Annotated in this window: 82 protein-coding genes, 1 pseudogene and 1 riboswitch; of the genes and pseudogenes, 48 read left to right on the forward strand and 35 right to left on the reverse strand. The window is 72.9% G+C overall.

The genetic code is table 11. The annotated features are described in order from the left end of the window. Positions 1–215: 215 nt before the first annotated feature. Entirely contained in the window at positions 216–1,046 is an 831-nt protein-coding gene (locus ACFWVC_RS08570; protein ID WP_384280469.1) for a maleylpyruvate isomerase family mycothiol-dependent enzyme, read from the forward strand. A gap of 15 nt (positions 1,047–1,061) precedes the next feature. On the opposite strand, the gene ACFWVC_RS08575 is transcribed toward ACFWVC_RS08570, so the two are convergent. The 3 genes from ACFWVC_RS08575 to ACFWVC_RS08585 form a co-directional block, all read right to left on the reverse strand. Next, the gene (locus ACFWVC_RS08575) at positions 1,062–2,366 is read right to left on the reverse strand and encodes a nitrate/nitrite transporter (RefSeq protein WP_384280471.1); all 1,305 of its coding nucleotides are present in this window, start codon (positions 2,364–2,366) and stop codon (positions 1,062–1,064) included. Continuing rightward, entirely contained in the window at positions 2,366–3,040 is a 675-nt protein-coding gene (locus ACFWVC_RS08580) for a GntR family transcriptional regulator (RefSeq protein ID WP_384280473.1), read from the reverse strand. The genes ACFWVC_RS08575 and ACFWVC_RS08580 overlap by 1 nt, the downstream gene beginning before the upstream one ends. Positions 3,041–3,118: 78 nt before the next feature. Further along, positions 3,119–3,838 (reverse strand): response regulator, encoded by a 720-nt coding sequence (locus tag ACFWVC_RS08585; protein ID WP_384280475.1) that lies wholly within the window; start codon positions 3,836–3,838, stop codon positions 3,119–3,121. A gap of 309 nt (positions 3,839–4,147) precedes the next feature. Between ACFWVC_RS08585 and pdhA the strand changes: the two genes are divergently transcribed. The 7 genes from pdhA (at position 4,148) to ACFWVC_RS08620 (ending at position 14,162) form a co-directional block, all read left to right on the forward strand. Further along, entirely contained in the window at positions 4,148–5,290 is a 1,143-nt protein-coding gene (gene pdhA, locus ACFWVC_RS08590) for a pyruvate dehydrogenase (acetyl-transferring) E1 component subunit alpha (protein ID WP_384280477.1), read from the forward strand. 1 nt (position 5,291) lies between these two features. Then, positions 5,292–6,266 (forward strand): alpha-ketoacid dehydrogenase subunit beta, encoded by a 975-nt coding sequence (locus ACFWVC_RS08595; RefSeq protein WP_384280479.1) that lies wholly within the window; start codon positions 5,292–5,294, stop codon positions 6,264–6,266. A 52-nt stretch (positions 6,267–6,318) separates the two neighbouring features. Continuing rightward, entirely contained in the window at positions 6,319–7,752 is a 1,434-nt protein-coding gene (locus ACFWVC_RS08600) for a dihydrolipoamide acetyltransferase family protein (RefSeq protein WP_384280890.1), read from the forward strand. Positions 7,753–7,855: 103 nt separating this feature from the next. Beyond that, on the forward strand, positions 7,856–8,050 hold the full coding sequence (locus ACFWVC_RS08605; RefSeq protein WP_384280481.1) for a hypothetical protein: 195 nt from the start codon (positions 7,856–7,858) through the stop codon (positions 8,048–8,050). A 40-nt stretch (positions 8,051–8,090) separates the two neighbouring features. Further along, on the forward strand, positions 8,091–8,528 hold the full coding sequence (locus tag ACFWVC_RS08610) for a DUF4240 domain-containing protein (protein WP_384280483.1): 438 nt from the start codon (positions 8,091–8,093) through the stop codon (positions 8,526–8,528). A gap of 150 nt (positions 8,529–8,678) precedes the next feature. Next, a complete protein-coding gene (locus ACFWVC_RS08615; RefSeq protein ID WP_384280485.1) occupies positions 8,679–12,152 on the forward strand; it encodes a hypothetical protein in 3,474 nt (1,157 codons plus the stop codon). Positions 12,153–12,359: 207 nt separating this feature from the next. Further along, a complete protein-coding gene (locus ACFWVC_RS08620) occupies positions 12,360–14,162 on the forward strand; it encodes an NHL domain-containing thioredoxin family protein (protein ID WP_384280488.1) in 1,803 nt (600 codons plus the stop codon). A gap of 16 nt (positions 14,163–14,178) precedes the next feature. On the opposite strand, the gene ACFWVC_RS08625 is transcribed toward ACFWVC_RS08620, so the two are convergent. The 4 genes from ACFWVC_RS08625 to ACFWVC_RS08640 form a co-directional block, all read right to left on the reverse strand. Continuing rightward, complete coding sequence (locus ACFWVC_RS08625) at positions 14,179–14,400, reverse strand: hypothetical protein (RefSeq protein WP_384280491.1); 222 nt, start codon at positions 14,398–14,400, stop codon at positions 14,179–14,181. Positions 14,401–14,487: 87 nt separating this feature from the next. Continuing rightward, positions 14,488–15,777, reverse strand: a complete 1,290-nt coding sequence (locus ACFWVC_RS08630) for a M18 family aminopeptidase (RefSeq protein ID WP_384280494.1) — start codon at positions 15,775–15,777, stop codon at positions 14,488–14,490. 96 nt (positions 15,778–15,873) lie between these two features. Beyond that, positions 15,874–17,703, reverse strand: a complete 1,830-nt coding sequence (locus tag ACFWVC_RS08635) for an acyl-CoA dehydrogenase (RefSeq protein WP_384280496.1) — start codon at positions 17,701–17,703, stop codon at positions 15,874–15,876. Positions 17,704–17,812: 109 nt separating this feature from the next. Then, entirely contained in the window at positions 17,813–18,889 is a 1,077-nt protein-coding gene (locus ACFWVC_RS08640; RefSeq protein ID WP_384280501.1) for an AI-2E family transporter, read from the reverse strand. A 135-nt stretch (positions 18,890–19,024) separates the two neighbouring features. Between ACFWVC_RS08640 and metG the strand changes: the two genes are divergently transcribed. From metG to ACFWVC_RS08655, 3 genes are all read left to right on the forward strand, one after another. Next, on the forward strand, positions 19,025–20,752 hold the full coding sequence (metG, locus tag ACFWVC_RS08645) for a methionine--tRNA ligase (protein ID WP_384280502.1): 1,728 nt from the start codon (positions 19,025–19,027) through the stop codon (positions 20,750–20,752). Next, positions 20,752–21,306, forward strand: coding sequence for a hypothetical protein (locus ACFWVC_RS08650; RefSeq protein WP_384280504.1), 555 nt, complete (start codon positions 20,752–20,754; stop codon positions 21,304–21,306). Before metG ends, ACFWVC_RS08650 begins: the two co-directional genes overlap by 1 nt. 144 nt (positions 21,307–21,450) lie before the next feature. Then, on the forward strand, positions 21,451–24,513 hold the full coding sequence (locus tag ACFWVC_RS08655; RefSeq protein ID WP_384280507.1) for an FG-GAP-like repeat-containing protein: 3,063 nt from the start codon (positions 21,451–21,453) through the stop codon (positions 24,511–24,513). Positions 24,514–24,593: 80 nt separating this feature from the next. Here ACFWVC_RS08655 and aspS read toward each other — a convergent pair whose 3' ends face one another. Then, positions 24,594–26,363, reverse strand: a complete 1,770-nt coding sequence (gene aspS, locus ACFWVC_RS08660) for an aspartate--tRNA ligase (protein WP_384280509.1) — start codon at positions 26,361–26,363, stop codon at positions 24,594–24,596. Between the two features lie 117 nt (positions 26,364–26,480). On the opposite strand from aspS, the gene ACFWVC_RS08665 reads away from it, so the two are divergent. The 4 genes from ACFWVC_RS08665 (at position 26,481) to ACFWVC_RS08680 (ending at position 30,624) form a co-directional block, all read left to right on the forward strand. Then, positions 26,481–28,583, forward strand: coding sequence for a SpoIIE family protein phosphatase (locus ACFWVC_RS08665; RefSeq protein WP_384280514.1), 2,103 nt, complete (start codon positions 26,481–26,483; stop codon positions 28,581–28,583). 21 nt (positions 28,584–28,604) lie between these two features. Next, positions 28,605–29,078, forward strand: a complete 474-nt coding sequence (locus tag ACFWVC_RS08670) for an SseB family protein (protein ID WP_384280518.1) — start codon at positions 28,605–28,607, stop codon at positions 29,076–29,078. A gap of 117 nt (positions 29,079–29,195) precedes the next feature. Beyond that, positions 29,196–30,149, forward strand: coding sequence for a pirin family protein (locus ACFWVC_RS08675; RefSeq protein WP_384280523.1), 954 nt, complete (start codon positions 29,196–29,198; stop codon positions 30,147–30,149). 235 nt (positions 30,150–30,384) lie between these two features. Further along, the gene (locus ACFWVC_RS08680) at positions 30,385–30,624 is read left to right on the forward strand and encodes a DUF397 domain-containing protein (RefSeq protein ID WP_384280525.1); all 240 of its coding nucleotides are present in this window, start codon (positions 30,385–30,387) and stop codon (positions 30,622–30,624) included. 9 nt (positions 30,625–30,633) lie between these two features. On the opposite strand, the gene ACFWVC_RS08685 is transcribed toward ACFWVC_RS08680, so the two are convergent. Then, positions 30,634–31,131, reverse strand: coding sequence for an ATP-binding protein (locus ACFWVC_RS08685; protein WP_384280527.1), 498 nt, complete (start codon positions 31,129–31,131; stop codon positions 30,634–30,636). 193 nt (positions 31,132–31,324) lie between these two features. Here ACFWVC_RS08685 and ACFWVC_RS08690 point away from each other — a divergent pair, with 193 nt between their 5' ends. Next, entirely contained in the window at positions 31,325–32,194 is an 870-nt protein-coding gene (locus ACFWVC_RS08690; protein WP_384280533.1) for a helix-turn-helix domain-containing protein, read from the forward strand. Positions 32,195–32,375: 181 nt separating this feature from the next. After that, on the forward strand, positions 32,376–32,750 hold the full coding sequence (locus ACFWVC_RS08695; protein WP_384280536.1) for an STAS domain-containing protein: 375 nt from the start codon (positions 32,376–32,378) through the stop codon (positions 32,748–32,750). On the opposite strand, the gene ACFWVC_RS08700 is transcribed toward ACFWVC_RS08695, so the two are convergent. Further along, positions 32,747–33,181, reverse strand: coding sequence for a CBS domain-containing protein (locus ACFWVC_RS08700; protein WP_384280538.1), 435 nt, complete (start codon positions 33,179–33,181; stop codon positions 32,747–32,749). The genes ACFWVC_RS08695 and ACFWVC_RS08700 overlap by 4 nt on opposite strands. 121 nt (positions 33,182–33,302) lie before the next feature. On the opposite strand from ACFWVC_RS08700, the gene ACFWVC_RS08705 reads away from it, so the two are divergent. Continuing rightward, complete coding sequence (locus ACFWVC_RS08705; RefSeq protein ID WP_384280541.1) at positions 33,303–33,572, forward strand: DUF1876 domain-containing protein; 270 nt, start codon at positions 33,303–33,305, stop codon at positions 33,570–33,572. 17 nt (positions 33,573–33,589) lie between these two features. Here ACFWVC_RS08705 and ACFWVC_RS08710 read toward each other — a convergent pair whose 3' ends face one another. Further along, positions 33,590–34,789 carry a magnesium and cobalt transport protein CorA gene (locus ACFWVC_RS08710; RefSeq protein WP_384280545.1) on the reverse strand — a complete coding sequence of 400 codons (1,200 nt, stop codon included), beginning with the start codon at positions 34,787–34,789 and terminating at the stop codon, positions 33,590–33,592. A gap of 184 nt (positions 34,790–34,973) precedes the next feature. Between ACFWVC_RS08710 and ACFWVC_RS08715 the strand changes: the two genes are divergently transcribed. The 3 genes from ACFWVC_RS08715 to ACFWVC_RS08725 all read left to right on the forward strand — a co-directional run bounded on the left by ACFWVC_RS08715 (position 34,974) and on the right by ACFWVC_RS08725 (position 40,004). Next, positions 34,974–35,243, forward strand: coding sequence for a chaplin (locus tag ACFWVC_RS08715; RefSeq protein ID WP_384280550.1), 270 nt, complete (start codon positions 34,974–34,976; stop codon positions 35,241–35,243). 438 nt (positions 35,244–35,681) lie between these two features. Next, complete coding sequence (locus ACFWVC_RS08720; RefSeq protein ID WP_384280554.1) at positions 35,682–38,204, forward strand: SpoIIE family protein phosphatase; 2,523 nt, start codon at positions 35,682–35,684, stop codon at positions 38,202–38,204. A gap of 150 nt (positions 38,205–38,354) precedes the next feature. Then, positions 38,355–40,004 carry a glycosyl hydrolase family 18 protein gene (locus ACFWVC_RS08725; RefSeq protein WP_384280556.1) on the forward strand — a complete coding sequence of 550 codons (1,650 nt, stop codon included), beginning with the start codon at positions 38,355–38,357 and terminating at the stop codon, positions 40,002–40,004. Between the two features lie 57 nt (positions 40,005–40,061). On the opposite strand, the gene ACFWVC_RS08730 is transcribed toward ACFWVC_RS08725, so the two are convergent. Continuing rightward, a complete protein-coding gene (locus ACFWVC_RS08730; RefSeq protein ID WP_384280560.1) occupies positions 40,062–41,537 on the reverse strand; it encodes a cellulose binding domain-containing protein in 1,476 nt (491 codons plus the stop codon). 155 nt (positions 41,538–41,692) lie between these two features. Continuing rightward, a complete protein-coding gene (locus ACFWVC_RS08735; protein WP_384280564.1) occupies positions 41,693–42,934 on the reverse strand; it encodes an MFS transporter in 1,242 nt (413 codons plus the stop codon). A 166-nt stretch (positions 42,935–43,100) separates the two neighbouring features. Between ACFWVC_RS08735 and ACFWVC_RS08740 the strand changes: the two genes are divergently transcribed. Beyond that, on the forward strand, positions 43,101–43,859 hold the full coding sequence (locus ACFWVC_RS08740) for a hypothetical protein (protein ID WP_384280567.1): 759 nt from the start codon (positions 43,101–43,103) through the stop codon (positions 43,857–43,859). Positions 43,860–43,868: 9 nt separating this feature from the next. Here the strand turns inward: ACFWVC_RS08740 and ACFWVC_RS08745 are convergent, their stop codons facing one another. Further along, entirely contained in the window at positions 43,869–44,399 is a 531-nt protein-coding gene (locus tag ACFWVC_RS08745) for a YceI family protein (RefSeq protein ID WP_384280568.1), read from the reverse strand. 84 nt (positions 44,400–44,483) lie between these two features. Here ACFWVC_RS08745 and ACFWVC_RS08750 point away from each other — a divergent pair, with 84 nt between their 5' ends. Then, a complete protein-coding gene (locus ACFWVC_RS08750) occupies positions 44,484–44,993 on the forward strand; it encodes a MarR family winged helix-turn-helix transcriptional regulator (RefSeq protein WP_384280571.1) in 510 nt (169 codons plus the stop codon). A gap of 10 nt (positions 44,994–45,003) precedes the next feature. Here the strand turns inward: ACFWVC_RS08750 and ACFWVC_RS08755 are convergent, their stop codons facing one another. From ACFWVC_RS08755 to ACFWVC_RS08790, 8 genes and pseudogenes are all read right to left on the reverse strand, one after another. After that, positions 45,004–45,765 (reverse strand): energy-coupling factor ABC transporter ATP-binding protein, encoded by a 762-nt coding sequence (locus ACFWVC_RS08755; RefSeq protein WP_384280573.1) that lies wholly within the window; start codon positions 45,763–45,765, stop codon positions 45,004–45,006. Beyond that, the gene (gene cbiQ, locus ACFWVC_RS08760; RefSeq protein WP_384280575.1) at positions 45,753–46,514 is read right to left on the reverse strand and encodes a cobalt ECF transporter T component CbiQ; all 762 of its coding nucleotides are present in this window, start codon (positions 46,512–46,514) and stop codon (positions 45,753–45,755) included. Before cbiQ ends, ACFWVC_RS08755 begins: the two co-directional genes overlap by 13 nt. A 3-nt stretch (positions 46,515–46,517) precedes the next feature. Then, positions 46,518–47,542, reverse strand: a pseudogene (locus ACFWVC_RS08765) (energy-coupling factor ABC transporter permease). A 148-nt stretch (positions 47,543–47,690) separates the two neighbouring features. Then, the gene (locus tag ACFWVC_RS08770) at positions 47,691–48,254 is read right to left on the reverse strand and encodes a histidine phosphatase family protein (protein ID WP_384280577.1); all 564 of its coding nucleotides are present in this window, start codon (positions 48,252–48,254) and stop codon (positions 47,691–47,693) included. Between the two features lie 130 nt (positions 48,255–48,384). Further along, positions 48,385–49,632: a Tm-1-like ATP-binding domain-containing protein gene (locus ACFWVC_RS08775; RefSeq protein WP_384280578.1), complete on the reverse strand. Its 1,248-nt coding sequence runs from the start codon at positions 49,630–49,632 to the stop codon at positions 48,385–48,387. Between the two features lie 40 nt (positions 49,633–49,672). Then, complete coding sequence (locus ACFWVC_RS08780) at positions 49,673–51,823, reverse strand: SpoIIE family protein phosphatase (RefSeq protein WP_384280580.1); 2,151 nt, start codon at positions 51,821–51,823, stop codon at positions 49,673–49,675. 631 nt (positions 51,824–52,454) lie between these two features. Beyond that, the gene (locus tag ACFWVC_RS08785) at positions 52,455–53,225 is read right to left on the reverse strand and encodes a DUF4118 domain-containing protein (RefSeq protein ID WP_384280582.1); all 771 of its coding nucleotides are present in this window, start codon (positions 53,223–53,225) and stop codon (positions 52,455–52,457) included. A gap of 53 nt (positions 53,226–53,278) precedes the next feature. After that, complete coding sequence (locus ACFWVC_RS08790; protein WP_384280584.1) at positions 53,279–53,806, reverse strand: universal stress protein; 528 nt, start codon at positions 53,804–53,806, stop codon at positions 53,279–53,281. Positions 53,807–54,052: 246 nt separating this feature from the next. Here ACFWVC_RS08790 and ACFWVC_RS08795 point away from each other — a divergent pair, with 246 nt between their 5' ends. Together ACFWVC_RS08795 and lysA are read left to right on the forward strand one after the other, a co-directional pair. Then, positions 54,053–54,424, forward strand: a complete 372-nt coding sequence (locus ACFWVC_RS08795) for an SAV_915 family protein (RefSeq protein ID WP_384280586.1) — start codon at positions 54,053–54,055, stop codon at positions 54,422–54,424. Between the two features lie 13 nt (positions 54,425–54,437). Then, entirely contained in the window at positions 54,438–55,796 is a 1,359-nt protein-coding gene (gene lysA, locus ACFWVC_RS08800; protein WP_384280588.1) for a diaminopimelate decarboxylase, read from the forward strand. 57 nt (positions 55,797–55,853) lie between these two features. Here lysA and ACFWVC_RS08805 read toward each other — a convergent pair whose 3' ends face one another. The 3 genes from ACFWVC_RS08805 to modA are packed head-to-tail and all read right to left on the reverse strand — an operon-like array spanning position 55,854 to position 58,596. Further along, complete coding sequence (locus ACFWVC_RS08805) at positions 55,854–56,912, reverse strand: ABC transporter ATP-binding protein (RefSeq protein ID WP_384280589.1); 1,059 nt, start codon at positions 56,910–56,912, stop codon at positions 55,854–55,856. Beyond that, on the reverse strand, positions 56,909–57,712 hold the full coding sequence (gene modB / locus ACFWVC_RS08810; protein ID WP_384280892.1) for a molybdate ABC transporter permease subunit: 804 nt from the start codon (positions 57,710–57,712) through the stop codon (positions 56,909–56,911). Before modB ends, ACFWVC_RS08805 begins: the two co-directional genes overlap by 4 nt. A 32-nt stretch (positions 57,713–57,744) precedes the next feature. Beyond that, a complete protein-coding gene (gene modA / locus ACFWVC_RS08815) occupies positions 57,745–58,596 on the reverse strand; it encodes a molybdate ABC transporter substrate-binding protein (RefSeq protein ID WP_384280591.1) in 852 nt (283 codons plus the stop codon). A 174-nt stretch (positions 58,597–58,770) separates the two neighbouring features. On the opposite strand from modA, the gene ACFWVC_RS08820 reads away from it, so the two are divergent. From ACFWVC_RS08820 to ACFWVC_RS08835, 4 genes are all read left to right on the forward strand, one after another. Next, positions 58,771–59,250 (forward strand): molybdopterin-dependent oxidoreductase, encoded by a 480-nt coding sequence (locus ACFWVC_RS08820; RefSeq protein WP_384280593.1) that lies wholly within the window; start codon positions 58,771–58,773, stop codon positions 59,248–59,250. An 83-nt stretch (positions 59,251–59,333) separates the two neighbouring features. Then, positions 59,334–59,786, forward strand: coding sequence for a MazG nucleotide pyrophosphohydrolase domain-containing protein (locus ACFWVC_RS08825; RefSeq protein ID WP_384280597.1), 453 nt, complete (start codon positions 59,334–59,336; stop codon positions 59,784–59,786). A gap of 93 nt (positions 59,787–59,879) precedes the next feature. After that, positions 59,880–60,689, forward strand: a complete 810-nt coding sequence (locus ACFWVC_RS08830; RefSeq protein WP_384280600.1) for a VOC family protein — start codon at positions 59,880–59,882, stop codon at positions 60,687–60,689. A gap of 26 nt (positions 60,690–60,715) precedes the next feature. Beyond that, on the forward strand, positions 60,716–61,114 hold the full coding sequence (locus ACFWVC_RS08835; protein ID WP_384280604.1) for a DUF1992 domain-containing protein: 399 nt from the start codon (positions 60,716–60,718) through the stop codon (positions 61,112–61,114). Positions 61,115–61,193: 79 nt separating this feature from the next. On the opposite strand, the gene ACFWVC_RS08840 is transcribed toward ACFWVC_RS08835, so the two are convergent. From ACFWVC_RS08840 to ACFWVC_RS08850, 3 genes are read right to left on the reverse strand one after another with little or no spacing between them, the layout of a single operon-like run. Beyond that, complete coding sequence (locus ACFWVC_RS08840) at positions 61,194–62,147, reverse strand: RNA polymerase subunit sigma-70 (protein WP_384280608.1); 954 nt, start codon at positions 62,145–62,147, stop codon at positions 61,194–61,196. Continuing rightward, the gene (locus ACFWVC_RS08845) at positions 62,144–62,599 is read right to left on the reverse strand and encodes a glyoxalase superfamily protein (protein ID WP_384280611.1); all 456 of its coding nucleotides are present in this window, start codon (positions 62,597–62,599) and stop codon (positions 62,144–62,146) included. The genes ACFWVC_RS08840 and ACFWVC_RS08845 overlap by 4 nt, the downstream gene beginning before the upstream one ends. Positions 62,600–62,634: 35 nt before the next feature. After that, the gene (locus tag ACFWVC_RS08850; RefSeq protein WP_384280613.1) at positions 62,635–63,423 is read right to left on the reverse strand and encodes an SDR family NAD(P)-dependent oxidoreductase; all 789 of its coding nucleotides are present in this window, start codon (positions 63,421–63,423) and stop codon (positions 62,635–62,637) included. 147 nt (positions 63,424–63,570) lie between these two features. Here ACFWVC_RS08850 and ACFWVC_RS08855 point away from each other — a divergent pair, with 147 nt between their 5' ends. Beyond that, positions 63,571–64,440 carry a YhjD/YihY/BrkB family envelope integrity protein gene (locus tag ACFWVC_RS08855; RefSeq protein WP_384280616.1) on the forward strand — a complete coding sequence of 290 codons (870 nt, stop codon included), beginning with the start codon at positions 63,571–63,573 and terminating at the stop codon, positions 64,438–64,440. 7 nt (positions 64,441–64,447) lie between these two features. On the opposite strand, the gene ACFWVC_RS08860 is transcribed toward ACFWVC_RS08855, so the two are convergent. Beyond that, positions 64,448–64,951: a hypothetical protein gene (locus tag ACFWVC_RS08860; protein WP_384280620.1), complete on the reverse strand. Its 504-nt coding sequence runs from the start codon at positions 64,949–64,951 to the stop codon at positions 64,448–64,450. Positions 64,952–65,049: 98 nt separating this feature from the next. Here ACFWVC_RS08860 and ACFWVC_RS08865 point away from each other — a divergent pair, with 98 nt between their 5' ends. From ACFWVC_RS08865 to ACFWVC_RS08890, 6 genes are all read left to right on the forward strand, one after another. Then, entirely contained in the window at positions 65,050–66,369 is a 1,320-nt protein-coding gene (locus tag ACFWVC_RS08865) for a hypothetical protein (RefSeq protein ID WP_384280622.1), read from the forward strand. Continuing rightward, positions 66,366–68,180: an APC family permease gene (locus tag ACFWVC_RS08870; RefSeq protein WP_384280625.1), complete on the forward strand. Its 1,815-nt coding sequence runs from the start codon at positions 66,366–66,368 to the stop codon at positions 68,178–68,180. The genes ACFWVC_RS08865 and ACFWVC_RS08870 overlap by 4 nt, the downstream gene beginning before the upstream one ends. Before the next feature lie 443 nt (positions 68,181–68,623). Beyond that, positions 68,624–69,346, forward strand: coding sequence for a response regulator transcription factor (locus ACFWVC_RS08875; protein ID WP_384280628.1), 723 nt, complete (start codon positions 68,624–68,626; stop codon positions 69,344–69,346). Then, positions 69,343–70,848 carry a sensor histidine kinase gene (locus ACFWVC_RS08880; RefSeq protein ID WP_384280634.1) on the forward strand — a complete coding sequence of 502 codons (1,506 nt, stop codon included), beginning with the start codon at positions 69,343–69,345 and terminating at the stop codon, positions 70,846–70,848. Before ACFWVC_RS08875 ends, ACFWVC_RS08880 begins: the two co-directional genes overlap by 4 nt. A gap of 52 nt (positions 70,849–70,900) precedes the next feature. Then, positions 70,901–71,284, forward strand: a complete 384-nt coding sequence (locus ACFWVC_RS08885; protein ID WP_384280639.1) for a hypothetical protein — start codon at positions 70,901–70,903, stop codon at positions 71,282–71,284. Then, positions 71,281–71,493, forward strand: a complete 213-nt coding sequence (locus tag ACFWVC_RS08890) for a hypothetical protein (RefSeq protein ID WP_384280645.1) — start codon at positions 71,281–71,283, stop codon at positions 71,491–71,493. Before ACFWVC_RS08885 ends, ACFWVC_RS08890 begins: the two co-directional genes overlap by 4 nt. On the opposite strand, the gene ACFWVC_RS08895 is transcribed toward ACFWVC_RS08890, so the two are convergent. Together ACFWVC_RS08895 and ACFWVC_RS08900 are read right to left on the reverse strand one after the other, a co-directional pair. Continuing rightward, positions 71,494–72,438, reverse strand: coding sequence for a ribose-phosphate diphosphokinase (locus ACFWVC_RS08895; RefSeq protein WP_384280648.1), 945 nt, complete (start codon positions 72,436–72,438; stop codon positions 71,494–71,496). It abuts the gene before it with no gap. 70 nt (positions 72,439–72,508) lie between these two features. Further along, complete coding sequence (locus ACFWVC_RS08900) at positions 72,509–74,026, reverse strand: hypothetical protein (protein ID WP_384280650.1); 1,518 nt, start codon at positions 74,024–74,026, stop codon at positions 72,509–72,511. 208 nt (positions 74,027–74,234) lie between these two features. Here ACFWVC_RS08900 and cbiE point away from each other — a divergent pair, with 208 nt between their 5' ends. From cbiE to ACFWVC_RS08930, 6 genes are all read left to right on the forward strand, one after another. Next, positions 74,235–75,473 carry a precorrin-6y C5,15-methyltransferase (decarboxylating) subunit CbiE gene (cbiE, locus tag ACFWVC_RS08905; RefSeq protein ID WP_384280653.1) on the forward strand — a complete coding sequence of 413 codons (1,239 nt, stop codon included), beginning with the start codon at positions 74,235–74,237 and terminating at the stop codon, positions 75,471–75,473. Further along, on the forward strand, positions 75,470–76,240 hold the full coding sequence (gene cobM / locus ACFWVC_RS08910) for a precorrin-4 C(11)-methyltransferase (protein ID WP_384280656.1): 771 nt from the start codon (positions 75,470–75,472) through the stop codon (positions 76,238–76,240). The genes cbiE and cobM overlap by 4 nt, the downstream gene beginning before the upstream one ends. Before the next feature lie 198 nt (positions 76,241–76,438). After that, positions 76,439–79,789 carry a S8 family peptidase gene (locus ACFWVC_RS08915; RefSeq protein ID WP_384280660.1) on the forward strand — a complete coding sequence of 1,117 codons (3,351 nt, stop codon included), beginning with the start codon at positions 76,439–76,441 and terminating at the stop codon, positions 79,787–79,789. 298 nt (positions 79,790–80,087) lie between these two features. Beyond that, on the forward strand, positions 80,088–80,774 hold the full coding sequence (locus tag ACFWVC_RS08920; RefSeq protein ID WP_384280662.1) for an RNA polymerase sigma factor: 687 nt from the start codon (positions 80,088–80,090) through the stop codon (positions 80,772–80,774). Further along, positions 80,771–81,880 carry a CU044_5270 family protein gene (locus ACFWVC_RS08925; RefSeq protein ID WP_384280664.1) on the forward strand — a complete coding sequence of 370 codons (1,110 nt, stop codon included), beginning with the start codon at positions 80,771–80,773 and terminating at the stop codon, positions 81,878–81,880. Before ACFWVC_RS08920 ends, ACFWVC_RS08925 begins: the two co-directional genes overlap by 4 nt. Before the next feature lie 128 nt (positions 81,881–82,008). Then, positions 82,009–82,764 carry a cobalt-precorrin-6A reductase gene (locus ACFWVC_RS08930; RefSeq protein ID WP_384280668.1) on the forward strand — a complete coding sequence of 252 codons (756 nt, stop codon included), beginning with the start codon at positions 82,009–82,011 and terminating at the stop codon, positions 82,762–82,764. A gap of 7 nt (positions 82,765–82,771) precedes the next feature. Here ACFWVC_RS08930 and ACFWVC_RS08935 read toward each other — a convergent pair whose 3' ends face one another. The 3 genes from ACFWVC_RS08935 to cobG are packed head-to-tail and all read right to left on the reverse strand — an operon-like array spanning position 82,772 to position 86,225. Beyond that, positions 82,772–84,262, reverse strand: a complete 1,491-nt coding sequence (locus tag ACFWVC_RS08935) for a precorrin-2 C(20)-methyltransferase (RefSeq protein WP_384280673.1) — start codon at positions 84,260–84,262, stop codon at positions 82,772–82,774. Further along, positions 84,259–84,891, reverse strand: coding sequence for a precorrin-8X methylmutase (locus ACFWVC_RS08940; protein ID WP_384280677.1), 633 nt, complete (start codon positions 84,889–84,891; stop codon positions 84,259–84,261). The genes ACFWVC_RS08935 and ACFWVC_RS08940 overlap by 4 nt, the downstream gene beginning before the upstream one ends. Further along, complete coding sequence (gene cobG, locus ACFWVC_RS08945; RefSeq protein WP_384280681.1) at positions 84,888–86,225, reverse strand: precorrin-3B synthase; 1,338 nt, start codon at positions 86,223–86,225, stop codon at positions 84,888–84,890. The genes ACFWVC_RS08940 and cobG overlap by 4 nt, the downstream gene beginning before the upstream one ends. 116 nt (positions 86,226–86,341) lie before the next feature. Continuing rightward, a riboswitch (cobalamin riboswitch) is annotated at positions 86,342–86,425 on the forward strand. Positions 86,426–86,477: 52 nt separating this feature from the next. On the opposite strand from cobG, the gene cobN reads away from it, so the two are divergent. From cobN to ppk2, 6 genes are all read left to right on the forward strand, one after another. After that, on the forward strand, positions 86,478–90,080 hold the full coding sequence (gene cobN, locus ACFWVC_RS08950) for a cobaltochelatase subunit CobN (RefSeq protein WP_384280684.1): 3,603 nt from the start codon (positions 86,478–86,480) through the stop codon (positions 90,078–90,080). Positions 90,081–90,155: 75 nt separating this feature from the next. After that, entirely contained in the window at positions 90,156–90,602 is a 447-nt protein-coding gene (locus tag ACFWVC_RS08955) for a hypothetical protein (protein WP_384280686.1), read from the forward strand. Positions 90,603–90,713: 111 nt separating this feature from the next. Continuing rightward, positions 90,714–92,282 (forward strand): substrate-binding domain-containing protein, encoded by a 1,569-nt coding sequence (locus ACFWVC_RS08960; RefSeq protein ID WP_384280690.1) that lies wholly within the window; start codon positions 90,714–90,716, stop codon positions 92,280–92,282. 69 nt (positions 92,283–92,351) lie between these two features. Further along, positions 92,352–93,503, forward strand: a complete 1,152-nt coding sequence (locus tag ACFWVC_RS08965; RefSeq protein ID WP_384280696.1) for an anion permease — start codon at positions 92,352–92,354, stop codon at positions 93,501–93,503. Positions 93,504–93,537: 34 nt separating this feature from the next. Beyond that, positions 93,538–93,762: a hypothetical protein gene (locus tag ACFWVC_RS08970; protein WP_384280701.1), complete on the forward strand. Its 225-nt coding sequence runs from the start codon at positions 93,538–93,540 to the stop codon at positions 93,760–93,762. 13 nt (positions 93,763–93,775) lie between these two features. Next, positions 93,776–94,672: a polyphosphate kinase 2 gene (ppk2, locus tag ACFWVC_RS08975; RefSeq protein WP_384280707.1), complete on the forward strand. Its 897-nt coding sequence runs from the start codon at positions 93,776–93,778 to the stop codon at positions 94,670–94,672. 79 nt (positions 94,673–94,751) lie between these two features. Here the strand turns inward: ppk2 and ACFWVC_RS08980 are convergent. Beyond that, positions 94,752–96,503 (reverse strand): Ig-like domain repeat protein (locus ACFWVC_RS08980; protein WP_384280710.1); only part of this gene is annotated, 1,752 nt, incomplete at its 5' end.

A 96,503-nucleotide genomic window follows, 5' to 3' on the forward strand; every position in this document is an offset into this window, starting at 1 on the left:
CCGGACGAGCGCGGCGGCGCGTTCGCGCCGGGCGTGCACCGGTTCCGCCGGGTCGACGTCGATCTGGATCAGGGAAACGCGCACCGTACCACCGCCCATGAGTCGGGACATCCTGCCGGGCCTACGATCGTCACACGAAAGCACTCCCGTGGTGTCACTGCGCAGCGTAATTTAAGGCGCACACCACGACCGCGCACCGACCGTCGAGGGGTCCCGTGACCGGCACCGTCCACAGCCAGCTCCAGCCGTACATCGACGCCTGGACCCACTCCATAGAATCCATGGCCGAGTTGGTCCGCCCCGTTCCGGCGGGCGCATGGAACCGGCCGACCGAGTGCCCCTACTGGTCCGTCCGTGACGTTGTGTCACACGTGATCGGTTTTGAATGCGAACTGCTCGGCGATCCTCGCCCGATCCACACACTTCCGAGCGATCTGCGTCACATGACGTCAGAGTACGCCCGCTACGTGGAGGTGCCCGTCGACAAGCGGCGCCACCACACCCCGCCCGAGGTGTTCGGGGAGCTCGACTACACGATCATCCGCCGTGCCCGCCAGCTGCGGAACGAGACCCGCGGGCCGCAGGACACCGTCCGCGGTCCGATGGGCAAGGAGATGACCCTCGAAGCGCTGCTGAGGTGGCGGATCTTCGACGTCTGGGTGCACGAGCAGGACCTGCGCCGCGCGCTGGGCGAGCCGGGCAACCTGGACTCGCCCGCCGCGGCCTACGCCCGCGACTGGATCCTGGCCGAGCTGCCGCGGGTCGTCGCCGAGCGGGCGGCCGCCCCGGCCGGTTCCGCGGTCGTCTTCGACGTCCACGGGGAGCAGGAGTTCATGCGCACCGTCCGGGTCGACGCCGACGGCAAGGGCTCGATCGACGGCAGCGTCTCCCTGGGGCCCGCGGTGACGATGACCATGGACTGGGAGACCTTCGTCCGGCTGACCTGCGGCCGCACCCGGGCCAAGGCGGTCGAGGACCGGATGAAGATCGAGGGCGACCAGGCGCTGGCCGAGGCGATCCTCGCCAATATCGCGGTCACGCAGTGAGGCGGGAGAGGGCGTTCATGTCCCGGCCGGGACGTGGACGCTCTCGACGCGGCTGACGGCGATCCGCTGCCGCTCCAGCCGGGCCGCCTTGCCGCGCAGCCGCAGGATCCGGGCGACGCCGAGCGCCTGGAGGACGAAAATGCTGCTCCAGGCGATCCGGTAGTCGCCGCCGCTCGCGTCCAGCAGGACGCCGATGGCCAGCAGCGTGGCCATCGAGGCGGTGAAGCCGCCGATGTTGACGATGCCGGACGCCGTGCCGAGACGCTCCGGGGGGTTGGCCGGGCGGGCGAAGTCGAAGCCGATCATCGACGCCGGTCCGCACGTCCCCAGGACGACGCAGAGCAGCACCAGCAGCCACAGCGGGGCGTGCTCGGCCGGCCACGCCAGGACCACCGCCCACATCACGGCGGTGGCGCCGACGACGCCCAGGGTGAGCGGCATCCGGGCGCCGTGGTGGCGGCCGATGATCTGCCCGAAGAGCATCCCGAAGACCATGTTGGCCACGACGACCACCGTCAGCAGGGTGCCGGCCGCCTCGCGGGACAGCCCCTGCGCCTCGACGAGATAGGGCAGCCCCCACAGCAGCAGGAACACCATGCCCGGGAACTGCGTGGTGAAGTGCGTCCACATCCCGAGCCGGGTGCCGGGCTCCCGCCAGGCCGCGGCGATCTGCCGCTTCACGTAGCCGCGCCCGTGGTGCTCGGCGGGGGCGGGTTCGAAGCCGTCGGGGTGGTCCTTCATGAAGAGCAGGACGAGGACGAGGACGAGCGCGCCGACCAGCGCCGTGCCGACGAAGGTCGGCGTCCAGCCCGCGGAGTGCAGCAGCCGCGCCAGCAGCACGGTGCTGAGCAGGTTGCCCGCGACGCCGAACAGCGCCGCGGCCTGCGCGATCATCGGCCCCCTGCGGGCCGGGAACCAGCGCGAGCCCAGCCGCAGCACGCTGACGAACGTCATCGCGTCGCCGCAGCCCAGCACCGCGCGGGCGGCGAGCGCCATGCCGTACGAGTGCGACAGGGCGAAGCCGAGCTGGCCCGCGGTGAAGAGCACGACGCCGATGGTCAGCACCCGCTTGGTGCCGAGCCGGTCGACCATCAGGCCGACGGGTATCTGCATGCCGGCGTAGACCAGCACCTGAAGGATCGAGAACGTGGACAGCGCGGACGCGCCTATGTGGAAGCGCTCGGCGGCGTCGATGCCGGCGACGCCGAGACTGGTGCGGTGCACGACCGCGACCATGTAGACCAGGGTGCCGATGCTCCACACCCCGACCGCCTTGACGCCGCCGGGTGGTTCACCGGTGGTGGTGCCGACCGTCCCCATTACTCCCCCCGGGCCAGGTGGTTCACCCAGCTGACATGGCGTTCGACCAGAGCGGCGGCCGCGCCGGCGTCCCCGGCGCGCAAGGCGTCGAGGATCTCGGTGTGTTCGGTGATGTTCTTGGCGATGCGGCCGGGATCGGCGTGCATGGTCGCCACCCCCATCCGCAGCTGACGGTCCCTCAACTGGTCGTACAGGTGGGACAAGATGCGGTTGCCGGCCGCGCGCACGATCTCGGCGTGAAAGCTCCGGTCCGCCATGGCGAAGGCGGCCAGGTCGCCGGTGGCCGCGTGACCGCGCTGCTCCTCCAGCAGCTCCTCCAGGCGGGACAGCAGCCGCGCCGGGACGGGCTCCAGCTTCAGCACCGCGTGCCGTTCCACCAGCAGCCGGGTCTCCACGACGTCGGCGATCTCCTGCGCGGAGACCGGCAGCACCAGCGCGCCCTTCTTCGGGTACAGCTTCAGCAGCCCCTCGGCCTCCAGGCGCAGCAGCGCCTCCCGTACCGGCGTGCGCGAGACGCCGACGGCCTCGGCGAGCTCTCCCTCGCTCAGGAGGGTGCCGCCTTCGTAGCTGCGGTCCAGGACGGCCTGCTTGACGTGGGTGTAGACCCGCTCGGCGGCGGGTGGCTGCTTGGCGGCCGGCTCGGCGGCGGCGGTCGCGACAGGGCTGCGGTTCATGATGCGCACATCATAGATACAACGTGTATGCGGCGACAGCTCACGTCCGCGATACGGACGGACACGGGCGGTGACCCGTCAGGATCCGGCCGTTCCCGGGGAGCCGGGGGCATCCGGGCGCTCGGCTCGCTCGGGGCGCTCCGGACGCTCGGGGTGCAGCCGGGCGACGTAGGCCGCGGCCTGGGTGCGGCGCTGCATGCCGAGCTTGGCCAGCAGTGAGGAGACGTAGTTCTTGACCGTCTTCTCGGCCAGGTGCAGCCGCTCGCCTATCTGCCGGTTGGTGAGCCCCTCGCCGATCAGGTCGAGGATGCGTTTCTCCTGGTCGGTGAGGTCGGACAGGCGGTCCTCCGCGCGCTCGGCGCCGCCCCCGCGCAGCCGCTCCATCACGCGGGCGGTCGCGGCCGGGTCCAGCAGCGACCGCCCGGCGGCGACGTCCCGCACGGCGCCCACCAGGTCGCTGGCCCGGATGTCCTTGAGCACGTAGCCGGCCGCGCCCGCCATGATCGCGTCGAAGAGCGCCTCGTCGTCCGCGTACGAGGTGAGCATCAGGCACTTGGTCTCCGGTTGCCGGGAGCGGACCTCCCGGCACACCTCGACGCCGCTGCCGTCCGGCAGCCGCACGTCCAGCAGCGCCACGTCGGGCCGCACGGCGGGCAGCCGCGCCAGTGCCTCGGCGGCCGTGCCGGCCTCGCCGACGACCTCGATGTCGGGTTCCGCGGAGAGCAATTCGTGCACGCCCCGCCGGACGACTTCGTGATCGTCGAGCAGGAATACCGCGATTGTCGACTTTTCGGACACAACTTCAGCGTTGCACACCCGACCACAGCCGACCTCTTACGCAGATTCGATCCTCGGGATAACGTGCCGTTGTCCCGGTGGCCTGCGAGAACGTTCATTTACTAGGAAATCCAACCAAAACCGCAGGTAAAACCCTCTTCGCGCGAAAGCGGGAGGTGTGGGTAACGTTCACTTCGCAGGGCTGCCTGCCGGGTCCATCAACACTCCCGGCTCGGCCGTGCCGCACACACCCCGTGCGCCGCGACGAGACGGTAGGAGCCGCACTGGCCGCCGGCGGATCCCGGGGGCCGGACAGACGGAGGAGCAAGCGTGAGCGTGAAAAGCACTGCCGCGAAGCCACGTACGCCCCGTACGGGCACCCGCGGTGGCGCGAAGCGCCGTGAGGCCGAGCCGGAGCTGGTACAGCTCCTGACTCCCGAGGGCGATCGCGTCGAGCACCCTGAGTACTCCATCGACCTGAGCCCCGAAGAGCTGCGCGGTCTGTACCGGGACATGGTCCTGACCCGTCGCTTCGACGCGGAGGCCACGGCCCTGCAGCGGCAGGGCGAGCTCGGTCTGTGGGCCTCGCTGCTCGGCCAGGAGGCCGCGCAGATCGGCTCGGGCCGGGCGACCCGGCAGGACGACTACGTCTTCCCCACCTACCGCGAGCACGGCGTCGCCTGGTGCCGCGGGGTGGATCCGGTCAATCTGCTGGGCATGTTCCGCGGGGTCAACCACGGCGGGTGGGACCCCAACGAGAACAACTTCCACCTGTACACGATCGTCATCGGCTCGCAGACGCTCCACGCCACCGGTTATGCCATGGGCATCACCAAGGACGGCGCGGACTCCGCCGTCATCGCCTACTTCGGCGACGGTGCCTCCAGCCAGGGCGACGTCGCGGAGGCCTTCACCTTCTCCGCCGTCTACAACGCCCCCGTGGTCTTCTTCTGCCAGAACAACCAGTGGGCGATCTCCGAGCCCACCGAGAAGCAGACCCGCGTCCCGCTCTACCAGCGCGCCGCCGGCTACGGCTTCCCGGGCGTGCGGGTGGACGGCAACGACGTCCTCGCGGTGCTCGCGGTCACCCGCGCCGCCCTGGAGCACGCCCGCTCCGGCCAGGGCCCGATGCTGGTCGAGGCCTTCACGTACCGCATGGGCGCCCACACCACCTCCGACGACCCGACGCGCTACCGCCTCGACGAGGAGCGCGAGCAGTGGGAGAGCAAGGACCCGATCCTGCGGCTGCGGGCCTACCTGGAGAAGCAGGGCTTCGCGGACGAGGCCTTCCTCGCCGGGATCGAGGAGGAGAGCCTGGCGCTGGGCAAGCGGGTCCGCGAGGCCGTGCGCGCCATGCCCGACCCCGACCCCATGTCGATCTTCGAGAACGTCTACGCCGACGGACACGCGCTGGTCGACGAGGAGCGCGCCCAGTTCGCCGAGTACCTCGCCGCCTTCGAGGAGGGCCACTGACATGGCAACGATGACCATCGCCAAGGCCCTCAACGAGGCGCTGCGCAAGGCCCTGGACACCGACCCCAAGGTCGTCCTCATGGGCGAGGACATCGGCAAGCTCGGCGGTGTCTTCCGGATCACCGACGGCCTGCAGAAGGACTTCGGCGAGGAGCGGGTCATCGACACCCCGCTCGCCGAGTCCGGCATCGTCGGCACCGCGATCGGCCTGGCCCTGCGCGGCTACCGCCCGGTCGTGGAGATCCAGTTCGACGGTTTCGTCTACCCCGCGTACGACCAGATCGTCACCCAGCTCGCCAAGATGCACGCGCGCGCCCTGGGCAAGATCAAGCTGCCGGTCGTCATCCGCATCCCCTTCGGCGGCGGCATCGGCGCCGTGGAGCACCACAGCGAGTCGCCCGAGGCGTACTTCGCGCACACCGCCGGACTCAAGGTCGTCACCCCGTCGACCCCGCAGGACGCCTACTGGATGCTGCAGCAGGCGATCGAATCCGACGACCCGGTGATCTTCCAGGAGCCCAAGCGCCGTTACTGGGACAAGGGCGAGGTCGACACCGAGGCCATCCCCGCGCCGCTCCACAAGGCCCGCACCGTCCTGGAGGGCACCGACCTCACGCTGGTCGCCTACGGCCCGATGGTGAAGGTCTGCCTGGAGGCTGCCGCCGCGGCCGCCGAGGAGGGCCGTAGCCTTGAGGTGGTGGACCTCCGGTCCCTGTCGCCGATGGACTTCGACGCGATCCAGGCCTCGGTCGTCAAGACCCGCCGCCTGGTCGTCGTGCACGAGGCCCCGGTGCAGCTGGGCACCGGCGCGGAGATCGCGGCCAGGATCACCGAGCGGTGCTTCTACCACCTCGAGGCGCCCGTGCTGCGGGTCGGCGGTTTCCACACGCCGTACCCCCCGGCCCGGGTCGAGGAGGAGTACCTGCCGGGCCTGGACCGCGTACTCGACGCGGTCGACCGCGCACTGGCGTTCTGAGGAGAGGGTTGTGACGACAGTGGCTGCACCGCAGCGCTTCCGCGAGTTCAAGATGCCGGACGTCGGCGAGGGACTCACGGAGGCCGAGATCCTCAAGTGGTACGTCAAGCCCGGTGACACGGTCACCGACGGCCAGGTGGTCTGCGAGGTCGAGACCGCCAAGGCCGCCGTGGAACTGCCGATCCCCTTCGACGGGATCGTGCACGAACTGCGCTTCCCCGAGGGCGAGACGGTCGACGTCGGCACGGTGATCATCGCCGTGGACACCGGCCAGGGCGAGGCGGAGGAGGCCCAGGCCGCCGCGGCCGCCCCCGCGCAGGCCGCCGCCCCCGCGCAGGCCTCCGCCGGCGCCGAGCCCGAGCAGAAGCGCCAGCCGGTGCTGGTCGGTTACGGCGTCGCCGCGTCCTCGACCAAGCGCCGCCCGCGCAAGCAGGCCGCCGTACCGGCGCAGGGTGCCGCCGCCGGCGCCCTTCAGGCCGAGCTCAACGGACACGCCCCGGTCGTGCCTGTCGCGCCGGCCGCGCCCGCGGCTGCGACGGTGTTCGCGCCGGCCGAGGCGCGTCCGCTGGCCAAGCCGCCCGTGCGCAAGCTGGCCAAGGACCTCGGCGTGGACCTCGCGGGGATCACCCCGACCGGTCCCGAGGGCACCATCACCCGCGAGGACGTCCAGAACGCGGCCGCTCCGGCGGTCCCGGCCGCCCCCGCGACCGTTTCGGCCGCCGCGGCCCCGGCGGCCTTCGAGACGGCCTCCACGGCGACCGCGGCGACCACGGTGAGCACCGCCCCCCTGGAGACCCGCGTCCCGATCAAGGGCGTCCGCAAGGCCACGGCCGCCGCGATGGTGGCCAGCGCCTTCACCGCGCCGCACGTGACCGAGTTCGTCACCTTCGACATCACCCGCACCATGCGGCTGGTCCAGGAGCTCAAGACCGACCCGGCCTTCACCGGCCTCAAGGTCGGCCCGCTCCTGCTCGTCGCCAAGGCCCTGCTCGTGGCGATCCGGCGCAACCCGGAGATCAACGCGGCCTGGGACGAGGCGAACCAGGAGATCGTCCACAAGGGATACGTCAACCTCGGCATCGCCGCGGCCACCCCGCGCGGCCTGATCGTCCCCAACATCAAGGACGCCCAGGCCAGGACGCTGCCCGAACTGGCCGCCGCTCTCGGTGAACTGGTCGCCACGGCGCGTGAGGGCAAGACCTCGCCGGCCGCGATGCAGGGCGGCACGGTCACCATCACCAACGTCGGCGTCTTCGGCATCGACACCGGCACGCCCATCCTCAACCCCGGGGAGTCCGCGATCCTCGCCTTCGGCGCGGTCAAGGACATGCCCTGGGTGCACAAGGGCAAGGTCAAGCCCCGCCAAGTCACCACGCTCGCGCTCTCCTTCGACCACCGCCTGGTCGACGGCGAGCTCGGCTCCAAGGTCCTCGCCGATGTCGCGGCGATCCTGGAGTACCCCAAGCGCCTGATGACCTGGGCCTGATCCCCCCGTCACACCATCGAGAAGGGCCCGGACGTGTGTGCGTCCGGGCCCTTCTCGGGCGTGTCGCCCCCCATGCGGGCCATATCTGTGACGTCATACGGCCATGGCGGTATCCATCTCGCTGATCCTGCTGCTGGCAGTCCTCACGCTGGTGCTCCTGCGCGCCAAGTCGCTGAAGGTCTCCCACGCCCTGCTCTGCATGCTCCTCGGCTTCTGCCTCGCGAGCTCCAGCCTGGCCCCCACCATCCACTCCGGCCTCATCGCCACCACCGACGTCGTGGGCGACCTACGACCCTGACCCCCCGCGCTGTCAGACCCCTCCGGCAGACTCCGGCGGTATGGACACCGGACGGTTCCGGCAGCTCATCCACGACGCCCGCAGCCAGGTCCCCGACCCCGCGGACCCCGACGCGGTCGCCGCACGCGCCTCCGGGCTGCTCGCCGAGCAGTCCCCGGAGCGCATCCTCGCCGCGCAGCAGGCCCCGTGGGACCTCATGGCGGCTTCCTACCGCGCGCCCCTGTGGGCCGCCGCTCATCTGATCAACGGCGGCTGCTCCGGCGACGGTTTCGACTACTTCCGCGGCCGGCTGATACTCCAGGGCCGCGAGACCTTCGACCGCGCCGTCGCCTGGGACGCGTACCTGTCGGTGACCGGCGAGGAGCTTCCCGCCGACGCGTTCACCATCCGCTACCCGGACCTCGACCCGGCGTCGCGCTTCGACTTCGGCGACACGGCCGCGACGGCCCGCCGCCTGCCCGCCCTGGCCGCGCTCTGACCCGGAAGTCCGCGACAGGCGGGGGCCGGTGGGCCGGCTGTGAAACGTCTGTGCGAGCATCCCCTCCGGCTCACCAACGCCCACGTCTTCCGCCGTCATGGCGGCCCGACGCATCCATGCGTCACATCAGACCGCTCCGGGGGGAACGGAATGGCTCATCACCCGCGTACAACGGGGAGACCCGCACCGTACGCCGCACTGCTGCTCGTCCTGTCGGCCCTGTTGCTGGCACTGCTGCCGGCGGGCGCGGCACCCGCGTACGCCGACACCGCCGCCGACCCCGGTGACTGTGCCGTGCTCCCGCTGGCGCCGTTCGGTGACCCGGGGTCCGCGGTGGCCACGGCGACCCTCCCCGAGGACGGCACCGTCTGTTACACCTTCACCGCCGAGCGGCCGGGGCTGCACCGGGTCCTGGTGCATGACCTCCATGGTCAGACCGGCGCCGATGTGTACGACGGCGCCGACGCGCTGGACTGCTACGACGCGCAATGGAGCAGTCCGGGCTGGTGCGACCTGCCCCACGCGGGCGCTTATACCGTGAAGGTCGTCAACTACGGGTGGACCACGGACACGTTCAACCTCGCGGTGGTCGCACTCGCCACGACCACCGACTGCGGTCCGGAGACCGCCACGTCGTGGGACACCCCGGCCGTGGACGTCTCCGTGCCCGGTCCGCTGGGCCTGGCGTGCGTGCCCTTCACCGGCACTGCGGGCGAGCGCGTCCTGCTGTATGTGGACGGCACCACCTTGTGGGCCGGAGCCACGTCCTGGATCACGGACGAGACCGGGGCGCGCATCTGCCCGCACTTCAACGAGGACGACAGCATCGGCTGTGTGCTGCCCGGTGATGGCCCGTACCGGGTACTCAGCCAGGTCACCGGGACCGGCGAAGGGCCGCCGGCCAAGCACACCGTTGCCGTTCGTCGGCTGTCGGACCCGGCCGGCTGCGAGTCCGTCCCGCTCAACACCTTCGACTCCGGGCCCACGGTGACCACCCCGGGCACCGAATGCAAGGTCTTCACCGCGCCGAAGGCCGGACGCTACGACGTGTATCAGGTCTCCTCCGACGGGCGCTCCGAGGCCGACGTCTACGACCGGGCCGGCAAGAGCGTCTGCGGTTCCTGCGAGCTGCCCGCTGGTGACTACACCGTGATCACCGACCAGTCGACCCTCATCCTCGACCGCTCCTCCTCCGCCGGCTGCCAGGCCGCCGGATTGGGCACCTACCATGGCGAACTCGACGAGGTCGGCGAGGTCGACTGCCTGATACTGCCCCTTCCCGCGGGCGCCCGGATGGCCGCGCTTCGGCCCCTGAGCACGACCGGCCCGCGCACGGACCCCGTCGTGGTCGACGCCGACGGCGTCGGGCGCTGTTCCTGGGAGAGCCTCAACGAGGGCACCTGTGAGCTCACTGGCACCGCGCCGTTCCGCGCCCTGATTTCCGAGGACGGCGGTTCCGACACCGGTCCCTACGACTTGGCGCTCTACCGGACGGACGTCACGAGCGGCTGTCAGGTGCTCCCTGCCGGCGACTTCACCACTGCGACCGCCTCGGCCCGCTTCAGCACCGGCGACGGGGTCTTCTCCCACTGCCTGACCATTCCGGCCGACGACCACAGCGCGGTGGAGAACCTGCAACTGCGGGCGGCACCCGGAACCGGCTCCACCGCCCAGGTCTCGGTTCTGGATGCCGACGGGAAGCACGTGTGCTCCGCGGGGCCCTCCCTGTTCACCTGGACCACCTGCGGCCTCACCCCGGGTGTCGCGCACACCGTCCTGGTCACCGGCCGGGACACCGCCGCCACGTACACCCTCACCCGCCGCGACGTCACGGCGACCGCGAAGGGCTGCACCGCCAACCCCGCGACCGCGGTGGGCGGTCCGTCCACGGGCGGGGCACTCGGTGTGCCGGGGGAGTTGGAGTGCCGGCAGGTCACCACGGCGAGCGCCGGGGACACCCTGCACCTCAACGTCCGCGATCCGCTCGGCACCGCGAACACCTACGTCTTCGACGCCGACGGTAAGTCGGTCTGCCCGCACGCCAACTCCTCGTGCGCGGCAACCGGTTCGACGGGGTACCAGGTGCTGGTCACGGTCCCGTCCTCTTTGAAGGCCGCCTCCTCCTACCGCTTCGACGCCCTGCGCATCGCCACGCCGGAGGGCCCGGCGCCCGAATGCGTCAAGGTCCCGAACATCAGCTACGGGTACGGTCCCGTCACCGGCACCCTGGACGAGCAGCACACCGCCCTCTGTGCGGCGCTGCCGACCGCCTACAGCGACTACTTCGATGTCCCCGTCACCGACACCGCCGGCGCCACGTACACCGCGGTGCCCGCGTTGTACGACAAGACCGGCTACAACGGCTGCAGTCTCTACATCCCCAGTGGGTACAGGTGCTCGGTGTTCGGGCCGTCCACGGAGGACGCGGCCCCGAGCGTCTTCGTCCTCGGCCTCCCGGAGAAGGCGTCGCAGACCTCCTACCGTGCCGAACTGGTCTGTACGTTCGGGCCGTGCGGCACCGAGAAGATCGGCGTCACGGGGGTGACCCCGACCACGGGTCCGAGCGGTGGCAAGACCACCGTCACGGTGACGGGCAGCGCCCTGCACCAGGACGACAAGGTCAGGATCTACCGGTCCGGAAGCTCGCCGATCACCGCCACCACGGTCTCGGTCTCGGCCGACCGCAAGACCCTGACCGCCGTGCTGGACCTCAGCGGGGTCACCCCCAGCACCTGGAGCCTCAGCGTCCTCACCCACAACTCCTGGGAGTTCCCGCGAGGCACCTTCACCGTCACCGAGCAGCCCGCGCTGAAGGCCACCACCGCCCCGGCGATCAAGGGCACGGTCCGGGTCGGCGAGAAGCTCACCGCTTCCCCCGGGTCGTGGTCGGCCACGCCTGAGGCGTACGCCTACCAGTGGAAGGCCGACGGTACGGCGATCTCCGGTGCCACCGGGTCGACGTACACGGTGCCGTCCTCGCTGCTCGGCACCAAGCTGTCCCTCACGGTGACGGCCCGCCGCGCCGGTTACCGCGACGGCACCGCCACGACCTCCGCCGTCACCGTCGCCAAGGGGCTCGCCCCGAAGGCCACCACCCCGCCGGCGATCAAGGGCACCGTGCGGGTGGGCGTCAAGCTCACCGCGGCCCCCGGCACGTGGTCGCCCGCCCCGTCCTCCTACGCCTACCAGTGGAAGACGGACGGCAAGGCGATCTCGGGGGCGACGAAATCCACGTACACGGTTCCGGCCTCGCTGGCGGGCAAGAAGCTGTCCCTGACGGTGACCGCGCGCCGCGCGGGATGCAGTGACGGCTCCGCCACCACGTCCGCGGTCACGGTCGCCAAGGGCCTCGCGCCCAAGGCCACCAAGCTCCCGACGATCTCGGGCACCGCGAAGGTGGGCCGCACGCTCACGGCGGGGCGCGGCACCTGGACGCCGACTCCGGCCTCGTACCGCTACCAGTGGTATGCGAACGGCAAGGCGATCTCGGGCGCGACCAAGTCCACGCTGGTCCTGAAGTCCGCCCAGCGCGGCAAGAAGATCACCGTCAAGGTGAGTGCCGTTCTCTCCGGTCACTCGAACGGTACGGCCACGAGCAAGGCGACCTCCACCGTCGCCGGCTGAGCCGTCCCGCCGCCCGTCCACGCCCGCTCCCACCCGCCCCCGGCCGCGCGAACCCGCGGCCGGGGGCGGGTGCGTTCATCCGGCGGAGTGCCCGTCCCCCACCTGGCGCTCGACCCGGTTCCGGCCGCGCGGGGACCTCGAGCCCGAGGAGGCGGACGACGTCCGCCAGACACCGGGAGAACGCTTCCCGGATGGCATCCTTGCAGCATGAACGACGCCGCTCCCGCCTCCCGCCGTGTCCGTGTCCGTGCCCCCGAGCTGATCGGCAAGGGCGGCTGGCTGAACACCGGCGGGAAGCAGCTGAACCTGTCCGACCTGCGGGGATCGATCGCGATTCTCGACTTCTGGACGTTCTGCTGCATCAACTGCCTGCACGTCCTGGACGAGCTGCGGGAGCTGGAGGAGAAGCACCGCGACACCGTGGTGATCGTCGGCGTGCACTCGCCGAAGTTCGTGCACGAGGCGGAGCACCAGGCGGTCGTGGACGCCGTGGAGCGGTACGGGGTGCACCACCCGGTGCTGGACGATCCCGAGCTGGCGACGTGGAAGCAGTACGCCGTACGCGCATGGCCCACGCTCACCGTGATCGACCCCGAGGGCTACATCGTCGCCCAGCATTCCGGGGAGGGCCACGCGCACGCGCTGGAGGCCCTGGTCACGGAGCTGGAGGAGGAGCACGCGGCGAAGGGCACGCTGCGGCGCGGGGACGGGCCGTACGTGCCGCCGGAGCCGGTGGCGACGCATCTGCGGTTCCCGGGGAAGGCTCTGCGGCTGCCGTCGGGGAACCTGCTGGTCTCGGACTCGACGCGGCACCAGCTGGTGGAGGTCGCGCCGGACACCGAGACCGTGCTGCGGCGGATCGGCGAGCCGGGCGACTTCAACGAGCCGCAGGGCCTGGCGCTGCTCCCGGACGGCAAGGTGGTCGTCGCGGACACCGTGAACCACCGGCTGCGCAGCTTCGACCCGGACAGCGGCGCCCTGGAGACGGTGGCCGGGACGGGCAAGCAGTGGTGGCAGGGGTCGGCGACGTCGGGCCCCGCGCTGGAGGTGGACCTGTCCTCGCCGTGGGACGTGGCCTGGTGGGACGGCAAGGTGTGGATCGCGATGGCCGGCGTCCACCAGCTGTGGACGTACGACCCGCGGGACGGGACCGTGCGCGTCGCGGCCGGGACGACCAACGAGGGCCTGGTGGACGGCCCGGCGGACGAGGCGTGGTTCGCGCAGCCGTCCGGACTCGCGGCGGCGGGGGACCGGCTGTGGGTCGCGGACTCCGAGACCAGCGCGCTGCGCTGGGTGGAACGAAACGCCGGTGACGGCTACGCGGTGCGCACCGCGGTCGGCACGGGCCTGTTCGACTTCGGCCACCGCGACGGCCCGGCGGAGCAGGCGCTGCTCCAGCACCCGCTGGGTGTGACGGCGCTGCCCGACGGCTCGGTCGCGGTCAGTGACACGTACAACCACGCCCTGCGCCGTTTCGACCCGGCCTCGGGCGAGGTGACCACGCTCGCCACCGATCTGCGCGAGCCCTCCGGGGCCGTGCTGGACGGCGACGAGGTGGTGGTCGTGGAGTCGGCGCGGCACCGTCTGACGCGGCTGCGGCTGCCGGAGGAGGCCGTGCGGGTGGAGGCCGCGGCGCACCGCACGCAGCGTCCCGCCACGGAGGTGGCGCCGGGGGCGCTGCGGCTGGACGTGGTCTTCACCGCGCCCACCGGCCAGAAGCTGGACCTGCGTTACGGTCCCTCGACCCGGCTGCTGGTGAGCTCGACCCCGCCCGAACTGCTGCTGGAGGGCGAGGGGAAGGGAACGGACCTCTTCCGGGACCTCGTGCTGAACGCCGAGGTGGCGGAAGGGGTGCTGCACGTGTCGGCCATGGCCGCCTCGTGCGACGACGACCCGGACAACGAGTTCCCCGCCTGCCATGTGCACCAGCAGGACTGGGGTGTCCCCGTGCGCCTGACCGGCGACGGGGACACCCGCCTGGCCCTGGTGCTGGCGGGCATGGACGCCTGAGGCGCCGTCATGCCGGTCAGATGCGCGGGTAGTGGCGGTCCCGTTCCTCGACGACCGGCATCGGCTCGACGATCCGGCGCCGCTTGAAGATGCTGACGTACGCGGCCACGCCGATGACGCCGACCGCCATCATGATGAGGCCGACCAGGTCCAGGTTGACCCCGGCCATGTGCCAGTCGGTCGCGAAGGTGAGGATGGCCCCCACCGCGATGAGACCGATGCAACCGCCGATGCCCATGATGTCCGCCTCCGAACTGCGTTGGCCCTAGGGGCTGGTAGACCTTCGCCTACCCGGAGGCGGACATCTCATGACGGGTTTTCGCGGTCAGCCTTCCAGGAACGCCTTGAGCGCGCCGGCCAGCAGGTGCGGGTCGTCGGCTCCGCACAACTCCCGCGCGGAGTGCATCGACAGGATCGGCACGCCGACGTCCACGGTCGTGATGCCGTGCCGGGCGGCGGTGATGGGGCCGATGGTCGTACCGCAGGGCATCGCGTTGTTGGAGACGAAGGACTGCCACGGCACGCCGGCGCGCTCGCAGGCGGCGGCGAAGATGCCGCGGCCGGCGCCGTCGGTGGCGTAGCGCTGGCTGACGTTGACCTTGAGGATGGGGCCGCCGTTGGGCATCGGGCGGTGCGTCGGGTCGTGCTTCTCCGCGTAGTTGGGGTGGACGGCGTGGCCGGTGTCGGCGGAGACGCACACCGTGCCGGCGAAGGCGCGGGCCCGGTCCTCGTAGCCGCCGCCGCGGGCGAAGACGGACCGCTCCAGGACGTTGCCGAGCAGCGGGCCGCCGGCGCCGGTGTCGGACTCGCTGCCCGTCTCCTCGTGGTCGAAGGCGGCCAGTACCGGGATGTACGGCAGCGCCTCGCCGGCGACGGAGGCCAGGGCGGCGGTGCCGGCGTGCACGGAGAGCAGGTTGTCCAGCCGCGCGGCGGCCAGGAACTCACGGTCGCGGCCGAGGTAGGCGGGCGGCTGGACGTCGTGCGTCATCAGGTCCCAGCCGACGATGTCGGCGGCGGCGACGCCGGTCTCCTCCGCGAGGAAGGCCATCAGCGCGCCCTCGTCGACCTCGCCGAGGCCCCAGACCGGCTGCATGTGCCGCTGCTTGTCGAGCTTGAGGCCGCTCTCGTTGACGCCGCGGTCCAGGTGCACGGCCAGTTGCGGCACCCGCAGCAGCGGACGGTCGATGTGGACCAGGGGCGTGCTGCCGTCGCGGAGCGCCAGGCGGCCGGACAGGCCCAGGTCACGGTCGAGCCAGGTGTTGAGCAGGGCGCCGCCGTAGATCTCCACGGCGATCTGGCGCCACCCGAAGGAGCCGGAGTCGGGACGCGGCTTGACGCGCAGGTTGGTGGAGTCGGTGTGTGCGCCGACGATCCGGAAGGGGGTCGCGGGGCCGGCACCCTCGGGCACGTACCAGGCGATGATCGCGCCGCCCCTCAGCACGTACTTGCCGCCGGCCTCGGCGTTCCAGGGCTCGGTCTCGGAGACCTGTCGGAATCCCGCCTTCTCCAGGCGCTCGGCGGCACTGGCGACCGCGTGGTACGGCGACGGGCCGGCCGCGATGAAGGCGGCCAGGTCATCGGTGTGGCTGCGGTCGAAGTGGGGCTGAGGGTTCATGGTTCAAGGATAGGGACGCACGGCGGCCCGCTCCGCGTCGCAGGAGCGGGCCGCCATAGCCGCTATCGGTCCCGGCCGGAACCGGTCAAACCGTGATCAGAAGGCCTCTTCGGGCAGCTCCATCACGTCGAGGGTGACGCCGTCGGCGATGGAGCGCGCCACGGAGACGTGCGGCAGGACGTCGGCGGCGAAGTGCCGGGCCGCCGCGATCTTGCCGGTGTAGAAGGGGGTGTCCTTGGCGGAGGCGCCGGCGGCCAGCTTCTCGGCGGCCACGGCCGCGCCCTTGAGCAGCAGGTAGCCGACGACGACGTCGCCGGAGGCGAGCAGCAGGCGGGTGGTGTTGAGACCGACCTTGTAGATGGACTTGACGTCCTGCTCGGTGGCGGCGAGGTCGGTCAGCATCTTGCCGACCATCGCCTCCAGGTCCACGGCGGCCTTGGCGAGCTGCTCGCGGGCGGCGGCCAGTTCCTCGCCGCCGGTGCCCGCGGCGAGGAACTTCTTGATCTCCTCGGAGAGGGTGGTCAGCGCCGCGCCCTGGTTGCGGACGATCTTCCGGAAGAAGTAGTCCTGGCCCTGGATCGCGGTGGTGCCCTCGTAGAGGGTGTCGATCTTGGCGTCCCGGATGTACTGCTCGATCGGGTACTCCTGCAGGAAGCCGGAGCCGCCGAAGATCTGCAGGGACTGCGCCAGCTGCTCGTAGCCCTTCTCGGAGCCGTAGCCCTTGACGATGGGCAGCAGCAGGTCGTTGAGCGCCTCCAGCTCCTTGGCGTCCTCGCCGGTGACCTCGGCCGCGGCGATCCCGTCCTGGATGGAGGCGGTGAAGAGGACCAAGGCCCGCATGCCCTCGGCGTAGGCCTTCTGCGTCAGCAGCGAGCGGCGCACGTCGGGGTGGTGGGTGATGGTGACCTTGGGGGCGCTCTTGTCCATGAACTGCGCGAGGTCCGGGCCCTGCACGCGCTCCTTGGCGTACTCCAGCGCGTTCAGGTAGCCGGTGGACAGCGTGGAGATCGCCTTCGTGCCGACCATCATGCGGGCGAACTCGATGATGCGGAACATCTGGCGGATGCCGTCGTGCTTGTCGCCGATCAGCCAGCCCTTGGCGGGGTGCTTGTCGCCGAACGTCATCTCGCAGGTGTTGGAGGCCTTCAGGCCCATCTTGTGCTCGACGTTGGTGGCGTAGACGCCGTTGCGCTCGCCCAGCTCGCCGGTCTCGAAGTCGAAGAGGTACTTCGGGACGAGGAAGAGGGACAGGCCCTTGGTGCCGGGGCCGTGGCCCTCGGGGCGGGCGAGGACGTAGTGGAGGATGTTCTCCTCCATGTCGTGCTCGCCGGAGGTGATGAAGCGCTTGACGCCCTCGATGTGCCAGGTGCCGTCCTCCTGCTCGACGGCCTTGGCGCGGCCTGCGCCCACGTCCGAGCCGGCGTCGGGCTCGGTGAGGACCATGGTGGAGCCCCAGGTCTTCTCGACGGCGATCTCGGCGATCTTCTTCTGGACCTCGTTGCCCTCCTCGAAGAGGATGCGGGCGAAGGCCGGGCCGGAGGAGTACATCCAGATGGCCGGGTTCGCGCCGAGGACCAGTTCCGCGTACGACCAGATCAGGGACGGCGGGGCGGTGGTGCCGCCGATCTCCTCGGGCAGGCCCAGGCGCCAGTACTCCGCGGCCATGAAGGCCTTGTAGCTCTTCTTGAAGGTGTCCGGGACCGGTGCCGAGTTGGTCTTGGGGTCGAAGACCGGCGGGGTGCGGTCGCCGTCGGCGAAGGAGTCGGCGAGCTCGTTCTCCGCGAGGCGCGTGATCTCACCGAGGATGTCCCTGGCGGTCTCGACGTCCATCTCGGCGAACGGGCCGGTGCCGTAGATCTTGTCGCGCCCGAGGACCTCGAAGAGGTTGAACTCGATGTCGCGAAGGTTTGACTTGTAGTGGCCCATGGCGACGGCTCCGTCGGGGTCGGTCGGACGGCGGGAATGCTCGCAGTCCTCGCAGCTTTATCACTTACCAGTCGGTAATGATGCTACCCGTCGGTAATAAAAACAACCCCTATCCGGCCGGATGTGACGCAGGACCTTCGACTTCTGGAGGAACACCCCCTGCCTCGCGCCGCAGTTCGTCCACGGCCGCAAAGGCGGCGGCCGTGATCGGCACCGCCAGCAGCATCCCGAGGATGCCCGCCAGGCTCGCTCCCGCGGTGATCGCGAGCAGCACCACCGCCGGGTGCATGTGGACGGTGCGGCTCTGGATCGCCGGCTGCAGCACGTGCCCCTCCAGCACCTGCACCGCCAGCACCACGCCCAGCGCCCACAGCGCGACCAGCCACCCCCGGTCCGCCAGCGCCACGAGGACCGCGACCGCGCCGGAGATGAACGCGCCGAGATAGGGAATGTACGCCCCCACGAACACGAGCGCGCCGAGTCCCACCGCGCCCGGCACCCGCAGGATCAGCAGGCCGACGGTGATGCACACGGCGTCGATCAGCGCGATGAGGGTCGTCCCCCGCATGAAGCCCTGCACCGCGGTGAAGGCGCGGTGGGCGATCCGCTCCAGCAGGGGCCCGATGCCGTTCGGCGCCAGCTCGCGCAGCAGCACCGGGAAGCGGCCGCCGTCGCGCAGGAAGAAGAAGGTCAGCAGCAGTGCCAGCACGGCGGTCGCGAGGATCTGGCCCACGATGCTGATGCCGGACACCACCCCGGAGGCGGCCCGGGCGCCGTACTTGGTCGCGAAGGACTTCAGGCTGTCGAAGGTGTTGTCCAGCGAGGGCCCCGACACGCCGAGCTCCGGCATCACCTTGTGGGCCACGTCCTTGAGCGACGCCACGATCTGGTCCCCGGAGTGCATGAGGCTCTGCACCACGATGTACATCGCGCCCGCGCCGAAGATCAGAAGGGCTACGCACGTCAGCGCCGCGGCCAGGGACCGCTGCACCCGCACCGTCCGCAGCCACCGGTACAGCGGCCCCAGCAGGGCGCTGCCCAGCAGCGCGAGCAGGACGGGCGTCACGACCGCCGCGAAGGTGACGACGAGCCAGACCACCAGCGCGCCCACACCGGCGAGGAGCAGCACGACGGCGCACCACGCGCCCGTCCGTCGCGCGGCGGCCGGCAGAAGAGGCGCGTCCACCCGCCCACCGGATCACGGCCCCGTGGCGTCCGCATGCCGGGCCCGGCGAACGGGTGGCTCCGCGCGGTCGGATACGATATTGACGGTCCGTAGAGGAAATCCTCACCCACAGTGACGACTTGGGAGCAGCCGGCAATGGCTCGACACCTCATCACCAGCGCCCTTCCGTACATCAACGGGATCAAGCACCTGGGCAACATGGTGGGGTCCATGCTCCCGGCCGACGTCTACTCCCGGTACCTGCGCCAGCGCGGCCAGGACGTCCTCTACATCTGCGCGACCGACGAGCACGGCACCCCGGCCGAGCTCGCCGCGCAGGAGGCCGGTCTGCCGGTCGACGTGTTCTGCGCCCAGCAGCACGACGCGCAGAAGGCGGTCTACGACGGCTTCGCGCTCTCGTTCGACTACTTCGGCCGCAGCTCCTCGCAGCAGAACCGGGAGATCACCCAGGCCATCGCGCGGGAGCTGAAGGAGAACGGCTTCATCGAGGAGCGCGCCATCCGCCAGGTCTACTCCCTGGACGACGAGCGCTTCCTGCCCGACCGCTACATCGTCGGCACCTGCCCGCACTGCGGCTACGACAAGGCGCGCGGCGACCAGTGCGAGAACTGCACCCGCGTACTGGACCCGACCGACCTGATCGAGCCGCGCTCCGCGATCAGCGGCAGCAGCCGGCTGGAGGTCCGCGAGACCAAGCACCTCTTCCTGCTCCAGTCCAAGCTCTCGCACGAGGTCGAGTCCTGGGTCGACGAGCACGGCAAGGACTGGCCGACCCTCGCCTCCTCCATCGCCCGCAAGTGGCTGACCGAGGGCCTGCAGGACCGTGCGATCACCCGCGACCTCGACTGGGGCGTGCCCGTCCCGGCCGACACCTGGCCGGAACTCGCGGCCGAGGGCAAGGTCTTCTACGTCTGGTTCGACGCGCCGATCGAGTACATCGGCGCCACCAAGGAGTGGTCGGACGCCGCTGCCGGGGGCGAGACCCGCGACTGGCGCTCCTGGTGGTACGACGTCGACACCGACGTCCGCTACACCGAGTTCATGGCCAAGGACAACGTCCCCTTCCACACCGTGATGTTCCCGGCGACGCTGCTGGGCACCCGGGACAAGTGGAAGAAGGTCGACTACGTCAAGGCCTTCAACTGGCTGACCTACTACGGCGGCAAGTTCTCCACCTCGCAGCGCCGCGGCATCTTCACCGACGCCGCCCTGGAGATCCTGCCCGCCGACTACTGGCGCTACTTCCTGATCGCCAACGCGCCCGAGTCCGACGACACCTCCTTCACCTGGGAGCACTTCGCGGCCTCGGTCAACAAGGACCTCGCCGACACCCTCGGCAACTTCGTCAACCGCGTGCTGTCCTTCTCCCGCAAGCGCTTCGGCGACGAGGTGCCCGCGGGCTCCGCGGCGGGCGAGGCCGAACAGCGCCTCGGCGCGCAGATCGCCGAGCTCCTCGCCGAGTACGAGCGGCACATGGAGGACCTCCAGTTCCGCAAGGCCGCCCAGGCCCTGCGGGCCCTGTGGAGCGCCGGCAACTCCTACCTGGAGGAGAAGGCGCCATGGCTGGAGATCAAGACAGATCCGGACGGCGCCGCGCTCACCCTGCGCACCGCGATGAACCTCATCCACCTGTACGCGGTGGTCTCCGAGCCCTTCATCCCGGCCTCCGCCGCCGCCATGCGCGGTGCCTTCGCCCTGGCGGACGACACCGCGGTCTGGGTCACCGCCGACGAGGCCCGCGCCCTGTCCGCGGTCCCGGCGGGCACCGCCTTCACCGTCCCGCCGGTGCTCTTCGCCAAGATCACCGATGAGGACCTGGAGTCCTACCGCGAGCGCTTCGGCGGTCAGCCGGAAGCCGCCTGATGAGCACGCCGGCGCCCGCCCAGGGCAAGTCCCCGTTCCTGCTCCTGCTGGCGGTCGGCCTGACCCTGGCGCTGGTGGTCGCGGCGGTCATCGTCGCCGTCTCGCTGACCGGCGGCCACGACTCCCGCACCGGCGCCGCCCCGGACGCGGGCGGCGCCTGCCGAGGCAGCAACATCTCCCTCGGCACGGCCGCCCAGCGCTTCCGGCTGGAACTGCCGGACGACGCGAAGGACGTGCACTACCTGGCCCAGTCCGGCGGCCTGTCCGGCAACTACGACCTGGAGATGCGCTTCCGCACCACGGCGGCCGGCCTCCAGCACTTCCTGACCGGCTCCGGCTTCCCGAAGCTCAGCGACGACGAGCACGTCCTGCGGGCCGGCCAGCCCGACGCCGACCCCTGCCGCCACGACTCCGAGGGCCTGCCCAACGCCCGCTACGCCGGCGACCAGACCACCGGTGACGGCGCCACCCACCGCACCTACGTCCGCGGCGTCGCCGTCGACGACTCCGACGCCGCCCGCCCGGTCGTCGCCCTCGTCGCCATGGACACCTGACCCCGCCGGGGGCCGCCGGCCTGCGGCGTATTCCGTACACATCCCGGTGCTAGCATCCGCGCCGCACATGTGTACGGAGGGCGTTGCCCGCCCTCCTCGGGGAGGGAACCTCAGGTGGGCCGTCATGCCCTCAGACCCGGCCGCTTGGCCGCCGCAGTATCCGCCACCGCGCTGGGCCTGCTGGCCGGGCTGGTGCCGCTCCTCACCGACACGGGTGCGCACAGCGCGCAGGCCGCGGAGGCGACCTCGGAGGTCGTCCTGGACCATCCCAGCGAAGACCGGCCCCGGGACGAGCGGTTGCTCGCCGCCGGCACGACCGGCTTCCTGCACCGCGAGTTCGACCGGCCGGGCCTGGTCTGGACCGACTACGCCGGCGGGAAGGACACCACCGTCCGGGACACGAACGGCGTGTACGCGCCGGCGAAGCCCTGCGCTCCCGTCGGCTGGGTCTGCTACGGAGGCTGGTACGGACAGGGTGCCGACACGGTGGCCCTCCCCGCGGAGGGGACGACCGGTCGGTCCGTGCAGTTGTGGGACCCGGCCACGCACACGTTGAAGACGGTCACTTCCGCGGACGGCCCGTACGTCGCGACCTACGGGGACACCGTGGTCACCCGCAGGACGCTGATCGACTTCGTGGACGGTGTGCAGCGTGAGCGCCAGGTCTCGGGCGAGACGCTGTGGATCCCTCCGGACGCGCCCCGGGCCGGTGACCGCGACGGCGTTCTCGTCGAGGCCGGAAGCACCCTCTATTACCTCGACTTCGCTTCGGCGACCCTGAAGGTGGCCTTCTCGGACGTCGCCGGTGGGGACGGTCAGTTGATCCTCACCAAGGACCGGCTGGGTTGGTTCACCCCTGGCCTGGGCCTGCACCTCAAACCGCGCGCCGACCTGTCCGCTGAGCAGACCCACTACGCCATCGGCACGGGCTTCACGAGCGAGACACGGGTGGCGCTCGTCGGCGACTGGCTCATGCTGCAGCCCCCGGACAACCTCGGGATCAGCACCGCGGTCACCGCCGTCTCGCTCACTGACGGGTCCACCCGGGACCTGCTGCCCAAGTCCTACGGCAACCCGTTGCCGACACCGGACGGCGACGCCCTCGTCACGGGCGGAACCGGCGGCGGCGACTGGTGGGTGTGGCGGCTCGGCCAGGCAGCGGACGGTTCGCCGCGGCTGACCAAGGTCACCCGGGTCGCCCAGTACGAGGACCCCAAGCTCGGGCTCGGCCTGAGCCGGGGCCGTCTGCGGGTCGCGGAGTCCGGCGACGCGGGAGCGACCGTCTCCACGGGGACCTGGGACATCGCGGCGCAGGGCGGCGCGCCGGTCGCCTCACCGCGCGCCGCGGGCCAGAACGTCGTGGGCACCTGCCCGTACAGCGCGAGCACGGTCAAGTGCGTCCTCATGTGGGGCGACAGCCTGGTCGGGGATGCCGTCCTCACCTCGTCCGGTGTGCTCAAGACCCTCGACGACGACCCCAACAGCAGCAGCCCCGAGGTGGACTTCCACGCCGGGGGCGGCGGCCGGGTCGTGGACGTCTCCGACCGCTGGGCGGTCTACAACTCGGCCGGCAGTTCCCCGGCCCAGTACGTCGGCGAGTTCGGCCAGGGCACGCTGCTCAAGCGCAGCATCCGGGCCGCGGCGCTGAACGGCTCCACGCTGTGGAGCCCGGGCACCACCGCCGGGCAGCTCACCTCGTACAGCCTGACCGCGTCCAAGACTCTGAGCACCGTGTCGGTCGGCGCCTCCTGCGTGCCGGTGGAACTCCAGGCCGTGGGCAACTGGGTGTACTGGAGCTGCGGGGACGCCGGTCCTGCCGGGGTCTACGACATCAAGGCGAAGAAGTCGGTCACCGTGGAGCCCGGTGACGTGCTGCTCGGCGACGGATACACCGTCCGGCACGACCACGCGGCGGGCACCCTGGTGCTCACCGATGCCGCGTCCGGTGCCAAGCGGGTCCTCTCCGGCGACGTGGCCGAGAGCGGCCTGCCGGCCGACCGCCGGTACCGCTTCGCGGTGGACGAGTACACCGGTCTGGTGGCGTGGGTCGATCCCATGGAGCGCGTGCACGTGGCCACCGCCGGGGTCGGTCCCTCGGCTCTCGGACTGTTCGCGGCGTCCGCCGACCCCGATGTGAACGGCAAGGGCACCTCCCTGTCCGCCACTTGGGATGCCGACTGGCTCCTGTCCCGCCCCGTCTCCTCCTGGACGCTGACCTTCAGCACGCCGCAGGGCAAGGTGCTGCGCACGCTCTCGGGGAAGGAAGTCGTCGCCGAACTGGTCGTCACCTGGAACGGCAAGACGGCCACCGGCGCCTACATCCCCAACGGCACCTTCAAGTGGAGCCTCAAGGCGGTCCCGGCCGGCGCGGTCTCCGCGGTGACGGTGGCGTCGGGCTCGGCGAAGATGTACGGCGGCACCGCCGCCCTGCACGACTACACCGGGGCGGGCAGCCGGCTCGACGGCGTGGGGGACCTGCTCACGCTGAACTCCTCCGGGGTGCTGACCTACGCGATGGGCAAGACGTCCACCGGTGCCTTCACCGCCCGGGACAAGGGCTCCGGCTGGCCCACCACCATCAAGGCCGTCCCCGTCGGGGACATGAGCGGTGACCGCTGCAACGATCTGATCGTGCGGCTGAGCAGCGGATCGCTGCGGCTGTACAAGCCCGCCTGCGGCAAGGCCGTCACGCCGTCGACCGCGTACACCTCGCTGGGGACCGGGTGGAACCAGTACGACCTGCTCACCTCGCCCGGTGACATCTCCGGGGACGGGCGGCCCGACCTGCTGGCCCGCAAGGCGTCCGACGGGGACATCTACCTCTACAAGGGCACCAGCACCGGGAAGTTGTCGTCGCGCGTGAAGCTCTACGACAACTGGAAGGGCTACAAGAAGATCGTCGGCGTCGGCGATCTGAACGGCGACGGCTGGGGCGACATCATCCAGCAGGACACGTCGAACGAGCTGTGGCGCCGCAACGGCACCGGCAAGGGCACCTTCGGTGCGCGGGTGAAGCTCGCCGACAACTGGGGGTCGTCGTACAACGTGCTCGTGGGCGTCGGGGACGTCACCGGGGACGGCAAGGCGGACCTGGTGGCACGCGACACCTCGGGCACGCTGTGGCGCTACAACGGTGACGGCGCCGGGAAGTTCGGCGGCCGGGCGAAGATCGGCACGGGGTACCAGGGCTACAAGGGCCTGTTCTGACCCGAGCACCCGACCCGAACGCCGAGGGGCCCGGAACCAGTTGGTTCCGGGCCCCTCGGCGTCACAGCGTGCCGAGGCCGTCAGGCCTTCTTCTCGGGCGGCAGCCGCAGCGCGAGGTGCAGCTCGCGCAGCCGCGCCTCGTCGACCTCGCTCGGCGCGCCCATGAGCAGGTCCTGGGCGTTCTGGTTGAGCGGGAAGGCGATGGTCTCGCGGATGTTCGGCTCGTCCGCGAGCAGCATGACCATGCGGTCGACGCCCGGGGCGATGCCGCCGTGCGGCGGGGCGCCGAAGTGGAAGGCGCGGAGCATGCCGCCGAACTCGTGCTCGACGGTCTCGCGGGTGTAGCCGGCGATCTCGAACGCCTTGTACATGACGTCCGGTTCGTGGTTCCGGATCGCGCCCGAGGAGAGCTCGACACCGTTGCAGACGATGTCGTACTGCCACGCCAGGATGTCCAGCGGGTCCTTGGTCTCAAGCGCCTCCAGGCCGCCCTGCGGCATGGAGAACGGGTTGTGGGAGAACTCGATCTGGCCGGTGTCCTCGTTCTTCTCGAACATCGGGAAGTCGACGATCCAGCAGAAGCGGAACACGTCCTCCTCGAACTGCCCGGCCCGCTTGGCGGCCTCGACGCGGACCGCGCTCATGATCTTGGAGACCTCGTCGAACTCGCCGGCGCCGAAGAAGATCGCGTGGCCCGGCTTGGCGTCGACGGCGGCGAGCAGCGCCTTGACGTCGTCCTCGGTGAGGAACTTGGCGATCGGGCCGGTGAGGGCGAGGTCCTCGCCGACCCGCACCCAGGCCAGGCCCTTGGCGCCCTGCTCGACGGCGTAGTCGCCGAGGTTGTCGAAGAACTTGCGCGGCTGGTCGGCGGTGTCCGGCACCGGGAGGGCGCGGACGTGCTTGCCGGCGAAGGCCTTGAAGCCGGAGTCGGCGAACAGGTCGGAGACGTCGACCAGTTCGAGCTTGGCGCGCAGGTCGGGCTTGTCGTTGCCGTACTTCACCATCGACTCGCGGAACGGGATCCGCGGGAACGGCGAGGTGACGTGGCGGCCGCCGCCGAACTCCTCGAAGAGGTCGGTCATGACCTTCTCGATGACCCCGAAGACGTCCTCCTGCTCGACGAAGCTCATCTCCACGTCGAGCTGGTAGAACTCGCCGGGCGAGCGGTCGGCGCGGCTGTCCTCGTCGCGGAAGCAGGGCGCGATCTGGAAGTAGCGGTCGAAGCCCGCGATCATCAGCAGCTGCTTGAACTGCTGCGGGGCCTGCGGGAGTGCGTAGAACTTGCCGGCGTGCACACGGGAGGGCACCAGGAAGTCGCGCGCGCCCTCGGGGGAGGTGGCGGACAGGATCGGGGTGGCCAGCTCGTTGAAGCCGAGCGCGGTCATCTCACGGCGCAGGAAGCTGATGACCTGCGTGCGCAGCATGATGTTGCGGTGCATGCGGGCGCGGCGCAGGTCGAGGAAGCGGTTGGTGAGCCGCATCTCCTCGTTGGCGTTGTCCTCCGGGAAGACCGGGAAGGGCAGCTGGTCGGCGGCGCCCAGCACCTCCAGCTCGGTGACGTCGACCTCGATCTCGCCGGTGGGCAGGTCGGGGTTGACGTTCTCCGCGGTGCGGGCGAGCACACGGCCGTCGACGCGGAGCACGGACTCCTTCGACTGGTGGCTCAGGGCCTCGTACGCGGGCGAGCCCGGGCGGGCGACGAGCTGCACCACGCCGTAGTGGTCGCGGAGATCGACGAAGAGGATGCCGCCCAGATCCCGGCGATTGTGCAGCCATCCGCTGAGGCGCACTTCCGCGTCTACGTCGGTGGCGCGCAGCTCACCGCAGGTGTGGGACCGGTACCGATGCATCGTTCATCCAAGTCGTCTGATTGCGGGGATGAGGCGCACCCAGTCTACGGGCCCGCGCACCTGCGACCCCATTCGTATCAAAGGTGCGAACAAACCTAAACTATGACAATGGCGTCAATGGGCATCGAGGACGTGCTGCGCGCGCTCGGCACCGGCGTATGGCGCTGGGACGGCGCCACCGACCGGGTGGAGCTCGACGCGGTCGGCGCCGGCCTGATCGGACTGGCACCACGGCCGCAGAAGGTGCACTCGGGGGTGGTCCGCGCCTGTTTCGACGCATCCGACTACGTGGACATGTCGGCGGCGGTGGCACTGGCGGTCGCCGAGGGCACCCCGTCGGAGTCGGTCCTGAGGGTGGTCGGCCAGGGCGGAGAGATCGTCCGGACGGTCGCCATGCGGACCTACGGCGTCCGCAGCGCCGACGGATGGCCGAAGGAGATGGTCGGCACGCTGCACGAGGTGCCCGCGGCGGCCGCGGTCCCGGACGGGCTGCCCGGCCGTGGCGCCGGCGCCGCGCAGGTCGCCCCCGTGGAGCGGCGGCGGGCGCGCGAGGCCTTTCTGCTGGACGCGGGCCGCGCGCTGGCCGAGGCCGACAGCACGCAGGAGGTGCTGCGGGTGGCCGCCCATCTGTCGATGCCCGGCTTCTCCCCGGACGGCCTGGCCGTCTTCGGCGTGCACGGCGAGCACCTGTCGGTCATCGGGCACCACGGGCAGCGGCCTGGCGCCGAGACGCCCTTCCTGGAGATGCCGCTGGCCACCGACTATCCGGCGGCGGTGGCCGTCCGCACCGGCCAGGCGGTCTACCTGCCGAGCCCGGAGGCCTACGAGGAGCGCTTCGCGGCGACCTGGCCGCTGGTGCGGGGCTTCGGCCGGTGCTCCTGGGCCTATCTGCCGCTGGTCGTCGCCGGTCGGACGATCGGCGCGTGGATGGCCGCCTTCCGCGAGCCCGTCGCCTTCACCCCCGACGAGCGCTCGGTGCTGACCACCGTCGCGCGGATGCTGGCCCAGGCGCTGTCACGGGCGCGGGTGCACGAGTCCGAACGCGAGCTCTCCGACGGCCTGCGGCACACGATGCTGCCCACGCGCCGCCCGCACATCGACGGCATGACCGTGACATCCCGCTATGTGCCCACCGGCGGCGGACCGCAGGTCGGCGGCGACTGGTACGACGTGATCGACCTGCCCTCCGGGCGCACCGCGCTGGTCATCGGCGATGTCCAGGGCCACGACCTGCGGGCCGCCGGGCTGATGGGCCAGCTGCGGATCGCGCTGCGGGCGTACGCGGCCGAGGGGCACCGCCCGGACGCGGTGGTGTCCCGCACCTCGCGCTTCCTCGCCGGGCTGACCGCCTGCGCGCGGACCGAGGACGACCGCTTCGCGACCTGCCTCTACGTGGAGGTCGACCCGCAGCGCGGCGTCCTGGAGGTGGTGCGGGCGGGGCACCTGGACCCGGCGCTCCGGCTGCGGGACGGCACCGTGCTCACCCGCAGGACGGCCGGTGGCCTGCCGCTGGGCATCGCCCCGGACTCCGACTACCCGACCACCCGGCTCACCCTGGAGCCCGGCGAGACCCTGCTGATCTGCACCGACGGACTGATCGAGACCGGCGGCCACGACCTGGACACCGGCTGGAAGCGGCTGCGCACTGTGCTGGAGTCCGGCCCCGCCGACGATCTGGAGGCGCTGGCCGACGCGGTGGTCGGGGCGGTCCACGGACCCGCCTCCCATCACACGACCGGACCGCTCGCCGACCGCCGCCAGGACGACATCGCGTTGCTGCTGCTGTGCCGCACCAGCGAACCGCCGGTCTGCGAGGTGCCGCTGCGCCGCAGCGTGCTCACCGTCTCCCAGACCGACCCCCGGGAGATCGGGGCGGCCCGCGAGGAGGTGCGCGCCCTCCTCCACGACTGGACCTGCGCCGAGCAGGTCGACGCGGCCGTGCTGCTCGTCTCGGAGCTGGCCGCCAACGTCCTGCTGCACACCGACGAGGACGCGGCCCTCTCCGCCCAGCTGCGGGGGATGCCGGGCGGCCGGCGGCTGCGCGTGGACGTACGGGACCGTGCCGACGAGATGCCGCACCTGCGCTCCCCCGGGGAGATGGCCTCCTCGGGGCGCGGGCTGCTGCTCGTCCAGGAATTGTCGGACGCCTGGGGCGTCGATCCGCTGGGCGACGGCAAATCGATCTGGTTCGAGCTCTACGAGGCTCCCACGCCGGTCTAGCGGCCCGATACTCTTGCCCCCGTGTACGGCTACGACCAGAACGCGACAGCGGGTGCCGCGCCCCCGATGGGCGGGGCGCCCATGGGTGGTGCGCCGATGGGCGGCGCCCCGATGGGCGGGGGGTACCCCGAACCGTCGCCGCCCTCGCTCGTGGACGCGGTGCGGGCGTTCACCACCGGCTCGATGTCGGCGGAGGACTTCCAGGCGGTCTTCGCCACCTCCAAGGTGTACTGCCCGCGCGGCGACAACCCGGGATTCCTGGCGCTGCACGACACGCAGCAGCCGGTGATCCCGATGTTCTCCTCGCTCAAGCAGCTGCGCCGGTACGCGGGCAAGGAGTCCAAGTACTTCGTCATCACCGGCGCCGAGGTGCTGGACCTGCTGCCGACCGGCTACGGCTTCGTGCTGGACATGGAGGGCGAGCACCGGATGGTGTTCGACGCCAAGGCCGTGGAGCAGATGGTGGAGTTCACCATGCGCCGCATGTACGGCTGACGAGCGGCGGGCAAGAGCCGCCGCGGGGCGGGAACCGGACAAATACCCAGGGAATGGTTGCGGGAAGTTCAGGGTTCAACTATGTTGAACGTTGAACTAACCGAGGAGGACCGGATCATGCCCGCAGTGACCGTCGAGAACCCGTTGACCCTGCCGCGTGTCACCGCTCCGGCGGGCGCGAACGCGCGCCGTGCGCTGCAGGTGACGACCGCCCCGGCCGGCTTCGAAGGCGAGGGATTCCCGGTCCGCCGGGCCTTCGCCGGCATCGACTACAAGAACCTCGACCCGTTCATCATGATGGACCAGATGGGCGAGGTGGAGTACGCGCCGGGCGAGCCCAAGGGCACCCCCTGGCACCCGCACCGCGGCTTCGAGACCGTCACCTACATCATGGACGGCACCTTCATCCACCAGGACTCGCACGGCGGCGGCGGCACCATCAGCGACGGTGACACGCAGTGGATGACCGCGGGCAGCGGCCTGCTGCACATCGAGACCCCGCCCGAGTCGCTGGTCATGAGCGGCGGCCTCTTCCACGGTCTGCAGCTGTGGGTGAACCTGCCGGCCCAGGACAAGATGATCGCGCCGAAGTACCAGGACATCCGCGGCGGCAACGTCAAGCTGCTGACCTCCGAGGACGGCGGTGCCCTCATCCGGATCATCGCGGGCGAGATCGACGGCCACCAGGGCCCGGGCGCCACGCACACCCCGATCACCATGCTGCACGTCTCGCTGAACCCCGGTGCCCAGGTGACCCTGCCCTGGCGCGCGGACTTCAACGCGCTGGCGTACGGCCTGGCCGGCCGCGGCACCGCGGGCCCCGAGCGCCGGCCGTTCCGGATGGGGCAGTCCGTGGTCTTCGGGCGCGGCGACTCGCTCACCATCAGTGCCGACGAGACCCAGGAATCGCGCAGCCCCAACTTCGAGGTCGTGCTTCTCGGCGGGCTCCCGATCCGCGAGCCGATGATGCAGTACGGCCCGTTCGTGATGAACACCCACGCCGAACTCGCCCAGGCCTTCGAGGACTTCCAGGCCGGCCGGCTCGGCAGGATCCCCGCCGGCCAGGAGTGATCCGGCGCCGCCTCGCGGCAACCTGAATAACGCGGCCCCGGCCGGGAATCCGATTCCCGTCCGGGGCCGTCGCATACGGTGGGGACAGTTCCGCGCGGCGGGTCGTTGCGGTCTTCGTCGGCTTGTGCATTTCACCCTGAGTGACTGCACGTGCACTTGCACGTGCAGATGCACGTGACTTCGATCTCTGGCTATCATCTCCCCTGTCCTGCACGGTACTTACCTGGAGAGAAGCATGCGCCACACGTACAACGGCATGGCCGCGTCCGATCTCTCCGGAGTGGTGTGGCAGAAGAGCCGGCACAGCAATGCCAACGGGCAGTGCGTGGAACTGGCGGCACTGCCGGACGGTGATGTCGCCGTCCGCAATTCGCGTTTTCCGGACGGACCGGCGCTGATATACACGAAGGACGAGATCGAATCCCTCATCCTGGGGATGAAGAACGGGGAGTTCGATCACTTTGTGGCGAACTGACCGCCGCCGTCACTTAAGGTGACGGCGCGTCTCTGGATCCTCTGGCTCCGGCAGCGTGAACAGCGCCCAGACGACCTTCCCCGCCCCGCTCAGCGGGTGCCAGCCCCAGGTCTCGCTGAAGGACTCCACCAGATGCAGGCCCCGGCCGGATTCCGCCACGAAGTCCGGTGCCATGGTGACGGGCCCGTGGCTGCTGGGGTCGCGGACCGCGCAGACTACGCGCGTTGACCACCGGACCAGGCTGAGCCGGACGCACCCGTCGGTGGCGTCCTCGGGGAGCGCGTAGCGCAGGGCGTTGGTGACCAGTTCCGAGGCGACGAGTTCCACGCCGTCCTGGAGTGCGTCCAGATCCCATGCGCGCAGAATCGTCCGGGTGAACCGGCGCGCGTCACCGACGGCCTCATAGTGCGGCGGAAGCGGGCAGGACGTGGCGCTCGACGACGAAAGACGCTCGGGGACCAGCCCATCCCATAACGGCTGCAGCCCGGTCGAGCTATCGGTCCACATGCGCACCACCCGGTATCGGCACGTACGTCATCGTCCCGTACGGCCGATGGACGATGCAAGGGGCGGATGCACGTGCATTTGCATGACGCGATACGGGTGGGACGGAAGTGGCGATCGAGAGTGACCGATCGCGTACTCAACGCAGCGCGAAGGTGGCAGACTGCTGGATGCCACGGGGAGAAGGTAGGCGGAAATGACCACAGTTCAGTCGGGAAGCGGATCGATGGTGCGCCGCATCCTTCTGGGCTCGCAGCTGCGCAGGCTGCGCGAATCCAAGGGCATCACCCGTGAGGCCGCCGGCTACTCGATCCGTGCGTCCGAGTCGAAGATCAGCCGGATGGAGCTCGGGCGGGTGAGCTTCAAGGAACGCGACGTGGCCGATCTGCTCACCCTCTACGGGATCTCCGACGACGCCGAGCGCACGGCGCTCCTCGGCCTGGTCCGCGAGGCCAACGTCGCCGGCTGGTGGCACGGCTTCGGCGACGTCCTGCCCTCGTGGTTCCAGACCTACGTGGGCCTGGAGGAGTCGGCCTCGGCCATCCGCAGCTTCGAGAGCCAGTTCGTGCACGGACTGCTCCAGGCCGACGAGTACAGCCGCGCCGTCATCGAGCTGGGGCACCCGGGCGCCCCCGGCGAGGAGGTCGAGCGCCGGCTGGATCTGCGCCACAAGCGGCAGAAGCTGCTCACCAGCGAGAACGCCCCGGAGATCGTCGCGGTGATGGACGAGGCCGTGGTCCGGCGCAGCTTCGGCGGTGCCGAGGTGATGCACGCCCAGTTGCGGCATCTCGTGGAGGTGTCCCACCAGCCGAATGTCACGGTGCAGCTGTTGCCGCTGGAGTTCACCGGCTATTCGGCGGGCGCGAGCGGCACCTTTACACAGCTGAGTTTCCCGGAATCCGATGTCTCCGATGTCGTCTATGTCGAGCAATTGACCGGTGCCATGTACATCGACAAGCGGGACGAAGTGGACCAGTACCACGACGTCATGGAGAAACTCCGTACCGACAGCCTCTCTCCCGCGGCCACCCGGGACCGGCTGAACAGCATTCTCCAGGCGATGTGACCACTGCCCTCGGGTGTCCCGCGGGGGCGATCCTCCCCGCGGTCCACGGGTGCCCCTGAACGGCCGCATTCCGTTTCCGTCCCGGGCCTGAATTTCGCGAGTTTTCCTGCCGTTCACCCGATCGAGTGAAGTGATCCTTGACATGCCGATCAGGTCATCGGCCTGGTGATCTCATGCTGCGGTGGACCGGTACCTGCGCACCTATCAGAGCAACGGGTGCCTCGTGGTGGAGCTCAACGGGGAGATCGACGTCGAGGCGGCGGTGGCGATCACCCCGCTCCTCGACGACCTCACGCAGGCCCCCGCCCCGTCCGTGGTGATCGACCTGAGCCCGGTGCGCTTCATCGACTGCTCGGGGCTCTCGGTGCTGTGCCGGGCCCGCCGGCGCGTTCTCGCCCACGGCGGGACGCTTCAGCTCGTCTGCGCCCGCCCCATGACGCTGCGCATCCTGCGCGCCACCGGGCTGATGACCGCCTTCCGGCCGGTCGCCGACCTCGACGCGGCGCTGGCGCGGCTTTCCGGCGGTCCCGGCCCCGGTCCCGGCCCCGTTGCCTAGGTGTTCCGGTCGGTGCAGCAGATCGCCGTGACGAACTCGGCGACGCGGTCCTTCTCCAGGTGGCGGGCGATGTCCGCCTCGCTGATCATGCCGATCAGCCGGTGCGCGGGGTGGTCGATCACCGGCAGTCTGCGGACCTTGGCCTCCTCCATGACCTCCAGGATCCGGTCGACCTCCTCGTCGCCCTCGATGATCTCCGGCCGCCCCTGCGCGAGTTCACCGCAGGACACCTCGGACGGGTCGCGCCCCTGCGCGACGCACTTCAGCACGATGTCCCGGTCGGTGACGATGCCGACCAGCACGTCGTCGTCCCCGCAGATCGGCAGGGCCCCGACGTTCTGCTCGCTCATGATCCGGGCCGCGTCGGCCAGGTTCTCGCGCTCACCGATGCACATGGCGCCGGGATGCATGATGTCCAGAGCCGTGGTCATGACGGCGCCTCCTCCGTGGCGTAAGTCGCCTCTTCCCTGCGTCCATCGTCACCCTGGTGGAGTAGTTCCGCGAGAGGGCGCACCCTGGAAGGGAGACCGGGGACCGCTGGAGGTGCACGTCATGCAGACCCTCGTCGGATGGCACATCGAGATGGACTTCCGTGAGGAAGGTTCCAGGACCAAGGCCGCGGCGCTGCTCCGCCTGCCGGACGGCACGGAGGTCAGATCGCACGGCCACGCCAACCGGCATCCCGCCGACCCCTCCCAGGACCGGGTCGGCGAGGAACTCGCCGCCGCGCGGGCGCTGAACGACCTCGCCCGTCAGCTGCTCGGCAAGGCCGCGCACGAGATCGAGGAGGTCACGCACCTCTCGGCGCACCCCCGGATCTGACCGCCCGGCCACCGCCGTCAGAGCCAGCCGCGCCGCTTGAAGACCAGGTAGAGGCTGACGCAGACCACGCCCATCAGCACGATCGCGAAGGGGTAGCCGAGCAGCCAGTGCAGCTCGGGCATGTGGTCGAAGTTCATGCCGTAGATCGTGCCGACGAGGGTGGGCGCGAAGAGGATGGCGGCCCACGCGGAGATCTTCTTGATCTCCTCGTTCTGCTCGAAGCCCGCCTCCGCCAGCGCCCGCATCTCGGCGTTCTGCTGCTGGGCGACGAGTGTGGCGTTGAGCGTCAGCAGGTCACCGAGCGCCTGACGGAACCCGTCGACGCGCTCGATGGTGTGGGTGACGTGGTCGGCGACGTCGCGCAGGTAGCGCTGGAGTTCCTCGCCGGTGCCGTACTTCTCGAAGCCCGCCTGCAGGCCCTCCAGCATGGAGGAGAGCGGCCGGGTGGCGCGCTGGAACTCCAGCACCTCCTGGGAGAGCTCGTAGATCCGGCGGGAGACCTGCGGGTCCCCGCCGAAGACCTGGATCTCGCTCTCCTCCATGTCCGTCTCGACGCCCGCCACGACCGGCGCGTAGCCGTCGACGACCGTGTCGAGTATCGCGTAGAGCACCGCCTCCGGGCCGAGCTTGAGCAGCTCGGGGTTGCTCTCCATGCGGCGGCGCACCGCGGACAGGTCGGGGGCGGTGCCGTGCCGTACGGTCAGCACGAAGCCGGGGCCGACGAAGATGTGCAGCTCCGCGAAGTCGACCTCCTCGGGCAGGTCCAGATAGCGCGCCGCGCGCAGCACGACGAAGAGGGTGTCCCCGTACCGCTCCAGTTTGGGGCGCTGGTGGGCCTGGATGGCGTCCTCCAGTGCCAGCGGGTGCAGGTCGAACTCCTTGGCCAGTGAGACCAGCTCGGCCTCGGTCGGCCGGAACAGCCCGATCCACGCCATCGCGCCCGGTTCGGCGCGCAGTTGCGCGTACGCCTCGGCGAGGGAGGACGGGGTCGCGATGCGGCGGCCGCCGCGGTAGAGGGCCGCGTCCATGACGCTGCTGACCGTCACACCACCGGCGCCGGACGACTCCGGCTCCAGGGGGACGTGCTCCTCCCCGGAGGGCGCCGGGGCCGGCGGGGCGGGGCGCGCGTGCTTGGCCTTGGCCGTCCTCGCGGTTCTGGCCTTCTCCTTGGCCGAGTTCCTCAGCGCGCGCAGGGTACGCAGGCGACGTCCGGGCACCGGCCACACCCCCTCTCACGGGACACCTGTGCAGCGTAGGCCCTGCCTCCGCGGTTCCGCGTCGTGCCGATGCGGGCGGCCGCAATTCGGAGGGGGCCGATCGGGTGACGCCGGGGCCGCCGACGTATCGGCTCCCGCGCACGGGTCGTTGGACAGATCCCATCCGTGATCACTGATTGGAACCATGCTCGTGAACCGTATCGCCAAGGCCGCCGCTCTCACCGCCGCTGCGAGTGCCGCCGTTGTCGGCAGCGCCGGTGGCGCCCTCGCCCTCGACGGCCACGGGCACGGCGGCTCCCACGCCCAGGGCAAGGCCATCGGCTCCCCCGGCGTCATCAGCGGCAATGTCATCCAGGTTCCGGTGAACATCCCGGTCAACGTCTGCGGCAACTCCGTCAACCTGATCCTCTCCCTGGTCAACCCGACCCTGGGCAACGTCTGCATCAACCGCTGAACCGACAGGCCGGCGCCGGATCCCCGGCGCCGGCCCGGCCGCGGGGCGGCGGGGGCACATCACGTGCCGCCAGCGCTTCGTCCGTGGCCCGCGCGGCGGCCTTCGGGCCGCCGTTTCGCATGTCGCGCCCCTCCCGGCGGACCCCCGGCCGGCCCCTCGGCCGCCGCGCGAACGGCGCTCCGCACGCGGCGGGCGGCGACAGGGGCCCGCGAGTAACCTGAGTCGCAGGGGCCTCGGCAGCCGATCTCCGGAGGACGCGACGGACCTCCTGCGCGTGCCGGATCCGACCCCGGCCCCTTCGCCACCGGTCCGGTCTTTCCGGTCCCTCCGCTCCCGTCCCGTGACTCCCCGATCCCGCGATCCCGAGGGCGGCCCTCGCCGAGTGGGAAGAACGGTAGACGGAGCGTAACGTTGCGGGCGGATACGGAGTGGCTGGCCATGGGGACACCCGAGGGACACGCGGACGCAGGCGTGGCGGATGCCGTCACGCTGGTGCTCGACGCGCGGGGTCTGGTGCTCAGCTGGCCGCCGGCCGCGCGGCGGCTGCTCGGGCTCGCCGCCGACGAGGTCGTCGGCCACCCCGTGGAGGAGCTGCTGGCCCCGCAGGACGTGAAGCGGCTCCCCGAGATCCGGGCCCGCTGCCGTTCCGAGGGCGGCTGGACCGGGGTGCTGCGGCTGCTTCGCTCCGACGGCTCCGTGCCGACGCTGGGCGTGCGGGTGGCGGCCCTGCCCGCGGAGGCGGCGGGCTCCGGGGCCCGCTGGCTGGTGCTGGCCGCCGAGTCCTCGCGCACGGCGCGCTCGGCGGCCTCCGGGCTGACCACGACGATGCTGGAGCGGATCGTCGGCCAGACCCCCATCGGGCTGGCCGTGGTCGACACCGAACTGCGCTGCGTGTGGTCGAACGCGGCGCTGGAGCGGTTCGGCGGCGGTCCCGCCCAGGAACGGATCGGGCGCCGGCTCGCGGAGATCCAGCCCGGTCTGAACGCCACGGTCCTGGAGGCGCAGATGCGCCAGGTCCTGGAGACCGGGGTGCCGGTGATCGACTACGAGCACGTCGGCCGGTTTCGGACCGCCCCGCGCCGGGAGCAGGCGCACTCGATGTCCTTCGTCCGCCTGGAGGACGAGCGCGGTGTCCCGGTCGGGGTCTGCTACTCCGTGATCGACATCAGCGAACGCTGGCGGGGCCGCCAGCGGCTGTCCCTGCTGGACCGCGCGAGCGAGCAGATCGGCCGCACGCTGGACGTCATGCACACCGCGCAGGACCTGGCCGACGTGGTGGTACCGGATCTGGCCGACTACGTGACCGTCGAACTGCTGGAATCGGTCATCAAGGGCGCCGAGCCGCAGCCGGGCCGGATCGACGACGCGCTCACGGTGACGCTGCGCCGCGCGGGGGCGCGGGCCGCCCGGCAGGGCGAGCCGGAACCGGCCTTCGGGCTCGGGGCGATCGCCACCTACATGCCTGGCACACCGCCGATCCGGGCGCTGACCGACGGCCGCTCGTGGTTCACCCCCCGGCTGGACCCGCTGGGCCTGGAGTGGTCCGCGGGCGTGCCCGGTGCGCGGTCGCAGCGCTTCGGCGAACTCGGCCTGCACACCGCCATGGTGGTGCCGATCCGCGCCCGGGGGGTCACCCTCGGCGTGACCCTGTTCTTCCGGATCCGCAGGGCGGAGCCCTTCGACGCCGAGGACCTGCGGCTGGCCGAGGAGGTGGTGGCGCGCGCCGCCGTGTGCGTCGACAACGCCCGCCGCTACACGCGCGAGCGGGATGCCGCGCTGGTGCTGCAGCGCAGTCTGCTGCCGCACGTCTTCCCCCCGCAGGACGCCGTGGACGTGGCCACCTACTACCGCCCGGCCGACGAGCTGTCGGGGGTCGGCGGGGACTGGTTCGACGTCGTCCCGCTGTCCGGGGCGCGGGTCGCCCTCGTGGTGGGCGAGGTGGTGGGGCACGGCATCGACGCGGCCGCGACCATGGGCCAGCTGCGCACGGCGGTGCGGACGCTGGCCGATCTCGACCTGCCGCCCGAGGAGTTGATGGCGCACCTGGACGACCTGGTCGTGCAGGTGGCCCGGGAGCAGCGGGACGCGCTGCCGGCGGGGGTGGACGGCGGTGTGCTCGGGTCGAGCTGCCTGTACGTGACGTACGACCCGGTGAGCCGGAGTTGCGCCATGGCCAGCGCCGGGCATCTGCCGCCCGCCGTGCTGTCGCCGGGACGGGACGCGGTGCGCTTTCCCGACGTGCCGATCGGGCCCTCGCTGGGGCTGGGCGGACTCCCCTTCGAGGCGGTCGAGTTGACGCTCGACGAGGGCAGCGTGCTGGCCCTCTACACCGACGGCCTGCTCGCGTCCCCGGGCAACCCGGACGCCATGACACTTCAGGACACCGGGCGGGAGCGGCTGCGCGCGGCGCTGGAGGGCGGCGACCTCCCGCTGGACGGCCTGTGCCGCAGCGTGGTCGACGAACTCGCCCCGGCGCGGCCGACGGACGACGTGGCGCTGCTGCTCGCCAGGACGCGCAGCCTCGACACCGGCCGTGTCGCCTCCTGGGACCTGGCCAGCGATCCAGCGGTGGTCGGCCGGGCCCGTGAGATGTCCACCCGGCAGCTCGACTCGTGGGGGCTGCCCGGCCTCGCGTTCACCACCGAGCTCGTGGTGAGCGAGCTGGTCACCAACGCCATCCGGCACGCTTCCGGTCCCATCCGGCTGCGCCTGATCCTGGAACGGGCGCTGATCTGCGAGGTCTCGGACGCCAGCAGCACCTCGCCGCATCTGCGGCATCCCCGCACCCTGGACGAGGGCGGCCGGGGGCTCTTCCTGATCTCGCAGTTCGCGCAGCGCTGGGGTACCCGCTACACGGGCGAGGGGAAGATCATCTGGGCGGAGCAGTTCCTGGACGGCCAGGCCCCGGGCCCCGGTGCCGGCAGGGAGCCGGGCGAGCTCCCGGTGCGCGAAACGGTCTGACGAATTCCGCTTCCTATGGTCCAGACCTATTGACCGGCTGGTCCAGACCTTTCTACGCTCTGCGAGTGAACTGTGGTGGGCATGTCATCGCGTCAACGGCCCGCCAGGCGGCAAGGTTTCCCCGTCGGCCCCCCACTCGAGGAGCACCCCTTGAGCACTGGAGACACCCCACGCACCTCACGGACCAGACGCCTCAGGGCCTCGGCGGTCGCGGGCTTCACCGCGCTGCTGCTGCCCGTCGCGGCACTCGTCGGTCTGGCCACCCCGGCGCACGCCGCGGGCACCACCGCCACGTACACCAAGACCCAGGACTGGGGAACGGGGTTCGAGGGCAAGTGGACGATCACCAACAGCGGCACCACCAGCATCAGTAGCTGGACCGTCGAGTGGGACTACCCCGCCGGCACTTCGGTGACCTCGGCGTGGGACGCCGACGTCACCAGCTCCGGCACCCACTGGACCGCCAAGAACAAGAGCTGGAACGGGACCCTGGCCCCGGGCGCCAGCGTCAGCTTCGGTTTCAACGGCGCCGGCGCCGGCAGCCCCAGCGGCTGCAAGCTCAACGGCGGCTCCTGCACCGGTGGCGGCGGCGACCCGACCCCGACGCCCACGCCCACTCCGACCCCCACACCCACGCCGACGCCCACCCCGACGCCCACGCCGACCCCCACCGGTCCGGTGGGCAACAAGATCCGTCTCGGCTACTTCGCCGAGTGGGGCGTCTACGGCCGCAACTACCACGTCAAGAACCTGGTGACCTCGGGCTCGGCGAGCAAGCTGACCCACATCAACTACGCCTTCGGCAACGTCACCAACGGCCAGTGCGCCATCGGCGACTCCTACGCCGACTACGACAAGGCCTACACCGCGGACCAGAGCGTCGACGGCGTCGCCGACACCTGGGACACCGGCGCGCTGCGCGGCAGCTTCAACCAGCTGCGCAAGCTGAAGAAGCAGTACCCGAACATCAAGATCCTCTGGTCGTTCGGCGGCTGGACCTGGTCCGGCGGCTTCGGCCAGGCGGCCGCCAACCCGACCGCCTTCGCCAACTCCTGCTACAACCTGGTCGAGGACCCGCGCTGGGCCGATGTCTTCGACGGCATCGACATCGACTGGGAGTACCCCAACGCCTGCGGTCTGTCCTGTGACACCAGCGGGGCCTCGTCCTTCAAGACCCTGATGTCCGCGCTGCGGACCCGGTTCGGCTCGGGCAACCTGGTCACCGCGGCCATCAGCGCAGACGGCACCAACGGCGGCAAGCTCGACGCCGCGGACTACGCGGGCGCCGCACAGTACGTCAACTACTACAACGTGATGACGTACGACTACTTCGGCTCCTTCGACGCGGACGGCCCGACCGCTCCGCACTCCCCGCTCACCTCCTACAGCGGCATCCCGATCGCCGGGTTCTACTCCGACGCGGCGATCCAGAAGCTGAAGAGCAAGGGCATCCCGTCGAACAAGCTCAACCTGGGCATCGGCTTCTACGGGCGCGGCTGGACCGGCGTCACGCAGGACGCCCCGGGCGGCTCGGCGACCGGCGCCGCGCCGGGCACGTACGAGGCGGGCAACGAGGACTACAAGGTCCTCAAGAACACCTGCCCGGCCACCGGGACCGTCGCGGGCACCGCGTACGCCCACTGCGGCAGCAACTGGTGGAGCTACGACACCCCGGCGACCATCGCGGGCAAGATGACCTACGTGAAGAACCAGGGCCTCGGCGGCGCGTTCTTCTGGGAGTTCAGCGGCGACACCAGCAACGGTGAGCTGGTCACCGCGATCAACAACGGCCTGAGCTAGTCCGGCCGGAGGAAGGCCGGGGAGGCGGTCCTGCCGCCTCCCCGGCCTTGTCCGTGCTCAGGCCGCGCAGCGGGAGCCGTCGAGGGAGAAGGACGCGGGCGCGGCATTGCCGGAGTACCGGGCGCCGATGAAGCCGAAGGCGGCCGAACCGCCCGCGCCCAGCGAGCCGTTGTAGCCCTTGGCGCGGACCGTGACCGAGGGGCCGGACTGGGTGAAGTCCGCGTCCCACATCTGCGTCACGCGCTGGCCGTCGGGGAACGTCCACTCCAGCCGCCAGTCCGATCGCGGCGTGCGGGTCGTCACCGTCACCGCGGCCTGGAAGCCGCTGTCCCACTGGTCGACCAGCGTGTACGTGACGGAGCAGGTCGCCGCGGGGGCGGAGGACTCGCTGTGTGAGGGCCGTGCGGGCGGGGCGCCGTGCGAAGGGCGGCGGTCCGGCGCGGCGGGGATCGTGTGCTCCGCGGCGGACGGCTCGGCGTCACCGGGGAAGGACGCGTCGTCGGAGGGGTCCTGCGTTCCGGTGGGCGCGGGGGCACTGGGCGCCGCGGGCCCGGGCAGGGGCGACAGGCCGGCGTCGGTGCCGCCCTGCGCGGTGGGCGCGGCGGACGCGGCCCGCGGCGCGGAGTCGTCGGCGGTGACGAGTACGGTCAGCCCGACCACGGCGGCCAGCAGCCCGGCGGCGGCCACGACGCCCACTCTGCCGCCGGGTACGCGCCGTGCGACCCGCCCGGCCGGGCGCCGGATCCGGCGCGGCGGCCTGCGGTCGGCACGGGGGAACGGCGGCTGCGCCTCGCCGGTGCGGGCCGCCTGCCGGCGGGCCTCCAGATACGACGGGCCCGCCCAGCCCAGCACGCCCTCGGCGAGCGCCTGCGCCAGCCCGTCGCCGTGCGGGGTCAGGCAGACCGCCGCCTTCGTGCACTCAGGGCACCGGTTGAGGTGCCGGCGCAGGTCCTCCGGCACCGCCTCCTGCGGCATGCGCGTGGTCACGTCCAGCAGCCCGGCATAGGCGGCGCACTCGTGCGTCGGGGGCTCCGCCAGGTGCGCGCTCAGGCAGTGCTCGCGGAAGATCTCGTGCGCGCGGTCGGTCTCCCGGGGGTCGCCGGCCGGACGGCACTCCACCTCCGCGTACCAGAGCGTCTCCGCGACGCGCTCCGGCATCGCCCTCAGCCCGCGCAGCGCCAGAGGCTCCGTGCGCTGGGCCCCGGTGCGGGCCCTGCGGGCGGCGCGCTCGGCGTTCAGCCAGATCCGCAGCTCGGGCTGCAGGCTGTCGCCGTCGCCTCCGGCCGCCCAGTGCGCGGTGGTGTCCCGGACGGCCGTCAGCAGGAAGGGCAGGCACGGCAGCCCCGCGCCACCGGTGCCGGGTGCGTGCGCCGTGTACGGCTCCTTGGCCACCGCCAGCCCGCGGTCGAAGGCATCGGCGGCCAGCCGGCCGCCGGCCTCGGGAGTGAGGGCGCACAGCTGCGCGAAGCAGAGCACTTCCCCCCAGTACTCGGACAGCAGGACGGCCTCGGGGACCGGGGCTGCGGGCGTCATGGAGCGGGGGACCACCCTTCGGCGTCGGGGAGGCTGCGCCTTTGTGGTGCGGGGAGCCTTTCACGGCTCCTGCACAAGTGGCAAGACGCGATGTCCTTTGCCCGGACGGGGCGTTGGCGGCCTTTCGATGCGCGATGCGGCGCCTGCCGTGGCCGTCACGCCGCCCGGCCGGCGGGTGCGCCGGTGGTCCGTGGCAGCGTCGCGCGGATGACCGGGAGGGACAGGACCGCGGCCACCGCGGCGAGTTGCCAGACGGCGCCGAAGCCGAGGACGCCGGAGGTGCCCAGGAGCACCGACAGCGGCCCGGCGGCGGCGAGCCCGACGGGGCCCAGGGCGAAGGCGCCGAACGCGCCGTACGCGCTGACCCGGGCGACGGCCCCGGGCGGCACCTGGGACTGGGTCACGGTCGCGTAGAGGGTGCCGGCGACGGACGAGCAGACGCCCGCGGCCAGCGCGCCGGCGCACACCCACGGCAGCGACTCCCCGGAGGCGAGGGCGGCCGACGGCAAGGCCCAGCCCACAGTGGCGGCCGTGGCGACGAACAGCGGCCGGCGTGGCCGGCGGCCGAGCATGGCTGTGCCGCCGGCGACCGCGCCCGCCCCGTACAGCGCCATGACCAGGCCCCACGAGGTCGCCCCGCCGAGCCGGCGCTGCGCGACGAGGGGGCCGAGGACCAGGAACGGCGCCCACACGAAGAAGTTGAACAGGCAGACGTGCAGGGAAGTGACCCACAGCCAGGTCCGTGAGCGGAACTCCGTCCAGCCTTCCCGCAGGTCGGCGAGGAAGGATGCCGCGGGGCCGGTGGGGCCGGCCGTGCGGGGCAGCAGGAGCAGCGCCGCGACGCTGACGCCGTAGGTGGCGGCGTCCACCGCGAACACCGCCGCCGCGCCGGCGGTCGCGGCCAGCAGGCCGGCGAGGGCAGGCCCGGCGACCGAAGCGGCCGAACGGGCCACTCCCAGCAGCGCGTTGCCGTCCGACAGCGCCTCGCCCCGCACGATGCGCGGCACGAGCGCGTCCAGCGCGGGGGTGAACAGCGCCTCGGCGGCGCCCCAGACGACGACCAGCGCCATCAGCGTCCCGAGGTGCGGTTCGCCGCCCAGCAGGGCCAGGGCCAGGCCGCTCTGTGTGAGGCAGCGTGTGACGTCCGCGGCGAGCATCACCCGCCGGCTGCCCCAGCGGTCGCTGAGGACGCCGCCGGCGAGGAGCACCAGGACGAGCGGCAGGATCCGGGCGGTGAGGACGAGGCCGAGTTCGGTGCCGCCGCCACCGGTCTCCAGGACGGCGAACGCCAGCGCCACCGACGCCATCGACGAGCCGAACAGGGAGGTGGCGTAGCCGGTGAAGAAGCGGCGGAAGTCGCGTTCCCGCAGCACGGCGGGGCGGAAGTCGAAGGGCATGCGCGCAGCGTGCAAGGGCCGCACGCCGACACGCCAGGCCCTCGGGCGAAGTTATTGAGTCGTGCCGACTCAACTTATGCTGGGTGCAGTTGCAGACGACAGGCCATTTACTGCGGTCTGTGGGCCGCGGGCCGCGGTGAAGGTGCGCATCGACAGGGGGGTGGGGATGAGCCGTCCGGTGGAGTACGCCGTCGCCGTCGACCGCTATCTCTCCGCCACGGGCCTGGGCACCGGCTCCCGCCGGGTCTACCGGATCGCCCTGGCCACCTGGGCATGGGGCCTGGTCGACCGCGCCGCGCCCCTCGGGCGGGGGCGGCGCAATGCCGCGCCGCCCGCCGTCCCCCTGGTGCTCCTCGACTCCCCGCAGGCGGCGCAGCGGTTGCGTGAGGCCTTCGCCGAGCGCTCCGCCGCGGTCGGCGCCCGCACGGCCAACCGCGAACTGTCCGTCCTCGTGGGCGCCGTGACCTGGTGGCGGGCGCAGGGCTGGCTGACCGGCGACCCCGTCGACGGCCTGCGCGCGCTGCCCCTGCCGGAGCCGCGCGCCGCGGGAGGCGGGCCCGACGCGGACCGCGTGCGGGCGGTGCTCCGCCTGTCCGCCCCTCTGCGTGAACAGGCCCTGTGGCATCTGCTCCACGACACCGGGGCGCCCATCGAGCGGGTCCTCGCCCTGGACGTCGACGACCTGGACCTGCCCGGCCACCGCACCCGCGAGCGCCTCGGCGGCACGCCGCTGCGCTGGGGTGAGGCGACGGGCCGGCTGCTCGCGCTGCTGACGCTCGGACGCGTCGGCGGGCCGGTGTTCCGCACCGGGCGCGGCCGGCTGTCCTACCGCCGCGCGGCCGAGGTCTTCACCGCCGCCACGCGCCCGCTCGACCCGGGCGGGCGCGGGTGGACGCTGCGGGAACTGCGCGGCCCGGGGCGGTGATCCGCGGCGTCAGCCGCCGTGGGTGAAGCGGGCCGTCACCGAGATCGTCGCGAGGCCCTTGATCGTGCCGAGCCGGTTCCAGGTGAGGCCGAAGTCGGCCCGGTCGATGGCGGCTTCGGCGGTGAGGACGACCGCGTCGGGGGAGGCGGTGTCGGCCCGGCCCGTCAGGGCGAGCGGGCGCGTGGTGCCGCGGACGGTCAGCTCGCCGTCGACCGCGAGGGCGCCGTCCGCGTCGGCGGTGACCCGGCTGGCGGTGTAGACGATCGCCGGGTGGGCCGCGACGTCGAAGAACTCGGCGGACTTCAGGTGGGTGTCGCGCTGGGAGTTGCCCGTGTCGAGGGAGGCGGCCTCGATGGTGAGCGTGCCCTGCGCGGTGCCGTCGGGGGCGAGTTCGCCGGTGCCGCTGATGCCGGCGAAGGCGCCCTTGACGGTGGCGGTGCCCCACATCGCCTTGTGCCTGAGCCGGACCGAGGAGCCCGCGGGGTCGAGGGCCCACGTGCCCGTGCGCAGGCCGGCGGGGGTGGTGGACGGGTCGGTCATGGGGGAACCGTGCTCCTTTGATAGCTAGCCAGATATTAAGTAGCTGGCTAGACAATAACCGGCGTTGGTACCCTGGGCAATGTGATGACGGAGATCCACACGGGGACGGACGGCAAGGCGGCCTGCCCCGGCACCGCGGAACTGGAACTGCTCGCACGGTGGGACGGGTTGCAGTCGGGCTTCCGCCGCATCACCGATCAGCTGCTGGCGGATGTGGAGGCGCGGTCGGGGCTGACCCCGTCCTCGTTCCAGGCGCTGTGGTTCCTCATGACCATGCCGGAGCGCTCCGCGCCGATGAACCAGCTCGCGGGAACGCTCGGCTTCACGACGGCGGGCACCACCAAGGTCGCCGACCGACTCACTGAGGCCGGACTCATCGAACGCCGTCCGTGCCGGAACGACCGGCGCGTCACGCTGGCGGCGCTCACCGAACGCGGGCTGGAGGTGGCGGCGACGGCCGCCCGCGCCCTCGCCGACGCGTTGCGGGAACGCGTCGTCGCCCCGCTCGGCGGCACGGAGCGCTTCGCCGCGCTCGCGGACGCGGTCACCGCCGTCGACCCGGAGCCGCCCGGGCGTCCCCCCTGCGGGTCCTGAGCGTAAGCCGTCAGGTGCCTACCGCGACCGAGCGCGGGTCGAAGCCGAAGGGCAGTTCCAGGCGGTGGCGGCGCATCAGGGCGTCGTCGGACAGCAGGTCCTGCGTGCGGCCGTCGGCCGCGATGACTCCGCCGCTGAGGATCACCGCGCGCGAGCAGAGTTCCAGGGCGTAGGGCAGGTCGTGCGTGACCATCAGCACCGTGACGTCCAGCGACCGCAGGATGTCGGCGAGTTCGCGGCGCGAGGCCGGGTCCAGGTTGGAAGAGGGCTCGTCGAGTACGAGGATCTCCGGCTCCATGGCGAGCACGGTGGCCACCGCGACCCGGCGCCGCTGGCCGAAGGACAGGTGGTGCGGCGGCCGGTCGGCGAACTCCGCCATGCCGACCCGCTCCAGCGCCGTGCGGACGCAGGCCTCCAGCTCGGGGCCGCGCATCCCGGCCGCGGCGGGCCCGAAGGCGACGTCCTCGCGGACGGTCGGCATGAACAGCTGGTCGTCCGGGTCCTGGAAGACGATGCCGACCCTGCGGCGGATCTCCGCGAGGTGCTTGCGCTCGCCGACCGGCAGGCCCGCCACGGTGACCGTGCCCGCGCCCGCCTCCAGGATGCCGTTGAGGTGCAGTACGAGGGTGGTCTTGCCGGCGCCGTTGGGCCCGAGCAGGGCGACCCGCTCGCCGCGGCCGATGGTCAGGTCCACGCCGAACAGCGCCTGGTGGCCATCGGGGTAGGCGTAGGCGAGGCCCTTGACCTCGAGCGAAGGTGTCACACGAACCATCCCATCAGACAGACCAGGAGCGCGGCGGCCGGGAGCGCGGCCGCGTACGACCACTGCGCCCGGGACGCCGTGACGTCGTCGATCACCGGCATGCTGCCGGCGTAGCCGCGGCTGACCATGGCCAGATGGACGCGCTCGCCCCGCTCGTAGGAGCGGATGAACAGGGCGCCCGCGGACTTGGCGAGCACGCCCCAGTGGCGCGGGCCGCGGGCCTCGAAGCCGCGCGAGGCGCGGGCGACGCGCATGCGGCGCATCTCGCCGGTGATGACGTCGCCGTAGCGGATCATGAAGGAGGCGATCTGCACCAGCAGCGCGGGCAGCCGCAACCGCTGGAGGCCCAGCAGGAGTTCGCGCAGCTCGGTGGTGGAGGCCAGCAGCACCGAGGCGGCGACGCCCAGGGTGCCCTTGGCGAGGATGTTCCAGGCGCCCCACAGGCCGTTCACGCTCACGGACAGCCCGAGCACCTGCGTGTGCGGGCCTTCGGCGACGAACGGCATCAGGACGGCGAAGGCGACGAACGGCACCTCGATCAGCAGCCGCCGCAGCAGGAAGCCCGCCGGGACCCGGGCCACCGCCGCCACCGTGGCCAGCAGCACCGCGTACAGGCCGAAGGCCCACACCGCGGTGCGCGGTGTGGACACCACGACGAGGACGAAGCAGAAGACCGCGGCGATCTTGCACTGCGGGGGCAGCGCGTGCACCGGCGAGTGCCCGTGCCGGTAGAGCCGGTGTGCGTGCCCCGCGCCCATCCGTCAGGCCTCGTCCGTGCGCGGCCGGCGGCGCACGACCCAGAAGACGCCGCTGCCGAGCGCGAGGGTGGCGCCGACGCCGAGGATCCCGGCGAGGCCGCCGGACAGCCGGGGGTTGCCGACGTCCTTGGTCTGGTAGTCCGCCAGCGGCGAGTCCTTGGCCACACTGTTGTCGGTGTTCTTGGCCTTCTTGTCGATGCCGTGGTCGGCGGCGACCTTCTCCAGGCCGTCGGGGCTGGCCGACGCGTAGTAGCTGACGAATCCGGCGAGCACCAGCGCGGCGATCAGGCCGGCGATCCACAGCGGCCGTATGCCGCCGCGCTTGGGGGTGGTGGTCACGGCCGCCATCAGACGGTCGCCTCCTTCAGCTCCAGCGGACGGCGCAGGTCACGGGCGCCGTGGACGAGATCGGGACGGACCGCGATCACGGCGCCCACCGTCGCGGCGGTGATGAACGCCTCGCCGATGCCGATGAGCACGTGGACGCCGACCATGGCGGTGAAGACCTTGCCCAGGGGGACGTCGGTCGTGCCGCCGAGCGCGTAGATCGCGGTGAAGGCGACCGAGGCCGCGGGGACGGAGAGCAGGGCGGCCACGAAGGCCGAGCCCGTCACCGAGCCGCGCGTGCGGGGCAGCACCTTCACCAGGCCGCGGAAGACCGCGTAGGCGACGACGACCGTCACGATGGCCATGTCGGTGATGTTCACGCCGAGCGCGGTGAGACCGCCGTCGGCGAAGAGCACCCCTTGGATGAGCAGCACCACCGACACGCACAGCACGCCGGTGTAGGGGCCCACCAGGATCGCGGCGAGCGCGCCTCCGAGGAGGTGGCCGCTGGTGCCCGCCGCCACCGGGAAGTTGAGCATCTGCACGGCGAAGATGAAGGCGGAGACGAGCCCGGCCAGCGGGGCGGTGCGCTCGTCGAGTTCACGCCGGGCGCCGCGCAGGCTCACGGCCACGGCCGCCGCTGCGACGGCCCCGGCCGCCACCGACACCGGGGCGTCGATGAATCCGTCGGGTACATGCATGAGGTGCTCCGCTTCGGAGTCGGCCTGCGTGAACGCCTCATCATACGGTCTTATTGCGACATCTTTGCAAGAGCCTGGACGGCGCTAGAGCTTTCGTCTCGCGTGTACCGGGCGTTGGCGACCAGGTCCCCTTCACGGCGCCGTTCGTTCAGGCCAGTGGCCGGCCCGCCGAGAGATTCCAGCGCCCGGACCGTCCGCTGAGATCCGTCGCGGTGAGCGGCGGGACGTCGATCCGCCAGAACGCCGGCTCCGGCACCCCCAACGCCCGTACCGCGCACGCCCGGACGATCTCCGGTTCGACCACGGCGACCACCCGGCCGGGCGCGGCCGCCAGAGCGTCCAGCCAGTCGCCGACCCGCGCGCACAGGTCGCGCAGCGACTCGGCGTCGTGCGGGGCGGCGTCGGGGTCGGAGAGCCAGGCCGCGACCGCGTCGGGTTCCTCGGCGCTCACCTCGGCCAGCGTGCGGCCGCGCCAGCGACCCAGCGCCCAGCCGTCGGGGGCCTGTTGGCCGAAGGCCAGGCCCAGCGCCTCGGCGGTCGCCCGGCAGCGCGCCGAGGGCGACACCAGGACCCGTCCGGCGGTGGGCAGGTTGCCGGCCACCGCGCGGGCGGCCGCCAGCGCCTTATCGTCCGGCGGCACGTCATCGTCGAACCGCGCCTCGCGCAGCGCGGCCGTCACGACCGGCGAGATCAGGGTCACCCGGGTGGTCATGCGCTCTCCTCCGTTGTCCGCGGGGCCGCCGCCGGGCCCCCGACAACCCTTCCACGGCAGGTCGCGCGGCCAACGGGGGCGCACCAGCCGCCTCCTCCCGCCGGCCGAGCGGGTGCCCGGGCTCTGACGCTCAACGGGTCGTGCGCGCGGGGTCGTTCGCGGCGATCAGGGTGTGCAGCCGGTCGGCGGCGGTGCGGCCGAAGGCCGGGTCGTTGAGGTGTGTGTCGTACGCGGCCAGTTCGACCCGGCTGCCGCGCAGGCCCTCGCGCAGCGCCGTGAACAGCACCTCGTCGACGGACGGGTCGTGGTAGGGGCCGCCCGGGGCGCCGAGGGTGGAGAGCCCGCGCAGCGGGAGGAGCAGGGCCGCGGGGCCGGTCGCGGCGCGCAGCTTCTCGGCGACCTGGCGGCCGAGCGCGGCGCACTCGGCGGCGGTGGTGCGGATGACGGTGACGGAGGGATTGTGCACATGGACGTGGCGGGACCGGAAGCGTTCGGGCAGTGCGGCGAGCGGCCCGAACTTGACCATGTCCAGCGCTCCCGGGCTCACGACCTGCGGCAGCCCGGCGCGGCCCGCCGCCCGCAGCCGGTCCGGGCCCGCGCCGAAGGTGCCGCCGACGAGGTCGTCGGCGAGCTCGCTGAGCGTGAGGTCCAGCACGCCGGCGAACATCCCCTGTGCGGCGAGGGTTTCCAGGGAGCGCCCGCCGGACCCGACGGAGTGGAAGACCAGTACCTCGTAGCCGAGTTCGGTCAGCCGTTGCCGGGCGGCGTCCACACCCGGGGTGGTCACGCCCGCCATGCTGGCCGCGATCAGCGGCCGGTCCTCCGCGGGCGGCGGCGGTGCGTCGGTGGCGAAGCCGGTGGCCATGGCCGCGATGGCGTCGGCCGCGTTCGCCAGGATCGGCGCCGAGACGCGGTTGACGCCCGCGATGTCGACCACGCTGTACATCATCGCGATGTCGGCCGCCCCCACGTACGGCGAGACGTCGCCGGCCGCCATCGAGGACACCATCAGCTTCGGCACGCCCAGCGGCAGCGCGCGCATCGCGCGGGTCGCGATCGACGTACCGCCGCTGCCCCCGATGGCCAGTACGCCGTGCAGCCGCCCCTGTTCGTGCAGCCGGCGCACCACCTCGGCGGCGCCCTCGGCCATCGTGGTCACCGCGGTGCCCCGGTCCCCCTGGGCGCGCAGCCGCGCGATGTCGGCGCCCGCCGCCCTGGCGACCTCGGCGCGCGGTATGTCGGCGGGTACGCGGGGCTCGCCCGCGACCCCGGTGTCGATGAGGACGACCTCCACGGCGCGCCGCAGCAGGCGCTCGCGCAGCCATCCGTACTCCACACCCTTGGTGTCCAGCGTTCCCAGCAGCGCAACCACCGGCATGGATCACAGTGTTGGGGGGATCGGCGGATGTGACAAGGCCTCATGCCGCGGGCACGCGCCGCAGCAGCAGGAGCGCGGTGTCGTCGACCCGGTGCGCCGAGGCGCCGTCGTAGTCCACGAGGGCCTCGGCGAGTTCGTCCAGCGGACCGGGGCCGGCGGTGGCGAGGGCGTGCGCGAGGCCGGCGATGGCGACGTCCAGGTCGGTGCCGGGGCTCTCGACCAGCCCGTCGGTGTAGAGCGCGAGCACCGCCTCCGGTGGCAACGCCACTTCGGTGGTGGGGTATTCGGCCAGCGGGTCGATGCCCAGCAGCAGCCCCGGCGGGGTGGCGAGGACCTCGGTCCGTCCCCCGGGGTGGCGCAGCAGGGGCGGGAGATGGCCGGCGGTGGCCAGTCGCGCCACGCCCTCGTCGAGGGCGAGATGGACGTACAGGCAACTGGTGAAGAGCCCGGTGTCGAGCTCGTCGAGCAGCCGGTTGGTGCGGGCGAGCACCTGGTCGGGCGAGGCGCCCGCGGTCGCGTGCGCGTGCACCGCGGTACGGACCTGGCCCATCAGGGCGGCGGCGTTGACGTTGTGGCCCTGCACGTCGCCGATGACGGCGGCCGCGCAGGAGTCGCCGAGCCGGATGAGGTCGTAGAAGTCGCCGCCGATGTCCATGCCGCTGGTGGCGGGCAGATAGCGGGCGGCCACCTCCAGGCCGGGCAGCGAGGGCAGCGTGTGGGGGAGCAGGCCGGCCTGGAGGCCGTGGGCGAGCCGGTGCTTGGCGTCGTAGACGCGGGCGCGGTCCAGGGCTTGCGCGATCAGGGCGGTCAGCGAGGCCATCGCGCTGCGCTCGCCGCGGGGGAACGGGTGCGGCTTGGCGTAGCCCAGGATGCAGCAGCCGACCGGGCGGCCCGAGGCGATCAGCGGCAGCAGGGCCCACGCCGACTTCCGCAGGGAGCCGGCCAGCCCCGGATACGCCCGCAGCAGTTCGTCGGGGGAACTGTAGAAACGGGGTACCCCGGTGAGCAGGGCCCGGCTCGCCGGGGTCCGGCGCGAGCCGAGGGACGTGCCGTCGAGGGCGGCCATGGCCTCCTCGCCGTAGCCGCGGTGGCCGATCACCCGCAGCCTGCCGCCCTCGGCGACGAAGAGCGCGAAGGCGTCCGCGCCGAAGGCCGGCGGGAACAGGTCGGCCACCAGCTCGACCACGTCGCGCACTCCGACCGCCTCGGCGAGCGCACCGGCCAGCTGCATCAGGTGGTAGATCGCCGTGACCCGGTCCGGCGCCTTGCCGGCCGTGTCGATCCGGCAGTTCCCGGGGACCTGTGGCCCCGGGTCCGGACGGTGGTCGGTGGGGGAGATCCGCACACTCACCCCGGTCGCGTCCGGGTAGAGCTGGAAGAGCAGCCAGTGGTCGGGGGGCCGCCGGGCGATGAACGAGGTCGGCTGCCCGCTGAGCACGGCGCCGCGGTAGCGGTCCTCGTGCACCGGGTCGCGCAGCCAGGGCAGCGCCTGCCACGGCAGCGCGCCGAGCAGGACCCGGGCGGGCTCGCCGACGAGCTGCTCGGTGCGGCCGCTGACGTAGGCGATCCGCCCGCTCGGGTCCAGGGCGCACGCGCCCTCCGGCAGCCGCCCCACGAAGTCGGCCGCCGCCTGCGCCTCGTCCGGCCCGGCGGTTCTGGTGCGGGTCGGTTCCAGCACCCGCGGCAGCAGGCCGGGACGGACCGGGTCGCCGACGGACTCCGCACGACGCAGTTGTTCGCACATGCGTTCGCACGCGTGGACGATGACGGCGCGCTCGGCCCCGATCGGCCGCTCGGGATGGGAACCCGGCCAGATCAGCATCAGTGCGCCGCGCACGGTGTGCGCGGCGTCCAGCACGGGGGCGACGGCCAGAGCCAGGTCGTACGGCAGCACCAGCGCGGTCTGCGGATAGCGTTCGGCCAGCTCCTCCCGCGAGCCCAGCCACACCAGGCGCCCGGTCCGCACGGCGTCCGCCACCGGCGCCGACCGGCTCAGCGTCACCCGCGCCCACGGCGTCGCCAGCTCCCACGGCGCCCCGGTCAGCACCTCCAGGCCGAGCACCCGCCCCTCGGGCAGCATCAGGAAGACGGCGCCGATATGCGCGTTCGTGGCGCGCACGACCTCGGCGAGCGTCTCGTCCAGTTGCTCCCGTACGGGGGCGGTCACCACCATCACGGGCCCACCGTTCATGCCGATCGGCTCTCTAAGGGGACGATACGCCTCATTCCACCCCTCTACCCCCGAGCGGCCACGGGGCCGGGCGCGCGGGGGCGCGGGGACAGGGAGCGGCGACCTGGTCGACGCGGGCGCGGGCGCTTGTGCGATGGCGTCTGCTTGCGGTGGACGGTCGTGCCGGTGACCACGAGCGCCACGGCGCGGGAGCGGCGGTGGGCGGCGGCGCGCCATCAGTCGGGCGGCGAGTGGGGATCCAAGGATCGCGGGCCCGGGTCTCATGCGTGGGCGCGGGCGGTGAGGCGGCTGTGGGCCACGAGGTCGATGGCGGTGCCGCCGTCGTGCTGGGCCGGGGCCCGGGTGGCGATCCGACCCGGCCGGGGTCGGGTCGGGGTGTTGCGTCATCAGCCGGGCGGCGAGGGGGAATTCGGGGCCGCCGGCTTGGGTGGTGGGGCTTTTCCTGGGCGGGCGCGGGTCGGGGGGCGGCCGGGGGCTACGACCGGTGCGTCGTATGGGCGCGGACGCCATCCGGCGGCCGGCCCGCCGGGGTCGGGTCGGGGTGTTGCGCCATCACCTGGGCGGCGAGGGGGAATTCGCGGGCCGTCGGCTTGGGTGGCGGGGTTTTTCGCGGGCGGGCGCGGGCCGGCGGTTATGACGGGTGCGTCGTAGTCGTGGGGGCGACGAGGTCGATGGCGGTGCCGACCTGGTCGGCGAGGGTGACGGCGACCAGGCGGGACTGGGCGGAGGGGACGGCTCCGGGGGTGGGGCGGAGCATGAAGCGGCCGTGGAACCGGCCGTTGTGGAAGACCCGGAGTTCGACCTCCGTGTCGGGGAGGCCCTGGCGGTCGGCGTCCCAGGGGCGGCGGCCCCAGACGACCGTGCCGTCGGTGTCGAGCCGCGGGGGGTGGCCGACGAGGGTGCCGTACTCGAAGCGGCAGCCGCGCAGCTGGAGCAGGCTCACGAGCTGGTCGCCGACGTGCTCGACGACCCGGTGCGGCGAGGGGGCGCACTGGGCGAGCCGGGAGGTCTCGTGGATGCGGGCCAGGTGGTCGGCGTCGGTGATGGCGACGACTTCCAACCGCCGTGTCCGAGCGGCCAGCTGGGACACGGCCAGCCCGACCGCGAGCAGCAGCACGGCGGTGGCGATGTCGCCCGGCCCGGCGATCGCGAACCGCTCGTAGGGCCGGGTGAAGAAGAAGTCGAACCACGCCGCGGCCGACAGCGCGGCGACGGCCCCGGCGACGCGGCTGCCGAGGACGGCCACGGCCACCACCGCGACCACCAGGGTCAGTGCCACGAGCGGAGCGGCGACGGCCGCGCGGAAGGGCAGCAGCACCGCGGCGACGGCGAGCGGCAGCAGGACCGCGGCGGGCAGGGCGAGCCTGCGGAGGAACGGGGACAGGGACGGGTTGTGCAGCACGGCCCTCACCTGATTCGGCTGGTTCGGAAGTGCGGAACCCCCCCGGGGGTGCGTCAGACGGGCCCGGCGGCCCGCAGCGGCAGCCGCCGGCCGTTGTGGCGGCGCACGGTCTCGAAGACCTGCTGGAGCGGCGGGCGCGGCACGGTCAGGACCGGGCAGGCCGCGTCCCGTACGCACTGGTGGGCCACCGAGGACGACAGCAGCCGGCGCAGCCGGCCGGGGCTCCCGGCGCCGACGACGAGCAGGTCGTTCTCGCGGTTCGCGACGTGGACCAGGGAGCGGGCGGCCGGGCCGCGGGCGATCAGCGCCTGGACCGGGAGGCCGGCCGGCGCACCGCCGAAGGCGTCGTCCATCGCGGTCAGCAGCCGTTGCCGGGCCTGGTCCTGGTCCGCGCGCAGCAGCAGCGGCGGGCTCGGGTGGCGACGGTAGGCGAACTCGCCGCCCGTCGGTTCCCAGGCATGCACCACGACCAGCACCGCGTCACCGCGGCGGGCCTCGGCGGCCGCCCGGTGCAGTGCCGCGAGACTGCCCAGCGAACCGCTCACCCCCACGACCACGCGGCGGAACCCGGTGTCTTCCATACCTCCATGGAAACGCCGCCCCTCCCGCGCGCGGGGGCTCTTGTCGCCGGCCTGTCGCCGCCATGGAGACACTTGACGCTTCCTTGACCGTGGCGCCAGCGCACCGTCAACGCTTGGCCCGTGGACGTCAACGTCGCGTCAGGGAAGGGCCCGGACCCGGATGCGCCGGGCATAGCGTCAATGTCTGGCCACGGACCACATCCGGCTCGCGGCCGCCGAAACGAACGAACCTCACAGGAGATCGCCATGAGCGAGACATGGTGCGGGGACGACGCGGAGCCTTCCGAACCCGTCCCGGCCGGACACCCCAGCAGGGTGACGTTGTACGTCCCCGTCCGGTCGGGTCCCGTCGGGCGCGTCGCGAGAATGTTCCGCACGCCCCTTGGCGGCCGTACGGCCGTCGCCTTCACCAGTGAGGAGCGCCTGGCCGCCACGCTCGGCCCCGGCCAGGAATGGATCAGGCTCGGCGAGCCCGCGCTGCGGGCGCTCGCCGAGCCGCTGGGGGTGACCACCCTCACCGTGGACCCGCAGTTCGCCGCGCCCGCCGTGGGCGCCACCGCGGACTGGGACCCGCGGGCCGTGCACACCGCCGACCACCTGCCGCTGCGCATCGGCTGAGGAGCGTCCTGCCATGACCATCTCTGAGACCACTGTGTCCACTTCGTTCTCTGCGCTCGCCGCCGAGGGCGTCGACACCTGGCTGTCCGTCTGGCCGGCCTCCACCCGCACCGCGCCGCACGGCGAGCTGTCGGTGGGCGGCGTCGCCCTCACCGAGCTCGCCGAGCGTTTCGGCACCCCGGCGTACATCCTCGACGAGGGCGAGGTGCGGGCCCGCTGCCGCACCTACCGGGCCGCGTTCCCCGACGCCGACGTGCTGTACGCCGCCAAGGCGTTCCTGTGCCGGGCGATGGCCCACTGGGTCGAGGAAGAGGGTCTCGGCCTGGACGTCTGCTCGGCCGGAGAGCTCGAACTCGCCGTCATCACCGGCTTCCCGCCGGAGCGCATCGTGCTGCACGGCAACGCCAAGAGCCCCGAGGACCTGGCCACCGCGCTGCGCCTGGGCGTCGGCCGCATCGTCATCGACAGCACCGGGGAGATCGCCCGGCTGGCCGCCCAGGTACCGGCCGGCTCCCGGCAGAAGGTGCTGCTGCGGGTCGTGCCCGGCATCGCCGCCGGCGGTCACGCCGCGGTGCGCACCGGCACCGACGACCAGAAGTTCGGGCTGTCGCTCGCCGACGGCTCCGCGCAGCACGCGGTGGCCCGGGTCCTGGACCAGCCGCGACTCGAACTGGTCGGCCTGCACTGCCACCTCGGCTCGCAGATCTCCAGCGTCAAGCCGTACCTGTCCGCCGTGCGGCGGCTGGTGGGGCTGCTGGCCGGCATCCGCCGCCAGCACGGCGTCGCGCTGCCCGAACTGGACCTGGGCGGCGGCCACGCGGTGGCGTACCGCCCCGGTGAGGAGGCGCTCGACATCACCTCGCTGGCCGCCCGGGTCCGCGCCGAGCTCACCGCGAGCTGCGCGGCGGCCGGGCTGCCGGTCCCGCGGCTGACGGTCGAGCCGGGCCGGGCCATCGCCGGCCCCGCGGGTGTGGCGCTGTACCGGGTCCTGTCGGTCAAGCGCACCGGCGGCCAGGTCTTCGTGGCCGTGGACGGCGGCATGAGCGACAACCCGCGGCCCGCCCTGTACGGGGTGCGCTACGCGCCCCGGCTGATCGGCCGGCACTCCACGGAGGAACCCGCGCTGGTCACCGTCGTGGGCCGGCACTGCGAGGCGGGCGACGTCCTGGCCTCCGCCGTGCCGCTGCCCGGCGACATCCGGCCCGGCGACCTGCTGGGCGTGCCGGTCGCGGGCGCCTACCACCTGTCGATGGCCTCGACGTACAACATGGTCGGCCGCCCGCCGGTGGTCGCCGTGGACCAGGGACGGGCGCGGCTGCTGGTGCGGCGCGAGTCCTTGGAGGACTTCCGCAGGCGCGACATCGGCCTGTAGACGACTCCGGCCGGCCCCGGCGGTGCCCGGCCGGTGTGCCCGAAGGGGCCGTCCAGGTCACGCCGGATAGGCGTGCACCTGGGCGGCCTTGACGGTTGCCCAGGCTTCCGCCCCCGGGTGGAGGTCCAGTTCGGCCGTGGCGGCGGTCGACAGGTCGGCGGCGAGCGGGAGTTCGCCGTCGACGTCCACGCGGATGCGGTCGCCGCGGGATTCCAGGCCGACGACCCGGCCGTGCCACAGGTTGCGGGCGCTCGCGCCGGCGGGCCGCTCCCGGTACAGGGTGACCGCGTCGGGCGGGAACGCCGCGAAGGCCGGGCCCGTCAGCTCGTCGGCGGTGGTGATCGCCGGTCCGCCGCCGAGCGTCACTACGCGGCCGTCGGCCTCGCCCCGGTAGAGGTTGAGGCCCACCAGGTGCGCGATGTAGTCGGTGCGGGGGCGGCGGGCGACCTCGGCCGGGGTGCCCTCCTGAACGGCGCGGCCGTGCTCGATGACCACCAGCCGGTCGGCCAGCACCATCGCGTCCAGCGGGTCGTGCGTCACCAGTACCGCAACGGCCTCGAACTCCGCGAGTTGGCGCCGCAGTTGGGAGCGCACTTCCAGCCGGGTGCGGGCGTCCAGCGCCGCCAGCGGCTCGTCCAGCAGGAGCAGTCGCGGCCGGGTCGCCAGCGCGCGGGCCAGTGCGACGCGCTGTGCCTGCCCGCCGGACAGCCGCCGCGGTCTGGCCGCGGCGTGCTCGGCCAGTCCCATCCGTTCCAGCCACGCCGCGGCCTCGGCGCGGGCCCGTGCCTTCGGCAGGCCCTGGCAGCGCGGGCCGAAGGCCACGTTGTCCAGGGCGGACAGGTGCGGGAAGAGCAGGTAGTCCTGGAACACCACGCCGACCGGGCGGGTCTCGGGCGGCATCCCGTCCAGTTCCGTCCCGTCCAGCCTCAGCCCTCCGCCGGTCAGCGGCGTCAGCCCGGCCAGGGCGCGCAGCGCGGTGGTCTTGCCGGCGCCGTTGGGCCCGAGCAGTGCCAGGACCTCGCCGGGGGCGGCGGTCAACCGCACGTCGAGCCGGAACGTGCCCAGATCGACGACGAGTTCGGCCCGCAGGCCCTCCGCCGGCTGACGGCCGCTCATGCGGCGGTCATCCAGCGGTCGCGCAGTCCCGCGAGGACCGCGACGGAGACGACGAGCAGCACCAGGCTGAGCGCGATGGCCGCCGCGGGGTCGCTCTGCAGGGCCAGGTAGACGGCGAGCGGCATCGTCTGGGTGCGGCCGGGGAAGTTGCCCGCGAAGGTGATGGTGGCGCCGAACTCGCCGAGCGCGCGTGCCCACGCCAGGACCGCGCCCGCGGCGATGCCCGGGGCGATCAGCGGCAGCGTGACCCGGCGGAACGCGGTGAAGCGGGAGGCGCCGAGTGTCGTGGCGGCCTCCTCGTAGCGGGGGTCGGCGGCGCGCAGCGTGCCCTCCACACTGATCACCAGGAACGGCATGGCCACGAACGCCTCGGCCACGATCACCCCGGTCGTGGTGAACGGCAGTGTGAGCCCGAACCACTGGTCCAGGTACCGCCCCGCGATGCCGTTGCGGCCCAGCGCCAGCAGCAGCGCGACACCGCCGACGACCGGCGGCAGCACCAGCGGCAGCGTCACCAGCGCCCGCACCAGGCGGCGCCCGGGGAACTCGGTGCGCGCCAGCAGCCAGGCCAGGGGCACGCCCAGTACGAGGGTCACCGCGGTCGCGGAGGTGGCGCAGATCAGCGACAGCCGCAGCGCCTGCCACACGCCGGGGCTGGTCAGCTGGTGCGGGAGGTCGCTCCAGGGCGTGCGCACCAGCAGTCCGGCGAGCGGCAGCACCAGGAAGGCGAGGCCGATCAGCGCGGGCAGCAGCAGGGGCAGCGGCGCCGGGGAACGGTGACGGCGAGGCCGGGCCTTCACGGGCCCGGCCGCGCCCTCGGCGACATCGTCCGTCACGGGTTGAGGAAGCCCGCGGCGCTCAGCACCTTGCCGCCCTCGGGCGACTCCACCAGGGCGATGAAGGCCTTGGCGGCGTCGGCGTTGGGGGCGTCCTTGAGCAGCACGATGGGGTAGTCGTTGACGACCTTGGCGGACTCGGGGAACTCCACGCCCTCCACCTTGCCACCGGCGGCCTGCACATCGGTCTTGTAGACGAGCGAGGCGTCGACCTCCTTGAGCTCGACCTTGGTCAGCGCGCTCTTGACGTCCTGCTCGTAGGAGACCGGCGTGAGCTTCAGGCTCGCGGCGTCCAGCGCCTTCTGGGCGGCCGCCCCGCAGGGCACCTCCTTGGCGCACAGAGCGACCTTGAGGCCGGACGCGGTGAGGTCCTCGAGGGCGTCGACCTTCTTGGGGTTGCCCGGGACGACCGCGATCTCCAGCTGGTTGCGCACGAAGGTCTGCGGTTCCCCGGAGGCGTCCTTCGCGTCGGTGACGATCTGCATCGTCTTGGGGGAGGCGGCCGCGAAGACGTCGGCCGGGGCGCCGGAGGTGATGCTCGCGGCGAGCGCGTCGCTGCCGCCGAAGTTGAAGGCCACCTTCGTGCCGGGGTGCGCGGCCTCGAACCGCTTGCCCAGCTCGGTGAAGGTCTCCTTGAGGGAGGCCGCGGCGAAGACCGTGACCGTGCCCTTGAGGTCGTCGGCGGGCGAGGCCGAGGCGTCGGACGAAGACGCCGACGAGGGCGAGGCGGACGACGAGGCGTCCGACGAGTCGTCGCCGGAGGAACAGGCGCTCAGGGCCAGCAGCACCGCGGTGCCCCCGACGGCCAGCTGCAAGGTCCGGGTCCTGCGATGCACGGAACGGTTCATCACGTGGTCTTCCCCCTCCATAAGTGTTCGCGCCTGCGCTGATGATAGTGCCGCAGGTGCGGCTTCGAAGATGCTGGGTGCATTGCATTAGCCAGACGATTCGGCAACTGATCCATGTACCTGCGTTTCCGTGAGGGGCTGCGATGGGTACCGTCTTGCGGGAGGTGCATGCCCGTGACCGCGCCCGTTCCCGTGCCGCCGCCGCAGCTCGCCGGATTCGTGCTGAGCGGCGACCTCGCGCGCCCCGCCCCGCTCACCGTGCGTGATCTGCGCGCATGGCCCCAGCACGAGGCGCGGGTCAGCTTCGAGTGCGCCACCAGCGGGACACGGCACCACCGCTTTGAAGGGCCGCTGCTGCACGAGGTGCTGTGCGCCGCGGGCCCCGCCTTCGACCCGGCCCGGCGCAAGGACCGGCTGCGCTTCCTCATCGTGGTCACCGGAGCGGACGGTCATCACGCCCTGCTGTCCTGGGGCGAGATCGACCCCGACTTCGGGCGGGCCGCCGTGCTGCTGGCCACCCGCATCGACGGCACACCGCTGGACGGGAGCGGCCCGCAACTGGTGCTTCCCCAGGACCGGTGCGGGGCACGGCACATCAGCGGCATCACCGCGATCCGGGTGGACGGACGGTACGCGGGCGCGCCGGCGGCCTGACCGGCGTGACCGGAATGAATGGCATGATCCGCCGGACGCGGTGGGCTGCCCGGACGCGGCGGGCACGGATTACGATCGGCCGGATGCACGCCTCCTCCTCTGCCGTCCCCGGTTCTCCGGCCACTCCGGCTTCTCCTGCTTCCCCCGCCGGTCTCGTCCGCGAGTTCCACACCGCCTTCGGCCTCGACGTCCGCTCGGCCCCCGCCGAGATCTCCCCCGCGCACGCCGCGCACCGTCAGGACCTGCTGGCGGAGGAGGTGGCCGAGGTCGCGGAGGCCTCCGCGGAGGGCTCGCTGGCCCATCTCGCACACGAGCTGGCCGACGTGGTCTACGTCGCGTACGGCACGGCACTGGTCCACGGCATCGACCTCGACGCCGTCATCGCCGAGGTGCACCGCGCCAACATGTCCAAGCTGGGCCCCGACGGCCGGCCGGCGCTGCGCGCCGACGGCAAGGTCCTCAAGGGCGAGCACTACCGTGCCCCGGACGTCGCCGCGGTACTGCGCGACCAGGGCTGGTCGCCCGGCCAGGCGTAGGGCGCGGGCCGCGGCGGCGTGGCGTCCCGCGCCGCTTTTGGGCCCTGGTGTCACGCTGGAAGGATCAGGGACGGAACCCGTGAAGGGAGCGCCATGATCACCACAGACTTCGTCCCCGGGTCCCCGTGCTGGGTGGACCTCGGGGCGCCGGACGTCGATGCCGCGGCCGCCTTCTACGGAGCCGTCTTCGGCTGGGACTTCGAGCGGTTCGTCCTTGAGGGCGGCGACTTCGGAGACTTCGGCCTCTTCCGGCTGCACGGGCGGACGGTGGGCGCTGTCGGGGAGCTCACCGAGGAGGGCGCCCGGCCCGCGTGGATGATCTACTTCCGCGCCCTTGACGTCGAGGTGACCACCTGGGCCGCGATGCGGGCGGGCGGCGCGGTGCGGCGGGAGCCGGGCGACGTGCGGGACGCGGGGCGGATGGCGCAGCTCACGGACCCGCTCGGCGCCGAGTTCGCCGTATGGCAGCCGCGCGAGGTGCGGGGCTTTGGTGCCGCCGACCTGCCGGGCGCGCTGTGCTGGACCGAGCTGTACACGACGGACGCGGCGGCCGCGAAGGAGTTCTACGGCTCCCTCTTCGGCTGGAAGACCGACGACATGCCGCTCCCCGGCGGGAACGGGGGCACGTACACCGTGATCACGCCCGCGGGGGAGAGCCAGGAGCGGATGCAGGGCGGGCTGATGGAGATGGCTCCGGAGTTCCTCGCGCTGAACGGCGGGCGCCCCTACTGGCACCCGGTCTTCGCCGTCGAGGACTGCGATGCCGCCGCCGCCCGTGTCACCGGCAACGGCGGCTCGCTCCAGATGGGCCCGGAGGACGCCGAGGGCGTCGGCCGGCTGGCGGTCTGCCTCGACCCGGCGGGTGCGGACTTCGTGCTGCTGACCCCGGCGCCTCCCGCCTGAGTGGGGTCTGGGGGAGAATCGGGGGCATGACGGAGCGCAAGCCACCCGGTGTCCCGTTCGAATCGTGGGTCGACCATCAGATCCGCGACGCCACGGAACGCGGCGCCTTCGACGATCTGCCCGGGGCGGGCAAGCCGCTGCCCTCGCTGGACGAGCCCTATGACGACCTGTGGTGGATCCGGCGGAAGATGGCCCAGGAGGGCCTGGCCGCCCTGCCGCCCGCCCTCGTGCTGCGCAAGGAGGCGGAGGACGCCCTGGCCAAGGCGCGGCGCGCCCCGTCGGAACGCCTGGTCCGGGCCATCCTGGAGGGCGTCAACGACAAGATCCGCGCGGCGCTGCGCATGCCGCCGCCCGGTCCGCCGCTGGGCCTGAGGCCGTTCGACGTCGAGCAGGTCGTGGCCGAGTGGCGGGAGCAGCCGCACTGACCCCCCGGGCCGCGCCGGGGCACCCCCGCCGCCCCGGGCCGGACGTCCGCGACGCCGCTCACCCTCCCCACCGTCCCGCTTACGCCGTCGGCAGCTCCGGCGGGAGTCCGAACGCCGGGAACAGCGCCGGGCCGAAGGTCGTGATCTCGGCGATCAGCCCGTTCTCCACGCGCAGGACGTCGAACTTGAAGGCCCGGAAACGGGAGTCGCCCGGCCGCCGCAGATAACTGGCGGCGGTCGGCATGCGGTTGGCGCTCGTCGGCAGCAACCGCCAGTCGCCGTCCCGGTTCTCGCCCAGCGCGCGTTCCAGCAGGGGCGCGATGGCGTCCAGCCCCTCGAAGACCATGGGCATCGGCGGCATCGTGATCCGCAGGTCCCGCGCGGAGATCGCCACGGCGGCCGCGGCGTCGCAGCGTTCATGCGCGTCGATGAAGCGTTCCAGCAGGGCCTTCTCCTCGGCGCCGGGCTCCCCCGCGGACCACTCGGCACGCCGCGCGGGCAGGTGCCGCCGCATCGTCGCCCGCGCCCGCTGGAGTGCGCTGTTGGCGGCGGCGACCGTCGTTCCCAGCGGAGCGGCCGTCTCCTCCGCGGGGCGCCCGAGGACGTCCCGCGCGAGGAACGCGGCCCGCTGCCGGGGCGGCAGCACCTGGAGCGCGGCCAGGAACGCCAGCTCGATCGTCTCCCGTTCCACGACGACCGCGTCCGGGTCGTCCGCGCCGCCGGCCGCGAGCTCGTCCAGCAGACCGTCGGGGTACGGCTGCAGCCAGGGCACGTCCGCGAAGGAACGCGCGACCGCCGGCCGGCGGGCCCCGCGCCGCAGCGTGTCGAGGCAGACGTTGGTCGCGATGCGGTAGAGCCAGGCACGGAACAGCAGATCGCCGCCGAATCCGTCCCGTCCGCGCCACGCGCGCAGGTACGTCTCCTGCACCGCGTCCTCCGCCTCGTCGAACGAGCCGAGCATCCGGTAGCAGTGGACGTGCAGTTCACGCCGGTGACGCTCGCTGAGCTCCGCGAAGCCACCCTCGTCCGTCATCCCGCGGACCGGCCCTTCTCCCCCTGCTCGCCCTTCTCGCCCTGTTCGCGCCGCACTTCCTGCAGCACCCAGGTGTTGCCGTCCGGGTCCGCGAAGTCGGCGAAGGAGTTGTACGGGGTGTGGCCCGGGTCGACGCCGTCCACCCAGCCGCCCGGCGTCATGTGCCGGACGCCGCTCACGGCGACACCGCGCGCGGTCAACTCCTTGTGCGCGGCCTCGATGTCCTCGACGACCAGGTGCAGTCCGCGCACCGAGCCGGGGGCCGCGTCCGTGATGCCCTTGCCCACCGTGATCGAGCACGCGGAGCCGGGCGGGTCGAGCTGGACGACCCGGAAGTCGTCGCCCGCCCGGTGGTCGACGTGCACGGCGAAGCCGAGCTTCTCGCTGTAGAAGGCCTTGGCGCGGTCGACGTCCGCGACCGGCAGCAGCACGAGTTCGAGCCTGAGGTCCATGGAACTGTCTCCATCCGTGGGTGGTAGGGATCGTGTCACCTGAGCACGAGACCGGCGGTCACATTGGTCATCGTGCCCGTCATGCCCGCCGCCCGGTCCGAGGCGAGGAAGGCCGCGACCTCCGCGACGTCCGCGAGCCGCGGCGTGCGGCGCAGCGCCGACGCCCCGGCGATCGCCGCCAGCGCGGTCTGCGGGTCGGGGACGTTCTCCCCGGCGACGGCGGCGAGCCCCTCGCGGGTCAGCGTCTCGGCGACCCCGGCCGCCCAGATGCCGCAGACCCGCACGCCGAACGGCCCGGTCTCGGCGGCCAGGTAGCGCATGAACGCCTCGGTCGCCGCGTCGGCCGGTCCGGTGCTGCCCATGCCGGGCATCGCCCCCGCGCCGGACGCGCTGTTGAGGTGCAGGATCACCCCGGAGCCCTGGGCGATCATCCGCCGGGCGGCGGCGCGGGCGGTGACGAAGGAGGACCGCAGCCCGGTGTCGACGGCGCGCAGCAGGTCGTCCGCGGTCATCCCGACCAGGGAGACGCCCTGCACATCGCCGCGTGTGACGAGGTTGAACGAGACGTGGACTCCCCCGTGGCGCCCGGCCGTCTCCTCGACGTGCGCCTCGACGGCCTTCTCGTCCAGCGCGTCCAGCACGGCGGTCTCGGCGCGGCCGCCCGCCGCGGCGATCTCCTCCGCCACCGCGTCGAGCGGCTCCCGCGTCCGCCCCGCCAGGCACACCAGCGCCCCTTCGCGGGCGAGGACGCGCGCCACGCCGCCGCCGATACCGCCTCCGCCGCCGTAGACGATCGCCGTGCGGCCGTCCAGTGTCCCGGTCATCCCGGCTCCTTCGGACGCGCGGCCGCCCGTGCGGCGACCGCTCACGGAGATGAAACGACGGCCGCCGCGGAAACTCATCAGTGCTCCGATGACGCTTCGGCGGGCACAGCGGTTGCGGGGCGCGGCGGGCTGTAAAACAGTCGGAGGGTGACAGGCCGGCCGCGGGGCAGGATTCGGGACGGGCTCCGCGCCGCGCGCACGGATCTGCCGCGCCGGGCCCGGGAGCTGCGCACCGGTGCCGAGCGGAGGTTCCCGGTCATCACCCGGCTGGCCGCCCGGCTGCTGACCGTCCATGTGCTCGACGCGGGGACCCGGCTGGCCGCGCAGGTCTTCCTCACCGCCGTGCCGCTGGTCTTCGTCGTCGCGTCCCTCGCGCCCCCGGACCTGCGCCGGGAGATCTTCGATTCGCTGGAGGACCTGATGGGTCTGGACGGCGCGTCCCAGGTGCAGCTGAGTCAGCTGGCCGACGCGGAGGCCGGCAATCTCCGCGAGACGGTCGGTGCGGTGGGCGGCCTCATGGCGCTGCTGTCCGCGACCGCGTGCAGCCGGTCGATGCAGCGGGTGTGCGAACGGGCCTGGCGGATGCCGAAGTCCGCCGCCCGGATCGCGGTCTGGCGGTGGTTCGCGTGGGTGGCGACGATGCTGGTGGTCGTCTTCCTCCTGGGTCCCCTGCGGGACGCCTTCGGCGCCGGCGAGTGGCTGGGCTTCCCCCTGTCGCTGGCCTGCGGCATCGCCGTGTGGTGGTGGACGCAGCACCTCCTGCTCGGCGGCCGCGTCGGCTGGCGGCCGCTGTTCCCCGGTGCCGTCCTCACCGGCGTGGTCCTCGAGGTCGCGTACTTCACCGCCCCGCTCTACGTTCCCGTCGCCCTCAACCGCAGCCTCGAGGCGTACGGCTCCCTCGGCTCGGTCTTCACCCTCCTCTCCGGCCTCATCGCCGTCTGTGTCGCGGTCGCGCTCTGCATCACCCTCGGCGCCGTCCTCGCCATCGACCAGCCGCCGGCCGCCGCCGTGGAGTGACGCGGGGTCAGTGGCGCACGGCGGCTTCGACGGTGGCCTTGACGGTGCCGGTGAGGTCGCGGTGGCTGCGGGCGGTGGCCCGGGCGGTGCCGTGGGCGGGGACGTCGGGGACGGTGACGACGACCGCGTCGAGGAGGTTTCCGCCGGAGTCCCGGAAGGAGACCTGGACGGTGTAGGTGGCGGGCTTCGCGCCGTTGTTGGCGGCGGTGACGGGGACGGTGGCCTTGCCCTGCTCCTCGGTGACCGCGCCGAGACGGACATCGGCCTTGGCATTGACGCCGCCCTTGATCCGGGCGAGTTCCGACGCCGCCGCGGCGGTCGCCGACGCCAGGGCCTCACCGCCGCGGGCGGCCAGTGAGGACGCGGCGGAGGCGGCCCGGGACCCGTCGACGGAGGGGGTGCCGACGCCGTCCGAGCAGCCGCTCACGGCGTACGCCATGACGGTCAGTCCGGTCAGTACCGCCACTGCGTACGCGGCGTGTGCCGCGCGCCACCGGTTCACCGTTGTCATCGCCGACCTCCGTACCGTTTCTGACGCCTCATATGGCACATCATGCACAATACGGATTAAATGACCGTGTCGCGTGGTCAGGGAGAGGCGGCGGTGACATGGCGGGCACGGGTCCCGAGGGCGGTGATCTCGCCGAGCTGCGCGCCCGGCTGGCCGCGCTGGAGGCACGTGAGGGGATGACCGCGGACGCGGCGCCGCCCACCGGGCACCCCCGCTCCGGCCCCCGCCCCCGGCATCCGGTCAGGGCCTTCTTCTCCGCGCTGCTGATCGTCCTCGCCTGCGTTCTCGTACCGCTCAGCGCGCTGGCCGTCTGGGTGAACTCCCAGATCGGCGACACCGACCGCTACGTCGCCACCGTGGCGCCGCTCGCCTCCGACCGCGACGTCCAGGACGCGGCCGCCGACCGCATCACCGGTGCCGTCATGCAGCACGTCGGCGTGGCGTCGCTGCTCGACGAGGTCGCCCCCGCCGACCGCCCCCGGCTGGACACCCTCCTGAGCCGGCTGGCCGGTCCGCTGACCAGCGGCCTGCGGAGCCTGGTGCACTCCACGGCGGAACGGGTCGTGCGCAGCGAGGCCTTCCGGAAGGTGTGGGTGGAAGCCAACCGCCGCATCCACGCCACCGTCGACAAGGCGCTCACCGGCCAGGGCGGCGGCGCGGTGCGGCTCACCAACGACACCGTCGCCATCGATCTGGCCCCGGTCATCGACCAGGTCAAGCAGCGGCTGGTCGGCGCGGGCCTCACCGTCGCCGGGAAGATCCCGCAGATCCACACCGACTTCACCGTCGTGCGCTCCGAAAAGGTCGGGAAGATCCGGACCGCCTTCCGGCTGCTCCAACTCGTCGGTTTCTGGCTGCCGATCCTCACGGTCGTCCTGGCCGCGGTGGGCGTGCTGCTCGCCGCGCGCCGCCGCCGGTCCCTGGTCGCCGCGGCACTCGGTTTCGCCGGGGCCGCCCTGGTGCTCGGCCTGGCCCTGACCGTGTTCCGGTCGCTGTATCTGGACGCGCTGCCCGCGAGCGTGTCCCAGCCCGCGGCCGCGACCGTCTACGACACCCTGATCCGCTTCCTGCGCGGGACGGTCCGCGCGGTGATCGTGCTGGGTGTCGTGGTGGCGCTCGGGGCGTGGCTCAGCGGCCCGGGGCGGTACGCCGTCCGCGTGCGCGGGGTGTGGGAGTCCGTGCTCGGCGCCGCGGGTGACGCCGCGGAGGGGCTGGGGATGCGGACCGGACCCGTCGGCCCGTGGCTGGTCCGGCACAAGGTCGCGGTGGCCTGGGTCGTGGTCGTGGCGGCGGGCCTCGTCCTGGCCTTCTGGTCGTACCCGACGGGCTGGGTGGTCGTCGGGCTCGCGCTCGCCGTCCTCCTGGTGCTGGCCGCCGTCGAGTTCCTGGCCCGCCCGGCCCGTCCGGCCCGGCCATGACCTTCGGACTGGCACGCCGTCAGGTACGGCCCAGGGTTCCGCTGCAGCACGGCGAGGGCGACAAGTCGCGGCTGACCAGCCTGCAGGGGCTGGCGGCGCTGTCGCTGGACGCGCTCAGCTCGGTGGCGTACGGACCCGAGTCCATCGTCGTCGTCCTCGTCGCGGCCGGGACGTCGGCGCTGTGGGCGACGCTGCCGGTCATGCTGGTGATCGCGGCGCTGCTGGTCGTGCTGGTGATCTCCTACGGGCAGGTCATCGCCGTCCACCCGGACGGCGGCGGGTCCTACGCGGTGGCCAAGAAGGACCTCGGCGTGCGGGTGAGCCTGCTGGCGGCGGCCAGCCTGGTCGTGGACTACGTGCTGACCGTCGCCGTCAGCCTGGCGGCGGGCGCGGCCAGCCTCGCGTCCGCCTTCCCGTCCCTGACGCCGTATCTGCTGGAGATCTGCCTCGGCGGCCTCGGCCTGATCACGCTGGTGAACCTGCGGGGCGTCGCGGACAGCGCGCGGGTGCTGATGCTGCCCGCGGTGCTGTTCGTCCTCAGCATCGGCGCGGTCGTGGTCGTGGGCATGCTGCGGGCCCATCCGGTGGCGGTCGTCGGCGCCGCGCAGCCCGTGCACGCCACCGAGGCGCTGAGCGTGCTGCTGCTCCTGAAGGCCTTCTCCTCCGGCTGCTCCGCGCTCACCGGTGTGGAGGCCATCGCCAACGCCGTACCGTCCTTCCGGCCGCCCAAGGTCCGCCGTGCCCAGCGGACCGAGCTGATGCTCGGCGCGCTGCTGGCGCTGATGCTGATCGGGCTCGGCTTCCTGATCCGGCGCGACGAGGTGGCGCCGCGCGGCGGGGTGACGATCCTCGCGCAGCTCACCGCCGGCTCCTTCGGGGACGGCTGGCCCTACTACGCGACGAACCTGATCGTGACGGTCGTGCTGGGCCTCGCCGCGAACACCAGCTTCGGCGGGCTGCCGGTGCTGATGAGCCTGCTGGCCCGCGACGACCGGCTGCCGCACGTCTTCGGGCTGCGCGCCGAACGGCCGGTCTACCGGTACGGGGTGGCGGCCCTCGGGCTGGTGGCGGCGGTCCTGCTGATCGTCGTGGACGCCGACACCCAGCGGCTCATCCCGCTGTACGCGATCGGGGTGTTCATCGGCTTCACCGTCAGCCAGACCGGGCTGGTGCGGCACTGGGCCGGGGCACGGCCACGCGGATGGCTGCGCAGGGCGATGCTGAACGGCGTGGGCGCGGTGCTGACCGCGCTCGCCGGAGTGATCCTCCTGACCAGCAAGTTCCTGGAGGGTGCCTGGGTGGTCGTCATCGCGGTGCCGCTGCTGATGCTGCTGTTCGCCCGCATCGAGCACTACTACATGCGGGTCCGCGAGGAGCTGCTGCCCGGGGTCGTCCCCGATCCCCCGCGGCGCACCAACAGCCTGGTGATCGTGCCGCTGGGCGAGGTGAGCCGGCTCGCTCAGCACGCCCTGACCGCGGCCATGGCGCTCGGCGACGAGGTCGTGGCCGTCGCCGTCTACAGCGACCCGGAGAAGAGCCGCCGCCTGATGGAGAACTGGGAGCGCTGGCACCCCGGGGTGCGCCTGGACGTCATCGAGAGCCCGCACCGCTCACTGGTGCAGCCGATCCTCGCCTACGTCAAGCGCGCCGCCCTCGGCGGACGGCAGATCGCCGTGCTCATCCCGGAGGTCGAGCCCCGGCACCGCCGCTACCGCATCCTGCAGAACCAGCGCGGCATCCTGCTCGCCACCATCCTGCGGGCCCGCACCGACGTGGTGGTCTGCCTGATTCCGTACCGCCTCGACATCTGACGGCGGTACGGCCCCCCGGCGGGGCAGGCCGTGAGGGACGTGGCGCGTCGCCCCGCTTCGCGGCAGGCCGGTCAACGCCCCGTAGGCCGGCGCTGTGGTGCCGCCGGTGGCCGTGCGGGGTGGCCTCGTCGACCCGGTACGGGTCCATGGCCCGGGCCGTCGCGATGCGGTGGAAGGCGTGGGTGGTGTCGTCGCGCCGTCCGTCACCGCGGTGACGATGACCGCGGACAGGTCCGGGTGGGGCGAGGGAGATGTGGGTGGCGCGGAGGCGGTGGCCCGTCCGTGCGGGGGACATGCCGTCGCGCTCGTGCAGCCCACGAGGGGCGGCCGCAAGGCCTGCCACCGTCGCGGCGCGCATGATCGCCCACGGACCCTCGTGCCGCACCGCGTCCCGCGTACCGGGCGGGGACCGGGATCAGAGCGTTGCCCTTAACATCACCGCCGTGAGAACCGATGCGCACACCGGCGGCCGCGTGCTGGTCGCCGACGACGACGCCGCCATACGCAGGTCCCTGGAACGGGGACTGCGGCTGGGCGGCTTCTCGGTGGCCCTGGCCGACGGCGGGCACGCCGCGCTGGGCGCCGTGCGCGAGGGCGCGCCGGACGTGGTCGTCCTCGACATCTCCATGCCGGACCTCAGCGGGATCGAGGTCTGCCGGACCCTGCGCGCGCAGGGCAACGACGTTCCGGTGCTGATGCTCTCCGCCCTCGACGAACTCGCCGACCGCGTCGCCGGTCTCCAGGCGGGCGGCGACGACTACCTGGTCAAGCCCTTCGCCCTGGAGGAACTGGTGCTGCGGCTGCACGCCCTGCTGCGCCGCCGGCCCCCCGCGCCCTCCGACCTGGTACGGGCGGGCGGCCTGCTCGTCGACCCGGCGACCCGGCAGGCCCGCCTGGACGGGGAACCGCTGGCGCTCACCCGCCGGGAGTTCGAACTGCTGGAGGTCCTGGCCCGCAACGCGGGGCTGGTGATGACGCGTGACCAACTGCTGGACCGGGTGTGGGGCTACGACTTCGACGTGCGCACCGACGCCGTCGACACCTTCGTCAGCTACCTGCGGCGCAAGCTGGAGGCCGGCGGCCGCCCGCGCATCCTCCACACGGTGCGGGGCGTGGGTTTCGTCCTGCGTGACGACCGCGAGGGCCGCGAAGGCGACAGGTCATGAGGCTGTCGACGCGGGTCGCGCTCGCCGTGGTGGCCGTGGTGCCGCTGCTCGTACTCGCCTCCGGCGCGCTGCTGATCCGGCTGGTCGCGGCGGATCTGCACGCCCAGCAGGACGCGCACCTGCGGGAGCGGGCCGCGGCGGTCGCGCCGGACGCCCGGGCCCTGCTGCGGGTCACCGCGGCCGACCGCCCGGCGGCGGAACAGGCGCGCAGCCGGAAGCTGTTCGCCTCGGCGCTCGACGTGGGCATCCGGCTCGTCGGCCCGGACGGCACCGTCGAGGGCGGCCCGCTGCCCGCCGCGTCGGTGGCGCTGCCCGCCGCCGCGCCCCGCCCCGTCACGGCCGGCGCCGGGGGCACCCGCTGGCGCGTGCTGTCGCAGCCGGTCGCCGGCCCGCGCAAGGGGGTCCGCGGCACGCTGTGGGTCTTCTCGCCGGACGCGGCGACCGAGGCGCAGTTGCGGCGGGTGCGGCTGCGCGTGCTGACCGTGGCCCTGCTCGCCGCACCCCTGTCCGGGCTGCTGGCCTGGGCCGCGGCCGGCCGCGCCGTACGACCGCTGCGCCGCCTCCAGCAGCGCGCGGGCGGTCTCGACCCGCGGGTCAGCGCGGTCCGTCTGGAGCACACCCCGACCCGGCTCGCCGAGGTCGACGACCTGGCGCGCACCCTGCAGACCGTGCTGTCCCGTTACGACGAGCAGGCCGCGCGCACCGGCGAAGCCCTCGCCACCGCCCGCTCGTTCGCGGCCACCGCCTCCCACGAGCTGCGCAACCCGCTGATGAGCATCGGCACCAATCTCGACATCCTGGCCCGGTACCCCGACCTGCCCGGCGACGACCGCGCCGAGGTGCTGGAGGACCTGCGCGCCGAACACGCCCGTGTGCTCGGCCTGCTGGTGATGCTGCGCGCCCTGGCCCAGGGCGACCTGGTCGAGGAGGACACCTTCGTCCCGGTCGACGCGGGCGAACTCGTGGACGCCGCGGCCGCGGACCTGCGCCGCCGCCACCCCGGCGCCCGGGTGACCGTCAGCACCGCCCCGGGGCTGCTCGTGCGCGGCTGGGAGCAGGGGCTGCGCTCCATGACCGACAACCTGCTGACCAACGCGCTCGTCCACGGCAGCCCCGCGAGCGGCCCGCCCGCCGTCGAGGTCGTCCTGCGGCGCAGCGGCGACGAGCGGGCCCCGGCCGTCGTCCTGACCGTCGACGACCACGGTCCCGGCGTCCCGCCCGAGGCCCGCGCGGCGGTCTTCGAACGCTTCCACCACCGCCCCGGCAGCCCCGGCTCCGGGCTCGGACTCACCCTGGTCGCCCAGCAGATCGCCCTGCACCGCGGCACGGTCGCGGTCGGGGACCGCCCCGGCGGCGGGCCGGGCGCGCGCTTCGAGATACGGCTGCCGCTCAGCGGCGTGCGCGGCGGCGAGCCGACGCCGACGCTGCCGCTGCTGCGCCGCGACTGGCTGTCGGCGCAGCGGCGTCAGGAGCCACAGGGTTTCCACAAAGACGCTCCCTAACTTCCGGTGCGAGGGGCGTGCTCCGCGCCCCCGCGACCCGAAGGAGGACGCCATGCGACGCCGTACCACCGCCGTGGCCCTGGCCACCGTCGTCACCGTGCTGGGGCTCGCGGCCCCGGCGGGCGCCGCCACCGCCGCACCGGCCCCGAAGGGCGACGGCGCCAAGGCCCTGTGCAAGCGCGCCGACCGGATCGACGCGCGCATCGACCGGGCGCTGAAGCGACTGGACGGCCCGGTGACGCGGCGCGGTTCGATCAAGCGCCTGCAGCAGCGGGTGGCGGCCGCCAAGGCGGCCGGCCACACGGAGATCGAGACCTACCTCAACGACCGGCTGACCTTCCGCACGTCCCTGGTGCCGACGCTTCAGCAGCGGAAGACGGACCTCGGCAAGGTCCAGGACTGGTGCGCCGCCCACAACGACGGCGCCGCCTCGTGATCCGCCGCCGCGCTGCCGTCCTGGCCGTCGCCGCCGCGGCCTGTGCCGCCCTGCTGACCGCCTGCGGGCCTTCCGACAGCGCGGCGCCCGCCCCGTCCGGCGGTCCCGCCTCCGTCGCCCCGGTCCCCTCCGACCTCACGCGGATCGTGGACGACGCCGAGAGCGCGGCGTCCCAGGCGGACTCCGACGCGGCACGCGGGGACGGCTGATCAGGCCGGGTCGAACAGGGCGCTCACCGATTCGCCGTTGTGGATCCGGCGCACGGCCTCGGCCAGCGCGGGCGCCACGGACAGCACCGTCAGCTTGTCCGTGCGTTCCGCATCCGGGACGGGCACGGTGTCGGTGCACACGATCTCCAGCACCTCGGGCTCATCCGACAGGCGCTTGAGGGCGCCCGCGGCGAACAGTCCGTGCGTGCAGGCGACGCGGACCGACCGGGCGCCCAGTTCCCGCAGCCGCTCCAGGAGTTCCAGGACCGTGCTGCCCTTGGCGATCTCGTCGTCCAGCACGATCACGTCCCGCCCGGCGATCTCGCCGATCACGGAAGTGATGCTGACCCGGTCGTCGGCGAAGCGCTGCTTGGCCCCCGCCGCGACCGGCACGCCCAGCATCCGGGCGAAGGCGGCCGCCTCCTTGGCGTTGCCCAGGTCAGGGGAGACGACCGTGGCGCGGGACAGGTCGTGGCCGCGGAAGTGCGCCGCCAGCTCGCGCAGCGCGTGCAGGTGATCGACGGGGACACTGAAGAAGCCGTGCACCTGCGGGGAGTGCAGCGTCATGGTGAGCACGCGGCTCGCGCCCGCCGCCACCAGCAGGTCGGCGACCAGACGCCCCCCGATGGAGATCCGGGGGGCGTCCTTCTTGTCGGAGCGCGCATAGGCGTAGTGCGGCATCACGACGGTGATCCGGCCCGCCGACGCCCCCCGCGCGGCGTCGCACATCAGCAACAGCTCCACCAGGTGCTCCTGGACGGGCGCCACCAGCGGCTGGATCAGGAAGACGTCGCGCTCGCGGCAGTTCGCCTGCAACTGCACTTCCAGGCAGTCGTTGGCGAAGCGGCTGACCCGCGCCGGGCTGAGTTTCACCCCCAGGTGGGCGCAGAGCTCGGCCGCGAGGTGGGGATGGGCACTGCCGCTGAAAACCGCGATGTCGCGCACCCTGCGCATCCTACGGGCGCTCCCCGCCGGGCCCGCGCCGGGCGGCGTCCCGGTCCGGGGCGAACGTCGGTCATGCGCGGCGCCGGATCAGCCGCAGCCATCGACGCGCCGGAGGGCTCGGCTCCTCGACCGGAGCGGAGTCGTTCCGGCGCACGGGGGCGGGGGGCGGAGGGCGGTCGATGCCGACGTGGAAGGCCAGGGTCCGGCGCGTGGTGTCGTCGAAGGCGCCTGTCGCGACCCCTTTTTGGATCCGCCGGCGCTGCGTGTCCGACAGGTTCGCCCAGGTGGTGGCCGATTTGGTGGTGAGCCAGTTGCGGATGCCCACGAGCCCCAGGGACGCCAGCCGGGGATCGTCGTCCGCTGCGGCGCGGAGGTCGGCTTCCACGCGGTCCCAGCTGCCACGGCCCCGGTCCACCCGCCACGCGGCGCGGCGGCTCCAGGGCTGGTCGGATGCCCACGCGGCGTCCGTGGTGGCCTGGGAGGTGCCCAGAGGCACGAGGGCCGACGCGGTGGCGAGGCTCACACGAGGACCGGGGTCGAGCAGCATCGGCTCGAGGAGGGCAAGGGCCTCGCCCCGGGCCGCGTATGTGCCGACTCCGATCACCGCGGCCGCGCGGACGCGGACGCTCCGGTGGTGCAGGAACGCGGTGAAGGCCGCGAGGTCCCCGTCGCCGCCCACCTCGGCAAGACCGTGGAGGCATGCGGCCAGGACATGTGCCGGTGCGGTGGGCATGCCGATCCGGCTGCGGTACCACTGCGCCGCGTCGATGCCCCTGCGGCGTGCGCGCCACCGCGCCTGCTCGCGTACGGCCGGCGACCGGTCGGCCATCAGCTGTACGAGGTCGTCGTCATCGAGGGCCTCGTCGGGGACGCGAGTGAGCGCCACGAGGCGCGCCACGACGCTCTTCGCGGTCAGGAGCGGCCTCAGCCCCGCGGGCTCCGTGACCTCCACGAGCCATTCGGCGCAGGTGGCACGGACCCACTGGTCCGGGTCCCGCCGCACGGCGGTCAGCAGCTGCTCCGAGGTGAGCAGCCCGCGTTCGTGGCCGAAGGCGAACGCCCACCGCCGCACATGGCGTTGACCGCTGGGCAGCAGCGACGAGACCAGCGCCACGGGGGAAAGCCGGTCGAGAAGGGTGTCGAGTACCCAGCCGAGGGCGGCCGGCGCATGGCGGCGCTCGCGGCCGGCCAGAAGGACGTCGAGGACGGCCTCCGCGTTGTGCGCGCCAAGCTTGGGAAGAAGTGCGCGCCGCGCCTCTTCGCGCACCTGGGGGACGTGGTCGAGCAAGCGCAGGGCGAGGGCGGTCGTGGCCGTCCGCCCGTCCCGCCGGGCGAGCATCCGTGTGGCCTGCTGGCGGACGCGCCCGTCCCTGCGCAAGCTGCTGACCACTTCCGTGACGCAGGCGGTCGGCGGGCTCAGGGGAGCCGAGGCGTAGGCGGTGGAGCGGACGGCATCGTCCAGCAGAAGCCACGACCTCCCGTCGAGAACTTCGAGCCGCTGCTCCGCGTCCGCCAGGGCGTCGGGTTCGCCGCCGGTCGCGGCCCGCATCAGCCCTGCCGCGAGATCTTGCGCCTCCGCCCATGTCATCACGGGCACAGCATCGTGCGGGACGGGTGCTGCCGTCACCTGGATTAGCCGGGGACCGCCGCGACCGACGCCCGGCCGCCGAGGCGCACGCTCGGGCCGTCGCAGGGGCCGGCGCCGTGATGCCCCCGGCCAGGGGGTCACCTGGGGTTTCGCGTAGGCTGCGGCTGCTGTGCCCGCCTGAATACGCCGACTTGCGAGGTGCCCCGTGATGGACGACGCGTCCGCTCCCGTGGCCGTCGTCGGGGTCGGGGCCGACGGCTGGGAGGGGCTGGCCGCGGCGTCGCGGGCGGTGCTCTCCGCGGCCGAGGTCGTGATCGGCGGGCCGCGCCAGCTCGGGCTGCTGCCGCGGGAGGTCACGGGCGAGCGGGTCGCGTGGCCGTCGCCGCTGCGGCCGGCCGTGCCGGGGCTGATGGCCGCGCACGCGGGGCGCCGGATCGCGGTGCTGGCCAGCGGCGACCCCATGTTCCACGGGATCGGGCGCACGCTCACCGAGGTGCTGGGGGCCGGACGGCTCGATGTGCTGCCGCATCCGTCGTCGGTGGCGTACGCGTGCGCCCGGCTCGGCTGGGCGGTGGAGGACACCGAGGTCGTGAGCCTGGTGGGCCGCCCGCTCGCGGCGCTCGCGGCGGCCCTGTACGACGGGCGGCGTGTGCTGGCGCTCAGCGCGGGTGCCGGGACCCCGGCCGAGGTCGCCGGGCTGCTGCGGGAACGTGGCTTCGCCGGCAGCCGGATGCGGGTGCTGGAGCAACTGGGCTCGGGCCGCGAACGCGTCCTGGAGGGCACCGCGGCCGAGTGGCCGCACGCCCCCGGCGACCCGCTGAACGTCGTCGCCGTCGAGTGCGCCGCCGACCCCGGCGGGCGCCGGCTGGGCCTCGTGCCCGGCCTGCCGGACGACGCGTACGAGCACGACGGGCAGTTGACGAAGCGTCACATCCGGGCCGCGACCCTCGCCGCGCTCGCGCCCGCGCCCGGCGAGTTGCTGTGGGACGTCGGCGGCGGCTCGGGCTCGATCGCCGTCGAGTGGATGCGGGCCCACCGCTCCTGCCGGGCGGTCACGGTGGAGCGCGACGCCGTCCGCGCGGAGCGCATCACCCGCAACGCCACCGCGCTCGGCGTGCCCGCGCTGCGCGTGGTGACCGGACGCGCGCCGGATGCCCTGACCCGACTGCCGGTTCCCGACGCGGTGTTCGTCGGCGGCGGACTCACCGCGCCCGGCATGCTGGAGGCCTGCTGGGCGGCCCTGCGGCCGGGCGGCCGGCTGGTCGCCAATACCGTCACGCTGGAGTCCGAGGCCCTGCTCGCGCGGTGGTACGCCCGGCACGGCGGCGACCTCGTCCGCCTCGCCGTCGCCCACGCCGTGCCGGTCGGCGGCTTCACGGGCTGGCGGCAGGCCATGCCCGTCACCCAGTGGTCCGCCGTCAAGCCGGCAGGGGAGCAGCAGTCATGACCGTCCACTTCATCGGCGCCGGGCCGGGCGCCGCCGACCTCATCACCCTGCGCGGGCTGCGCGTGCTGGCCCGCAGCAAGGTGTGCCTGTACGCGGGCAGCCTCGTGCCGGCCGAACTGCTCGCCGATTGCCCGCCGGACGCCCGGCTGGTGGACACCGCGCAGCTCACCCTCGACCAGATCACGCAGGAGTTCGTCCGCGCCCACGAGCAGGGCCACGACGTGGCCCGCCTGCACTCGGGCGACCCGTCGGTCTTCAGCGCCGTCGCCGAGCAGATGCGCCGCCTGGACGCGGCCGGCATCCCCTACGAAGTCGTCCCCGGTGTGCCCGCGTTCGCGGCGGCCGCCGCCGCGCTCAAGCGGGAGCTGACGGTGCCGACCGTCGGCCAGACGGTGATCCTCACGCGGATCGCCCAGCAGGCCACGCCCATGCCGGAGGGCGAGGACCTGGCGACCCTCGGCCGCGGCGGCGCGCTGATCGTGCTGCACCTGGCGGCCCGCCACGTCGACCGGGTGGTCGCCGAACTCACCCCGAACTACGGCGCCGACTGCCCGGCGGCGGTCGTGGCGATGGCCTCGCGCCCCGACGAGCTGGTGCTGCGCGGGACGCTCGGCGACATCGCGGAGCGGGTGAAGGAGGCCGGGGTGACCCGCACGGCGGTGATCATCGTCGGGCGCACCCTGGGCGCGGAGCAGTTCCGCGACAGCCACCTGTACTCGGCGGAGCGCGTCCACCGGCACGCGGCGGACTGCGGCGACACGCTTTAAGGCCCGGCTCCTGGCACCGCCGCGAGGTGGGGACCGGAGAAACCGGCCGGGGGAAAACGGGAACCCGGCCGGCCGCATCGACAGGTAAGAGAGCGGACCGTGTCGACGCGGTCCTGCCCGTATCCCTCCCCCACGCGTTCCACGCCACCTCTTCCTCCGGCACCGGCGTTCCGCCGTGCCCGGAAAGAAAGGCATGCCTTGAAGCAGACAAGACGAGCGACGGCCACCGCCGTCGCGATCGTCACCACCGCTTTGCTCAGCGGTACGGCAGGTGTCGTCCAGGCCGCGCCGGCCGACACCGGATCCGGGTCCGGGTCCGGGCGCGGTGCCGCGGCCGACGGCCGGAGCAAGACGGTGACCCTCGTCACCGGCGACCGGGTGACGCTCGACGCTGCCGGACGGGTTGCCGGTGTGACCGCCGGCAAGGGCCGGGAACACACGCGATTCCGGATATCCCGGGCCGCTGACGGCCACACCCACGTGGTACCCGGTGACGCCGAGCGGCTGATCGCGGACGGTACCGCCGACCGGCGGCTGTTCGACGTGACGCGGTTGGTGAGCGAGGGCTACGACGACGCCTCGCGGCCGGATCTGCCGCTGATCGTCACCTATGCCAAGGGGCGTTCGGTCGCGGCGCGTGCGTTGTCCGAGTCCGGGGCCCGGGTCAGCCGGGACCTGCCCAGCGTCGACGGCGACGCGCTGCGGGCGCGCAAGTCGCAGGCCACGGCGCTGTGGCGGACGCTGACCGGCGGAGGTGCGGCCTCGCGTTCGGCGGCCGCCGGCTCGGCGGAGGTCGCGAGGATCTGGCTGGACGCCAAGGTGAAGGCGAGCGCGGACCCCGGCACCGGCACCGCGCAGATCGGCGCGCCCGAGGCGTGGGCGGCCGGCTACGACGGCAAGGGCGTCACCGTCGCCGTGCTGGACACCGGAGTGGACGCCACGCACCCGGACCTGAAGGACCGCGTCGGGGCGGAGAAGAACTTCTCCGAATCCCCCGACACGGTGGACCGCGTGGGGCACGGCACGCATGTGGCCTCGATCGTCGCGGGTTCCGGGGCGAAGTCGGACGGGAAGTTCCAGGGCGTCGCGCCCGGGGCCCGTCTGATCGTCGGCAAGGTGCTCGACGACTCCGGCACGGGCTACGACTCCGGCATCATCGCCGGCATGCAGTGGGCCGTCGCCCAGGGCGCGAAGGTGGTCAACCTCAGCCTCGGCGGCCAGGACAGCCCGGAGACCGACCCGATCGAGCAGGCCGTGAACGACCTGTCAGCGGATTCCGGGACCCTCTTCGTCGTCGCCGCGGGCAACGAAGGCCCTGGCGCGGGCACCATCGGCACCCCGGGCAGCGCCGCGGCCGCGCTGACCGTGGGGGCGGTGGACCGGACGGACGCCATCGCCGAGTTCTCCAGCCGCGGTCCCGCCGTCGACGGCTCGCTGAAGCCGGATCTGACCGCCCCCGGCGTGGACATCGTCGCCGCGAAGGCGGCCGAGGGTGTCGAGGGCGACCCCGCGGCCGACGGCTACGTCTCCATGAGCGGTACGTCGATGGCCACCCCGCATGTGGCGGGCGCCGCCGCGATCATCGCGCAGGAGCACCCGGACTGGACCGGTGAGCGGATCAAGGCGGCCCTCACCGGTTCCGCCGTGCCGGCCGCGGGTCTGTCCGCGTTCGCGCAGGGAACGGGCCGTACCGACGTCGCACGGGCGATCCGCCAGCAGGTGTCCGGCAGTCCCTCGCTGGGCTTCGGCACCGCCCAGTGGCCGCACGCCGACGACCGGCCGGTCACCAAGGAGATCACCTACCGCAACGACGGCGACCGGCCCGTCACCCTCGACCTGGCCGCCGAGGCGTTCGGCGAGGACGGAAAGCCCGCCGCCGAGGGCATGTTCGAGGTCACGCCCAAGCAGCTCACCGTCCCGGCGGGCGGCACCGCGACCGCCGCGGTGACCGCCGACACCCGCGCGGGCACCGCCGACGGCGCGTTCGGCGGCTCCGTGACCGCGACGGCCGGGGACATCAGCGTGCGCACCGCCATCGGCGTCGACCGCGAGGTCGAGTCGTACAACCTCACGGTCAGGCACCTCGATCTGCGCGGCAAGCCCACCGGCTGGTCCGAGACGGGCGTGTACGCCCTGGACGGCGACGTCTGGCAGGACTACTCCGACCCCACGGACGGGGAGTTCACGGTACGTCTGCCCAAGGGGCGTTACACCCTCGAGGGCCGCGTCTCCACCGGAACAGACCCGGACGACGGGAAGCTGGCCCTGCTGCTGCACCCGAAGTTCGCGCTGACCCGGGACACCACGCTGGTCATGGACGCCCGCAAGGCCGATCCCGTCAGGATCAGCGTGCCCGACAAGGCGGCCAGGAACACCGAGGCCACTCTCAACTTCGGCATCGACGACGACGGAGCGCGCTACACGGCGACGTATGTCATGAACGGCTTCGCCGACCTGCGCGTCGGGCAGTTCGGGGCCCGGCTGCCGGCACGCCAGGCGTTCGCGCAGTACGACGGGACCTGGACCCACGGCGCGGTGCACTACCGGCCCGCGTGGAACCGCACCGGCGACCTCTCAGGGTTCACCGCGAAGCTGCGGCGCCAGGACTTCGCAAAGCTCGACATCACGGTCGGCGAACCCGCCCCGGGCAAGACCGCGAACCTCAGTGCCGCGCCCCTGACGCCGGGCGGTTCCTGGTACGACTTCTCCCAGGAGCAGTACGTCCTGCCGCGCACGGTCACCGACTACGTCCTGCCGGGCGTGAAGTGGCGCTACGCCGTCGACCAGTACGGCGCTCCGGACGCCGACGGCGAGCCGGTGTGGGAGGGCCGCCAGACGGTCGAAGAGGCCAGGGCGTACACCGCGGGCAAGCGGTACACGCAGCGGTTCAACATCGGTGTCTTCGGACCGCACCTGTCCAGGACGGGCGAGGAGGCGTCGGGCGCGGTCCGACGCGGCGACAGCTTCGCGGCCTATGTGCCGCTCTTCTCCGACGGCGCCGGTCATGGGGGCGTCTCGGACTACTCCAAGGCGAAGAGCGCGCTCTACGCCGACGGCAAGGCGGTGTTCACCTCGGACACCCCGCTGAACGGCGACGATCACACCCTCCCGGCCGGGCGGCGGACCTACCGGCTGTTCACCGATGTCTCCCGCCCGGCGTCCCTCTCGGCGGTCAGCACCCGGGTGACCGCGGAGTGGACCTTCCGCTCCGGCCATGTGGCGGGGGACACCGCGAAGTGGCTGCCGCTGTCGGTGGTGCGCTTCTCGCCCAGGCTGGGGACGGCCAGTACGGCCAAGGCGGGTGCGGCCTTCACGGTTCCGTTCACCGTCGAGGGCGCGGCCACCGCGCGCACCGCCCGCAAACTGGCCTTCGCGGTCTCCTATGACGACGGCAGGACCTGGAGGCCGGCCAAGGTCGTCGACCGCGACCGCCTTGAACTGCGCCACCCCGCCCGGCCGGGCACCGTCTCGCTGCGCGTCACGCTCACCGACGCCGCAGGCAACACGGTGAAGCAGACGATCCATCGCGCCTACCGCACCACCAAGTAGGCACCCGCCCTACGCACCCGCCCCACGCGCGAGCCCCGGGCCGTCGGCCCGGGGCTCGCCGCTGCGCGGGGCGGCCGGACGCCCGTCGCGGGAGCACGTGATCCGCCCCACAGCCCGTTCTTTCGCGGGCCGTTCGCGATCCGGGGTGCGCGGACGGTGGGCCACCGCGAACCGGTGCCCCTGGTGCGGGCATTCGGTCCGGTCCCGGTGGTCCGGCCGGCGATCCGCGGCCGGGGCCGGCTCGTGGAGTGACGCGGATCACGGGAACTGCGCGCGGGCGGCGCGACAGCTTAGGTAGGTGAGCACTGACATGCGTACCCGGATACGGGCCGGGGATCCGAGCGCGTTCGCCGAGCTGTACGACGGCTATGCCCGCGCCGTCTACAACCACGCCTTCCGCCTCACCGCCGACTGGACGGCGGCCGAGGACGTGATGGCGGAGACCTTCATGGAGGCCTGGCGGCTGCGTGACCGCGTCGACGCCGAGGGCGGCTCCCTGCGGCCCTGGCTGCTGGGCGTGGCCACGAACGTCTCCCGCGGCCACTACCGCAGCAACCGGCGCTACCGTGCCGCCGCGAAGGCCGCCGCCCAGGCCGAGGCCGACATGGCCCTGCCCGACCACGCGGACGAGGTGGCGGGCCGGCTCGACGACCGGAGCCGTCTCGCCGCCGCCCTGCGCGCGCTGGCCGCGCTGCGCAGACCCGAGCGCGAGGTGCTGACCCTGTGCCTGTGGGAGGGGCTGGAGTACACGGCCGCCGCCGAGGCGCTCGGCATCCCGGTCGGCACGGTCCGCTCCCGGCTCTCCCGGGCCCGTACCAAGCTGCGCAAACTCACCGAGGCGGAGCTCGCCGGCCCGCCCGTCCGGCCCGCGCGCGGACCGGCGGAAAAACTCGTCCGGGGAAATCGGGAACCCGGCCGGCCGGATCGACAGACAAGAGGAGACCGTATCAACGCGATCCGGCCCGTATCGGAGGGAAACCGATGAAAGCGAATCAGTCCCGGCAGAGCCCGGTGGAGTGGGAAGAGAGCGCCTCGCTCCTCCCGCAGACTGGGCGCGATCTTCCAACGGGCCGTCACCAGTTCCACAAGGAGCGTCTGATGGCCCACATCGAGCAGGACAGCCGGCGCGGAGAGCACATGGCGACCGACGGCTCCGACCGGCCGAAGAACCGCGGCTTCCGCATGCCGCGCCTGGCGATCGCCCTGCCCGCGGCCGCCCTCGCCGTGGCCGGTGCGGTCGTCGCCGGCACGTCGCTGAACGGTGGCACAGGCGGCGGGCAGCTCGCGGACATGTCCACCGGGCCGGCGCTGACCACGCAGGTCAGTCCCGCGAGTGCCAAGGGCCTGAACCAGCTGATCGGCCAGATCTCGCTGGCGGCGTCGGCGGAGCCGCGCCCGGTGATGAAGCCGGGCCAGTACGTCTACATCGAGTCCCAGTCGGCCGACACCTTCGTGAAGACGGTCGACGACAAGAGCAGCCTGGCCAGCCACGCGCTGCACAAGCGCCAGGTCTGGCACTCCGCCGACGGCACCGAGGGCTGGCTGATCGACCCCTCCGTCAACGAGAGCCCCGAGGGCGAGACGCTGAGCCTGCCCGACGAGCAGGGCCACCCGTTCGAGGCGTCCCTGAACGGCCCGTCGTACGACTTCCTGACGACGCTGCCCACCGACCCCGACCAGCTGCTGAAGATGATCTACAAGGAGGAGAAGGGGCACGGCAACTCCCCCGACCAGCAGGCGTTCACCACGATCGGCGACCTGCTCGGCGAGAGCTACCCGCCCGCGGAGCTGTACTCGGCGCTGTTCAAGACGGCGGCGAAGATCCCCGGCGTCGTCGTGGTGGACGACGCCCAGGACGCGATCGGCCGCACGGGGGTCGCGGTGGCCCGGCTGGACGAGACCAGCGGTGCGCGGCAGGAGTGGATCTTCGACAAGAAGACCCATGTCTTCCTCGGCGAGCGCACCGTGCAGGTCGAGGAGGTCTCCGAGTACGGCGTGGCGATGAAGCCCGGCACGGTGCTCTACACCGACGCCATCACCGACCGCGCGATCGTCGACGGCATGAAGCAGACCCCCGGGCAGAAGGCCTGACGTTCCGCGTCCGCCGGTCCCGCCCCCGTGGCCGCCGTCCCAGGACGGCGGCCACGCGGCGCTTCGTGGTCTCCGGGGGGACCGGGGACGGTTCAGGTCCGGCGCCCGCGTGCCTCTAGGGTGCGGAGATGACCGGCACGCAGCAGCACGTCCTGATCCTCGGCGGCACCACGGAGGGCCGTCGCCTCGCGGAGGCGCTGGCCGGCGACCCGGCGGGATGGCGGGTCACCAGCTCGCTCGCGGGCCGGGTGGCCGCGCCCCGGCTGCCGCCGGGCGAGGTGCGGACGGGCGGCTTCGGCGGCACGGAAGGGCTGGTGCGGTGGCTGCGGGAGCACGCCGTCGACGTGGTGGTCGACGCCACGCACCCCTTCGCCGGCACGATGAGCGCCCACGCCGCCGCGGCGGCCGCGGCGGCCGGTGTTCCCCTGCTGGGCCTGCGCCGCCCGGGATGGGCCGCCGCTCCCGGCGACCGCTGGCACCCGGTGGACTCCACGGCGGAGGCCGCGGCCCTGCTGCCCACCCTCGGCGGGCGGGTCTTCCTGACCACGGGACGCACGGGTCTGGCGGCCTTCGCCGGGGACGCCGACAGCTGGTTCCTGGTGCGGTCCGTCGACGCCCCGGAGCCGCCGTACCCGCCGCACATGGAAGTCGTCCTGGACCGGGGGCCGTTCACGTACGACGGGGAGCGGGCACTCATGACCCGCCACCGCGTCGACGTGCTGGTGACCAAGGACAGCGGCGGCGCGGCGACGGCCCCGAAGCTCGCCGTCGCCCGCGAACTCGGCCTGCCCGTGGTGATCGTGCGCCGTCCGCCCGCCCCGCCGGGCGTGCCGGCCGTCCCGGACGTGGCGGGCGCCCTGGCGTGGCTGCGGCGCGGGGAGTGAGGCGGGATCAGGCCGGGTAGCGCCGGGGCGTCCACACCACCGTCGTGCCGTCGCCGCGCCGCACCGCGCGGGTCTGCGAGGACCCGACGAGCAGGACGCAGCGCATGTCCACGGACGCCGGGTCCAGGTCCTCCAGCGTGGTGATCCGCACCGCCTGCTCGGGGCCGCCGACATCGCGCGCGACGACCACCGGGGTGCCGGGCGGGCGGCCCTCCCGCAGCACCTTCAGGGCCTGTTCCAGCTGCTCCCGGCGGCTGCGGGACGCCGGGTTGTAGAGCGCGAGCACCAGATCGCCGGCGGTCGTGGCGCGCAGCCGCTCCTCGATCACCGTCCAGGGCTTGAGCCGGTCGGACAGCGAGACCACCGCGTAGTCGTGCCCCAGCGGCGCGCCCGCGAGCGCCGCCGCCGACTGCGCCGCGGTGATCCCGGGCACCACGCGCACCCGCACGTCGAGATAGGGCTCGGCGGAGGCGGCCTCCAGCACGGCCGTCGCCATCGCGAAGACCCCGGGGTCTCCGGACGACACGACGGCCACCCGCCGCCCGCGCCGCGCGAGGTCGAGGGCGAACTCGGCGCGTTCGGCCTCCACGCGGTTGTCGGAGGCGTGCCGCAGCTGCCCCGGACGGACCGGGACGCGGTCCATGTACGTGGTGTAGCCGACCAGTTCGTCCGCCTCGGCGAGCGCGGAGCGCGCCTCCGCGGTCAGCCACATCGGGCCGGCCGGGCCCAGCCCGACGACCACGACCTCGCCCTCCGCCTGACTCGGGGCCGGTCGCTCGTCGATCCGGCTGGGCAGCACCGCGACGGCGAAGTACGGCACCGAGTCAGGGTCGACGTCGGCCAGCATCCCCAGGCGTTCGGCGTCCATCGTGGCCCGCTCGACGTAGTGCGCGTCCGCCAGCCGCCCGGCCGTGCCAAGCGCCCGGCGCACGGCCGGGAAGGTGCGGCCGAGCTTCATCACGGCCGCCGCGTCGGTGGCGGCGAGCCGGGCCGCGAGCTCCTCCTCCGGCAGCGTGCCGGGCAGGATCGTCAGCACCTCCTCGCCCTCCACCAGCGGGCGGCCGATCCGGGCGGCGGCCGCGCTCACGGACGTGACACCCGGAATCACCTCGGCCGGGTAGCGGTCGGCCAGCCGCTTGTGCATGTGCATGTACGAGCCGTAGAAGAGCGGATCGCCCTCGGCGAGCACGGCGACCGTGCGCCCCGCGTCGAGGTGTGCGGCGAGCAGTTCGGCGGACTCGGCGTAGAAGTCGTCCAGCGCGCCCCGGTAGCCGCCCGGATGGTCGGTGGTCTCCGTGGTGACCGGGTACATCAGCCGCTCCTCGATCTGCTCGGGGCGGATGTGCGCCGCGGCGATCGAGCGGGCGATGCTGCGGCCGTGCCGGGCGCAGTGGTAGGCGATCACATCGGCGGAGCGGATGACGTCCACGGCCCGCACGGTCATCAGGGAGGGGTCGCCGGGGCCGAGGCCCACTCCGTACAGACGGCCGGTGGTCATACGATCTCGTCCTCCGTGGCAAGGGCGTTGAGGGCGGCGGCCGCGAGCGCGCTGCCGCCGCGCCGGCCGCGCACGATCAGGTGCTCCAGACCGGAGGGGTGCGCGGCGAGGGCGTCCTTGGACTCGGCCGCGCCGACGAATCCGACCGGCACGCCGATGACGGCGGCGGGCCGCGGCGCGCCCGCCTCGACCATCTCCAGCAGCCGGAAGAGCGAGGTGGGGGCGTTGCCGACCGCGACGACGGCGCCCTCCAGGCGGTCCCGCCACAGTTCCATCGCGGCGGCGCTGCGGGTGGTGCCGAGCTCGGCGGCGAGCGAGGGCACGGAGGGGTCGGAGAGGGTGCAGACCACCTCGTTGTCCGCGGGCAGCCGCTTGCGGGTGACGCCGCTGGCGACCATCTGCACGTCGCAGAGGATCGGCGCCCCGGCGCGCAGCGCGGCGCGCGCGTCGGCGACCACGGACGGGCTGAAGGCCAGGTCGCGGACGAGGTCGGTCATGCCGCACGCGTGGATCATGCGGACGGCGACCTGCGCGACGTCCGGCGGCAGGGCGTCGAGTTCCGCCTCGGCGCGGATGATGGCGAACGACCGGCGGTAGATCTCCGGGCCGTCCTTCTCGTACTCGGTCACGTCGTGGTCCTCGGTGGTGGTGGGGTCGTGCGGCGGGCGGCGGAGACGGCGGCGGGCAGGTCCGGGGCGGCGGTGCTCGCACCGGTGCCGCCCGTGGTGACGCGGTAGTGCCCGTCGGCGGTGGCCACGACGTCGACCCGGGCGCCGTCCGGCCGGCCGCAGTTGCGCTCGCAGCCGGAGAAGTGGACGGGCAGCAGGGCATGTCCGGGACCGGGGGCCTCGGCGCGCACCGCGGCCTCGGCGTCCGTCCGCACGTCCGCCAGCGACTTGGCGCACCCGGGCCGTCCGGCGCACGCGGTCACCCCGCGCCACGGCGAGTCCTCGCCGGTCAGGAAGCCCGCCCCGGCGAGACGTGCCAGAACCCCGGGTGCCTCGGCCGCCGGTACGCCCGGCACGACCACGCCGCGCCACGGCGTCACCCGCACCTGCCCGCCGGCCGCGTCCGCCACCTCGGCGAGGACCCGCCACGCCTGCGCGGTCACGCGCCCCAGCCGCGTCCCGGCCGACAGCACCCACGTCCCGCCGCCGGGCTGCGGGAAGCCCCCGAGCCGGGGCCCGGCCCGGTGTTCGGCCGAGGGCCCGGCCGGTTCGCCCCGGAGCGGGACGTCCGCGACGGGCAGGAGACCCGCGACGCGGGCTCCCGTGGGGTCGACGTCGGCGAGGCGCCAGGCGCGGGCGGGGTGTCCGGCGGCGAGGGTGAGGAAGGCCTCGGCGGCGCGCAGCGCCCAGCGGGGGGCGTCGGGGGCGGGGACGTGGGCGACGGGTGTGCCCGCGAGGCGGAGTTCGGCGGTGGCGTGGTCGGCCCGGGCGGTCAACGTCACATCGGCGCCCAGCGCGGCGACGTCGCCGCGGCCGTCGTCGAGGGCGAAGAGGAAGCGCCCGGACAGCCCGGCCGCCGCGGGGCTGGCGCACAGCAGGGCGTCCAACTCCCGCACCCAGTGCGTCACATCGGCGTACCCGTGGCCGTCGAGGCCGCCCAGGGGAGAGGCGACGACATTGCGGGCCCGTTCGTGGGCGTACGAGGGGAGCAGTCCCGCGGCGGCCAGGCGCGTGGCGAGGTCGGTGGCCGCGCCGGGTGCGCGCAGGCCGCGCAGTTGCAGGTTGCCCCGGGAGGTGAGGTCGAGACGGCCGTCGCCGAGGTCGTCGGCGGCATCCGCCAACACACGCATCTGACGGCCAGTCAACAATCCGCCGGGTATGCGGATCCGGGCCAGCGGGCCGTCGTCGGCGGCGTGCAGCCGCAGCGCTCCCGGGCACGCGTCCTCGCGGTCCGCGCGTCCCGCCGAGGGCACGGCGAAGGCGCCGTTCACGGGGGATTCCGGGGCTGTGGGCATGGCCGCGAGCATACCCGCGGCCACCTGGGAGGTGTACGGCCCATGCAACGTCACCAGCCCTTACTATGCGGGTGGGACGGCCGCAGGCCGCGCCCACGCCATCGACGGCGCCAGGGGAGGAAGCCGGTGCGAATCCGGTGCGGTCCCGCCACTGTCATCGCGGCCCACGGGTAATGCCGGGCCGCGGGAGCCAGGAACTCCCGCCGTCATCCACCGGCCCGGGGCGCGGACCCCGAGGAAGGCACGCCCGACGTGATCCTGCTGCTCTCGACGTCCGACACCGATCTGCTCAGCGCCCGCTCGGCGGACGGCCCGGTCCCCTACCGGCTCGCCAACCCGGCCCGGCTCACCGCGGGGGAAGTGCCCGCGCTCCTCGACGGCGCCGACCTCGTCGTCGTACGCCTGCTCGGCGGGCGCCGGGCCTGGGAGGAGGGCCTGGACGCGCTGCTCGCCGGGCCGCGCCCGGTGGTCGTGCTCACCGGTGAACAGGCCCCGGACGCCCAGCTCATGGAGCTGTCCACGGTCCCGGTCGGCACAGCCGCCGAGGCCCACGCCTACCTCGCGCACGGCGGCCCCGCCAACCTCGCCCAGCTGGCCCGCTTCCTGTCCGACACCGTGCTGCTGACCGGCCACGGCTTCGAACCCCCGGCCCCCGCCCCGTCCTGGGGCCGCCTGGAGCGCGCCGCGGCCGTCACCGAGGGCCCGCTGGTCGCCGTCCTCTACTACCGGGCCCACCACATGAGCGGCAACACCGCCTTCGTGGAGGCCCTTTGCGCCGCGATCGAGCAGGCCGGGGGCCGCGCGCTCCCCCTGTACGTCGCCTCGCTGCGCGCCCCCGAGCCGGAACTGCTGGACGCCCTGGCCGGAGTGGACGCGATCGTCACCACCGTGCTGGCCGCGGGCGGCACGCGCCCCGCCGAGGCCTCCGCCGGCGGCGACGAGGAGGCGTGGGACGCGGGCGCGCTGACCTCGCTCGACGTGCCGGTGCTCCAGGCGCTGTGCCTGACCTCCTCCCGGGATGTGTGGGAGGGCAGCGACGAGGGACTGTCCCCCATGGACGCCGCGACGCAGGTCGCCGTGCCCGAGTTCGACGGCCGGCTCATCACCGTCCCGTTCTCCTTCAAGGAGGTCGACGAGGACGGCCTGCCGGTCTACGCGCCCGACCCCGAGCGCGCCGCCCGCGTCGCCGGGATCGCCGTGCGCCACGCGCGGCTGCGGCACATACCGCCCGCCGAGCGCCGTCTCGCGCTGGTGCTGTCCGCGTACCCGACCAAGCACTCCCGCATCGGCAACGCGGTGGGCCTGGACACCCCGGCCAGCGCGGTCGCCCTGCTGCGCAGGCTGCGCGAGGAGGGGTACGACTTCGGGCCCGCGGAGGAGATCCCGGGCCTGTCCTCGGGCGACGGCGACGAGCTGATCCGCGCGCTGATCGAGGCGGGCGGCCATGACCAGGACTGGCTGACCGAGGAGCAGCTGGCCCGCAACCCCGTGCGCGTCCCGGCCGCCGACTACCGCCGCTGGTTCGCCGCGCTCCCGGCGGAGCTGCGCGACGCGGTCACCGGGCACTGGGGGCCGCCGCCCGGCTCGATGTTCGTGGACACCAGCCGGGACCCGGAGGGCGACATCGTGCTGGCCGCGCTGCGCCGCGGCAACCTGCTGATCGTCATCCAGCCGCCGCGCGGCTTCGGCGAGAACCCGATCGCGATCTACCACGACCCCGATCTGCCGCCCTCCCACCACTACCTGGCCGCCTACCGCTGGATCGCCTCCGCGCGGGCCGAGGGCGGGTTCGGCGCCGACGCGATGATCCACCTCGGCAAGCACGGCAACCTGGAGTGGCTGCCCGGCAAGAACGCGGCCCTGTCCGCCGCCTGCGGTCCCGACGCCGCGCTCGGCGACCTCCCGCTGATCTATCCGTTCCTCGTCAACGACCCCGGTGAGGGCACCCAGGCCAAGCGCCGCGCCCACGCCACCCTGGTGGACCACCTCGTGCCGCCGATGGCCCGCGCCGACTCCTACGGCGACATCGCGCGCCTGGAGCAACTGCTCGACGAGCACGCCTCGATCGCCGCCATGGACCCGGCCAAGCTGCCCGCCGTGCGCGCCCAGATCTGGACGCTGATCCAGGCCGCGAAGCTCGACCACGACCTGGGCCTGGAGGACCGGCCGCACGACGCGGAGTTCGACGACTTCCTGCTGCACGTCGACGGCTGGCTCTGCGAGATCAAGGACGCCCAGATCCGCGACGGCCTGCACGTTCTCGGCCAGGCGCCCGCCGGCGCCGATCGGGTCAACCTGGTGCTCGCGATCCTGCGGGCTCGGCAGATCTGGGGCGGCACCGCCGCCCTGCCCGGACTGCGCGAGGCCCTGGGCCTGGACGAGTCCGCGGCCACCCGGGTGACCGCCGACGCGGCCGAGGAGCAGGCCCGCGCGCTGGTGCAGGCGATGGAGGACGCGGCGTGGGACCCGGAGGCCGTCGCGGAGGTCGCCAAGGGCCTGTCCGAGGAGGTCGCCCGGGTGCTGGACTTCGCGGCCCGGCAGGTCGTGCCGCGGCTGGCCCGTACGACGGACGAGATCGACGCGGTCGTGCACGCGCTGAACGGCGGCTTCGTGCCGGCCGGCCCCTCGGGATCCCCGTTGCGCGGTCTGGTCAACGTCCTGCCGACCGGCCGCAACTTCTACTCCGTCGACCCCAAGGCCGTCCCCAGCCGGCTCGCCTGGGAGACCGGGCAGGCCCTCGCGGACTCGCTGCTCGCCCGCTACCGCGCGGACAACGACGGCACGTGGCCGCAGTCGGTGGGCCTGTCCCTGTGGGGCACCAGCGCGATGCGCACCGCGGGCGACGACATCGCCGAGGCGCTGGCGCTGCTCGGCGTGCGCCCGGTGTGGGACGACGCGTCCCGCCGGGTCACCGGTGTCGAGGCCGTGCCCGCGCAGGAGTTGGGCCGCCCGCGGGTCGATGTGACCCTGCGCGTCAGCGGCTTCTTCCGCGACGCCTTCCCGCACGTGGTGGGCCTGCTGGACGACGCCGTCCGCCTGGTCGCGGGCCTGGACGAGCCGGACGAGGCCAACTTCGTCCGCGCCCACACCCGCGCCGACCTCGCCGCCCACGGCGACGAACGCCGGGCCACCACCCGGATCTTCGGCTCCCGTCCCGGCACCTACGGCGCGGGCCTGCTGCAGCTCATCGACAGCCGCGACTGGCGCAGCGACGCCGACCTCGCCGAGGTCTACACCGTCTGGGGCGGCTACGCGTACGGCCGCGGCCTCGACGGCCGCCCGGCGCGGGAGGAGATGGAGACCGCCTACCGGCGGATCGCGGTGGCCGCGAAGAACACCGACACCCGCGAGCACGACATCGCCGACTCCGACGACTACTACCAGTACCACGGCGGCATGGTCGCCACCGTCCGCGCGCTGACCGGCCGTTCCCCCGAGGCGTACATCGGCGACTCCACCCGCCCGGAGACCGTCCGCACCCGCTCCCTGCTGGAGGAGACCTCCCGGGTGTTCCGCGCCCGCGTCGTCAACCCCCGCTGGATCGAGGCCATGCGGCGGCACGGCTACAAGGGCGCCTTCGAACTGGCCGCGACCGTCGACTACCTCTTCGGCTACGACGCGACCACCGGGGTCGTCGCCGACTGGATGTACGACAGGCTCGCCCGCACCTACGTCCTGGACCCGGAGAACCGCGCCTTCCTCCAGGAGGCCAACCCCTGGGCCCTGCACGGCATGGCCGAACGGCTGCTGGAGGCCGAGTCCCGCGGCATGTGGGCGGAGCCCGACCCGGAGGTCGTCGCGGCACTGCGCGAGGCGTTCCTGGAGACCGAGGGCGACCTGGAGGGCGGCGAGTAGTCCGCACGCCGGCTCGTGACGTGGCGGACGACTGCGCGTAACGCCCACGTCGGACGGCGCTGCCACGCTGACGGTATGGACGCCACCGCGCTCGCACGCGCGCTGCTGGAACCCGTGCCGGCCAACCGGACCGCGGGCATCGAGGTGCTCCGCGCCGAGGACGGCGCCGCGCAGGTGGCGCTGGAGACCCCGTACGCGCTGCGGAACGTCATCGGGAGCCTGCACGCGAGCGGGCTGGTCGCGCTGCTCGACGCGGCCGGGCTGGCCGCGCTCGTCGCGGCGTGCGAGGAGCCCTCGCAGTTCGAGGGCGTCGTGCCGCTGGGCGCGGCGGCCACGATGGAGTTCCTGGCCGCTGCTGACGGGGGAGAGCGACCGCGCGCGGATCGCCACGGTCGCCGAGGTCCGGGACGCGGCGGGCACGGTGGTCTGCCGGGGCGGCTTCGACTGGAGCGTGCGGCGGCTGCCCGGCGCCCGGTAGTCCGGGTTCCGTACGCACCGGGGAAACGTCCGGCGAACATCTGACGGCAGGACAGGGATGGTGCTGCCGGCATCCGTTCGTGCTCGTACGGTGACCGGACCTGATCGGACCGTCACAGTGGACACTGCTGACACACGGGGGATGCGAGAACGCGCATGGACGACTGGCTGAGTGCCGACAACGTCGTGGCGGTGCTGACCGCCATCGTCGGTCTGGTGGTCTCCGTCGGGGTGGTCTGGTACGAACGCCGGGTGCCGCGCCGCAAGCGCATCGGCTACCGCGTCCAGATGGACACCCCGATCGGCAGCGACGACCCCGACGGCGAGGCCGGCGCGACCAACGTGCGGCTCGGTCTCTTCAACGACCTGCCGGACATGGTGGACGCGACCCTCGTCCTGCTGCGCATCGAGAACGACGGCGGCGAGAGCATCGCCGACACCGACTACACCAACCGCGATCCGCACCGGGCCCTGAACGTGGTCTTCGCCGGCCGCCTGGTCCGGGGGGTGGCCGTGACCCAGGTCGACGCCGGCCCGCTGATGGACCACTTCGCCCCGGCCGGCGGCGAGGGCGGGGTCCGCCACGAGGGCAACGTCATCCACCTGCCCCGCGTCCCGCTCAACCGGGGCCAGCACTACAAGCTGCTGGTGCTGCTCACCGGCGGCCACGTCGGCGGCGGCGTCCGGATCACCGGCGGCATCCGCGACGGCGTCGTCGTCCCCAACACGGCGATGCCCGTCGACGCCGCGCCCCCGCTGTTCAGCCGCGCGACCCGGTGGATCACCATCCTGCTCACCGTCTGCGTGACCGTGCTGGCCTCCATCATCGTCGTCCGCGAGGACGCGCCGCCGCCCCACGGCTGTGCCACCGGGCGGCTGACGGTGACCGGGTCCACGGCCTTCGCCCCGGTCATGAAGGAACTCGCCCGCCGTTACGCCGCGGACTGCGCCGGCTCCGACATCAGGGTCGACGCCAACTCCAGCGACCGGGGAGTCAGCGACCTCGAGGACGCCGGGAAGGCGGGCCACGGCTCCGCGGTGGTGGCCATGTCCGACGGCCCCAGGCCGCCGGGGCCGTCGAGGCTCACGGCGCACCGGGTCGCCGTCTCCGCCTTCGCGCTCGTCGTGAACGACGAGATACCCGTCGAGAACCTTTCGGTCGCCCAGATACGCGCCGTCTTCAACGGGGGCATCGCCAACTGGAAGGGTGTCAAGGGCGGTCCCGACCGTCCGATCAGCCTCGTCAGCCGCAACGCCGAATCCGGCACCCGCGACATCTTCCGCAGGCGCGTCCTCGGCGGCGAGGGCGAGCCCAAGTTCACCTCGCACAACTGCGTGACCAAGGACTTCCCCACCGCCCCGGTGATCCGCTGCGAACTCGACAGCACCGCCAAGGTCCTGACCAAGGTCGGCCAGACCCCCGGCGCCATCGGCTACGCCGAACTGGGCGCCGCCAAGGCCTCCCCGCACGTGCGCATCCTGGACATCAACGGCTTCGAGCCGTCGACCGGCCCCGACGACGACAAGGGCTACCCCTTCAACGAGATCGAGTACGCCTACACCTTCGGCTCGCCCGATTCCGACTCCCTCACCGCCAGCTTCCTGTCCTACCTGCTCCACGGCTCCGGCCAGGACATCGTCAGGGCCCACGGCCACCTCCCCTGCTACGCCCCCGACGGCATCGAGCACTGCGGCCTGAGGGGCAGCGACTTGCCCGTGTCCTGACAAGACGTACCGCCGGGCGTCATGTGGGTGTCGCCTGATGGACGCGTGGAACCCTTTCCCTCAAGGGGCATGGACCACATCACGTTTCTCGTGGCGGTCGTGATCGTGACCGCGCTGGCCTTCGACTTCACCAACGGCTTCCATGACACGGCGAATGCGATGGCGACGTCCATCGCGACGGGAGCTCTGCGACCGCGGACCGCGGTCCTCATCAGTGGCGTGCTGAACATCGCCGGCGCCTTCCTGTCGACCGAGGTCGCGAAGACGATCTCCGGCGGGATCGTCGACGACACCCTGGTCACCCCGGGCATGATCTTCGCGGGGCTGGTCGGCGCGGTGCTGTGGAACCTCATGACCTGGCTGCTGGGGCTGCCGTCGAGCAGCTCGCACGCCCTTTTCGGCGGCCTGATCGGCGCCGTGTGGGTGGGCGCCGGCAGCAAGGGCGTGCACTTCGACAAGGTTGTCGAGAAGGTACTGCTCCCCGCGGTCGCGTCCCCCCTGGTGGCGGGGATCGCGGCGCTGCTGGCTACGTACCTGGCGTACCGGATCACCGCGCGGGCGCGGCAGAAGTCGGTGACCCGGGGCTTCCGGCTCGGGCAGATCGCGTCGGCGTCGCTGGTGTCGCTGGCGCACGGCACGAACGACGCCCAGAAGACGATGGGCGTGATCACCCTCACGCTGATCTCCGCGGGTGCCCTCGGGCACGACGCGGGGCCGCCGGTGTGGGTGATCGCGGCGGCGGGCCTGGCCATCGGGCTCGGCACGTACCTGGGGGGATGGCGGATCATCCGCACCATGGGCAAGGGGCTCACCGACATCCAGTCCCCGCAGGGCTTCGCGGCGGAGGCGGCCTCCACGACGGTGATCCTGACCTCGGCCCACCTGGGCTTCGCGCTGTCGACGACGCAGGTGTGCTCCGGCGGCATCCTGGGCGCCGGGCTGGGCCGCCGGCTGGCCGAGGTCCGCTGGGGGACCGCGGGCCGCATGGTGATCGCCTGGCTGGTGACGCTGCCGGCCGCCGCGCTGGTCGGCGGGGTCTCGGCGAGCGTCGTGCAGCACGGCGGCACCGCGGGCACCGTGGTGATCGCCTTGGTGGCGGTGGCGGTGGCCGCGTTCATCGTGGTGCTCTCGCGCCGCAACCCGGTGCACGCCCAGAACGTGAACGACACCCACACCGTGGCCCTGCGCCCCTCCGCGACCTCCGCCCCGTCGGCCGCCTGAGCGCGTCCGACCGCGTCCGACAAGGAGAAATGCGATGCAACTGGACTGGAGTGCCCTCGGCGAAGTGGCCGCCGTCAGTACTGGCGTTACCGTGGGTGTGGTCGTCGTCTTCGCCCTCGGTGTCCTCGGCCTTTCCCGGGCCGAGGACTCCCGCGACGGCGCGACCGTGTCGTACGCGGCGGCGGGCCTGTGCTTCCTGGCCTGTGCCGCGGTCGTGGCGTACGGCATCTATCTGATCGTTCCCCAGTTCCACTCCTGAGAGGCGAGGCGACATGGCGACGCTCCCGCACCCCGCCGATCCGGACCTGCTGGCCGGCATGCAGGTCGACTACACCGACCAGGACGAGCCCGTGCTCATCCGTCCCGACGGCACCCCCGTCGAGACCTGGCGGGAGAACTATCCGTACGACCACCGCATGGAGCGCAAGGAGTACGAGTGGCACAAGCGGCTCCAGCAGATAGAGCTGCTGAAGCTGCAGAGCTGGATCAAGGAGACGGGGCGCCGGCTGGTGATCGTCTTCGAGGGGCGTGACGCGGCCGGCAAGGGCGGCACCATCAAGCGGTTCACCGAGCATCTGAACCCGCGCGGTGCCCGGGTCGTCGCCCTGGTCAAGCCGACCGAGCGCGAGCGCGGCCAGTGGTACTTCCAGCGGTACGTCGACCACCTGCCGACGGCCGGCGAGATCGTCATGTTCGACCGCTCCTGGTACAACCGGGCCGGTGTCGAGCGCGTCATGGGCTTCTGCACCGACGACGAGTACCAGCGCTTCATGCGCCAGGCGCCCGCCTTCGAGCGGATGCTCGTGGACGACGGCATCGACCTGGTGAAGTTCTGGTTCTCGGTGTCCCGCGACGAACAGCGCACCCGCTTCACCATCCGCCAGGTCGACCCGGTGCGGCAGTGGAAGCTCAGCCCCATGGACCTGGCGTCCCTGGACCGCTGGGACGACTACACCGAGGCGAAGGTCGCGATGTTCCGCGAGACGGACACCGAGCAGGCGCCCTGGACGGTCGTGAAGAGCAACGACAAGAAGCGCGCCCGCGTCGAGGCGATGCGCAGCGTGCTGGCCCGCTTCGACTACCCGGACAAGGACGAGGAGGTCGTCGGCGTCCCCGATCCGCGGATCGTCGGCGCCGCGGCGAACCTGCTGGAGGCGGGCGAGGTCTGACCTCCCGCACACCGAGAACGCGGACGAGGCCGCCCCGGGTGATCCGGGGCGGCCTCGTCCGTGTGCGGGCTGTGCGGCGTCAGTTGGTGAAGTTCAGGTACTTCCAGTCGCCGTACGTCGTGGTGTTCAGGCTGTCGCCCGAGCCGCCCTTGATGTACGAGACGCGCACCCGGGCCCGGATGCCGGACTCGCCCGGCCCCGGCAGCTCGACCCGCGCCTTGCCGGCGGTCCCCAGCTGGAAGTACTCCGAGTCGGTCGAGTACCACTTGCCCTGGTAGTAGACCTCGAGGTCGAACCGCTCGGCGCGGCCCGCGTGGTAGGTCATCGTCGTGCTGAACAGCGGCGCGGCGTTCTTGTGGAACCAGTAGTAGTTGGTCGAGCCGATCTTGCCCGTCTTGTAGTGGCGCGAGACGGACGTGGAGAGCTTGACCTGCGTCCCGACCGAGCGGGACACCGACTTCGGGGCCGAGAAGGCGTCGCCGCCGAAGGAGGCCCAGAAGGTGGTGTTGCGGGTGAGCTTGTAGGTGGCCTTCAGGTCGCCGGAGGAGTTGACCTTGCCGGACTTGATCAGCTTCTTGGTGCCGTCGGCGGCCTTGGCGTAGATCGAGACCACGCGGCTCTTGCCGGTCTTGCCGAGGTGCCCGGTGACGGTGGCCGTCGACCCGTAGGAGTAGGTCGAGTGGTTGGTCTTGATGCTGACCGAGGTGGCCGTGCGGGAGACCGCGACGCTGTCCTTGCCCAGGGCGGCGTTGTGCGTGGTGTCGCCGTTGTAGTGGGCGGAGTAGGTGACGGTGCCGCCGGTGTACGGGGTGTCCGTGAAGCTGAACGTGCCGTTGGACGCGACCGTCTTGGTGCCGAGCGACTTGCCCTTCGGGTCGGTGAGGTCGGTACGGGTCACCGTGACCTTGGTGCCGCTCGGGAAGGAGGCGCTCGAGGTGAGCTTGCCCTTCACCGTGATCTTCGTGGCCCGCTTGGCGGACGTCGGAGCGCTGACCGTGAGGGTGGCGGTGGCCTTGGCGACCTTGACGGTGTCCTTGGCGGTGGCGGCCGCGTGCCGCGTGTCGCCGGCGAAGGTCGCCGTGTAGGTGTTGGTGCCCAGGACGGACGGGGTGTTCTTGAACGAGAAGGTGCCGTTGGCGGCGACCGTCGCGGTGCCGAGCGGCGTGCCGGCCGGGTGGGCGGAGTCGGTGCGGCTCACGGAGACCTTGGTGCCGGCCGGGAAGGCCACGGGCGAACCGAGGGTGCCGGTGACGGTGAGCTCGCGGCTGGGCAGGGCCGTGGTCGGGGCGTTCACCGAGAGGGTGGTCGCGCCCAGGACGACGCTGACGGTGTCCACGGCGGTCGCGTCGGCGTGCGTGGTGTCGCCGGCGTAGGTGACCGTGTAGGTGTTGTCGCCCTGCGCGGCCGGGGTGTCCTTGACCTCGAAGGTGCCGTTGGCGGCGACCGTCGCGGTGCCGAGCGGCGTGCCGGCCGGGTGGGCGGAGTCGGTGCGGCTCACGGAGACCGTGGTGCCGTCCGCGAAGGGCACCGTCGAGCCGAGGGTGCCGGTGACGGTGACCTCGTCGCCGGGGATGGCGGCGGCGGGGGCGTCCACCGTGAGCAGGCTGGCGGCCCGGGCGACGCTGACGGTGCCGGTGCCGGTGGTGGCGTCGTGCTCGGCGTCGCCGGCGTAGGTGACCGTGTAGGTGTTGTCGCCCAGTGCGGCCGGGGTGTCCTTGACCTCGAAGGTGCCGTCGGCGGCGACCGTCGCGGTGCCGAGCGGCGTGCCGGCCGGGTGGGCGGAGTCGGTGCGGCTCACGGAGACCGTGGTGCCGTCCGCGAAGGGCACCGT

The sequence above is a fragment of the Streptomyces sp. NPDC058691 genome, assembly GCF_042714775.1.
In the GTDB taxonomy this organism is placed as follows: Bacteria; Actinomycetota; Actinomycetes; order Streptomycetales; family Streptomycetaceae; genus Actinacidiphila.

Excerpts from the sequence above, each read along its gene's own strand:
- ACFWVC_RS08775 (WP_384280578.1), bottom strand. The coding sequence starts at position 49,632 with ATGCCGGTGGTTGCGCTGCTGGGAACGCTGGACACCAAGGGTGTGGAG.
- ACFWVC_RS08755 (WP_384280573.1), bottom strand. The coding sequence starts at position 45,765 with ATGGTTCGTGTGACACCTTCGCTCGAGGTCAAGGGCCTCGCCTACGCC.
- ACFWVC_RS08900 (WP_384280650.1), bottom strand. The coding sequence starts at position 74,026 with ATGACATGGGCGGAGGCGCAAGATCTCGCGGCAGGGCTGATGCGGGCC.
- ACFWVC_RS08615 (WP_384280485.1), top strand. The coding sequence starts at position 8,679 with ATGGCTCATCACCCGCGTACAACGGGGAGACCCGCACCGTACGCCGCA.
- ACFWVC_RS08625 (WP_384280491.1), bottom strand. The coding sequence starts at position 14,400 with ATGGGCATCGGCGGTTGCATCGGTCTCATCGCGGTGGGGGCCATCCTC.
- ACFWVC_RS08965 (WP_384280696.1), top strand. The coding sequence starts at position 92,352 with ATGGACCACATCACGTTTCTCGTGGCGGTCGTGATCGTGACCGCGCTG.
- lysA (WP_384280588.1), top strand. The coding sequence starts at position 54,438 with ATGACCATCTCTGAGACCACTGTGTCCACTTCGTTCTCTGCGCTCGCC.
- ACFWVC_RS08690 (WP_384280533.1), top strand. The coding sequence starts at position 31,325 with ATGACCACAGTTCAGTCGGGAAGCGGATCGATGGTGCGCCGCATCCTT.
- ACFWVC_RS08795 (WP_384280586.1), top strand. The coding sequence starts at position 54,053 with ATGAGCGAGACATGGTGCGGGGACGACGCGGAGCCTTCCGAACCCGTC.
- ACFWVC_RS08830 (WP_384280600.1), top strand. The coding sequence starts at position 59,880 with ATGATCACCACAGACTTCGTCCCCGGGTCCCCGTGCTGGGTGGACCTC.
- ACFWVC_RS08700 (WP_384280538.1), bottom strand. The coding sequence starts at position 33,181 with ATGACCACGGCTCTGGACATCATGCATCCCGGCGCCATGTGCATCGGT.
- ACFWVC_RS08770 (WP_384280577.1), bottom strand. The coding sequence starts at position 48,254 with ATGACCACCCGGGTGACCCTGATCTCGCCGGTCGTGACGGCCGCGCTG.
- ACFWVC_RS08925 (WP_384280664.1), top strand. The coding sequence starts at position 80,771 with ATGAAAGCGAATCAGTCCCGGCAGAGCCCGGTGGAGTGGGAAGAGAGC.
- ACFWVC_RS08620 (WP_384280488.1), top strand. The coding sequence starts at position 12,360 with ATGAACGACGCCGCTCCCGCCTCCCGCCGTGTCCGTGTCCGTGCCCCC.
- ACFWVC_RS08850 (WP_384280613.1), bottom strand. The coding sequence starts at position 63,423 with ATGACCGGGACACTGGACGGCCGCACGGCGATCGTCTACGGCGGCGGA.
- ACFWVC_RS08930 (WP_384280668.1), top strand. The coding sequence starts at position 82,009 with ATGACCGGCACGCAGCAGCACGTCCTGATCCTCGGCGGCACCACGGAG.
- cbiQ (WP_384280575.1), bottom strand. The coding sequence starts at position 46,514 with ATGGGCGCGGGGCACGCACACCGGCTCTACCGGCACGGGCACTCGCCG.
- ppk2 (WP_384280707.1), top strand. The coding sequence starts at position 93,776 with ATGGCGACGCTCCCGCACCCCGCCGATCCGGACCTGCTGGCCGGCATG.
- ACFWVC_RS08605 (WP_384280481.1), top strand. The coding sequence starts at position 7,856 with ATGGCGGTATCCATCTCGCTGATCCTGCTGCTGGCAGTCCTCACGCTG.
- ACFWVC_RS08630 (WP_384280494.1), bottom strand. The coding sequence starts at position 15,777 with ATGAACCCTCAGCCCCACTTCGACCGCAGCCACACCGATGACCTGGCC.
- ACFWVC_RS08835 (WP_384280604.1), top strand. The coding sequence starts at position 60,716 with ATGACGGAGCGCAAGCCACCCGGTGTCCCGTTCGAATCGTGGGTCGAC.
- ACFWVC_RS08610 (WP_384280483.1), top strand. The coding sequence starts at position 8,091 with ATGGACACCGGACGGTTCCGGCAGCTCATCCACGACGCCCGCAGCCAG.
- ACFWVC_RS08935 (WP_384280673.1), bottom strand. The coding sequence starts at position 84,262 with ATGACCACCGGCCGTCTGTACGGAGTGGGCCTCGGCCCCGGCGACCCC.
- ACFWVC_RS08750 (WP_384280571.1), top strand. The coding sequence starts at position 44,484 with ATGACGGAGATCCACACGGGGACGGACGGCAAGGCGGCCTGCCCCGGC.
- ACFWVC_RS08715 (WP_384280550.1), top strand. The coding sequence starts at position 34,974 with ATGCTCGTGAACCGTATCGCCAAGGCCGCCGCTCTCACCGCCGCTGCG.
- cobM (WP_384280656.1), top strand. The coding sequence starts at position 75,470 with ATGACCGTCCACTTCATCGGCGCCGGGCCGGGCGCCGCCGACCTCATC.
- cbiE (WP_384280653.1), top strand. The coding sequence starts at position 74,235 with ATGGACGACGCGTCCGCTCCCGTGGCCGTCGTCGGGGTCGGGGCCGAC.
- ACFWVC_RS08860 (WP_384280620.1), bottom strand. The coding sequence starts at position 64,951 with ATGACAACGGTGAACCGGTGGCGCGCGGCACACGCCGCGTACGCAGTG.
- ACFWVC_RS08720 (WP_384280554.1), top strand. The coding sequence starts at position 35,682 with ATGGGGACACCCGAGGGACACGCGGACGCAGGCGTGGCGGATGCCGTC.
- ACFWVC_RS08825 (WP_384280597.1), top strand. The coding sequence starts at position 59,334 with ATGCACGCCTCCTCCTCTGCCGTCCCCGGTTCTCCGGCCACTCCGGCT.
- ACFWVC_RS08740 (WP_384280567.1), top strand. The coding sequence starts at position 43,101 with ATGAGCCGTCCGGTGGAGTACGCCGTCGCCGTCGACCGCTATCTCTCC.
- ACFWVC_RS08790 (WP_384280584.1), bottom strand. The coding sequence starts at position 53,806 with ATGGAAGACACCGGGTTCCGCCGCGTGGTCGTGGGGGTGAGCGGTTCG.
- ACFWVC_RS08885 (WP_384280639.1), top strand. The coding sequence starts at position 70,901 with ATGCGACGCCGTACCACCGCCGTGGCCCTGGCCACCGTCGTCACCGTG.
- ACFWVC_RS08865 (WP_384280622.1), top strand. The coding sequence starts at position 65,050 with ATGGCGGGCACGGGTCCCGAGGGCGGTGATCTCGCCGAGCTGCGCGCC.
- ACFWVC_RS08780 (WP_384280580.1), bottom strand. The coding sequence starts at position 51,823 with ATGAACGGTGGGCCCGTGATGGTGGTGACCGCCCCCGTACGGGAGCAA.
- ACFWVC_RS08600 (WP_384280890.1), top strand. The coding sequence starts at position 6,319 with ATGCCGGACGTCGGCGAGGGACTCACGGAGGCCGAGATCCTCAAGTGG.
- ACFWVC_RS08675 (WP_384280523.1), top strand. The coding sequence starts at position 29,196 with ATGCCCGCAGTGACCGTCGAGAACCCGTTGACCCTGCCGCGTGTCACC.
- ACFWVC_RS08665 (WP_384280514.1), top strand. The coding sequence starts at position 26,481 with ATGGGCATCGAGGACGTGCTGCGCGCGCTCGGCACCGGCGTATGGCGC.
- ACFWVC_RS08635 (WP_384280496.1), bottom strand. The coding sequence starts at position 17,703 with ATGGGCCACTACAAGTCAAACCTTCGCGACATCGAGTTCAACCTCTTC.
- ACFWVC_RS08840 (WP_384280608.1), bottom strand. The coding sequence starts at position 62,147 with ATGACGGACGAGGGTGGCTTCGCGGAGCTCAGCGAGCGTCACCGGCGT.
- ACFWVC_RS08745 (WP_384280568.1), bottom strand. The coding sequence starts at position 44,399 with ATGACCGACCCGTCCACCACCCCCGCCGGCCTGCGCACGGGCACGTGG.
- ACFWVC_RS08870 (WP_384280625.1), top strand. The coding sequence starts at position 66,366 with ATGACCTTCGGACTGGCACGCCGTCAGGTACGGCCCAGGGTTCCGCTG.
- ACFWVC_RS08705 (WP_384280541.1), top strand. The coding sequence starts at position 33,303 with ATGCAGACCCTCGTCGGATGGCACATCGAGATGGACTTCCGTGAGGAA.
- ACFWVC_RS08735 (WP_384280564.1), bottom strand. The coding sequence starts at position 42,934 with ATGCCCTTCGACTTCCGCCCCGCCGTGCTGCGGGAACGCGACTTCCGC.
- cobG (WP_384280681.1), bottom strand. The coding sequence starts at position 86,225 with ATGCCCACAGCCCCGGAATCCCCCGTGAACGGCGCCTTCGCCGTGCCC.
- modA (WP_384280591.1), bottom strand. The coding sequence starts at position 58,596 with ATGAACCGTTCCGTGCATCGCAGGACCCGGACCTTGCAGCTGGCCGTC.
- ACFWVC_RS08595 (WP_384280479.1), top strand. The coding sequence starts at position 5,292 with ATGGCAACGATGACCATCGCCAAGGCCCTCAACGAGGCGCTGCGCAAG.
- ACFWVC_RS08730 (WP_384280560.1), bottom strand. The coding sequence starts at position 41,537 with ATGACGCCCGCAGCCCCGGTCCCCGAGGCCGTCCTGCTGTCCGAGTAC.
- ACFWVC_RS08955 (WP_384280686.1), top strand. The coding sequence starts at position 90,156 with ATGGACGCCACCGCGCTCGCACGCGCGCTGCTGGAACCCGTGCCGGCC.
- ACFWVC_RS08845 (WP_384280611.1), bottom strand. The coding sequence starts at position 62,599 with ATGGACCTCAGGCTCGAACTCGTGCTGCTGCCGGTCGCGGACGTCGAC.
- ACFWVC_RS08880 (WP_384280634.1), top strand. The coding sequence starts at position 69,343 with ATGAGGCTGTCGACGCGGGTCGCGCTCGCCGTGGTGGCCGTGGTGCCG.
- ACFWVC_RS08680 (WP_384280525.1), top strand. The coding sequence starts at position 30,385 with ATGCGCCACACGTACAACGGCATGGCCGCGTCCGATCTCTCCGGAGTG.
- ACFWVC_RS08580 (WP_384280473.1), bottom strand. The coding sequence starts at position 3,040 with ATGAACCGCAGCCCTGTCGCGACCGCCGCCGCCGAGCCGGCCGCCAAG.
- ACFWVC_RS08960 (WP_384280690.1), top strand. The coding sequence starts at position 90,714 with ATGGACGACTGGCTGAGTGCCGACAACGTCGTGGCGGTGCTGACCGCC.
- ACFWVC_RS08685 (WP_384280527.1), bottom strand. The coding sequence starts at position 31,131 with ATGTGGACCGATAGCTCGACCGGGCTGCAGCCGTTATGGGATGGGCTG.
- ACFWVC_RS08970 (WP_384280701.1), top strand. The coding sequence starts at position 93,538 with ATGCAACTGGACTGGAGTGCCCTCGGCGAAGTGGCCGCCGTCAGTACT.
- ACFWVC_RS08650 (WP_384280504.1), top strand. The coding sequence starts at position 20,752 with ATGAGCACGCCGGCGCCCGCCCAGGGCAAGTCCCCGTTCCTGCTCCTG.
- metG (WP_384280502.1), top strand. The coding sequence starts at position 19,025 with ATGGCTCGACACCTCATCACCAGCGCCCTTCCGTACATCAACGGGATC.
- ACFWVC_RS08805 (WP_384280589.1), bottom strand. The coding sequence starts at position 56,912 with ATGAGCGGCCGTCAGCCGGCGGAGGGCCTGCGGGCCGAACTCGTCGTC.
- ACFWVC_RS08575 (WP_384280471.1), bottom strand. The coding sequence starts at position 2,366 with ATGGGGACGGTCGGCACCACCACCGGTGAACCACCCGGCGGCGTCAAG.
- aspS (WP_384280509.1), bottom strand. The coding sequence starts at position 26,363 with ATGCATCGGTACCGGTCCCACACCTGCGGTGAGCTGCGCGCCACCGAC.